The sequence below is a fragment of the Erwinia sp. INIA01 genome (assembly GCF_025947915.1).
Classification (GTDB): Bacteria; Pseudomonadota; Gammaproteobacteria; order Enterobacterales; family Enterobacteriaceae; genus Erwinia; species Erwinia coffeiphila.
In genome coordinates this window covers 230,685-346,027 of the sequence record NZ_JAPDNC010000003.1, presented here as the reverse complement: position 1 = coordinate 346,027, position 115,343 = coordinate 230,685, and the positions used below count along the sequence as shown (strand labels likewise).

The following is a 115,343-nucleotide window of genomic DNA, read 5'->3' as shown; positions in this document are numbered from 1 at the left end:
TTTGTCAAAAGCCGCCGCAGCGCCGCGTTTATCGCTGAACTGCTGGAAAGCGGCAGTGAGGCGCTGTGTACCGTTCACTGCTCCGACGAAGGCGGCAGCCCGCGCCACCGGCTGGCGCAGGCCATCACGGCTCCACAGGGTGAACAGCATCTTTACGCCTGTGGGCCGCAGGGGTTTATGACTGCGGTGGCGGAAACCGCACGGGCGAAAGGCTGGGTGGCAGATCAGATCCACAGCGAAGCCTTCCAGCCCGTTGCCCCGACGGCGGGCGGATCGCAGGACGGCACGTTTACCGTCAAGCTGGGGTCGACCGGGGAACGCTGGCCGGTTCCGGGAAACAAGAGCATCGCCCAGGTGCTGATGGAAAACGGCGTGGCCGTGCCGCTCTCCTGCGAGATGGGCCTGTGCGGTGCCTGCCTGACGCCGGTCATCGACGGTATTATCGATCACCGCGATACCGTGCAGTCCGAACAGGAAAAAACCGCCCCTACGCAGCATATTGCGCTGTGCTGCTCACGCAGCCACTCCGGGGAGATTGTTATCGATCTTTGAAAGGCAGAGCCCCTCGCTACTGCGGGTCCCCTTTCGGGATCTCGGCAAAGAACCCGGCAAACAGCGGCTGACGCAGCTGGTGCAGCACTTCCTGCAGAGTATCCAGCGGTGCGGCGGACCAGTCGGCGCGGGCGTCGACGTCGGGGTATTCACGGTCATACCAGATTTTCAATGCGGCCGAATGCATGCCGCGCCTGTCGCCGCCCGCCATCGCTCCGGCGCGCATTGCCGCAAGCAGCCTGTCGGCAAACGGCAGCTCGCTGCGCAGCTGGTATTCCCGGCGCATCTCCGCCAGCGTTTCCGCATTAAGCAGTAAATTCCCTCCGACCGCGCCGTCGTTCACCGACAGGCTGTCGGCATACACGCCACACAGCGGGCCGCTCCAGTGCGCCACGCTGCCGCTGCGATCGACGATCATCACCTGCCTGCGCGCCGCTTCCGGGTCTTCCCGCAGCAGCATCGCCAGCGTTTCGGTGGCGGTAAATCCTTCACGCAAACGCGCAATGCCCTGAATGCCATACAGCGGATTGGTCATCGCCTGGGTGGCAATCGCTCCTACCCGCGCGGCACCGTGGATCACCAGCGCGCCGACCGCCGGGCCTGCGGTGGCCGTGGCCGCACCGAATGCGCCGGTGCGCGGATCGCGCGCGACGATTGAGAAAGTCATGTCAGCTCCAGTCGCAGGGTCAGACTAAATTTATATGGATAAATTATTGCAATAAACTCTATTTATACGCATAAATAATAATCAGGACAACCGGAATTCACTCCCCGAAGCAGAAGAGGCCACCATGCTGAGTACGCGACGAATCAAGGTTATAATCAGAAGTGCCCTGCTGCTGTGCCCGCTGCTCGGTGCACCGCTGGCGCAGGCCGCCACGCCCGCCGATGCGCTGCTGATAGGCCAGGTGGCCGAACCGCAGTCGCTCGATCCACAGGTCGCAACCGCCGCCAACGACTCGCGCATTCTGGTCAATATGTATGACGGACTGGTGCGCAACGGCGAAGGTAAACTGGATATCGAACCGGCGCTGGCCACCCGCTGGGAAATCAGCCCGGACGGACTGACTTACCGTTTTCACCTGCGCGACAACGTGCGCTTCCACGACGGCACGCCGTTTAACGCCGAGGCCGCGAAGTTCACCTTCGATCGTATGATCGATGAGAAGAACCCGTGGCACGATACCGGACCGTTCCCGCTGTCGTTTTTCTTCTCCAGCATTCAGTCCATTGACACCCCGGATGAACAGACGCTGGTGTTTCACCTGAAAGAGCCCTTCGCGCCGTTTCTCTCCAATCTGGCGACCCCGACCGGGCTGATCGTGTCACCCAGCGCGGTGAAAAAATACGGTAAGGATTTTGGTCGCCATCCGGTGGGAACCGGGGCGTTTCAGTTTGGCGAATGGCGGGCCAACCAGCGCGTAGTGGTGACCGCTAATGCGTCTTACTGGGACGGTAAACCGGCGGTCAACACCGTGGTATTCCGGCCGATTACCGACGGCAATACCCGCGTGGCGGAAATGCTTTCGGGCGGGATCGACGCGATGGTGGAAGTGCCGCCGGATACGGTGAAACTGTTCGCGGAGAAGCGCAAACGCTTCCGTCTGTATGAAACCACCGGGCCGCACGTCTGGTACGTGATGCTGAATGCTCAGGTGCCGCCGTTTAACGACGTCCGCGTGCGCCAGGCGGTGAACTACGCGGTGAACAAGCAGTCGCTGGTCGACAATATTCTCCAGGGCTCGGCAGACGTGGCCGACGGCCCGATCCCGGCGGCGTTCAGCTGGGCGGCGAACCCCGACGTGAAGGCATATCCCTACGATCCGCAGAAGGCGCGCGAGCTGCTGAAAGCGGCGGGAGCGGAAGGTTCAACCCTGACCTTCTACGTCACGGAGGGGGGATCGGGGATGCTCGACCCGGTGCCGATGGCCACCGCCATTCAGGCCGATCTGAAAGCGGTCGGACTGAATGTGAAAATTGAAACTTATGAATGGAACACCTATTTGTCGAAGGTCAACGCCGGACTGACGCCGCAGACCCATATGGCAGAAATGGCGTGGATGACCAACGACCCGGATACCCTGCCGTTTTTAACCCTGCGCACGGAAGCCTGGCCAAAAAAAGGCGGCTTTAACTCGGGCTACTACAGCAATCCACAGGTAGATGCGCTGCTGGAGAAAGCCCGTCTGACCACCGATAACGCCGAGCGCGGGCAGCTTTACCGCCAGGTGCAGCAGATCGTGCATAACGATGCGCCGTGGCTGTTTGTCGCCAACTGGAAGCAGAATGCCGTGACCTCCACGCGCATCAATCATTTTTCCCTGCAACCGAACTTTAACCTGTTACTCAACCGGGTGACCAAACAGTAACGCCGACGCAGGAGCCTGACTATGTGGCACTACACGCTAAAACGCGTCCTGGCGATCGTTCCCATCTTTATCGGGCTTTCGCTGATCGTCTTTCTGATTATGGCGATGCTCCCCGGCAATCCGGCCCAGGCGCTGCTGGGTGCCTGGGCCACGCCGGAAAACGTCGAACGCATCACCCGCGATCTCGGTCTGGATAAGCCGCTGTGGCAGCAGTATCTGATCTGGATCGGCAACATCCTGCACGGCGACTTTGGCCGCTCCTACGTGCTGAACCGCCCGGTGATTGACGAGGTCTTGCAAAGGCTGTCGGCCACGCTGATCCTCGGCGGCAGCGCGCTGCTCCTTAGTACCGTGCTCGGACTGCTGGCGGGGATTGCCTCCGCGCTGCGCCAGTTCGGCTGGGGCGACCGGCTGATCACCCTGTGCGTGCTGGTGGGGATTTCCATGCCCTCGTTCTGGATCGGCCTGCTGATGATTATGCTGTTCGCCGTACAGCTACAGTGGTTCCCGGCCTCGGGGATGTTCGCCATCTGGGGCGGCGGTGACTGGCTGGATCTGCTGCATCATCTGGCGCTGCCCGCCATTACTCTGGCGATTGTTGCCACCGGGGTGATCGCCCGCCTGACCCGCACCGCAATGCTGGAAGTGCTGCGCCAGGACTTTATCCGCACCGCCCGCGCCAACGGCCTGAGCGAGTCGAAGGTGATTTACCGCCACGCCTTCCGCATGGCGCTGGTGTCGGTGATCCCGGTCATCGGCATTCAGGCCGGTTTCGTGCTGGGCGGCGCGGTGTACATTGAAACCGTCTTCCAGTGGCCGGGGCTGGGCGCGATGCTGGTGAAAGCCGTTGCCACCCGCGATCTGCTGCTGGTACAGGGCGGCGTACTGGTGGCCGCCGCGGTCTATGTGCTGATCAACCTGTGCGCCGACATCCTGCAGGCGCTTCTCGACCCGAGGTTAAAATCATGAGCCAGATTCTGAATGCGCCCTCTGCGCGCCACCGCCCGTCGCTCTGGTCGCTGCTGCTGGCGAATCGCCTGGCGACGCTGGGGCTGATTATTCTGCTGCTGACGGCGATCGTCGCCCTCTGCGCGCCGCTGCTGCCGCTGGCCGATCCGGATGCCACCAACCTGCTGCAGCGCCTGCTGCCGCCGCTGTCGCCGGGGCATCTGCTGGGCACCGATCCGCTGGGGCGCGATGTGCTCTCACGCCTGATCTGGGGAACGCGGGTGTCGCTGGCGGTGGGCATCAGCGCCACGCTGCTGGCAGCGCTGTTCGGCACGCTGATCGGCCTGCTGGCGGGTTACGCGGGCGGCCGCACCGACAGCCTGCTGATGAGGCTGATCGATATGCTGATGGCCTTCCCCTATATCCTGCTGGCGCTGGCGATTGTCGCGGTGCTGGGGCCGGGGCTGCTGAACGCGCTGTACGCCATCGCCGTGGTCAATATTCCCTTCTTCGCCCGTAATATTCGCGGCCTGGCCGTCGGCCTGCGCCAGCGCGACTTCGTGCAGGCGGCGCGGCTCTCCGGCAAAAGTCACGCTTCGGTGCTGTTTACCGAAGTGCTGCCCAACGTGATGCCGGTGATCGTGGTGACCATGTCTACCACCATCGGCTGGATGATTCTGGAAACCGCCGGGCTGTCGTTCCTCGGCCTCGGCACCCAGCCGCCGGATGCCGACCTCGGCTCCATGCTCGGCCAGGGTCGCGCGCAGATGTTCAGCGCCCCGCACGTATCGCTGGTGCCGGGAATTATGATTTTCCTGCTGGTGATGAGCTTTAACCTGCTGGGTGACGGCATCCGCGACCTGCTCGATCCGCGCCTGCGCTCCGGCGTGCTGCAACGTGCGCAGGCGGTCACCACCGTCACCCGCCCTGCCGTACCGGCGGCAAAAACCGAAGACACACTGCTGGAGGTGGTGGATCTGAAGGTCAGCTTCCGCGCAGGAAAACAGACTCAGCAGGCGGTAAAGGGCATCAGCTTCCATCTGCAACGCGGGGAATGCCTGGGGCTGATTGGCGAAAGCGGCTCGGGCAAAAGCGTTACCGCACTGTCAATCATGGGCCTGCTGGCCTCGCCGCCGGGGGAAATCAGCGGCGGCGCGGTGTACGTCGGCGGCGAAGAGATGCTGTCGCTTTCCCCTGATGCCCTGCGCCAGCGGCGCGGCGCGCGCGTGGCCTATATTTTCCAGGACCCGCTGAGCACACTGCATCCGCAGTTACGTATCGGTGACCAGATCGTTGAGGCGATTCAGGCGCACAGACCGCTGTCGCGCAGCGAGGCGCGGAAAAAAGCCGTGGCCCTGCTGGAGGACGTCGGTATTCCCGATGCCGCCGCGCGCTTTAACGCCTGGCCGCATCAGCTTTCCGGCGGTCAGCGCCAGCGTGTGGGCATTGCGATGGCGCTGGCGAACGACCCGGAGATCATCATCGCCGATGAACCGACCACCGCGCTGGACGTTACCGTGCAGGCGCGCATTCTTGAGCTGCTGCAAAACCTGCGCCGCCAGCGCGGGCTGACGCTGCTGTTTATCACCCACGACTTCGGCGTGATTGCGCAAATCTGCGACCGTGTGGCGGTGATGCGCCACGGCGAGATCGTAGAAAGCGGCGATACCGCCACCGTCCTGGCAAATCCGCAGCATGATTACACCCGGCGGCTGATCGCCAGCGTGCCGAAAGCTGGCCAGGGCCGTGATTTCCTGCGCCAGGTCGCGGCACTTTATCCCGGCAGCCAGCCCCAACAGGAGCGCGTATGAGCAACGTGATTGAGGTGGAAAACCTGACGAAAACCTTCAGCCACGCCGCGCGCTGGTTCAGCCCGGCGGCTCATCAGGTGCAGGCGGTAAAAGGGATCTCCCTGCATCTTGCCGCCGGTGAAACGCTGGCGGTAGTAGGCGAAAGCGGCTCGGGAAAAAGTACCCTGGCGCGCATGCTGGTCGGGCTGGAGACGCCGACATCGGGCACCATTCGCCTGATGGGTAACGAGGCAGGCCCGGGGCGCAGCGCCAAAGAGAACGGACGGCTGATCCAGTATGTCTTTCAGGACCCGGTCGCTTCTCTGAACCCACGAAAAACCATCGCTGAGACGCTGGACGTGCCGCTGAAAGCGCTGTGTGGCTACGGCAGCGCCAAAAGAAAAGCGCGGATGCTGGAGCTGATGGAGGCGGTGAAAATGCCCGCCGATGCGCTGATTGGCTATCCGCACGAGTTTTCCGGCGGGCAGGCCCAGCGTCTGGCGCTGGCGCGGGCCCTGGCCGCCGAAGCACGTATTCTGGTGCTGGATGAACCGGTCAGCGCGCTGGATGTGTCGGTACAGGCGCAGATTCTGCTGCTGCTGGAGCAGTTAAAAGAACAGTTTGGCCTCTCCTACCTGTTTATCAGCCACGATCTGGCGGTGGTCGAGTCGATTGCCGATCGGGTAGCGGTGATGTATCACGGAGATTTGGTAGAATGTGCCGATAACGCCACGCTGTTCCGTTCACCTCAGCACCGCTACACGCAGAGTCTGCTGGCCAGCGCCCCCCGTCTGTGAAGGAATAATTGATGACCCAGGACACCCAGGACGCTCCGCGCCGCAAGCGCACCGACGAAATTGTCGATGCGATTAAAGAAACCATTATTCGCGATAACCTGGTGCCGGGCGACCGGCTGCCGCAGGAAAAAGATCTGGCTCAGCACTACGCCGCAGGTAAAGGCACGGTGCGTGAAGCGCTGAAATCACTGGAGGTGCAGGGCCTGATCCGCACCAAAACCGGGCCGGGCGGCGGCGCGTTTATCGAGTCGATGACCGAAACCCGCGCCATGAGCCTGCTGTCCAACTATCTGTTCACCCGCGAGCTGTCCATCGGCAATATCTATGCCCTGCGCAAAGCGCTGGAGCCGATTGCTGCCGTCAGCGCGATCCACGCTATCGACGAAGCCGGTTTTGCTCGATTAAATCAGCTGATTGCCGTTTACGACCATCCTCCGGCCGATGAAGACGAGCGCTGGGCCCAGCGCATGGCGGAGCTGGATTTTCACGGCGTGGTCGCCAGCTATGCCGATAACGTCCTGCTGGCGTTTCTCTGCCACTTCTTGCAGCGGCTGCTGAAAGACCTGGCGGTATGCAAAGATATTTATCAGCGCCCGGAGCCTGTGGAGCGCCGGGTCGGGATTGATTTTCAGCGCCGCCTGATCGATGCGATGCGCCGCAAGGACGCCGGAGAGGTGGAAGCGATTATGCAGGCACATATGCAGCACGCCGAGGCGTCAATGCTGGCGCTGGAGGCAACGCTGGAGGAGCGTTTTCTGAGCGACAGCGTTTAGCCGCCTCCCGTAACCGACGAGTCAGATAAACCGGTAGCTGACAATATACCCACCGAGGTTACCGAGCCGCTTCTCCACCCGCAGCGCGCGGGCCGCGGGTGGAATGTCACTGTCGCTGGCGCAGAATTCGATATGACGCCGCAGGTCTACATCAAAGTAACGAATCCCCGCCGGGCAGCGGCTGAATCGCGAACTGGCGGGGCCGGGATGCTCCACCGTAAATGCCACTTCGCTCTGCACCGGGCGGCTGGCGGTCAGATATACCCACATCTCCGGCACATTAAACAGGGTAATGAAGGCAAAGACGGCCACACCGGCAAAGGTTTTCAGCAGCGCCACATTGCCTTCATCCACCTCCGGGCCACGGAGAAAATGCCGCCAGGCAGCAAAAAGCCCGATAATGCAGGCCACGGAGACGGTTATCAGCCCGTTATACTCCCCTTCGCGCAGCCAGACCCGGCGCGTCAGCCACAGGCAGGCCATCATCCAGACCAGCCAGAGGCACATTCCCGTGATAAAGAGATGATAGATCCTGTTCCGTTTTTCGAAGTACACGTTGCGGTCCTGTTCGTGTCTGCCGGTCCTGTCGGACTGAAAAAGAAGGAGTTCTGAGTATCGCGCATCGGCAAAACATCGTAAACCGGCTATGCGGTTGAACCATGTCAGTCGTCGGCCAGCTCACCTGCCGGTGGCACTACCCGCACCAGATGGATCATCAGGTACAGCAGTTCGTCGCTGGTCAGAGTCACCTGCAGCAGATTCAGCACATATTCGGCGATCAGCTGACTGGCGCGATAGTGGTCGGGGTACTCGCCGCGCACCTGTTCGAAGATGAAGTCGTCTTTCGTCGCGATCTGCCGCCGTTCGATCATCCGCTGGATGAAAAACTGCAAATGGGTGAGAAAGCGCTGATAGTTCAGCGAGTCGCGATCGATCTCCACGCGGAAGTGATATTTGATGATATTGAAGATATCTTTCAGCATCTTCACCGACAGCAGCGTGGATTCCATATTCAGCACGTCGGTTTGCCCGTTCACCAGATGGAAGGCGATATTGCCCGCCTCCTCTTCCGGCAGAGTGATGGACAACCGCTGATTCAGCGTGTTGACCGCCTGCTGCGCCAGCGCGAATTCACGCGGATAAAAGCGTTTAACCTCAAACAGCAGGCGATTCTGGATGGCGATGCCCTTATGAAAACGCTCAATGGCAAAGCTGAGGTGATCCATCAGGGTAAAGAACAGCTGCTCGCTGAGGCGACCGTTCAGCCCGACGTTAGCCTGGTCGATCAGCGACTGCACCAGCGGCGGCAGGTATTCCGGCGAGTTCTCAATCACCCGCAGATAATCGCGCGCGGCCTGGCTGTTCTGTACTGCATAGATTTTCTCAATTTTCTGCGGATCGAGATCGTCGCCGGGCCGGCTGCTAAAGCCCAGCCCTTTTCCCATCACAATCACATCTTCTTGGCCGGGGGTACTGGCTAACACCAGACTGTTATTCAGTACCTTCACTACCGTCTTTTTTTCCATTGTTGCCACCCGGCCATTGTCTGCTGCGTGTTGTTTTACAGGCTCTGTCCGTTGCTGGCAATCACCTGCTGATACCAGCCGAAGCTCTGCTTGCGAATGCGCTTCAGATCTTTCAGATCGTGCTCGCCGCGATTAACGTAGATAAACCCGTAGCGTTTGCCGTAGCCCTGATGGGTACTGACCACATCAATCGCCGACCACGGACAGTAGCCGATCACCTCAACGCCATCCGCCAGCGCCAGCTGAAGCTGCGCAATATGCTGGCGTAAAAAGTCAATGCGGTAGTCGTCGTTAATCACCTCGCCCGCTTCCAGCTCGTCCGGCGCGCCGATACCGTTTTCGGTGATCAGGATCGGCAGGTTGTAGCGCTCCCAGGTTTTGCGCAGCGTCAGACGCAGCCCCACCGGGTCGACCACCCAGCCGTATTGGGTTTTGCCGACGAACGGATTTTCCGCCGCGCGATACACGCCGGGTTCGCCTAACATAATCTGCTGATCCCCGGCTCTGGCGCTGATATCCGAGGCGTCGCCCCGGCTGGCGGCGATGGTGGCCGTGGAGTAGTAGTTGATCGCCACGTAGTCCGGCCTGCCCTGCAGCAGGATCGCCGCATCCCCTTCCGCAACGTCCGGCGCAATATCGCGGTCCAGCAGGTAGCGCCAGGCCAGCGAGTTGTAGCGGCCGTGCACCGCCACATCGAGGAAATTCCAGCCGCGCAGGGTTTCCCAGTTATGCGCCGCAATGGCATCTTCCGGTTTACAGGTTTCCGCATACATCGACGTGGTGTTGATCGCCGGGCCGATTTTCGCCGCTGGCAGCAGGCGGTGACAGAGCGCCATCACCCGCGCCTGGGCCAGCATCATATGGTGGTTCTGCTGCCACAGCGATTTTGCCGTGGGCATTACGCCGCCCTCCGGCAGGCCAATCGCCCCCGGATGCAGGATCATGGTGTTCTGTTCGTTGATGGTCAGCCAGTAGCGGACCTTTTCGCCAAAGTGCGTAAACAGCGTGCTCGCGTACTCCACAAAAGCGTCGATGGTTGCCCGGTTGTTCCAGCCGCCCTGCTGCTCAAGGCACCACGGCAGATCGAAATGGTACAGGGTGACGATCGGTTCAATGCCGTGGCGGTTCAGCTCATCAATCAGCCGTTCATAGAAAGCCAGCCCGGCCGGATTCACTTCCCCGACGCCACCGGGGAGGATGCGCGTCCACGCAATCGAGAAGCGATAGGCCTTCAGCCCCAGCTCAGCGAACAGCGCAACGTCCTCCATCACGCGATGATAGTGATCGCTGGCTACGGTAAAATCCGCCGTTTCCGCCGCGTGCTGACACATATCAATCACCGACGGGCTTTTGCCGTCTTCGTTCCACGCGCCCTCAACCTGATAGGCCGAGGTCGAAGCGCCCCATAAAAAATCGGCTGGAAATGGTGCTGTCTGACGATAAATCATGCTGTGGTCTCTCCGTGTTGACTGTTCAGGGCCAGCAGATCGGCCCCAGTGGCGATCTGGCCGTCAGCAAGGGCTTCAACCGCCCGATACTCCTCGCTGTTGACCACCAGTACCGGGGTGATCGGGTCATAACCGGCGGCAATAATCGCCGCCAGATCGAAGCTCACCAGTTCGTCACCCGGGCTGACGCGGTCGCCAACCTGTAACGAAGAGGTGAAGTACTGACCGGCCAGATTGACCGTATCAATACCGATATGAATCAGAATTTCTGCCCCTTCGTTTGATTTGATGCCCACCGCGTGCTTAGACGGCAGGAAGGTCACCACTTCCCCCGTTACCGGGGAGAGCAGCACGCCGCGATCAGGGATAATCGCCACGCCCTGGCCCAGCAGGCCGAGGGAGAAGACGTCGTCCGGCACCGAGGAGAGCGGCACAATACGGCCGCTGAGCGGGCTGCGCAGCGTTTCCGACTTCTGCGGGTGAGCCGCTGGCGTGTCAGTGTTTGTCACCGGCGTGGCGATGGCTGAAGGGGAACCATCAGAAGGTGATAAATCATCTCCCCCTTCCGGCTGCGGATCGTCAAAGCCGAGGAACCAGGTCAGCGCAAAGGTCACCACGATGGCGATGGCGCAGGTGATCAGCGCATGGACGATATTCATCGGATTGTCGCCGATAAACGCGGGCAGTGCGGCCAGGCCCGGTGAAACAAACGCATAGCGCACCACGCCGCTCAGCCCGGCATAAATTCCGGCGCAGCCGCCGCCGATCATCGCGGCAATCAGCGGGCGCTTCAGCTTCAGCGTCACGCCGTACAGCGACGGTTCGGTGATCCCCAGCAGCGCAGTGAAACCGGCGGACGACGCCAGCTGCTTCAGATCTTTATTTTTAGTTTTCAGCGCTACGCACAGCGTCGCCGCACCCTGCGCAATGTTGGAAGCCAGCATGCCGGGACCGTTGATGGTTTCAAAGCCCTGGCGGGTCAGCTGGGCGGTGGCAATCGGCGTCATCGCCCACGCGGTGCCGGTGATCACCAGGAAAGGTTGCAGACCGCCCATCAGCATCGGGATCAGCCAGCTGGCCTTACCGTTAATCACCGCCGCGCCCGCAGCGACCAGATCGTTAAGCAGGATGCCAAACGGCCCTACCACCACCAGCGCCAGCGGTGCCGTCACCAGCAGAACAATCATTGGTTTGATAAAGAACACCAGCATCGACGGCGAGACTTTCTCCGCGAAGCGCTCCACCCACGACATCAGCCAGACGGTGAAAATAATCGGCAGCACCGAACCGGCATAGTCCGCCAGCCGCACGTCAATGCCGATAAAGGTAATGTCGCCGCCTTTTGCCAGCATCTGCGCCAGGTTCGGGTGCAGCAGCGCCCCGGCGATGGTCATCGCCAGAATCGGGCTACAGGCAAATTTAATCGCCGCGCCGTAGGCCAGCAGCACCGGCAGGAAAAAGAACGCGGCGTCGGCAATGGTATCCAGCAGCTGATAGGTGGTGCTGCTGGCACTGATTAACCCGCAAAGCTTGAGAATAGCCAGCAGCGCCTTGATCATCCCCGCGCCGGTAATTGCCGGGATCACCGGAGTGAAGGTGGTGGAGATCACGCTGATAATCTGGCTGAATATGCCGCTTTTTTTCGCCGCCGTGTTTCCGCTGGCAGGCTGCGCGTTCAGCGTGCCGATTTCCGACATCAGCGTGCGATAAGTCTGCTGTACCTGATTGCCGACCACAATCTGAAACTGGCCGCCGCTTTCCACCACGCCGATCACCCCCGGCAGTTTTTCAATCGCCTGCGCGTCAACTTTGGCGCGATCGTTGAATTCCATGCGCAGCCGCGTCGCGCAGTGGGTGAGCCTGCTGATATTGTTTTTGCCGCCGCCGAGCGACAGGATTTGATGGGCGAGCTGTTTATAATCCACTGTTTTCCCCGGAAAAAAACCAAAAAAAAAGACCAAAATAAAAAATGCGCCTCGCGGTGGAGGAACATTTTTATTTTGGTCTTGCCTGCTTTACCAGTGACACGCCTTAATAAAAATCACGGCAACCTGTAAAGCTCGTTGCGTGGCGATTATCAACAGAGCCGGTGCAGGCTGGCAATCCCCGGAATGCAGTAATGCGATCTGGCTCGCAACTTTCACGCCACGCCGCCGCCCCCTTTGCCGCCTTCTGGAAATTTCTGACCGCTTTCATGTGATTGTGATCAAATTCTGGAAGGTTGCGATTGACAATGCTGCCGCTAAAAAATAGCGTAGCGGCATTCTGATATCGATTTCATACATTATGACTGCAACCATTAAAGATGTGGCAGAGCACGCCGGACTGTCGGTCACTACCGTCTCGCGCTTTCTGAACAATCACCCTTACATCTCCGAAGATAAGAAAGTGCGTATCCTCGCGGCGATGAAGGCGCTGGACTACGAGCCAAGCACCGCCGCCCAGCAGATGCGCGGGGTGAAGTCGCACCGCATCGGCATTCTGGTGTCGCGGATCACCAACCCCTTCTTCGCCAATCTGGTGGATGCGCTGGAAGTGACGGCGCGCAAAAACGGCTATTCGGTGCTGATCGTGCAGAACCACGACAGCGTGGGGGAAGAAGCCAACTGCCTCGACCTGCTGAAGAAAAAGATTATTGATGGCCTGATCCTCTGCTCGGTGGAGAGCGATAAAGCGGTGCTGGAAAAATATCAGCAGCACGGCCCTATTCTGCTGTGCAACACCCGCGTGGACGGTTCGGATCTGCCGGTGGTGCGGGTGGATGATGAAGAGGCAACGTTTAGCGCGATTGGCTATCTGCTGGAACAGGGTTACCAGAAAATCGCCTACTGCACCGGCGGTGATTTCCTGCAAAAAGGCCACGGCGAGCGCCGTAACCGCGGCTTCCTGAAAGCGATGGCAGCGGCGGGCAAAACCGTTGATGACACGCTGATTTTCCGCAGGCTGCACACCTACAAAGACGGCATCCGCCTGGCGGAACAGCTGGCGGCGCTGCCCCCTTCCGCACGGCCCGACGTGGTGTTTACCGGCAGTGACGATGTGGCCTGCGGCCTGGTCACCTGGCTGACCAACCATGACATTCGGGTGCCGCAGGATATCGCGGTGGTCGGTTTCGATAACCTGCCGGTTTCCGAAATGGTCAGCGTGCCGATTACCACAGTGAACCAGCCGGTGGACAAGCTGGGTCAGTTCTCGGTGGAATATTTGATTGCCCTTATCGCCGGTAAACCCTACCGCTACAACAGTGACGATCTGAAAGCGGAACTGGTGCTCAGAAAGTCGGCGTAAATTTTTTTTATCACAATGTGGTATCGATACCACATCACAGAGGTGGACATGTTAAAGCAGCAAGCAGGCCAGGATAACGCCTGGTGGAAAGAATCCGTGATTTACCAAATCTATCCGAGGAGCTTTAAGGACAGTAATAACGACGGGATTGGCGATCTGCCGGGGATTATCGAAAAGCTGCCCTATTTGCAGTCGCTGGGCGTGACGATGCTGTGGATTTCGCCGTTTTATCTGTCGCCGATGGCCGATAACGGCTATGACATCGCCGATTACTACGCGGTGAACCCGGAGTTCGGCGAGATGCGCGATGTGGATACGCTGATCGACAAAGCCGCCGCGCTGGGAATTAAAATCATGATCGACCTGGTGGTGAATCACACCAGCGATGAGCATCAGTGGTTCCGGCAGGCGCTGGCCGATGCGGATTCCCCCTATCGCGATTATTATCTGTTCCGCCCGGCGGTCAACGGCCTGCCGCCGAATAACTGGCGCTCGATTTTCGGCGGCAGCGCGTGGGAAAAAGTGCCGGGGGAAGAGACGTATTACCTGCACGTGTTCCACAAGAAGCAGCCCGATCTGAACTGGGAAAACCCGCAGATGCGTGAGGCGATTTACCGGATGATTAACTGGTGGCTGGAGAAAGGCGTGGCCGGATTCCGCGTGGATGCGATTACTTTTATCAAGAAAGATGCCGACTATGCCTCCGTGCCGGTCGACGGCGTTGACGGGCTGGGGTCGATCAAAAGCAAGGCGCGCAACCGCCCCGGCATTGACGTGTTTCTGAACGAGCTGAAGGAAAACACCTTTGATAACTATGCCTGCGTTACCGTCGGCGAAGCGCCGGGCGTTCCCTATGCGGAGTACGGCCAGTTTATCGGCGAGAACGGCTACTTCGATATGATTTTTGACTTCCACGCGGCGGATATTGATGTGGAAAACGGCTCGGAGTGGTTCCGTCGCCGCGACTGGACGGTGGCCGAGTTTCGCGAGGCGCTGTTCGACAGCCAGAACGCCTTTGCGCAGTGCGGCTGGGGCACCAGCTTTATTGAGAATCACGACCAGCCGAGGGCGCTGTCGAAACTGGTTCACCCGGATTACCAGAACGATATCGGGGCGAAATGCCTGGCGGCGATGTACTTCTTCCTGCGCGGCACGCCGTACATCTATCAGGGCCAGGAGCTGGGCATGACCAACTTCTGCCGCAGCGATATCAGCGAATTCGACGATATCTCCAGCATTGATAACTATCATCGTGCGCTGGCGGAAGGCTTCTCCGAGCGGCAGTCGCTGGCGTTCGTCAATCACCGCTCGCGGGACAACTCGCGTACGCCGTTCCCGTGGGACAACTCGGTGAACAGCGGATTTAATCAGGGGGCGAAACCCTGGCTGGCGCTGTCGGCAGAGGACGCGCTGATTAACGCCGCCGCACAACAGCAGGATGCGGATTCAGTGTTTGCCTTCTACCAGCAGCTGATTCGCCTGCGCAAAGCGTATTCCAATGCGCTGATCTGGGGCGATTTTATCCCGCTGGAAACCGCCTCGCCGAAAATCATCAGCTATCAGCGCCGCACGGCGAGTGAATGTTTTACTTCTGTCACTAACCTCAGTCACCACGCAGTTGATTATAAAATACCGGAGGGCGATATTATCGTTAATAACTACCCGCAGCTCAGTTCATCATTAAAGCCTTATCAAAGTATTCTTATCAAGGGAACAACCCAACATGAATAAATATAAAAACATTGCCGTTGAGCTGGTGAATATCATTGGCCGGGAAAATATTATTTCCGCCACCCACTGTGCCACCCGCCTGCGATTACAGATAAAAGATCGCGGCCTGATAGACGATGAGAAAATAAGAAACGTCTATGAAGTCAAAGGCGTATTTTTCAACTCGGGGCAATATCAGGTTATTCTCGGCACCGGGATTGTGAATAAGGTTTACGCCGAGTTTATGCAGGCGTTTAATATCAGCGAAGTCAGCAAGGATGAAATGAGTCGCCAGGGCAGCAGCTCACTACAGGCGGGAATCCGCCATCTCTCGGATGTATTTGTGCCGATCGTACCGGTGCTGGGCGCAACGGGCCTGTTCCTTGGGCTGAAGGGCGTGCTGTTTAACGATACGGTGCTGGCGTGGTTTGGTGCCAGCACCCTCGCTCTGCCCGCTTCGGTGACCACTTTGATGACCGTGCTGTGCGATACGGCCTTTGCTTTCCTGGCGGCGTTTATCTGCTGGTCGGCGTTTAAGAAGTTTGGCGGCACGCCGATTATCGGTTTTCTGATCGGGCTGATGCTGGTTTCCCCCGCCCTGCCCAACGCCTATTCGGTGGCTTACGGCAACGCGCAGCCGATTTATCTCTTCGGTTTTATTCCGCTGGTTGGCTATCAGGGATCGATACTGACCGCGCTGATCACCGGCATTATCGGTGCGAAGCTGGAGAAGGTTTTCCGCCGGATTATGCCTGACTCGATGGATCTGATCTTCACCCCGTTCCTGGTGATCCTTTGCGCCGTGGCGATTGCGCTGCTGGTGCTCGGCCCGCTGGTGCACGGCTTTGAGCACTATGCGGTGATGGCTATCCAGCAGTTTCTCGCGCTGCCTGCCGGTATCGGCGGCCTGCTGATTGGCTTTATCTATCCGATTGCGGTGATGACCGGCATGCACCATATGTTCATTATGATTGAGACCTCGCTGATCGCCGGTACCGGCTTCAACCCGCTGATTACCGTCTGCGCGATGTACGGTTTCGCCAATGCCGCCGTATGCCTGGCGATCTCCCTGAAGTCGAAAAACGTGGCGTTTAAAACCGCCGGGATCTCGGCAACCGTGACCCAGCTGCTGGGCGTTTCGGAACCTGCGCTGTTCGGTTTCGTCATGCAGTCCGGTATGCGAGCCATTGGCGTAATGCTGTGCAGCTCGGCGCTGGGCGGCATGGTGCTCTCCCTGCTGTCGATTAAAGCGAACTCCTACGGGTTGGCGGTACTGCTGTCGCCGCTGATGTACCTGTATGACCGCTATCAGTTTATTACCTATATCACCGTTGGCGTGGCCGTGGCCGTCTTCGCCTTTATCTGCACGCTGCTGTTGGTCAGGGTGGATAATAAAAAACGATAATAAATCACAGACCGATGCCATAAACCCTTTGCCGTAATCCTTTGCTGTAAACCTTATTAATGGCGACCCCTATGCCCTGAATACTGATATTCGGAGCAGGGTGACTCACAGGTATAAATGATGAAAATAGCACTTCTTACTTTCTGTACCCTGGCCTGTACTTTACCTGCGCACGCAGCGGAATTAACCCTGGCGGAAATTAACGCCCGACTGGAAAAAGTAGAGGCGGAGCTCAAGCTTTCACAAAATAAATTAACCCAGGCTGAAAATAAAATAGCCGTCGCGGAGAAACGAGCCAGCGACGCGGAATTAAAAAATAAAAACAGCAAGAGCGATATTATTAATGACGATACCGAAATTAAATTCGGCGGCTACGCCCGCACCGGTATTCTGAGCGGCAAACAGGGCACCACCACCACCGTCGGCCCATCACTGACGCCCGCGGGCAGCACCGGCGGCAGCGTGGGCCGCCTGGGTAACGAAGCTGATACCTACGTCACCGCCGACTTCGACTACAAGCGCCACTACGCCAACGATTCAAGCTTCCGCTACTACATGAAAATTGCCGAGTGGGACAAAACCTATAACACCGACAGCGCGTTTAACGGCCAGATGAACCTGCGCCAGGCGTTTGTGGAGATGAGCGATCTGCCCACCTTCACCGGCGCATTCAGCGGCTCAACGCTGTGGGCGGGCAAGCGCGAGGACCGGGACAACTTCGATATCCACTGGCTGGATTCGGACATGATGAACCTGATCGGCACCGGCGCGGGGATTTACGACGTGAATTTCTTCGGCGACGTGAAAACCAACCTGTCGGTTTACGGGCGTAACTTCAACGACATCGACGCGATGGAAAACGTTGAATATAACAACATGACCGGGGCCGATAATACCTTTATCCAGAACTACACCTTCTCGCTGAACAACCGCGTCGGCGGCTGGCAGTGGATGCTGAACGGCCTGTACTCGAAGGAGAATGACAAGCGGATCAACGACGGCCTGGCGCAGGATAACGCCGCCTCGCACGGCTTCAACACCATGCTGGCGTGGCACGGCGACAGCTTCTACGGCCTTAACGAAGGCTCGACCAAAACCGTGCTGCTGTACGGCAAGGGGCTGGGGGCCGAGGTGCGCGGGCCAGGATCGGATGGCTATCTGATCGACGATGCCTGGACGGTGAAGTTCGCCACCTACGGCATGACCCGGCTGAGCGACAGGCTGAGCATTGCCCCGCTGCTGGTGGCGCAGAGCAGCAACAGCCGCTACATCGAATCCGACCACTATGACTGGGTTACGCTCAACTCGCGGCTGATTCAGGAGATCAATCAGAACTTTGCCCTACAGTACGAGGCCAGCTATCAGTATATGGATATCGATCCGAAGGGCTTTAACGGCAATAAGCCGGTGTCCGGCAGCTACTACAAGCTGACCTTCGCGCCGACCTTTAAAATGCAGAACGTCACCGACTTCTTCGAGCGGCCGGAGATCCGTTTCTTCGTCACCTGGATGAACTGGGACAAAAATCTGGATAACTACTCTTCAACCGATACCTTCGGCAACGCGGGCTATCACAGCGGCGGTTCGCTGATGTTCGGCACCCAGCTGGAAACCTGGTTCTGAGGCTAACCCGCTAACGCTAACGGGGCTGAGTTCAGTTCATCAGCCCCTTCATGGCGGCAATAAATTCCTCCGCCGGGCGCGACCCCAGGCTACGCGCCGTGACCGCCGCCATCACCGAGACCTCAAGCAACGGGCGGAAAGGCCGCACCGCCAGCCCCCGGGTATCGATCTCCAGCAGCGAGAAGCGATCCACGATGGTCACACCGCCGCCGTGCTTCACCAGATTAATCGCCATGCTGTAGCGGTTGGTTTCTACCGCCGCCACCTGCCGCTGGCGAAACTCCGGCACCACCTCGGCAATCATCGCCACCAGCCGGGTATCGGTAGTGATAAAGATCAGCTCGTGCGGGGCAATGTCCTGCCAGTTCACTTCCGCCTGCTGCGCCAGCGGATGCCCTTCCGGCAGCACGCAGACCATTTCCCCTGCGCTCACCCGCAGCGGATCGTCCGGCGCGCCGTGGCCCGGTTTAACCACAAAGCCAAGATCGTAGCGCCCCTCTTCTACCGCCTGTTCGATTTCATGATTGACGCACATATCGACCACCACGCCGAAGTCCGGGAACGCCTCGCGAAAGCGGGCCAGCGCCTGTGGTAACAGGTTCAGCGCCAGCGCCGGGGTGGCGCACACCCGCAGCTGCCCGACGCGGTAACGGCGCAGATGCTCCACGAAGCGGTCGAACCGCACCCGATCCTGATGCACGCGCAGCGCTTCCTCATACAGCTGGGCGGCCTCCGGCGTCGGCTGCATCTTGCCGTTATAGCGGTCGAACAGGCTGAAACCCATCTGCTGTTCAGTCAGGGCCAGACTTTTACTGACCGAGGGCTGGGACATGGCTAACTGCTGTGCGGCGGCGGTAACCGAACCCGACTGGACCACGTGGATGAACACTTCCATCTGCTTCGGCGTCATGAATAAACCTGCTAACGATATGCGTATTATGCATTTGGGATATATGCACTACGGGTTATAGAATCCATAATTATATTCACTCAGGAGTATAAAATGAAACTTTTTACATCACGTTTGATGTCGGCGTTTTTGCTGATACCAGGGTTCTTTTTCGGTCAGGCTTCGGCGGCGGATGCCGTCAGCATTGACACCATTCTGCCTTCCCACACGCTGCGCGTAGGCGCGGTCAACGCCCCGCCGTGGTATCAGAAGGATCTGCTGACCAATCAGTGGGTCGGACTGGTTCCCGATGTGGTGCAGGCGCTGACCAAGGGCACCGATATTAAAATCGAGTACGTCGATACGCAATGGGGCACCGCCGTGGCCGGTTTGCAGTCGGACCGTTTCGATATTTTAGGCGGCTTTAATAAAACGCCGGAAAGAGCAAAGGCCGCCGACTTTACCCGTCCAATGGGTTCACACCAGATGGGCATTCTGACCCTGCAAAAAGAGACTAAAAAGTTCGAAAAGTGGGACACCATCAACAGCCCGGACGTGAAGGTGGCGGCGATTGACGGCTCGGCGGCGGCAACGCTGTTGCAGCCGCAGGCACCGAAAGCGCAGTGGATCATCGTACCGGACAGCGACAATATGCTGCTGCAGATGGAGAGCGGCCGTGCGGATGCGGTGGTGAACAACGATATCCAGATGGCGCAGTACGTCAGCAAGCGACATCAGGGTACGGTGATTATCCCCACGCCGGTGAAAGAGCAGCCGACCAATATCGGCCTGCGCCAGCAGCGCCCCGAGCTGAAGGCCTGGCTGGATAGCCGTCTGGAACAGCTGGAAAAAGACGGCACGCTGAACGCCATCTGGAAGAAATACACCCTGTCGGCGACGCAGAAGTAATGCGTAATAACGTCTCTGCACCGCTGCTGGTGGTCGACGGGCTGAAAAGTCCTTCGCCGGAAATACCATTATCGATGATGTCTCCTTCGAGGTTCGCCCCTCGGAGGTGATCGGGCTGATTGGCCGCAGCGGCGCGGGGAAATCCACGCTGCTGCGCTGCCTGAATATGCTGGAAACGCCGGACGGCGGCCATATCCGGCTGGCGGATGAAGAGATCGGCTTTCAGGGCGCGTCGCGCAGGCCGGTTAGCCGCCGGGTTCTCGCCCGCCAGCGCGCCAGAATGGCAATGGTTTTTCAGCATTTCAATCTGTGGCCGCACCGCACGGTGCTGCAAAACGTCATTGAAGGCCCGGTACAGGTGCTGAAGCAGCCAAAGCAGCAGGCCAGCGCCCGCGCCATGCAGCTGTTGGAACGGATAGGGCTGGCCGATAAGGCCCACAGCTTCCCGGTGCAGCTTTCCGGCGGGCAGCAGCAGCGGGTATCTATCGCCCGCGCGCTGGCGATGGAGCCGGAGGTGATTCTGTTTGATGAACCGACCTCGGCGCTGGACCCGGAAACCGTTGGCGAAGTGCTGGCGGTGATTGCCGAACTGGCTAAAAGCGGCACCACGCTGATTGTGGTGACCCACGAAATGCGTTTCGCGCTACAGGTGTGCAGCCGACTCTTGCTGCTGGACGGCGGCAGGCTGGTCGACGAAGCCACGCCGCAGCAGATCTGGGCGGACGACAGCCATACGCAGATCCGTAATTTTATGACCCTTTCCGGGGTGTCTGCGGAGGACATTCTCTGATGCCGGTTTATCACTGGGATTTCTCCGTCCTGCTGCAATATCACGCCATTCTGCTGGACGGCATGCTGATGACCGGCAAAATCGTTGCGGCATCGGTCACGCTGAGCATTATCGGCGGCATGATCCTCGCTCCGCTGCGCGGTGCCTCCAGCCGTCTGGTGCGCTTCCCCGCTCAGGGGTTAATTGAAGTGGTGCGCTCCGTGCCGCCGCTGGTGCTGATCGTCTGGGCCTATTACTGCCTGCCGATCCTGTTTAGCCTGACCTTCTCCTCCTACTGGACCTGCGTGCTGGCGATAGCACTGTACGGTAGCGTGTTTTTTGCCGAGATTTTTCGCTCCGGCTTACAGTCGGTCGATCACGGACTGGTGGAAGCCGGGCTGTCGGTGGGCATGACGCCGCTGAAGGTGCTGCTGCGCGTGACCGGACCGGTGGCGTTTTTACGCATACTGCCCGCGTTTGTCAGCCAGTGCGTAATGTCGATTAAGAACTCGGTGCTGGCCAGCTATATCGCCACCGGCGAACTGCTCTATCAGGGGCAGCGGCTCAGTACCGCCACCTTCCGCCCGCTGGAAACGCTGACCTTTGTCGCCCTGTTTTTCGTGGTGACCATTCTTCCCCTTTCCCTGCTGGCAAGCTACGCCGAGAGAAAGATCCGTACCCGCTATTTTAAACGTTAATCGCTATGACAACTTCCGTAACCGGCGAGCTGGTGGCCTTTGCCACCGCGCTTCGCGCTCAGGACATCCCTGAATCCATCCAGCATAAAGTCAGCCTGCATCTGCTTGACGCCCTCGCCTGCGGCTGGGCGGCCTGCGACAGCCCGGTGATGCAGCCAATCCTCGCCGCCGCAAAACTTTCCGGCGGCAGCGGCGGCAGCTTTGTGTTCGGCCAGGCCGACGGCTTCAGCCCGCTGGCCGCCGCTTTCGCTAACGCCAGCCTGATTAACGGCCTGGATCACGACGACGGCGTGGAGATCGACGGCAAAGGGCTGGGCCACCCCGGCGCAACGCTGGTGGCGGCGGCGCTGGCGGCGCTGGATCTGCGCGAATCACCGATCGCCGGGGCGGAGCTGATTACCGCCCTGACCGTCGGCTTTGAGGTTAACAACCGGCTGATTCAGGCGATCCAGCCGTCGGTGGCGCGCTTTAATCAGGTGTACGGCGTGGCGCAGCATCAGTCGATTGGCGCGGCGCTGGTCGCCGGACTGCTGCTGGATCTGGACGCGGAGCGGCTGCATCATGCCGTCGGACTGGCGGCGGCGCTGACGCCGCTGCCCAGCCTGCATAAATACAACTGGCAGCAGCGCCCGCTGCTGGCGCTGAAGGACGCGGTGGCCCCGGCGGCGCAGGCGGGCGTGCAGGCGGCGATTATGGCCCACTGCTGCATCACCGGCAGCCGGGATGTACTGGACGGTGAGCAAGGGTTCTGGCGGATGATCGGCTCGGACTGCTTCCGACCGGAGGTGCTGACCACGGAATTAGGCAAGCACTGGTATGCCGGATACGGCAGCTTCAAGCGCTATCCCGCCTGCCGCTGGCTGGCCTGCGCGCTGGAAAGTATGGACGACGTGATGGCGCAGACCGGTTGGCAGGCCGGGGAGATTGAACGCATCGAGGTGCAGACCTTCCCCCGGCTGGTTGACGATATGATGGACCGCACACCGCGCAACGCCACCGACGCCCAGTTCAGCCTGCCGTGGACGCTGGCCGCCGTTGCGCTGCGCCTGCCGCCGGGCGCAGAGTGGTACAGCCCGCAGACGCGCGGATCGGCGCAGATGTCGGCACTAGTGGCGAAGGTGACGGCGCAGATCGATGAGGAATTTACCGGGCGGATGTGCGGCCCGGCGCGGCAGCCGGGGGCACGGGTGATCGTGCATCATCGCGGCGGGGCCAGCGTACAGCAGGAGCGCTATACGCCGCTCGGCAGTGCCGATCGCCCGCTGGACGAGGCGGAGATTATCGCCAAGGCACGGCGGAATATCGCCGGTCATCTGCCGCCGTCGACCGCGCTGATTGAGGTGCTGACCGACGTAGCGGCACTGTCCGCGACCCGTTTTGATTCTGCCCGCCAGCTGGCCGGGGGGCAGAGATAAAACGTCATCCTTTGCTTAGCACTGAGGGGAAAGGTGCGCGTTGTCCCAGAACTTCAGGCCGCCGGACAGATGTAAACTTTACTCCGCGCGGCAGACAGAAGTGCAAATAAATACTTTACTCCAGCGCCTCAAACTTCAGCTGGCTGAGCGGCTGCACCTTATCCTCACGCACCATTTTGTATTCGGTGTCCGGCCCCAGCCAGCGGTTCCAGATGGTATCGATTTCGCCGCTCTGCTCCATCTTCGCCAGGCTGTCGTTCACTTTAGCCAGCAGCGCCTCGTCGCCCTTCTGCATCCCTACCGCCACCGGCTCCAGCGCCATCGGCTCTTTCAGGATCGCCAGATTAACGCCGTCGGCTTTGGCGCGGTTAACCAGCTGGGTGGCGGTCATGCCGTTAGTGACAAAGCCTACCGATTTATTCTGCTGCAAAGCCAGATACGCCGAAGCGGTATCCTGGAAAGTGACCGGCTTCGCCTGCGCCAGGCGGATCGACTGCTCGGAGGTGGAGCCTTTGGTGGAGCTGAGGCGTTTGCCTTTGAAATCGGCGCGGGTTTTCGCCGCGTTGGCTTCCTTCACCACCAGCACTTCTTTGGCGATGTAGTACGGATCGCTGAACTGGATCTGTGCGGCGCGGCTTTTGGTGTAGGCGAGGTTGGCAATCAGCACGTCAACCCGACCGGTGGTCAGCACCGCAATACGTGCCTCCACCGATACCGGCATCAGGTTGACTTTTACCCCCAGCTGCTGCGCCAGCGCGTTGCACAGGTCAACATCCATCCCGGCCAGCTGGCGGGTTTTGACATCCGACGAGGAGAACGGCGGCACATCAGCATACACGCCACAGTTCAGCTGGCCGCGGCTGCTGATATCAGCAAGGGTATCGGCACTGGCGGGCAGTGCGGCACTGAGCATTAACGGCAGACAGAGTGACAGCAGCGGTGTAGTAATTTTTCTCATGGTTTCAGGCTCCGTTTCGATTTCAGTGCTGACGCAGGTCGGTGAGGAAACGCTGCGCGCGTGGATGCTGCGGGCGGTTAAAGAAGGTTTCCGGCGCGGCTTTCTCCAGGATTTTTCCTTCATCCATAAACCAGATGGTGTCTGCCACCTCGCGGGCAAAGTTCATTTCGTGAGTCACACACATCATGGTCATCCCCTCGTTCGCCAGGCTGCGCATCACGTTGAGCACCTCGCCAACCATTTCCGGGTCCAGCGCCGAAGTCGGTTCATCAAACAGCATCACCGGCGGCTTCATCGCCAGCGCCCGGGCAATCGCCACGCGCTGCTGCTGACCGCCCGAGAGCTGCGCGGGCCAGGCGTTCGCCTTGTGCGCCAGCCCCACCCGCTCCAGCAGCGCCAGCGCATGCTGCTTCGCCTCGCTGCGCCGCTCGCCCAGTACCTTCACCGGAGAGAGCATCACGTTGTCGATCACCGACAGGTGCGGAAACAGATTAAAGCTCTGAAAGACGAAGCCGATACGCGCACGCAGTCGGTTTTGCTGGGTGCTGGCCCCGTGAATATCCAGACCGTCGAAGACGATCTGCCCCTGCTGGATCGGCTCCAGCCGGTTAACGGTGCGGATCAGCGTGGACTTGCCGGAGCCGGACGGTCCGCAGACCACCACCACCTCGCCGCTGTTCACTTCCGCATTGAGGTCGGCGAGCGCGTGATAGGCGCCGTACCATTTATTAACCTGGTTAAAGCGAATAATCGGATTCATGCCTTACTCCTCGATAGCGGGTTTGTTGACCAGCAGCGCGGCGCGCTGTGGTGCCGTGCTGACGGCGGGGCCGCGTCTTTTGGCAGCGATGCGCCGCTCCAGATAACCGGCCAGCCACGTCAGGCTGAAGCAGATGATGTAGTAGCTGATAGCCACAATCGCGAACACCTGAAACGGCTTGGTCAGCAGCTGGTTATTCACCTGATTGGCGGCAAAGGTCAGCTCCGGTACGTTGATCACGTAGCCGAGGGTGCTGTCTTTAATAATCGATACCAGCTGGCTGACCAGGCTCGGCAGCATGTTGTAGAGCGCCTGCGGCAGGATCACCAGCCGGAAGGTGCGGGTGTAGCTCATCCCCAGCGCGCGGGAGGCTTCGTACTGCCCCTGCGGCAGCGCCTGAATTCCGGCGCGGACAATTTCGGCAATATAGGCGCTTTCATAGATCACCAACGTGACCAGCATGGTGCCGAAGCCGCTCAGCGTGTGGCCCAGCAGCAGCGGCACGCAGAAGTAGGTCCAGAAGATCACCATCAGCAGCGGCACGCCGCGCAGTACATAGACCCAGGCGGTGGCAGGCCAGCGCAGAATGCGATACGGCGAGATGCGCGCCACGCCCAGCAGCACGCCAAGCGGCAGTGCCAGCACAATCGCCATCAGTGACACCAGCAGCGTGCAGAGCACCCCGCCCAGCGGGCCGTTGGGATACTGGCCCATCAGGAACAGCATGCCGTTCTGCTGTAAAATCGTCAGCATTTCACTCATTCAGCTTACCTCGCGTAGACGCGGTGGAAACGCTGTGCCAGCAGCGCACCGGCGGCCATCAACAGCAGGGAGAAGAACAGGTAACAGAGCGTCGAAACCAGATAAGCTTCAAAGGTGCGGAAGGTGTAGTTTTCGATCTCGCGGGTGACGTAGGTGAGATCCGCCACGCCGATCACCATTGCCAGGCTGGTATTTTTAAACAGCAGCACCGTGTGGTTAATCAACGCAGGGAGCGCATTACGGATGCCCTGCGGCAGGATAATCAGCCGCATCGACTGCACGTAGCCCATGCCGAGCGCCCGTGCCGCCTCGCGCTGGCCATCCGGCGTGGCGCGCAGGCCGCTGCGAATATCTTCCGAGAAGTAAGCGGCCTGGCACAGCCCCAGCGCCACCATCGAGAACAGAAACTCCGCGTTGTAGTCGTTCAGCCAGATCTGCGCGGACTCCGGCAGCAGCGTCGGCACCGCGAAATACCAGATCATCAGCTGGATCAGCGTGGGCACATTGCGATGCCAGGAGACGTAAGCCGCCACCAGCCACTGCAGCGGCTTCAGCGGAGTCAGCCGGATCACCACCAGCACCATCGCCAGGATCATCGCCAGCAGCCAGGAACCCACCGCCAGCTTCAGCGTTAACGCGACGCCATCGACGATCATCTGTCCGTACTGGCCGTGCAGAATGACGCTAAAATCAAGTGAACCGTTCATCGTCGATCGCCCTCACTCAGTTCAGATTAACGCGCAACATCACCGGGGCGCATGGTGGACAGACCGCCCGGAACCTGTAGCGTCGGGGTGATTTCGATGTTGCCGATATTCACCGCCACTGGCGCAGAGATGGCGAACGCCACGGTATCAGCAATGTCCTTCGCCGTCGGCAGCTCGAAGCCGTCGATAAATTCGCGGCGTGCAGCTTCTTTATCCCCGGTCACATTGCCGAAGATATCGGTGGCGACACGGCCCGGACAGATCTCGGTGATACGCACACGTTTGCCATAGCAGTCCACGCGCAGCTGGCGTGAGAGCGCGTGCACCCCCGCTTTGGTGGCGTGATAAATCGAGTTGCCGCCGAAGTTGTAGATGGCGGCGATGGAGGTGATGTTAATCACGTGGCCGCGATCGCGCTCGACCATGCCCGGCACCAGCAGACGGCAGAGGTGCAGTACCGCACGCAGGTTAACGTCGACCTGGGTTTCAATCTGCGACTCCTGCGATTGCAGAATCGAGCCCGGATGGGACACCCCGGCGTTGTTCACCAGAATGTCGATCTGCAGGTCGCGGCACAGGTCATTCAGCGCCTGCACGTCGGAAACGTCGATGGCGTGAGGAATACAGCCGGTTCTCGCCGCCAGCTGTTCCAGTTCGTTATGACGGCGGGCCACCGCGTGAACCACGATGCCCTCCTGGCACAGACGCTCAACGATGGCTTCACCCATTCCGGCGGAAGCGCCGGTCACCAGTGCGGTTTTATAATCTGAAAATGGCATTGACTTCTCCTGTTGTTATTTTTGCTCTGTCTTTGACTGTATCCCCTCACCGCGCCGAGGGGTAAGAGGTAAAGTCTTTGTGGCAATAAGCCGATCTTATAGAGCCAGATAATCTAAGTTATCTCTCTGTTTATTCAATGAAATGTTTCGATATCGGGCGAATTTCTCCGCCCTGAGCCGTAATATCAGCCCGCAGTTGTTCAATCAGCGCCAGCGCGCCTGGCGTGTCGCCGTGCATTAAAATCGAGGACACCGCCATCGGCAGCCGCGTGCCGTCAATCGCCGTGACGCAGCCGGATTTCAGCAGATCGATCACCCGCTGGCTGACCTGCTGCGGGTCGTGGATCACCGCCCCCGGCGTGCCGCGCGGCACCAGCAGACCGTTGGCCTGATAGGCGCGGTCGGCCAGAAACGTGCAGGCCACGCGCAGCCCCAGCTCGCGGGCGCAGCGCTCCACCGCATTGGCGGCGGTGGTGCTGATAATCAGATTCGGATCAAACGCCTTCACCGCCGCCAGCAGCGGCCTCGCCAGCGACTCGTCTTCGGCAGCCATATTGCCCAGCGCACCGTGGAAGCTCATGTGGCTCAGCGGGTAGTCCGCCACGCGGGCAAAAGCGGCCAGCGCACCGAGCTGATAGGTGACGTAGTGCGCCAGGGTTTGCGTGTCGATTTGCATGCGCCGTCGGCCAAATCCCGCTAAATCGGGGAAGCCGACGTGCGCCCCGAGATCCACGCCGTACCGTTTTGCCAGCGCCACGCTGCTGGCCATAATCGACGCATCCCCGGCGTGAAAGCCGCAGGCAACGTTGGCGGAGCTGATCAGCGCCATCAGCCCGGCGTCATCGCCGATGCGCCAGTCGCCAAAGCCTTCGCCAAGGTCGGCGTTTAAATCGATGCTTCTCATTGCTCTGCCTCCGTTTTAACCATGCGGGCCACCGTCTGGCCGTACTCCACCCGATCGCCCTGGGCGACCGTATACTCATCCAGCTGTCCGTCGGCCCCGGCCCGCAGCGGCAGGCAGATCGGCCCGGCCTGCACCAGCGCCAGCAGATCGCCGGTTTTCACCGTGCGCCCGTCGGCGGCAATGTTCTTGCCGGTTAGCGGGTCCTGCAGCCAGATGCGACCCGGCATCGGCGCGCCCAGCTCAACGATATTGGGCGGTGGAGATGCCGGATAAGCAGCCACAGCTAACGGCGCTGTATGGAATGCGAGTGCGGCATCAGCCGGGGCGGGAGAAGCGGGATCGCCGACGGATGCGGCATATCCGGCTGGTGCGGGACAGGCCGCCAGCCCCTCGGGGATCGCCCCGCTGCCGGAATACGCACCGCGACACGATGCTTCTTCAGCGCCGCAGCGGATGCGCACGCTGTAGCCGTCGCCTTTAATCTCAATGCTGTCTATGCCACTGCGCCGCAGACGGCGGGTAATGGCCTGTAGTTCACGAATGGTCGGCATCTTCTCTCCTTGCGGTTAAAGCGGGCAGCGGCGGTAGTCGTCAATACGCTGGCAGATCCCCGCCAGCCACCGCTGCTGGTCACGTTCCGCCTCGTCGGCCTGCGTCCAGCTCACCTCAACAAACTGGACGTTGCTGCCCACCGGCACCTGGCCCAGCAGCCACATATCGGCGTCGATCACCGTGCCGAGCTTCGGGTAGCCGCCGCTCGGCTGGGCGTCGCGCATCTGGATAATCGGCTGGCCGCTGTGGGTCACCTGGATCACCCCGGGAATAATGCCGTGCGATCGCATCTCCAGCGGCGCTTTCGCCACCAGCCCTTCGCCGTCCAGCCGGTAGCCGTAGCGGTTGCTCTGCGGTGAAACGCGCCACTGCTGCTGCCAGAAACGCGCCACCGACTCGGCGGTAAACGCGCCGTACTCCGCCGCGGGCAGCACGCGGATCTGCGGCACGCCGTCGGGGCTGTCGCACAGGCTCAGGCGCGGCGAGGCAATGCCGAAGTCCACCGCGCCCCGATACACATCGCGGGCGGCGCTCAGGCTGTCGCCCTGCTGTAATCCACGACCGCGGAAGCCGCCAAACTCACCCCTGAGCTGGGTGCTGCGCGACCCCAGCACCTGCGGCACGTCAACGCCGCCGGGCAAATGCAGATAGCTGCGCGCCGAGAAGCGAGATGCGTGCAGGATCAGCACTTCGCCCTCTCTCGCCTGCGCCACCCACCAGGCCGGAATGCGCCGATCGCCGAGCATCGCCGGGCTGTCGCCGCCGCTGATGGCAAAGGCGCAGTCGCGGGTAAAACGCAGGCGGAACGGGAACAGCGGGATCTCAATCACCGCATCGTCCGGCTGGTTGCCGAGCAGTGCGTTACCCAGCCGCAGCGCCAGCGGGTCCATCACGCCTGCGGTTCCCACACCGTAGTGCAGCGCGCCGAAGCGGCCTTCGTCCTGCACGCTGGACAGCGCGGTAGTGCGTTCAATAACGATCATGCCAGTACCCTGCTTACCCGGAAGCGAATGCTGTCGCCGGGCTGGAGCCGCACCGGCGGTGTGGCGTGGGCATCAAAGAAAACGAAATCGGTGCGGCCGATGGTGTTCCAGCCGCTGGGGCCGGGAGAAGCAGAAACGCCGGTCTGTACGCCGCCGATGGAGACCGAACCGCCGGGAATACTCTGCACCGGGCTGGCGCGGCGCGGCGTCGCCAGCTGCGGGTCCATATTACCGAGGTAGCAGTAGCCCGGATGGCTGCCGAGGGCATACACCGGGTAGAGTGGTTCAGTGTGACGCTGCACGATCTCCTGAATGGTCATGCCGGTGTGCTCGGCCACGTCGCAGATATGCGGCCCAGGCTCGCCGCCGTAGGTCACATCCAGCTCAATCACCTGGCCGGAGAAGGTTTTACTTTCGCCGCGCTGCCACTGCTGGCGCAGACGATCGAACAACTGTTCGCCACCGCTCATCTGCGGGCCAAACACCATCATCAGGTTGTTCATGCCCGGCACCACACCGCGAATGGCGGCCAGCCCGCTGGCGTAATCGGCCAGCGCCCAGATGCGCTGCTGGTTTTCCAGGGTGATCTCACCGGGGGCTTCAAACAGCACCGCGTGGGTGCCGAGCCAGCTGATTTGCGGAGCCTGTAACTGACGTGCTGGGTCCATTCCTCATCCTCAACTTCATATCCGCTAACGGAAAAATGCGATAGCCACACTGTATCCCGCCGTTTCAGGCGGTCTGTAAGAGGGTTTCGCTTTAGGGGGATAAGGCAGACTTATTACTGAAAAACGGCGGCGTGATGACTGCGGCCACCCGTCGAAACAGGCTGGTGGCCGCGATGTGATGTCAGCTGACCAGGGTCAGCGGCCGGTTGTCGTGGGTGCGTTCGGCCATCAGCGACAGCAGGATTTTCTTCACCGCTTCGGCAGGCTGGGACAGCGGCAGATGATCGGAGGTGCAGAACGACAGCGGTGCCTGAATGCCCGGCTCAACGATTTTCGACATCCGCGCACGGGACTGTTTCACCATATTGCGGGCGATGGACTCCGGCAGAATGGTCGCGCCAAGATTGCCCTCCAGCGCCTGCGCCAGGGTGGTGGCCGATTCGATTTCGCACTTCACCTTATAAGAGAGGTTTTTCTGCACGAAGGCTTCGTCCACCAGCTTGCGCATGATGTTGTACGGGCGCGGCAGGAACAGCTCAAGATGGGCGATCTGCTTCAGGGTGACGGTTTTACCGAAGCTGATTTCGCTCTGCGGCGTGACCAGATAGAGATCCTCTTTCATCAGCGGAATAAAGGCCAGTCCGTGGATCTGACGGTTGCCGTACAGCACCGCCATATCCATGCGCCCGCTCATAATCAGCTCGCTGAGGGTGGTGCCAAAGCTCTCGTTGAAGTAGAGCAGGATGCCGGGATGCTGCTTACGCACCTCCTCCATCAGCGGCAGCGCCAGCAGTGAGGCGGCAGTACCCGGTGCCAGCCCGACGGACACCTGTCCGCTCAGCGCCAGGCCCGCGGCATCGATGGCGCTTTGTGCCTGCTCGCACTGGCGCAGTATCGCCTGGGCGTGGGCATAAAGAATGCTGCCCGCTTCGGTCGGCGTAACGCCACGCTTGGTGCGGATCAGCAGCTGCTGTTTGACCTCGCTTTCCAGCGAAGCCAGCTGCTGGCTGAGGGCCGGCTGGGCGATATGCAGAATATCGGCCGCCTGGGTCAAACTGCCGACGTCGACAATTTTGATGAAGTAGCGAAGCCGCCTGAGATTCATAGTCATACCTCTCGTCACCGGACAGAATGTTAAGAAAAAGTGAACGGAAGTGTAGCAAGATCCGGACCAGCCTGAGTGTTAACTGCCCCGCAAAGCCGGACAGCCAAAAAGTTAATATGTAAAACAGTGAGATAGATCGTGTTATTTCGCTATCCATCCATTTATCAAGCGTTTGCTTTCAGCAGCGTTCTGCACCATTGCGGGGAGTTTTACTTATCGTTGGGCCCCATCCATAAGCTTTTGCTCTTGAATCAGAACAAACTCCTCTTAGCCGTCGCCCGTCGCTTATTCGTAACGTAGAGACATCCCGGAACAGACTGGAGTGATCATGAGTGCTATCCGCATTGCCGCCCGCGTTACGCGTATTAAACCTTCTCCCAGCAGCAGCGCGTCCGATCGCGCCAACGCCCTGAAGCGTGAAGGTAAAGCCATCATTAACCTGGTGGTCGGTGAACCTGATTTCGCCACCCCGCCGGAAATCTGCGAGGCGGCCTGCGCCGCAATCCGCAACGGCGAAACCCGCTACACGCAGAACAACGGCACCCCCGCGCTGCGCGAGGCCATTGCCGCCAAGTTCCTGCGCGAGAATCATCTGACGGTGAAGCCGGAAGACATTATCGTCACCAACGGCGCGAAGAGCGCGATCTTCAACGCGCTGGCCGCCACGCTGGAAGTCGGCGACGAGGTGCTGATCCCCGCGCCGTACTGGGTTTCCTACCCGGATATGGTGCTGGCCTGCGACGGTCGTCCGGTGGTGATTACCTGCCAGGAAGAGGCTGGTTTCCGCCTGACCGCCGAGCAGCTGCGGGCATCGATTACCAGCCGCTGCCGCTGGCTGATCCTCAATTCGCCGTCCAATCCAAGCGGTGCCAGCTACAGCCGCGCCGAGCTGCGCGCGCTGGCGGATGTGCTGCTGGACTATCCGCATCTGGCGATTATGACCGACGATATTTACGAGCATCTGCGCTACGACGACAGCCCGAACGTGCATCTGCTGGAGGTGGAGCCGCGCCTGGCCGACCGTACGCTGGTGGTAAATGGCGTGTCGAAAACCTATGCGATGACCGGCTGGCGCATCGGCTATGCCACCGGGCCAAAAGTGCTGATTACCGCGATGGGCACGCTGCAATCGCAGTCCACCAGCAATGCCAGCTCGGTCAGCCAGGCCGCCGCCTTAGCCGCGCTGAACAGCGGCACCGGCTTTATTACCCACAGCCGCGAAGTGTATCGCCAGCGCCGCGACGACATCGCCGCCCGCCTGAATGCCGTGCCGGGCCTGAGCTGCCGCGTGCCGGAAGGGGCGTTCTACCTATACGTCAACTGCGGCGGGCTGCTGGGTAAAACCACCGCGCAGGGCCAGGTGCTGAAAAACGACAGCGAGGTGGTGCTGTGGCTGCTGGAGAGCGCGGGCGTGGCGGTCGTCGCCGGTGCCGCCTACGGACTTTCGCCCTACTTCCGCCTTTCTATTGCCACAGACCTTGCCACGCTTCAGGCCGGGGCCGCCCAGATTGCCAACGCCGTCAGCCAGCTGAAATAATCGATCAGGAGATCCGCTATGCCCGCAGGAAACCGTATTTTCTTACAACGTAATCTTGAAGCCGCCGGCTACGTCGAGGCTTTCCGCACGCTGCCCGCCGCCGTGGTGGCCGACTGCATGAGCCGCCTGCCCGCGCTGTCCGGCGAAATTCGCCTGATGAGCGCACCGCGCAACGCGGTGATGTGCGGCCTGGCGGTCACCGTTAAGGCCCGCTCCGGCGACAATCTGATGCTGCACAAGGCGATGGATATGGCCGGTAAAGGCGATGTGATTGTGGTCTCCAACGAGGGCGATCGCAGCCAGGCGCTGATGGGCGAAGTGATGACCACCTGGGCCCGCCAGCGCGGTATTGAGGGGCTGGTGCTGGACGGCCCAATCCGCGACATTGAAGGCATCGGCAAGATGGATTACCACCTTTACGCCGCCGCCATTACTCCCGGCGGCCCGTATAAAGATGGTCCGGGTGAAATCAACGTGCCGATCGCCTGCGGCAATATCCATGTGTCGCCGGGTGACATCATTCTCGGCGATCACGACGGGGTGATCGTCATCCCTCACGGCGATGCGGCGCAGATTCTGGAAGCGGCGCAGGCCTATCTGATCGTCGACGAGCGCAACTTCGAGCTGGCGAAGCGCGGCGAGCTGGAACGCGGCTGGATTGATGAAACGCTGAAAAGCAAGCAGGTGGAGATTATCGACGGGCAGTTCTAGGCGGTAAAAGAACACTATCCTGCATTGATAACAGGCACCCATAGAGGGTGCCTTTTTCGTTATGCAACCGGCGTAATGGCTTTGCCGTGAGCGAACCACGAAGCCAGATTATCCGCCACGTTTTGCGCCATCGCCTGGCGCGTTTCGGCGGTGGCGCTGGCGATATGCGGTGTCAGCACCGTATTTTCCAGCGCGAAAAAGCGCGGGTCAATTGCCGGTTCACCTTCGAACACGTCCAGCCCCGCTCCGGCGATGGTGTGATTTTCCAGCGCGGCGATCAGGTCGTCTTCATTAACTACCGCCCCGCGCGCGACGTTAATCAGCACGCCCTGCGATCCCAGCGCGTTCAGCACTTCGCGATCGACCACCTTATAGTTACGCGCATCGCCCGGCACCGCCAGCACCAGCACATCACTGAACAGCGCCAGCTGATGCAAATCGCCAAAGCGCTGCCAGCCGGGTTCATCACTCTGGCGGCTGTTGCAGTAGCCGATGTGCATATCGAAGGCCGCACAGCGTCGTGCAATCGTCGAGCCGATGCGCCCCAGCCCGAGGATGCCGACGCGCTTGCCGCTGAGTTTGCTGCCCAGCACCGGCGGTCGGTTTGCCCACTCGCCCGCGCGCAGGAAGGCATCCTGTGCCACGATCTGCCGCGAGACGCTGAGCATCAGCGCCAGCGCAAGGTCGGCGACGTCGTCGGTCAGAATATCGGCGGTGACGGTCACGGTAATCCCACGATCGCGGGCGGCGGCCAGGTCGATGGCGTCGGTACCCACGCCGAAGACGGCAATCACTTCCAGTGCCGGTAGCGCGGCCATCACCTCCGCCGCCAGCCCGACGTCGCCCCGGGTGGCGACCGCGCGGATAGTCTGGCCGTGCTGCTGTAGCCAGGCCGCCGCATCCGGCTGCTCGTAAAGACGATGGCACTGGTAGTCGCGGTGCAGCATTTCGCTCAGCGCGGGCATCAGCGGCTGAATAATCAGTATCTGTTGTTTCATTGCGGGCATCCTTATTAACGTAGGGTTCAGAACGTTAATAAACTAGCGGAATTCCGCCGCGGCACCCGCAAGGTTACGCTTATCGTCAGATAGGATTCGCTTATTACGCCCGCGCGGCGGCGATCATTCCGTCCAGCCACTGCTGATGGCCGTTGATCATCGGGTCAGGTCGGGCGTTAGCCAGCTCAACCGCCGGTTTGCCGTTCTGGGTTTCCTGGGTCAGCAGGCGCACGCGGCCACCCGGCAACGCCTCAATCAGCCAGGCATGATGCACGTCAAGCCGACTGTCGCCCTCGCCGCACCAGCCGTGCCACGCAATGCGCGCCGCGCCACCGATTTCCGGCGCGACGAATTCGTTAACTTCGCTTTCCACCACAAAGCCGAACGTGGTGAAGCGAAAACGCGCTCCCTCGGTCAGATACGGGCCGCTGCCGTCGTGGAACTGAATGTCGCTGGCGTTGCTGTAATAACCCGGCCAGGCGGCGGTATCGATCAGTTTGTCCCACAGCGCCGCGACGCTGACACCGGTAATAATCATTTCGTTGCTGGCGAAGTTGTCGCTGAAGCCAGGAATGTAGCCCTGCGGCCAGTGAATTGCGTTCATGATGCTGCCTCTCTGTGAGTCTGGTCGGCCAGAGCGCGGGATGCGCCTGCCGAAAACCACTGCATGATGCGCGGCACGGTGATATAAAACCAATCAGCATTTTTTATTTCAGATATTATAATTTCTGATATCTGACCCACTCACCGCCGGGGAACCGATGAGCAGCAACCTACGTACGCTGGATTTGAATCTGTTAAAAACGCTGGATGAGCTGCTGGATGAACGCAGCGTGACGCGGGCCGCCCAGCGCCTGTCGCTCACTCAACCGGCGGTAAGCGCCATGCTTAACCGCCTGCGCGAGCATTTTGACGATCCGCTGTTTACCCGTGGCCAGCACGGCATTAACCCGACGCTGCGGGGGCTGGCGCTGGCCGCACCGGTCAAACAGATCCTCGGTGATATCGACCAGCTGTTGCAGCCGCAGGTATTTGATGCGGCCAGTTCGCAGATGTCGCTGAGCATTGCCGCAACCGATTATGCGCTGAGCGCGGTGGCGGTGCCGTTTATTGCCGCGCTTCGCCAGCAGGCTCCCGGCGTGCAGGTGAGCGTGCAGCCGGTGGAAAACGATCGGCTGGCGGTGCAGATGGAGCGCGGGGAGATTGATATGGCGCTGCTCACCCCGGACACCACGCCTGCCGATCTGCACGCTCGCCATCTGTTTGACGAGCAGTACGTCTGCCTGCTGCGCCCGGACCACCCTGCCCTGCGGCACGGTGCGCTTTCGCTGGATAGCTTCTGCGCGCTGGACCACGCGCTGGTTTCGCACAGCGGTCGCGAGTTTCGCGGCGTGACCGACCAGGCGCTGGCCGCAATCGGCCGCCAGCGGCGGGTGACGCTGGCGGTGAACAGTTTTCTGGTGCTGCCGCAGATCCTGCGCAGCAGCGATCTGATTGCCGTTGTGCCGCGCAGGCTGGCAGAATCCGCCGACGGGCTGATGCAGGTAGCGCCGCCGGTCGCGGTGACGGGCTTCAGCAAAACGCTGGTCTGGCACGAGCGCAGCCATCGCGATCCCGGCCACCGCTGGCTACGCGCACTGCTGTTTACCTCTCTGGGACTGGACGCCAGCACGCTGTGATCGGCCAGTGCGTATCGCACATACGGCTTAGTGATTATCGCTGGCCATCGCTTACCGTGATCGCCACTTATCGACAGGCCACGTGTTCTTCGATCGTCTATGACTGAGGTTATCTATGTCCGCGCTTTTTACCCCATTTAAACTGAAAGACGTTACGCTGCGTAACCGCATTGCGGTGCCGCCAATGTGCCAGTACAGCGCCGTTGACGGCCTGACTAACGACTGGCATCAGGTTCACTATCCGGCGATCGCCCGTGGCGGCGCGGGTCTGGTGATTGTTGAAGCCACCGCCGTTTCACCGGAGGGCCGCATCACTCCGGCCTGTACCGGGCTGTGGAACGATGAGCAGGCGGAAGGCATGGCGCGTATTGCAGCATCGATTAAGGCGGCGGGTTCCGTTCCGGGCATTCAGATTGGTCACGCCGGTCGTAAGGCCAGCGCTAACCGTCCGTGGGAAGGCGACGATCATATTGCCGAGGGCGACAGCCGCGGCTGGCAGACCATTGCCCCTTCCGCGATTGCGTTCGGCCATCATCTGCCAAAGGTGCCGCAGGCGATGACGCTGGATGATATTAACCGGGTGAAAAGCGACTTCGTTGCCGCCGCTCGCCGCGCGCGCGATGCCGGTTTTGAGTGGCTGGAGCTGCATTTTGCCCACGGTTATCTGGCGCAAAGCTTCTTCTCCGCGCATTCCAACCAGCGCACCGACGCTTACGGCGGCAATTTTGCTGGCCGCAGCCGCTTCCTGCTGGAAACCCTGGCCGCCGTTCGTGAAGTGTGGCCGGAGAATCTGCCGCTGACAGCCCGTTTCGGCGTGCTGGAGTATGACGGCCAGGACGAGCAGACGCTGAGCGAGTCGATTGAGCTGACGCGCCTGATGCATCAGGGCGGGTTGGATCTGCTGAACGTGAGCGTGGGCTTTACTATTGCGGAAACCAACATTCCGTGGGGCCCGGGCTTCCTGGCACCGATTGCCGAGCGGGTACGTCGTGAGGCGGGTCTGCCGGTGGCGTCGTCCTGGGGCGTGGAGCAGGCGGAAGTGGCGGAGCGGGTGATTGCCGAGCAGCAGATGGATCTGGTGATGATTGGCCGTGCGCATCTGGCGAATCCGCATTATCCGTATTCTCTGGCGAAGAAGCTGAACGTTGAAGATCCGTCGTGGGTGTTGCCTGCGCCGTATGCGCACTGGCTGGCGCGTTATCGTTTAGCTGAGTAACGAGTTGGGGCATTAGATTGCTCGTGACTGCTGGGGCACAAACACGTTTCGCCGGTGACTGTAGTGGCAAAGCCGACGGGGTGTGCCCCCGCCCGGGCGGTCCTCGCGCCGCTTCGCGGTGCCTTCACTTCGTTCGTCAGCCTGACGGACCGCCACAGACGCGCGTCCTGCGCGGCTGTGCCTTTCGCCTGCGTCCATGCAGGCGAATCCTGGCTTCCTCGCTCCGTTCAGCGCTGCGGATTACCCGTTCGGGGGCACACCCCGTCTGCTTTTTGCATAAGTGTTGTCTGGCAGAAAAAGGCGAACGACCATTGAAGCGATCAATTCAGAGCTGCACTTTTTGACATCCATAAAAGTGGATCCAACCTCCAGCCTCTACTACTGCGGGGTAACCCACAACATATCCAATCACCTCTATGCGCAGAAGGCCGCCACTCTGGAAGCATAATCCTGACTTAAGCAGCCAGCACAATGTATTAAAGGCCCGGCCGCTGCGGTTACCGGGCAATCCACAGCGCTGAGGTGGAGGCTACGGGCCAGGAGACGCCAACAGGACGTTGGCGTCAGGCATGGCGCGGGCAGGACGCCCGCTCCATGCCGGTCCGGAAGGTACGAAGCCGCAACCGAAGGCACCGCAAAGCGGCGCGAGGACCGCCCGGTAACCGCAGAGGCCGGGCCGCAATCACCCGGACACAAAGCAACGAAGCACCAGCACCGGCATCCTCGTTATCGCACGCAAAAAAAGCCGCCATCCCAAAAGAGACAGCGGCTTCAAACTTCACTAAACGAGCAAAAACCTAACCCGATAACTGACCGATATCATCAGAAATCGACGTTAATCCCCGCCTGGAACGTACGGCCAGGCATCACTGCCAATGCCTTCTCGTAGGCATCCTGAGCCGTGCTGCCGGTCAGATCGCGGCTGCTGAGATAATCCCAATATTTACGATCGGTCAGGTTATAAATACCCCCGCTCAGCTTCACGTTCTTCGCCACCTGCCAGTACGCAGTCATATCCACCATGCCGTAGCCAGGAATACGATTGTACTCGGTGCTGGAATCGGTCAGCGCCGTGCCGCTGTTGGTGTAGCTTTCGCGGTTGGTCGTGCTGGCCTGTTTACCCTTCACGAAGGTCGCCACCACCGCCGCACCGTAGCGCTTCGCCGGATCGTCCCACGCCATGCCGACCACCGCTTTCATCGGTGCTACGCTGTCGATATCAACATATTTGTCGCCGTCGTAGCTGGACTTGGATTTACCTTCACTGTAGCCCAGGGCAAAGGTGGCGCTCAGGCCGTTAACCTCTTCGAACCAGGTACCGAAGTTCACCTTGCTGCTCAGCTCTCCGCCCCAGATGTAGGCCTTATCGCGGTTTTCAGCCTGATAAATGGTGTAAATGTTCGACGGTACGTTGGTGAACTTATCAGGGCTGCCGGAACGTGTGTAACGGCTGTAGGCGATAAAGTTCTTGTAGGTGTTGTAGAACAGAGAACCGTTCAGCGTTACGCCGTCGGTTACGTTGCCCTTCACACCCCACTCCAGGTTATTACTGGTTTCGGTTTCCAGATCCGGATTACCAATCAGCGCGTACTGCGCTGTACCGGCATAGGATGAACCCAGGTTCCATGAACCGTAAAGCTGGCTGGCGTTAGCAAACTGCGCGCCGCGCTTGTACTGCAGATAAGTGATCATCTGCGGGGTCAGATCGTATTGCAGCATCAGCGACGGCAGGATCTGGCTGTCGCTGTTCGCCGAGCCATACAGAGTTTCCAGCTCAGATGCGGTCAGTACGGTGCTGCCGGTGGTCAGACTGGACAGGTTCTGCGGCTTGGTATTTTGATATACCGCGCGCACGCCCGGGATCACCGCGAAACGGCTGCCGTTCAGATCGAAGTTGATCTTATCCTGCACGAAACCACCGACGGTGTAGCTGCGGCTATCGGCCTGTGGCTGCATGATCACGCTGTAGACGCTCGGTGCCGGGTCCTGACGGAATGGGCGTTCGGTGTCGGTGATGCGGCCGTTGATTCCGGCGCTCAGATCGTGACGGCCAAGCGTTTTATTACCGTGGGTATCAAAGCCCCAGGTATCAACGTTGTAATCCGAGTAGACATGCTGCATGGTGCCGCTGCTGTCTGTTGGCATGTAGGTGTTGTCATGCGCCTCGGTGTGCTGGTAGTAAACACGGCTGGACAGGCTGTCGACAAAACCATTGTCCGGCGTGTACTCATCCGCCAGGCTCACACCCCAGCGGCGGGTATCGCTCTGCTGCTGGCTGTCGCCAATAGTGCTGGTGCCTGCGGTGTTCCAGGTATCGTAATGGGTGTGGTTAACCTTGTGGTAGTAGTCCAGCGTGGCGCTGAATTTGTGTTCGTCGTTCGGCTGCCAGATCCCGGAGGTCATCAGCGCGGTTGAATGCCAGTTAGCCGGATAAGCGCTGACTTCATCGCTGTCATTGCTGGTCTGCTGACCGTCGCGGCGGCTAAGCACGAAAACGCCACGCAGAGTACTGTCGCCCGCTGCGGCGGTGATACCGTTATGCCAGCCGCGAGTGGCGGGATCGTAATCACTCTGGTAGCCAAACCAGGTGGAGCGTTCCGGGGAAAGATAATCATCCGCTGATTTACTGCGGAACGAGACGTTACCACCAATAGAGGTATTTGGCTGATCGACGGAAGTGGCACCGGCATCAATATCCACGCTGCCGTACATATAAGGATCAATATAATCCCGGCCAATACCAAAGGTATTTAATCCCGCGCGGCTGACGTAGCTGCGCCCGGTCGCATCCGGCAGCGGAATACCATCCACGTCTAAACCAACGCGGTTGCTTTCCAGCCCTCGAATATTAAATCCGGTGTAGCCGCTGCGGTCGAAGCCGCTTTTCCCTGCGGTCGAACCGCCGCTCACGCCCGTTGCGCTAATCAGCGGCTGATAACGCATTACCGAACCGAAATCGGTAGTGCCGTTCTTCTGCATCTGCTCGGCGGTAATGGTGGTTTTGCTGCCGCCCTGAAGCGGAGCCTGGGCGGTAACGGTCATGGTGCCCTGTTCATTGCTGCTTTCTGCTGCGGTTTTCGCTGTGGCAGAAGTTTCAGCCTGCGCATAGCCGCAGGCACAGTGAATCGCTGCGGCCAGCACCGCCCATTTCATTACCGGCGCACTGATTCCCTGTAATTTTGACGTGGTGAGCATTTAATTACCCTTAGCTTGTTATTAGTATTGGCTCACGGATTGCTTCGATAAAAAAGAATACGAACTTAGTTAAGTCTCACTAATATTATTATATTTTTAAGGCGGCGGGATATTAATAGGAATGATTATCTTTATCAATAGAGCACGGAGCAGAAAGTTCACTTTATTATTAAGAATAATTAATTTCGCAGAATAGCGTTAAGACCGTTAAATAAACCAGATACCTGCTTTCGAAAAACTTTCACTCTCCACACAATTTCCTCACAATTATTTAAATATAAAACTCAACGCTGAAAAATAATGATTAGAAAACGGATTTAAATAATGGATCGTGAAGGGCGAGTGCTGTGAAGGATTGGTAGTAAGCGATGTCTGTCCTTCGGGCAAGCGTCGTGCTTTGCATGCAGATGCGTACGAATACGGGCAACAATGAGCGATAAGAATTGGCACTCCGGCAGGGGTAACAACAGGTAACAGGTAACAGGTAACAGGTAACAGGTAACAGGTAACAGGTAACAGGTAACAGGCAGGCATCATCAACAGGGGGCAACCGGCGGCAACGTAAATCTGCATAAACCGGTTAAATAGCTGGGGGTAACTGCCGATGGGGGATGTGGCATGCATTTACCTGCAAAGCCAACGGTGCCTGACATGCAGGCTCTGGCTCTGGCTCTGGTTCTGGTTCTGGTTCTGGTTCTGGCAATAAACTAGCTGCGTTCGATCTTTTTCGCCGCCTCGTCCAGCGCATCAACGATCGCGTAGAGGGTTTCCTGCGAGATATCCTGCTGTGACAGCCGCGAGTTGAGCGCGGTCTTCATATTGTGGATTGCCCGTTCGACTTCCGGCACGCTGCGGTTATGCACCAGCACCGCCAGTGAGGAAAGCCGCTGCATGATAATCACCAGATTGGGCTGATTCCGCTGTAGCCAGTCGCGGCCCTGCGGCTCCAGTCGATAGGCTTTACGCGCCGCCTGCGGGTCGATGGCGGCAATCATCGCCGTTTCTTCCAGCAGCGTCAGGCTGGGATAGATTATTCCAGGGCTGGGCGTATATTCCCCTTTCGACAAATCCTCAATGGCTTTAATCAGCTCGTAGCCATGGGCATCACCCTGGCTGAGAAAATGCAGTACCAGCAGGCGAATATCGCTGCCGTCGAGCATTTTTTCCCGGCGCTTTTTGCGCTGGCTGACGCAGGCGGTACGAGGTTCGCTGTCTGAGGAAGTAAAGGGAGATTGCGGTCGTTTCATCGCCTGCCCGTGCGGAAAAATAAGGGGGATGATAGTAGACCGCCACCCGGTGAAACACAACCGGCGCGGCGGCCCACAGGGTTACTTCTGGTGCCAGTAGGCTACGGCACGCACAAAGTTATCGTCGCAGCCGCGCTGGAGGACAAAGTAGTCATTAAGCTGTTTTACCGCTTCGCCTTCACCGGTCAGCCAGATAAAGTAATCTTCGTGCGGCAGCTGAATGCTGTCGAGTTCGCTTATCAGCGCCAGCAGACGATCGCCGTGCATATTGCCGCTGCCCAGCCAGCTGACATCGATGCCGTTCAGTCCGTCCAGATAGAGGCTGCCGCTGGCTTCATCAGCAAAGGCAAACAGTTTACGCACCACGCCCTGCACGGTTTCTTTACGGCGCTTGAACGCTGGCAGGCCGCTTTCGTCACAGACGTAAAGCTGGAAGGCATAATCCTCCGGCACGATCATCGAGCCGCGCGGGCCGCCAATTGCCAGCGGGTCGCCGACCTGTGCCTGTGCCGCCCAACTGCTGGCGACGCCGCCGTCGTGGATATAGAAGTCCAGAGTCAGGGTATTTTTTTCGCCGTCAAACCACAGCGGCGTATAGTCGCGGGAAACCGGGCGGATGCCCTCTTTCCACACCACGCCGTCGGAAGTCACTTCCGGCAGATGCAGTTCGCCGGTGACGGCATCCGGGAAGAACACTTTGATATGGTCATCGAAACCCGGCGAAACGAACCCCGCCAGGTCGTCACCGATAAAATCAATACGCCAGAAATTTTCAGCAACGAGCGTTTTTGCTGCCACCGTAATCTGACGGAAGCGCAGTTCATTACGTACGCGCTTCGGCGCGCGGCTTTTATTCTCGGACAAGATTATTCTCCTTGGGCTGCCGGTTGAGATCCGGCAACGTAACACCGGCAGGCAACGCCCGCCGGGAGCAATAGATGATGTGTAATCGGGGTATGCGTCAGACGCTAACCGCCAGCACGGCAGTTTCCGCCACCAGCGAATCATTGGCACCGTGCGCCCCGCTAACGCCAACGGCACCAATCACCATTCCGTTCAGCCAGACGGGTACCCCGCCCTCCAGCGGCGTGACGCCGGGCGTGGCCAGAAAACTTGGCCGGCCGCTGTTGATAAACTGCTCAAATTCCTGTGAAGGAGCCTGCAGCAGCGCAGCCGTCCGCGCCTTACCGATCGCCACATCCGGGCTGATGCCGATCGCGCTGTCGCTCCGCTCCAGTGCCACCAGCTGACCGGCATGGTCAACCACCGCCACGCTGATATGCCAGCCGTTTTCCAGCGCTTTCTGCTGTGCGGCAGCGATAGCATTGCGTGCGCCCGTAAGGGTGATGGTCAGCTGAGTTCGTGATGCTGCGTGTGCTGTTTCTGTTACCGATGTGACTGTCATAACGTTCTCCACATTTTTGGCAATGGCTGAACTGGTAATGATTCGTATTAACGCATAAAAATATATCTATGATATATCTTCACCACAAGCAGCAATCTGCTAAGACGAGCGGTAAAAAGTAACAATCTGTGCGTTTTGGGTCGAAAACTGCCGGGTTTACCTGGGTCGGAACGTTACTTCGCGACCGGGCGATACTTCCACAGCCAGCGACCGCTGTTAAAGCGGCGGCGGAAGCAGACCCCGCGAATGATCCAGTCCAGCGCCATGCCCAGCCAGATTCCGGCCACACCCATGCCGAGTACAATCCCGAGCAAATACCCGGCAACGATGCGCCCACCCCACATGCTGAGTAGCGACACCCACATGGTGTAACGCGCATCGCGCGCGCCTTTCAACCCGGCCGGCAACACCCACGAGGCAGCCCAGAACGGCATAAAGGCGGCGTTCAGCCATACCAGCATTTTCACCACGTGGATCACCTGCGGGTCCTGGGTGTAAAACGCCGCCAGCACACCGGCAAATGGCACCGTCAGCAGAGCCAGCGTACACAGGCCAATATTCGACAGACAGAAGATGTAACGCAGCAGCCGCTCCGGCTGGCCCAACTGACCGCGCCCAAGCCGGGTACCGACAATAATCGTCGAGGCGGAACCCAGTGCGTTACCCGGCAGGTTAATCAGCGACACGATAGAGAAGGCGATAAAGTTGCCGGCAATCACGTCTGTCCCCATGCCGGCAACAAAGATCTGAGTGAGCAGCTTGCCGCCGTTGAATAACACCGACTCAATGCTGGCGGGAACGCCGATACCCAACACCTCACGCACGATCCCGAGATTCAACCGGGTAAAATAACTTTTAAGTGATATTTTCAACGCCGGTACAAAGCCAATAAACAACACGTAAATCACCGCTGCCGCGCCGATGTAGCGGGAAATGGTCAGCCCCAGCCCGGCACCGATAAACCCCAGCCCGTGCCAGGAGAAGCAGCCGTAGATCAGTACGCTGCTGATGGCAATATTGAGGATATTCATCCCGCCGTTAATCAGCATCGGAATCTTGGTATTACCCGCTCCGCGCAGTGCGCCGCAGCCGATCAGCGCAATGGCTGCCGCCGGATAGCTCCACGCGGTGGTTTGCAGATAGGAGAGCGCCAGCGCTTTAACTTCCGGCTCCGCTTTACCGGCAATAAGGTCGATAATCTGCGGCCCGATAAACTCGATGGCAATCGCCAGCAGTACCGCAAAAATCGTCATGATGACCAGCGACTGGCGGGCGGCCGCTACCGCTCTTTCCCGATTCAGCTTGCCGAGACTGAAGGCCACCACCACCGTGGTACCGAGATCGATGGCGGCAAAAAAGGAGATAACCACGATATTAAAGCTGTCCGCAAGGCCAACACCGGCCATCGCTTCACTACCCAGCCAGCTCACCAGGAAGGTGCTGAGCACCCCCATCAGCAGAACGCAAAGGTTCTCAAAAAAAATCGGGACGGCCAGCGGTGTGACTTCACGCCAGAACAACACTCGCCAGGAGCGTCTTTTGGGATACCACGCGGTACGTTGAATAGCCTGCTGCAGAGAAACTCTGAGGTTTTGCAAGGTCATTCCAGCTTTTTTATCAGGGAGAGAGAGGACTTATTTATGATGGTTAAAGCAGGCGAGTTATGCAAAGTCTTTTTATGTTTCAAAGTACTTTCAGAGGTGGTGCAGACCTGCGCCTGCACCATTAAGGGTTAGATCAGGGTTCGCTGAGTGAGTTTCTGCAAAATTTTAAGCGGCGCATTATCGGGGTTTTTCATCGCCGCCACCGGCAGCAGGAAGGTTTGCTCCAGCATAAACTGCCCGCTCATCGCCGCATGGGGCGTTTGATCGGCAAAACAAATCCAGCTGCTGCCCGCGGGCAGTTCCAGCGTGACCTGCGGTCCCTGCTGCTGGTAGTTCTCGTCACCTTTCATGGTGTCGTGCAGTTGCAGCATCAGATGATCATAATGGCTGCGATAACTTTTGGTGATACCAAGGCGATTCTGCAACCAGCTGCTGAACGGTGAAAAACGCTTCAGGCGTGGGATAAAGCGTTTGGCCAGCACGGGGAACGGTTCCCCTACGCGCCAGCAGCGGCTTTCACCGTGTGGATTAATATTGGTGAAGATACGCAGAATACGCTCACCGTGATTGGGACGTGATGGGAACGCATCGACATGCAGGCGGGTATCATCCTTTCGCCATGATGTGGCGTCGCGCCAGACGGTGATCGGATGCAGGCGCAGTGAGTTAACCGGCGAATGCAGCGCTGATTTGTATTCCGGCAGCAGGCTGCTGACCAGCTGGCAGGCATAATCATGGTGACGCTGCAGCAGTGCCTGCACCTGCGCTTTTTTCTCCGCCTGAGCAACGCCGTTCAGCTTGCCGTTTTGCGCATTAAAACTGATATTTTTGCGTTTAGGATCGACCAGGTCCGGGGTTAACAGCGCCAGTTCTTCCGTACTGAGAGGAAAAGCCAGCGAGGGGAGAAATAACACTTTCCCCTGTTCCAGCGCATCAACGGCGCGAGCATCATCGACGGTTTCGTTCCAGTGGCGCATCGCCAGCGAGCGAATCACCATATCGTGTGAGAGTGGGCGTTCAGACATTTGATATCCTTATTTCCTTGCAGCGAGAACCGGCTTCCAGCACGCCGCCGTTGTCTAAATAAAGTGTAATAACGTAAATTACTGCGGGATAAATAGTCAGCTTCTGACGGCTGATTATATGGCGCAGAGCCAGAATTAATTAAACCGGAGGTCAACAGAGCCACGGTGTTTACTGTTACACTGCGCCATCTTTAAAGGAGCTAATCATGAAATCCCGTTCCGTAACGCTGGATGATGTTGCTCAGGCAGCGGGCGTCTCCTATCAGACCGTTTCCCGGGTGCTGAATCACTCCAGCCAGGTGGCCGAATCGACCCGCAGTCGAGTTGAGGCTGCGATGGTTGCACTTAACTATGTGCCAAATCGCGTTGCCCAGCAGCTGGCTGGAAAGAACACCCGCACACTCGGGCTGGCAACCAGCGATCTGGCGCTGCTGGCTCCGGCGCAGATTGCCTCGGCGATGCAGCAGCGTGCCAGTCAGCTGGGATGGCACCTGGTGATGGCAATGGCGGGGGCGGACGGCGCGCAGGCGGCGGTCAGCGATCTGCTGGCGCAGCGGGTAGATGCGTTGCTGATTAATCTGCCGCTGGAAACCGATGCGGCGCAGCAGATTGAAACGATGGCCGGTTCCCTGCCCTGCCTGTTCCTTGATGTGGCGGAAGAAGCGCCGGTGTCCAGCTGCGGTTTTAGCGCACGAGCCGGAGCGCGCCAGGGCGCAGAGCACTTGCTGGCGCTGGGACATCGCCGCATTGTCTTGCTTAACGGACCATCGTCATCGGTTGCTGCACGCGCGCGGGCAGATGCCTGGCGGCAGGTACTGCAGCAGCATCAGCTGGTTGCGCAGGCCGAACTGTTTGGTGACTGGAGCGCCAGCTCGGGCTTTCAGGCGGTCATGCAGCTGACCGACCCGGATTTACCCTCGGCACTGCTGGTCGCCAACGATCAGATGGCGCTGGGTGCCATGCAGGCGCTGCATCAGCGCGGCATCGTGGTTCCAACAGAGATTTCAGTGGTGGGCTATGACGATACCGCCGACAGTGCCTGGTATCAGCCACCGCTGACTACGGTTCGCCAGGACATGCGTCTGCTGGGAGAGCGCAGCGTTGATTGGTTAATCAGTCGTGTGGAACAGCCACAAAACCCGAGGGCGGGTGAAATCTTTACTACGGAGCTGGTGGTGCGCAACAGCACTGCGCCGGTGTTCAACGGTAAAAACGGGAGTGCTAAAGTCGCCGCAGAACTTCGCCGCCTGGCGCGCGTTCTGGCACAAGGTTCGGAGCCGTAGCCCTTCCCTCAGGCAAAAAAAAGCCACTATATGCATAGTGGCCTCTGAAACAGTATCGGTGGCGACCGCAGAACGGTGCCACCTTTCGCCGGACGTTACTTCGGCTCGCCCATCGCTTTCAGTTTTTTCGACAGGTCGCGACGTTCTTTCGACAGGTCAGCATTCTTAATGATGTAGTCATCAACGCGGTCTTCATAATCACTACGCATGCTGGCGATGATTTCCTGGATGGCTTCCACGCTCATGCCCGGCTTAATGTACTCGGACAGGTTATCAAGCAGCAGCACGCGTTTCTGGTTGTCGCGGATTTTCTTTTCGTTATCGACGATTTCACGCTGCAGTTTGTTTTTGCGACGGAACATACGCACGAACTCCAGTACGTCCTGAAATGATTGCTTTGCATTTTCCATGAAGACACCTTTCTTTTGGGCCTGTTGCACAGGCATCACTGTCGTGGCTATCAGCTTAGCGGCACACCGCTGCCGATGGCAATGTTAAATCTGCTCAACCGAATAGCACTATCTTACCCTGGCGCTGAGCATCCCGCAGTAAGTAGTTGCTGAATCGTTTTATTTTCGCAGCGCGAGGCGCAAAAGCTCGGACAGTCGCTCCAGCTGACGCGCCATTTCCAGGCTCAGCCAGACATAACCGTGAATGGGCGTTTCCACCTGTTCATCACCGCCGGCTTCGGCGATAAGCTGGCGCAGTTCGCGACTGATTGATGCCAGTTCTGCACTGTTGGCCGCCATTTGCTCAGTGTTGCCGTCAACGATGGCTTTCGATAGCGTGCGCAGCATATCTTCCGTCATCTGCTGCGTGCGCCGCAGGGTTGGCGCATTAAGCAGAATAAGATGACTTTGCCGCGAGGCCCACCAGGCGTTTAACTGCAATTCCAGGGTACAAACGATATTGCGGTTAAGGGTCTGAATGGCTTCGAATACCGAGCGGGGCGTGCGCGTTTCCTTACTGGCCGGATCGATCAGCGAGCGCATTTTCACCACCTTGCCCAACAGTCTTTGTAGCGGGCGCGTCAGGCGCGGCTGTTCGACGAGATTTGGCGAAAAGCCGGCATGATAGATTTTTGCCGTTTCCAACAGGGAATCAGACAGCTGAATGCGCCAGTGGGTATAGGCTTTCTGCGGCCAGATACTGGTAAACAGTAACGCCAGCAGTGAGCCGAGAATGACATCCCCGCCACGCCAGAGCGCGGAATGGATATCTCCCGGTGTACCGCCGCAGATCACGGCGAGAGTAATGCCGATCAGCAGCGCCATATAAGGATGCTTACCCAGCGTAAGGAAGCCGCAGATAAACATCACGACGGCACACCACACCAGCATCACCGGCAGGCTGAACAGTTCCAGCTTCAACGCTATCAATCCGGAGATGGAGCCAAATATCGTGCCGCCTATACGCTGCACCGCGCGAGGAAACACGTTGCCCCAGGATGAGATTGGCCCCATCACGACAACCAGTGTGATCAGCGGCCAGCTGCCTTCCGGAATATCCAGCAGACGCACCAGCAGAAAGGTGAGCACAAAGGCCACGGCAATGCGAATGCCGTGAACAATACGGTAGTTGCGATAAACGCTAAAATGCAGGGCCGAAAGCGGCGTGTCGGGTCGCAAAACAGGCTCCGAAAAAGATCAGAAATAGCGGCTAATAATACCTGAAGCGCGGAAGATGGACAGACGGACATGGCTGATTTTAGACAGTTTTTCAGGCCATTTCCGTGCGGTAAACAGCATTAACCACTGTGATTACCACACGGTAGCAAAACTTTAACGCACTGATTTTTTTGAGTGCATTTTAATTACAAAATTCCAATAAGAAATTCACATCATGCCTGGCGCTTTTCAATAGGCACGCAAATCAGGAATTCCCAGATTCCGGTTTCTGATCCATCGTTCAGATAACGATCGTAGCAGGGGCCTTCCGCCTGCTGATAACCGCTGCCCGGTAGCCAGTCATTAAAAAACTGACTCCACGGTTTGCTAAAATCACCATCACTGACCTGTACATGAGCTACGGCATAACGCGCGGCCGGAATCGGTCGCAGCTGCACACCTTCACTGTCGAGCGGTAAAATAAACTCTGTCGACACGCTGATACCGGTGTCCACTTTGAGCTGATCTGCCGACATCTGCTGTGGATTACCATGGTAAACCGCCAGCCATTCGCCCTTCAGTCGATTACGGTTTACCCACTCGCTCAGTCGGGAAAAACCCTGCGGAACGGTCATTTCCCACGCACCTTCAAGTCGATATCCCGCCATTTGACTGGCCGGTAACTCCTGTATTTCTACTCTCATCACATTTCATTCCTTTTCGCGTTGTGGTGTTACGATGTCCGGCGCAGCGGAACATGACCGCCGCGCCAGCCCAGACCCGGGACCTCACATGTCTCGGGTTAAAAATCATTCCAGTGCTGCGCCAGTTGCAGTCTGAGTTTCTCAACAAACAACCTGACTCGCGGCGGCTGGTGAAGACCGCTCAGCCAGATGGCATGCAGCGGTGCCGCAGGTAGCGGATAGTCCCCCAGAACCGTCAGAAGACGCCCATCACGCAGGTCCCCCGCGACGTCCCAGATTGATTTCATCGCGATCCCCGCGTCATTCAGCGCCAGTGCATGCGCCGCTTCTCCGGTGTTGACCTGCAGCCGTGAATTTATCGGCACGCTGCGCTGCTCTTCATCGCTGCCAAAACGCCACTCGGTCATCGGTGCATCTCCGGTAACGATGCAGCAGTGGGCGCTCAACTCTTCCAGCGTTTGCGGCAGGCCATGCCTTGCCGCATAGCCCGGCGAGGCACACAGCACCCGCCGATTGCCAACCAGCTCCCGCGCCACCAGCCGGGAATCCGCCAGCGCACCGTAGCGGATTGCCAGGTCATAGCCGCTGGCTGCCAGATCGATAACCCGATCGCTAAGATGCAGCTGGAGCTTAACTCCGGGGTGCTCAATCATAAATTCATTAAGGATCGGCGCAAGCCAGCGCTGCCCCATACTGTGTGATGCGGTGATCCGCAGGGTTCCGCTGGCACGCCCCAGGCGATTGGCCAGTGCGCTGTCAATCGCCTCCAGCTCTTGCTGTAATCGCGCGGCATGTTCAGCAAAAACCAGCCCTTCATCGGTCAGCGAAACATGCCGCGTGGTGCGGTGAAACAGCCTTACGCCAAGCTGCTGTTCCATTTGCGTCAGCCGTTTGCTGACGACGGCCAGCGAGATCCCGAGCTGACGCCCGGCCGCCGATAATGTTCCGCCACTGGCTATTGCATTGAACAATGCCACATCACGCAGATCTTTTAACATCACCATTCTCAATTTTATGGAAACAATTCATTTCCATTCTTGCATACTGCGTTGATAAATACAGTTATCTGCCCGCTAAAACCAGGACAGATTGCAAATGGCGATATGAAGAGCCGCAGCTGCGTTTAGCGCTGTAAGCGGGCGGATCGGCGACACCACTTTTTACAGCTTACGCTGAATGTAATCGCTGATGCGGGTAAAAATGCCGGCCTGTTCTACCGACTGGAGAGTTACCAGCGGATAGCTGGTCAGCAGCTTATCGCCTTCCACCAGCTGAATGGTGCCAACCTGCTCATGCAACTTCAGCGGCGCTTCCAGATTTTTATTTTCAACCACATAGCGCGCTTTGATTTTCTGAACTTCATCACGCGGCAGGGAGAGGTAAATATCTTTTTCGCTGCCCAGAGGAACGCTGCGCGGGCTGCCGTACCACACTTTTTCATGGCCGATCTCTTTTCCAGCGTGGAACAGCTGCACGGTATCAAAGTTGCTCTGCCCCCAGGTCAGCAGCTTGCGAGCCTGCTCCTCACGCCCGTTCGGACTTTTCCCGCCCATTACCACCGCGATCAGACGGCGCTGACCATCAACGCTGGAGGCAATCAGGTTAAACCCTGCGCTTTCGGTATGCCCGGTTTTCAGGCCGTCCACGTGCAGAGTCTTGTCCCACAGCAGGCCGTTACGGTTCTGCTGGGTAATACCGTTCCAGGTCAGCGATTTTTCACTGTACATCTTATAGAAGTCCGGCTCACCGCTGATAATCGCCCGGGACAGGATCGCCAGATCGCGAGCGGTGGTGTACTGGCCCGGAGCATCCAGCCCGTGAACGGTTTCGAAATGACTGTTAGCCATGCCTAACTTGCCCACGTACTGATTCATCAGATCGACAAAACTGGACTGGCTGCCCGCCACGTAGTCTGCGAGTGCCACACAGGCATCATTGCCGGAGTCGATAATCACTCCCCGGCTGAGATCGCGCACGGTGACTTTATCGCCAGGTTTGAGGAACATCAGCGAGGAGCCCTTAAATACCGGGTTGCCGGCAGCCCAGGCATCTTTACCGACGGTAACAATATCATCGCGGCTGATGCGCTTTTTATCGATGGCGCGATCCACCACGTAACCGGTCATCAGCTTGGTCAGGCTGGCCGGGTTGCGGCGTTCATCCGGATTACCGGCCGTCAGGATTTGCCCGGTGGTGGCATCCATCAGTACCCAGGAGGCGGCATCAATAGCCGGAGGGGTAAGCGGGAACGCCAGAGCGTTCTCTGCGGGGAGATCTTCAGCACGGGCAACCGTACTCAGTAATAAAACCAGGCATACACTTCCAAGCTGACGCTTCTTCACCGCTAAATCCTCGAATTAACCAACAAAAACTGCGGATGTTGTACGAGATATCGCGTGGCAAAGTGTAATTAAATTGCAAGAAAATATGAATAATCAGAGAATTAGCGCACTAGCTGGCTTTCGACGTCTGGTACTGCACTTTCACCGCATCGATCATTGCCTTGCAGTCGGTAAAGCGATCTTCCGCTCGCTCAGCACCCAGCGTAACCACCAGCAGCAACTGGTTGTTCGGCATCGATACCACGCAGGCCAGGTTGTAGATGGGTGCCAGCGTGCCGGTTTTACCGCCAATCACTTCCAGATCGGAGAACAGCAGGTTGTTGGTGTTTGAGATGGTTTCAATACGCGGCGTATCGCCAAACACTTTCAGACGGTAGTTCTGCGTCTTCCAGCTGCGCATAATCATCGGATAGCGCGTGGCGCGTGCCACCATTTTCAGGGCACCGATCACGCTGGCATGATTGTTTCCCAGCCCGGAAGGCGTGGTAAACAGAGCCGAGCCCATGCCGATAGAACGGCATTTTGCATTCATCTGGCGCACCCAACGTACCAAGGCCTGTCTGTCGGTGTAGTCGGTGATCCCTTCAGCCTGCAGCAGTTTTCCGCCCCAGATTCTGGCAATCATATTGGCAGTCACGTTGGAGGATGGCAGCATCAGATTATAGAAAGCATCATTCACCGAGATGGATTCACTGACGTTGAGGTTAGCGCCGGAACCCAGCGCGGAATCAGCATCGGTGCGGGTCAGCAGCGTGGTTAAATCAGGTTTCAGGTCCGCCAGAACCATTGCGGTCAATATTTTAGTCATTGACGCCATTTGTTGCAGATCGCGGTCACCCTGGGTGTACAGGGCTTTTGACCGTACCGGGCCCGGCCCTTCATTAATCAACAGGATGCCAGCGGCTTTCGAGCTGCTCAACGCAACGGGCGGAATGGCTAACAGATTTACAGGCAATTTATTCCCCGATTTCAGACAGTAACCCTGCTTCAGTGTAACGCTTAACCGTCCGTCAGGCGAGAGTTGGTAACACAGTATAGCGTGCGGCAGTCTGGAAATGCGTGGTCGCATTTTTTCTTCGCCGGTGAACGGCTGCATTCGTCACTTCAGAGCAGGGGGATAATGGTTTACCATATCTGAAACATCGTTCTGCATCGCTCAGGGCCATATGAACAAAAGTGAACGGATATAAACTTTGAAAAACGATCGCGCACAGCCTACCTTCCTCTTCCACGATTACGAAACCTTCGGCAAAAGCCCGTCTCTGGACCGTCCGGCTCAGTTCGCCGGGATTCGTACCGATATGGATTTCAATATTATTGGTGAGCCGGAAGTGTTTTACTGCCAGCCTGCTGACGACTACCTGCCGCAGCCGGAAGCGGTGATGATTACCGGCATCACGCCGCAGATTGCGCGCGCGCGCGGCGTCACCGAGGTAGAGTTTACCCGCCGTATCCACCAGCTGTTCAGCGAACCCGGCACCTGCATCGTTGGCTATAACAACGTGCGCTTTGATGATGAGGTGAGCCGTAATCTGTTCTATCGTAATTTTTACGACCCCTATGCATGGAGCTGGCAGAACGGCAACAGCCGCTGGGATTTGCTGGATGTGATGCGCGCCTGTTACGCCCTGCGCCCGGAAGGGATTATCTGGCCGGAAAACGACGACGGTTTTCCCAGCTTCCGCCTTGAGCATCTGACCAAAGCCAACGGTGTGGAACATGCCAACGCTCACGATGCGATGTCGGATGTCTATGCCACGATTGCCATGGCGAAGCTGGTCAAAGAAAAGCAGCCAAGGCTGTACGACTTCCTGTTTACCCATCGCAATAAGCAAAAGATTACCGCCCTGGTGGATATCCCGCAGATGAAACCGCTGGTGCATATTTCCGGCATGTTTGGCGCGGCGCGCGGTAATACCAGCTGGATCGCCCCGCTCGCCTGGCATCCCGACAACCGTAATGCGCTGATTACCTGCGACCTGGCTGGCGATATGTCGCCCCTGCTGACGCTGGATGCAGACCAGCTGCGTGAACGGCTGTATACCCGGCGCGATGAGCTGGGCGACGCCTCGCCGGTGCCGCTTAAGCTGGTACATATCAATAAATGCCCGGTGGTGGCTCCGGCCAATACCCTGCGCCCGGAAGATGCGGCACGGCTGGATATCGATCGCCAGCGCTGTCTGGATAACCTCGCCCTGCTGCGCCAGCACCCGGAAGTGCGTGAAAAAGTGGTGACGCTGTTTGCAGAAGCGGAGCCGTTTACCCCGTCGGAGGATGTTGATGCCCAGCTGTATAACGGCTTCTTTAGCGACGCGGATCGCCAGGCAATGAATATTGTGCGTCAGACAGCGGCGGAGAATCTGCCCGCGCTGGATTTGACCTTTGCAGATGCCCGCATTGAGAAGCTGCTGTTCCGTTTCCGCGCGCGCAATTTCCCCGGCACGCTCGATGACGCTGAACAGAAACGCTGGCTACAGCACCGTCGTGAAGCGCTGAATCCGCAGCGCGTGCAGGATTACGTGCAGGAACTGGAGATGCTGTATAACCAGTATGAGGGTGATGCAGGAAAACTGGCGCAGCTTAAGGCGCTGTTCGAGTATGCCCGCGAGCTGACTTCCTGACGATTTTCGGTGATCGACAGGTAAAAAAAGGGGCGGTTCATATGAACCGCCCCTTTTTAATGCAAAGCTTAACCGCCGTTACATCAGGTCTTCGCTACACTGCGGCACCGGATTACGGAAGCTGCGAGTCACGAAGGCCAGATAAATCAGACCAATTGCGCCCCACACCAGGCCAAGAACCATTGAGCTCTCTTCCAGGTTAATCCACAGCGCACCCACCGTCAGCGCACCCAGCATCGGCAGGATCAGGAAGGTGAAGTTGTCTTTCAGCGTTTTGTTACGCTTTTCACGGATCCAGAACTGCGAAATTACCGACAGGTTTACGAAGGTAAACGCGACCAGCGCACCGAAGTTAATCAGCGCCGTGGCAGTGACCAGGTCAAAGGTGATGGAGGTCAGCGCGATAGCACCAACCAGCAGCACGTTCAGCGCCGGGGTACGCCACTTCGGATGGATATAGCCGAAGAAACGCTCCGGGAACACACCATCACGGCCCATCACGTACATCAGACGCGACACGCCAGCGTGGGCCGCCATGCCTGAAGCCAGTACGGTCACACAGGAGAAAATCAGGATGCCGAACTGGAAGGCTTTGCCCGCCACGTACAGCATGATTTCCGGCTGTGATGCATCCGGATCTTTAAAGCGAGAGATATCCGGGAAGTACAGCTGCAGGAAGTAAGAAACCACGACAAAGATCACGCCACCGATTAAGGCAGTCAGGAAGATTGCTTTCGGGATCACGCGCCCGGCGTCTTTGGTTTCTTCAGACAGCGAACTAATACCGTCAAAGCCGAGGAACGAGAAGCAAAGTATGGTCGCCCCCGTAATCATCGGTACAACGTGGGCATTTTCAGACCAGAATGGCTTGCTGCTGACCAGCGTACCGGCACCTTCGCCGTGCGCTACGCCCCAGACCACCATGCCCATAATGACCACCATTACCGCCACCTGCAGCACAACGATCACGCTGTTGAAGTTAGCAACGGTTTTAATGCCTTTCAGGTTAGACAGGGTCATAAAGCCCACCAGCATGATCACGAAAATCCATGATGGAATGCCGGGAACCAGTGCTTCCCAGTAAATTTTGGCCAACAGAATGTTGATCATCGGCATAAACAGATAATCAAGCAGTGAAGACCAGCCGACCATAAAGCCGACGTGTGGGCTAATCGCTTTCTGTGCATAGGTGTAAGCCGAACCCGCAGACGGGAAACGACGAACCAGCTGGCCGTAGCTCAGCGCGGTAAACAGAATAGCAATCAGCGCAAATGCGTATGCGGTAGCTACGTGACCGTCAGTTAAGCCGGAAACAATGCCAAAGGTATCGAAGAGGGTCATTGGCTGCATGTAAGCCAGGCCCATCATCACTACAGGCATTAACGTCAGCGTTTTCTTCAGGTGAGCACGAGGCTGTGCGCCAGGAGTAGCGGTATTAAGCGACATGATTCAGCCTCCCCATAGAGTCAACCTTTCTGGGTTGAACCACAGGGAAACTTCGCGTACTGCGATAGTCTTTCTTAAGAGGATTGAGGGAATAGCAGGCAGGAGTAGAAAAAGATCCTGCTTTCGCGCCGTAGTCGTCGCGTTGGCGAATACCAGCAGATGCTGGAGTAAGAAGATGTTGCCCCATGTTTGTTTCCTCAATAAGACACGTCACTGTGTGTGCTGAAAGCTTATATCTATCCGGTTCTGGACCGGCCTCTTAAAATACAAAGTTCGTTTACCTGCATAAAAAAAATAACCGCCGCCAGGATTAATTAGCGTCGGTTACGTGATCTTTCTTATTGCAGGGCGCGTATTTTGCACCAAACGGAGGCACTCTGACAAGCTTTTGAGACTTCCAGTTACAAATTTACGTTTAATCCTAACTGGCAAAGCACTGTTACACAGACGATTACCCGCGTTCAGCGCCTGCCAGCCGGGGCTTCAGGCGTTTTTTAGCATCCAGTCAATTTCCGTGGCGGTGATTAGCCGCTCGAAGTGCATCAGCTCATGATGCTTACAACTGTGCCAGACAAAACCGAAACGTGCGCCCAGCAATTTCTGTAATGCATGGCTTTGCTCAAATTCATACAGCGCATCGCTCTGGCGGATCGGCAGCGGGTTGCCCTCCGCCTCGTGCCCGTTACCTTTCACCGCGACTGGCAGCGGCAGCTGGTTATCCAGCCCGTGCAGGATACCGGCCAGAATCGCCGCCATCACCAGATAAGGGTTAGCATCAGCACCGGCAACGCGATATTCCACGCGGTGGTTATCGCTGTCGCCGCAGGGAATACGCAGCGCCACGGTGCGGTTATTGTGGCCCCAGGATGCCTGTAGCGGAACGAAGGCATCCGGCAGGAAACGGCGGTAGGCGTTAACGTTGGGTGCCAGCAGCGCCATCGAAGCCGGCATCAAGTCGATCATCCCGGCCAGCGCACGCTTCAGCAGCGGCGAATCGCTGCCGTCATCGCAGATAAAGGCATTATGATCGGCGGCATCCAGCATGCTGATATGCACATGCATGCCGCTACCGGCATACTCTTCGTACGGCTTGGCCATAAAAGTGGCATTCATGCCGTGGCGTTCGGCCACCTGACGGATCAGCCGCTTCAGCTGCACGGCGTGATCGCAGGCGCTCAGCACATTACGCGTGTGGTGCAGGTTGATCTCAAACTGGCCCGGGGACGCTTCCGCCAGCGCGCCGTCGGCCGGGATGCCCTGCTGTTTCGCCAGCTCGTCGATTTCACTCAGCACGTCGGCAAAATGGTCGAGATTGTCAACGGAATAGACCTGGCTTTGCATGTTGCGCTCGTCGCTGCCCGGCGCGCACGGCGGCTGAATATAGCCCTCGGCATCGCGCTGCTTGTCGACCAGATAGAACTCCAGCTCTACCGCTACCACCGGGAACAGTCCTCGATTGCGCAGCTGCTGCCACAGCTGGTTGAGGACATTGCGGGGTTCAACGTCAAAGGGAGTGCCATCTTGATTGCGCATGGTCAGGAGAATTTGCGCCAGATGTTCGGGATCGGAAGCGGAGGGAATTAAAGAACCTTCAACGGGAACGCAGATATTATCCGGTTCACCCAGTACCTGGCCCAGCCCCGCTTCTTCCACGGTGTTGCCGAGGATATCCATGGCATAGACAGAAGCCGGGAAGTAACAGCCTTTTTCCAGTTTCTTCAGGCTGGCAATCGGAATGCGTTTACCGCGAAAAACGCCATTTAAATCGTTGAGGAGGATATCGACGTACTGCGTTTCAGGATGGCGTTCCAGGTAAGTTTGCACTTCACTCTGGAACGCGGTGGTTCGTTTCTCTTCACTGTGCCGCGTGAAGTCTTCAACTTCGACAATATTGGTCATGATGCCACCCACCAGGTTCGTTTCGTTGTTGAGCGTTGCTCAAAATAACAGCCACACTATTAACATAGCGCCAACACAAAGAGTGTGCAAATGTAACTAACTGCTTTATTTTTCGCCTCATCACGTTTGAATATTACCCATCCCGTTGCTAGATTGACATAATATTGCACAGTTTTGCGCCACGGGCGGTTCCACCGGTTGATATTTTTAACAGTGTAACGGGGTGAGAATGGGCATTATTTTTGACAAACCATTGATTGGCGTGGTGATGTGCCAGGTCGATAAAAACGGCCATCCGACGCAGATGGTACACAACAAATATCTCGATGCCATTCTGTTGGCTGGCGGAATTCCACTGGCGCTGCCCCACGGGCTGATGTCAGCCCCTCATCTATTAGAAAACGCTATGGCTGCGCTGGATGGCATTTTACTCACCGGCAGCCCAAGCAATATCGAACCCCATCATTATCATCAGTCCGGGGAAGAACCGGATGCCGATCCCGGCCGCGACCGCCTGGCCTTTGCGCTGGTCAACTACGCGCTGGAAAACCGGATGCCGCTGCTGGCGATTTGCCGGGGGCTGCAGGAACTGGTGGTTGCCACCGGCGGTGATTTGCACCGCCAGCTCCATCTGGTAGCCGGCATGCAGGATCACCGCGAAGATCCCTCCCTGACGCTGGAGGAACAATACTCACCGGTTCATGAAGTCTGGCTGGAACCGGACGGCCTGCTCTCATCGTTGGTAAACCACGCCAGCAGGCTGCGGGTCAACTCCCTGCACCAGCAGGGAATACGCACGCTGGGCGCAAAAATGCGGCCCGAAGCGCGTTCCGCCGACGGCCTGATCGAAGCCGTCAGTCATTCTCAGCATCCCTTTGCCCTGGCGGTTCAGTGGCATCCGGAATGGCAAAGCGCCGGTTCGGAGCCCTCCCGCCAGATTTTTGGCGGGCTGATCGCGGCCAGCCAGCGTTTCAGAAAGGAAAGGCTATGAGCGAAATCACCCTGGCTCCCGGACGACGGCTGTCCGAGCTCCGGCAGCAGATGGGTTTGTCACAGCGCCGCGTGGCGGAGCTTTCGGGCCTGACGCACAGTGCGATCAGCACCATTGAGCAGGATAAAGTCAGCCCGGCAGTCAGCACGCTGCAAAAGTTACTCAAGGTTTACGGCCTCTCTCTGTCAGAGTTTTTCTCAGAGCCGGTGGTGGATGAAGTACCTAAAGTGGTGATTGAGGAGCATGAGCTGATCGATATCGGCGGCCAGGGGGTTTCGCTTCGCCTGATCCACAACGGCAACGCCCGCAGAACGCTGGCCATGCTGCTGGAAACTTATGAGCCAGGCTCAACCACCGGTGAAAAAATACGTCATCAGGGGGAAGAAACCGGCACGCTGCTGGAGGGTGAGATCACGCTGAATATCAACGGTCAGAGCTATCACCTGCATGCCGGTCAAAGCTATGTCATTGATACCGGCAACCCCCACAGCTTTACCAATTCCTCTTCCCGGCGCTGCTGCATTATCAGCGCCCATACGCCCGCAACGTTTTAGCCACGACAGGCCCGGTGCAGCCGGGCATAAGGGAAAAAATATGCATGTGAATAGCTACTATGCAGCAACTGCCAACCCGCACGAAGCCTGGCCGCAGCTGAAAGAGGGTATTCAGTGCGACGTGTGCATCATCGGTGGCGGGTTTACCGGCCTTTCCTCGGCGCTGTTTTTGACCGAAGCGGGCTATGATGTGGTGGTACTGGAGGCGGCACAGGTTGGTTTTGGCGCCAGCGGCCGCAACGGCGGGCAGGTTGTTAACTCCTACAGTCGCGATGTCGACGTTATCGAACAGCGCTACGGCAGCGAGAGCGCGAAGCTACTGGGGAGCATGATGTTTGAGGGCGCGGCAATTATTCGCGATCGCATCGACCGCTATGCCATTGACTGCGATTATCGCCCCGGAGGTGTTTTTGCCGCCCTCACCCCGCGACAGATGCAGCATCTTGACGCGCAGTCGGAACGCTGGCGGCGCTATGGCAACCACCAGCTTAAGCTAATGGACCGCGAGGAGATTCGCCGCGAAGTAGGCAGTGAACGCTACGTCGGCGGGCTGCTGGACCGCAGCGGTGGGCATATTCATCCACTAAATCTGGCGCTGGGCGAGGCTGAAGCCATTCGCCGCCACGGCGGCCGGATCTATGAGCGTTCGGCGGTCACCTCCGTGCAGTACGGTTCGCCACATCGCATCAGTACCGAACACGGACAGGTTCAGGCGCGATTTGTGATTTTTGCCGGTAATGCCTATCTGGCACCGCACCTTGAACCCCGGCTGGCGAAAAAAAGCCTGCCCTGCGGTTCGCAGATTGTTGCCACCGAGCCGCTCTCAGCCGAAGTGGCACAGTCGCTGCTGCCGAACAACTTCTGCGTTGAGGACTGTAACTACCTGCTGGACTATTTCAGGCTGACCGCCGATAACCGCCTGCTGTACGGCGGTGGCGTGATCTATGGCGCGCGCGAACCGTCTGATATTGATGCGCTGATCCGCCCCAAGCTGCTGAAAACCTTCCCGCAGCTGGCCGGGGTGAAGTTTGATTACGCGTGGAGCGGCAACTTCCTGCTGACGCTGTCAAGAATGCCGCAGTTTGGCCGCCTGGAAAACGGCGTTTACTACATGCAGGGCGACAGCGGCCACGGGGTGACCAGCACCCATCTTTCCGGTCGACTGATCGCTGAGGCGATGCGCGGTGACGCCGAACGCTTTGATGCCTTTGCGAAACTGCCGCATCTGCCCTTCCCCGGCGGGCGCACCCTGCGCGTGCCGCTGACCGCGATCGGGGCCGCCTGGTATGCGCTGCGTGACCGACTGGGGGTTTAAATCCGGCCGGTTCGCAGTAAAATGCGGACCGGTCACCTGAGGAACCGTCATGAATTCAACCAGTAGCAACACCCGTTTCTTCATTATTGTGGTTTTTGGCATCATCCTGTTCTGGGCGGCAGCGTACCCCCTCTCCCGCTATGTTTCCAGCGCGGCCTTCGGCGAACCCACCGGCGCAATCTACAACGCCATTAACGTGCTGTTCACCGCGCTGGCCTTTACCGGGGTGGTGATTACCTTCCGCTTTCAATACATCGAATCAGAACGATCCGCGAAGGATCTGGTTGAGCGTTCCATTTTCGAGCTATTAACGACCTTCACCACCGATGAGTTTCAGAAGGTGAAAGACGAGGCGTTTCTCGCTCTGCTCATTGCGGTGAAAAATAAAGCGTATGCGGAATATCTCAGCAGCCGCCTGTTTCCAATCGGCAGGAAGCCCTTCCCGGCCTCGGCCGCAACGGCGTATGCCGAGCTGAAGCCAGAGCTCAACGGGATGAGTCTGGATGAGGTGATCGCGCTGGATCGCAACGCGCGGCTGAAGCTGGATAATGTGCTTAACTTCTTTGCCATGCTTTCGCACCGCCAGGCGGCGGCAACGGTGATCCGCCATGTGGATTTCGCCTATGACTGGTGGCGACCAACGCTGTGGATCATCGCGCAGCTGCAAAAGGAGATTAAGGACGGCAGCGAGCAAATCAGCCTGTACTGCCGCAATCCGATGCTGCACACCACGCTGGAGCGGCTGGATGAAATTTATCAATATCCGCCGATAACGCCGGGTCCGGCGGTGTACCGCTATCTGGCCATCCATCCCTGGCTCAAAGAGCAGCAGATCGATCCGGCTTTTTTCACTGATATCCCGGAGAATGCGGCCTGAGGTGAGAACCACCCTGCATCCGTGCCAGCATCAGGATTGTCAGTGCAGTGGCCGGCACCGCTTCAGGGTTAAGCCAGCGGCATCTTGCCCGGGTCCGGGTAGCGATATTCAAAGCCCAGTTCGCGGCAGATTTTGCTGCCATCGATGATTTTACCGCGGTCTTTACCGGTGCCGTCGTCAATAAAGGTCGGCGGCGTCAGGCCAAGCTGGCGCGCGACGGTGGGATAAAACTCGTTTCGTGACGGATGAACCGGGGCGCAAAGGTTGTAAACGTGGCCACCTTTCGGCAGCTGGAGCAGCAGCCGGATGGCTTCAATCACATCCTCAAGATGCACCAGATTCACCCCCTGCTCACCATTGCTCAGCCCCTCTTTTCCGGCAAGGAAACGCCCCGGATGACGCTTCGGCCCTACCAGCCCGGCAAGTCGCAAAATATCTACCGAGGTGCCGGGAAGCTTGTGCAGCCAGTTTTCCAGCTCCTGCAGCGTGCGCCCGGCCACGCTGACCGGTAGCAATTCGCTGCTCTCTTTGGCCAAGCCCGGACGATCGCCGTACACGGAGGTTGAGCTGGTGAATATAATGCGCGGTATGTTAAAGGCCAGCGCGCTGTCCACCAGCTGCTGTACCGCCAGCAGATAGCTTTCGCCGCCGGATGCCGTGCGGCTGGCGGGAAGGGTAATCACCAGTGCATCAACGCTCAGCAAGGCGGCAAGGTCATCCGCTTCGCAGACCAGTTCCGGGTTGAGTTCCAGCACGTAGCTTTCAATGCCGCACATGCGCGCAGCCTCAACGCCGTCCGGCGTGGTTTTGCTGCCGGTGACCTGCATTCCGGCGGCGGTGAGCGACAGCCCCAACGGCATTCCCAGCCAGCCCAGCCCGACAATTGCGACTCTCTTCATGTCCTTGCTCCCGTTTATTGCAACCAGTATGCCTCAGGCTACGCCAGCCCAATGCCGCTGACAACAACCCGTGAATAAGAGAATCTTTCAACATTAACAAAAAAGTGTTGCGTCATCTCCCTATCCTGGTTAGGTTATTTGTCACGATATGAATAGACATTCATCCAAGAGAATTTTATGACTCGCGTTCAGTTTAACCATCATCACCACCATCACCCTGACTAGTCTTTCAGGCGATGTGTGCTGGAAGACGTTCAGGATCTTCCAGTGGTGCATAAACGCGAAATGGCCCCCGGAAGATCACCTTCCGGGGGCTTTTTTTTGGGCTGAACACAGAGCCCGAATGCTGAGATGACGGACTGACCAACGGCATAATGAATATAAAGCAGACAGGATAAAGAGGATTAGCACCGATGTTAGATAACACCCGTTTACGCATAGCTATGCAGAAATCAGGCCGTTTAAGTGACGAATCACGCGAACTGCTGGCCCGCTGCGGCATCAAAATTAACCTGCAGCAGCAGCGCCTGATCGCCTTCGCTGAGAACATGCCGATTGATATCCTGCGCGTGCGCGATGACGATATTCCAGGCCTGGTAATGGATGGCGTGGTTGACCTCGGCATCATCGGTGAGAACGTGCTGGAAGAAGAGCTGCTGACCCGCCGCGCTCAGGGCGAAGATCCGCGCTATTTCACCCTGCGTCGCCTGGATTTCGGCGGCTGCCGCCTGTCGCTGGCGATGCCGGTGGACGATGAATATACCGGACCGGCCTGTTTACAGAACTCCCGTATTGCCACCTCCTACCCGCACCTGCTGAAAAAATACCTCGATAAGCAAAACGTTAACTTCAAATCCTGCCTGTTGAATGGCTCGGTAGAAGTGGCACCGCGCGCCGGTCTGGCCGATGCGATCTGCGATCTGGTGTCTACCGGCGCAACGCTGGAAGCCAACGGCCTGCGTGAAGTGGAAGTGATTTACCGCTCTAAAGCCTGTCTGATCCAGCGCGACGGCGAAATGCCTGCCGCCAAGCAGGAGCTGATCGACAAGCTGATGACCCGTATTCAGGGCGTGATTCAGGCTCGCGAGTCAAAATACATCATGCTGCACGCGCCGAGCGAGCGTCTGGAAGACATCATTTCCCTGCTGCCGGGTGCCGAGCGCCCTACCGTTCTGCCGCTGGCGGGCGATAAGAGCCGCGTAGCCATGCACATGGTCAGTAGCGAAACGCTGTTCTGGGAAACCATGGAAAAACTGAAATCCCTCGGGGCCAGCTCCATTCTGGTGCTGCCAATTGAGAAGATGATGGAGTAATCCCATGGCGACCACGATGACCCCCATTGCCTGGCAGGATTGTAGTGAAGAGCAGCAGCAGGCGCTGCTGACCCGCCCGGCGATTTCTGCCTCGGACAGTATCAGCACCACGGTGCGCGGTATTCTCGAGAAGGTTAAAGCCGAAGGTGACGATGCGCTGCGTTACTACAGCGCCACCTTTGATAAAACGCAGGTTGATGCACTGCTCGTCAGCGAGCAGCAAATCGAGGACGCCTGCGCGCGCCTCGGTTCAGAAATCAAGCAGGCGATGGCCGTTGCGGTCGCCAATATTGATACCTTCCACGTGGCGCAGAAACTGCCGCCGGTGGATATTGAAACCCAGCCCGGCGTGCGCTGCCAGCAGGTGACCCGCCCGCTGGCCTCGGTGGGCCTGTATATTCCCGGCGGTTCTGCACCGCTGTTCTCCACCGTACTGATGCTGGCCACGCCTGCCCGCATCGCCGGCTGCCGCCGCGTGGTGCTGTGCTCGCCGCCGCCGATTGCCGATGAAATCCTTTACGCAGCTAAACTGTGCGGCGTGCAGGAAGTGTTCCAGGTGGGCGGCGCGCAGGCGATTGCCGCCCTGGCGTTCGGCACCGAAAGCGTGCCGAAAGTGGACAAAATCTTTGGCCCGGGCAACGCGTACGTCACCGAAGCCAAGCGCCAGGTCAGCCAGCGCCTGGACGGTGCGGCGATCGATATGCCTGCCGGTCCGTCGGAAGTGCTGGTCATCGCCGATGAGGGCGCAACGCCGGACTTCGTCGCTTCTGACCTGCTGTCACAGGCCGAGCACGGCCCGGACTCGCAGGTGGTGCTGCTAACGCCTTCTCTGCCGATGGCGGAAGCCGTTGCCGCCGCCGTGGATCGTCAGCTGGCCGAACTGCCGCGCGCCGCCACCGCCGCCAAAGCGTTGGAAAGCAGCCGCCTGATTGTGGTGCGCGATTTGCAGCAGTGCGTGGAGATCAGCAACCGCTACGGGCCAGAGCACCTGATTATTCAGACCCGCCAGGCGCGCGATCTGGTGGAAAGCATCACCAGCGCCGGTTCGGTATTCCTCGGTGACTGGTCGCCGGAGTCCGCAGGCGATTATGCTTCCGGGACCAACCACGTGCTGCCGACCTATGGCTATACCGCCACGTATTCCAGCCTGGGCCTGGCGGACTTCCAGAAGCGAATGACGGTGCAGGAACTGACGCAGGAAGGCTTTATGGGCCTGGCGGCGACCATTGAAACGCTGGCCGCCGCCGAGCAGCTGATTGCCCACAAGAACGCCGTGACCCTGCGCGTAGCCGCACTGAAGGAGAAACCATGAGCACGAATTCAGTTGAAGCACTGGCCCGCGCAAACGTTCGCGCGCTGACGCCGTATCAGTCCGCCCGCCGCCTGGGCGGCAACGGCGACGTCTGGCTGAACGCCAATGAATATCCACTGGCGGTGCCGTTTGACCTCAGCCAGCAGACGCTGAACCGTTACCCGGAGTGCCAGCCGAAACTGGTGATTGAGCGCTATGCCGCTTACGCCGGACTGAATGCAGATCAGGTGCTGGTCAGCCGTGGTGCCGATGAAGGCATTGAGTTGCTGATGCGCGCCTTCTGCGAGCCGGGTAAAGATGCGGTGCTGTTCTGCCCGCCGACCTACGGCATGTACAGCGTCAGCGCGGAAACCATCGGCGTGGAGTACCGCACCGTTGAAGCGCGTGAAGACTGGCAGCTGAATTTGTCCGGCATTGCTGAACAGCTGGACGGCGTGAAGCTGGTTTACGTCTGTAGCCCGAATAACCCGACCGGTAACCTGATCAACCCGGACGATTTCCGTGAGCTGCTGGAGATGACGCGCGGTAAAGCGCTGCTGGTGGCTGATGAAGCCTACATCGAATTCTGCCCGCAGGCGTCGCTGGCCGGCTGGCTGAAAGATTACCCGCACCTGGTGGTTCTGCGCACACTGTCGAAAGCCTTTGCGCTGGCGGGCCTGCGCTGCGGCTTCACCCTGGCGAACGCCGAAGTGATCGCGCTACTGATGAAGGTGATCGCCCCCTACCCGCTTTCCACCCCCGTAGCGGATATCGCCGGGCAGGCGCTGAGCGACGAAGGGATTGCGCTGATGCGTGAACACGTCGCCCAGCTGATCGCCAACCGCGAAAAGCTGATTGCCGATCTGCGCCAGTGTGACTGCGTTGAAGAAGTATTTAACAGTGAAACCAACTATATTCTCGCGCGCTTTACGGCCTCCAGCCAGGTCTTCAAGACGCTGTGGGATCAGGGTATTATCCTGCGCGACCAGAATAAGCAGCCGGGACTGTCCGGATGCCTGCGTATTTCCATCGGCACCCGTGAAGAGTGTGACCGTGTTATCAGCGCGCTGAAATCCTTACCCGGCGCAACCGTACCTCAGGAGCAAGCATGAGTCAGAAAGTCCTTTTTATCGATCGCGATGGCACCATTATTTCTGAGCCGCCGGAAGATTTTCAGGTGGACCGCATGGATAAACTGGCCTTTGAGCCGGATGCAATCCCCGCCCTGCTGTCGCTGCAGAAAGCCGGTTTCCGGCTGGTGATGATCACCAATCAGGACGGACTGGGCACCAGCAGCTTCCCGCAGGCGGACTTCGACGGCCCGCACAATCTGATGATGCAGATCCTCACCTCTCAGGGCGTGAAGTTTGACGACATCCTGATCTGCCCGCACAAGCCGGAAGATAACTGCGACTGCCGCAAGCCGAAAACCAAAATGGTCACCCAGTGGCTGGCAGAAGGCGCGCTGGATACCGCCAACAGCTATGTGATCGGCGACCGCGCCACCGACGTTCAGCTGGCACAGAATATGGGCATCACCGGCCTGCTGTACGGCAAAAACGGCCTGAGCTGGTCACAGATTGAAGAACAGCTGACCAAACGCGATCGCTACGCGCTGGTCAACCGCAGCACCAAAGAGACGCAGATCAAGGTTGAAGTGTGGCTGGACCGCGAAGGCGACAGCAAAATCAGCACCGGCGTCGGCTTCTTCGACCATATGCTCGATCAGATCTCCACCCACGGCGGTTTCCGCATGAATATCGACGTGAAGGGCGATCTGTACATTGACGATCACCACACTGTGGAAGACACCGGCCTGGCGCTGGGTGAAGCACTGCTGAAAGCGCTGGGCGATAAGCGCGGCATTGGTCGCTTTGGCTTCGTGCTGCCGATGGATGAATGCCTGGCGCGCTGCGCGCTGGATATCTCCGGCCGCCCGCACCTGGAATACAAAGCCGAGTTTAGCTATCAGCGCGTGGGCGATCTGAGCACCGAGATGGTAGAACACTTCTTCCGCTCGCTCTCCTACACCATGGCCAGCACCCTGCACCTGCGTACCAAAGGCAAAAACGATCACCATCGCGTGGAAAGCCTGTTTAAAGTCTTCGGCCGCACCCTGCGCCAGGCGATCCGCGTAGAGGGCAACACGCTGCCAAGCTCGAAAGGAGTACTGTAATGGACGTGGTGATCCTGGATACCGGCTGCGCCAACCTCTCCTCGGTAAAGTGGGCCATACAGCGCCTGGGCTACAACCCGCAGGTCAGCCGAGAAGCCGATATCGTACTGAACGCCGACAAGCTGTTTCTGCCGGGCGTCGGCACCGCGCAGGCGGCGATGGACCAGCTGCGCGAACGTGAACTGATCGAGCTGATCAAAGCCTGTACGCAGCCGGTGCTGGGCATCTGCCTGGGTATGCAGCTGCTCGGCTCGCACAGCGATGAGAACGGCGGTATTCCGACGCTGGATGTGATCGAATATCCGGTTGAGCGGATGCAGGATGTTGGCCTGCCGCTGCCGCATATGGGCTGGAATCAGATCACTTCTCAGGCCGGTAATCATCTGTTCCGCGGCATTGAAGACGGTTCGTACTTCTATTTCGTCCACGGCTACGCCATGCCGGTTAACCCGTACACCATTGCCCAGTGCAACTACGGGTCACCGTTTACCGCTGCGGTACAGAAAGATAACTTCTACGGCGTGCAGTTCCACCCCGAGCGTTCCGGTGCCGCTGGCGCGCAGCTGCTGAAAAATTTCCTGGAGATGTAACCGGTATGATTATCCCGGCGTTAGATTTAATTGATGGCAAAGTGGTGCGCCTGCACCAGGGCGACTACGGCCAGCAGCGCGACTACGGCAGCGATCCTCTGCCGCGCCTGCAGGATTATCAGGCTCAGGGTGCGACCGTGCTGCATCTGGTCGATCTGACCGGTGCGAAAGATCCGGCGGCACGCCAGATCCCCCTGCTGACCAAACTGCTGGCGGGCGTCAGCGTGCCGGTGCAGGTTGGCGGCGGCATCCGCACCAAAGACGACGTTGAGGCGCTGCTGAACGCTGGCGCAACTCGCGTGGTGGTCGGTTCTACGGCGATTAAGCAGCCGGAAGAGGTTCAGCAGTGGTTTAAGCAGTACGGCGCGAAAGCGATTGTACTGGCGCTGGACGTGCGCATTGATGCCAACAACCGTAAAGAAGTGGCGATCAGCGGCTGGCAGGAAGCCAGCGGGATCACGCTGGAAGAGGTCATCGACCAGTTCCTGCCGTTTGGCCTGAAGCACGTGCTGTGCACCGATATCTCCCGCGACGGCACGCTCAGCGGCTCAAACGTTGAGCTGTATCGCGAAGTCTCCGCGCGCTATCCGCAAATTGCCTTCCAGTCCTCCGGCGGCATCGGCTCACTGGACGACATTGCCGCCCTGCGCGGCAGCGGTGCGCAGGGCGTGATCGTCGGTCGCGCGCTGCTGGAAGGTAAATTCAACGTATCGGAGGCAATTTCATGCTGGCAAAACGGATAATTCCCTGCCTCGACGTACGCGACGGCCAGGTGGTCAAAGGCGTGCAGTTCCGTAACCACGAAATCATCGGTGACATCGTGCCGCTGGCGCAGCGCTATGCCCAGGAAGGTGCCGACGAGCTGGTGTTTTATGATATCACCGCATCAAGCGATGGCCGCGTGGTGGATAAAAGCTGGATCTCACGCGTGGCGGAAGTGATCGACATTCCCTTCTGCGTGGCGGGCGGCATTAAGTCTGTGGAAGATGCGGCGCTGCTGCTCTCCTTCGGTGCCGACAAGATTTCGATTAACTCCCCGGCGCTGGCCGATCCGGAGCTGATCACCCGCCTGGCCGATCGCTTCGGCGTGCAGTGCATCGTGGTCGGCATTGATACCTGGTACGACAGCGAAACCGGCAAGTATCACGTTAATCAGTACACCGGCGACGAAAGCCGTACCCGCGTCACAAAGTGGGAAACCCTCGACTGGGTGCAGGAAGTGCAAAAGCGCGGTGCCGGTGAAATCGTGCTGAATATGATGAACCAGGACGGCGTGCGCAACGGCTACGATCTGGTGCAGCTGCAGAAAGTGCGTGAAGTGTGTAAGGTGCCGCTGATCGCCTCCGGCGGCGCGGGCACCATGGAACACTTCCATCTGGCATTCCGCGATGCCGACGTCGACGGTGCGCTGGCCGCGTCCGTCTTCCATAAGCAGATTATTAATATTGGGGAACTGAAAGCGTTCCTGGTAGAAAAAGGTGTGGAGATCCGCGCATGTTAACTGAACAACAGCTGGCTAAGCTGGACTGGGTAAAAACTGACGGGATGATGCCCGCCGTCGTGCAGCACGCCGTTTCCGGCGAAGTTCTGATGCACGGTTATATGAATCAGGAAGCCCTGGATAAAACCCTGACCACAGGCAAAGTGACCTTCTGGTCGCGGACTAAGCAGCGCCTGTGGACCAAAGGGGAAACCTCCGAGCACTACCTTAACGTGGTCAGCATCACCCCGGACTGCGATAACGATACGCTGCTGGTGCTGGTCAATCCGGTTGGCCCAACCTGCCACCTTGGCACTTCCAGCTGCTTCTCTCCGGCCGCACCGGACTGGACCTTCCTCTATCAGCTGGAGCAGCTGCTGGCCGAACGCAAGCATGCCGATCCGAAAAGCTCATACACCGCCAGCCTTTATGCCAGCGGCACCAAGCGCATCGCGCAGAAAGTGGGTGAAGAAGGCGTGGAAACCGCGCTGGCCGCAACGGTTAACGACCGCTTCGAACTGACCAACGAAGCCTCCGATCTGGTTTATCATCTGCTGGTGCTGTTACAGGATCAGGAGCTGAACCTGTCGGCGGTGATTGATAATCTGCGCCAGCGACACAAGTAATCGTTCACTATGCTAAAGGGGCCGGTTATCCGGCCCTTTTTTTTACAGGGAGCAATCATGAATACCTTTGATCAACTTACCGCCCTGCTCGACGAACAGCAGGCGCGTTATCGGGTGATGGAACACGCGGCGATGGGGAAATGTGAAGATGTGGCTGCACTGCGCGGCACCGCGCTCGGCCAGGGTGCAAAAGCGCTGGTGTGCCACGTGAAGGGTAACGGTGTGAAGCAGCACGTGCTGGCGGTGCTGCCTGCCGACAAGCAGGCCGACCTCTCCAGACTGGCGTCGGCGCTGGGCGGCCTGCGCGCCTCGCTGGCCAGTCCGGCGGATGTAGATAAGCTGACCGGCTGCGTGTTTGGTGCGATCCCCCCTTTCAGCTTTCACCAGGATTTGTTGCTGGTTGCCGATCCCAGCCTGCTGACACGCTATGACGAGCTGGCGTTTAACGCCGGGCTGCTGGAGAAATCCGTGGTGCTGAATACGGCAGACTATCAGCGCATTGCGGCACCGACCATTTTGAGTTTTTTGCGGGAAGAGGAATAAGCGCGGTGGCCTGGAATGTAATATGATGGCAACAGGCTTCCGCCTGGTGCATAGCGGCCGGAGCGTGCCGGCCGCTGCGTTAACGTTTAAGACTGTTTGCGCTGGCGATACTGCTGACTGACCACACGACCAATTACGATGCCGGAGCCGATAATACCACCAAGGATAATCGACAGCAGGACCGTAAGTGCGCGCTTGGGACTGTCACGACGCACAGGCAGATCGCCCGGTGCGATATAGCGGAAGGATTGCAGGTTCTCCACCTGAATTTTCAGATGGGTCATCGCTAACAGTGAACGCTGCGTTTCATAATATCGCCCGTCAAATGCCAGAGGCTTAGTGGCTTCATTCGCGATCATCGCCTGCAGCGATACGGTCCCCAGCAGATAAAGCGTATCGTCAGAAAGTGATTCTGCCTGGTTGAGCTGTGAGTGAGTAATGTTCGAGGCTTCAGCGATTTTCAACGACTGCTTGATCACATCGATACGTTGTTGTTTACGATCCAGCAGCACCTGCTTTTGCGTATCAAGTGAATCGTTCAGTTCGCGGGTTTTGACACTGAGGCTACGGCGGATATCCGCACCATAATCATCAACCACCTCATCATTCACTTTCTGGATATAACGTCCCAATTCCTTTTGCGCTTCCTGTGCACTTTCAGCTGTAAAGGTGATGCGTAGCGGCTCCCGACTACCTTTAATCACTTGCTGTACTTTCAGTTCAAGAGGCTCTTCAAGATTATCTAATTCCGCAGATAGCGCACTGATCGAACCGCTGAAACGACTAAAGAGTTGCTGCTGAAGGTCGCCAATTGCAGGTTTATCCTGCGGGCTTTGTGCATAGAGGACGCTCAGCGCCGCGTTATAGTTCGCAACCTGTCCTGCAGCGGGCAGTGTCACAATCGCTTTGGAAGTCCACTTCTGTTTGGCAAACAATACATAGGCCAGTGCCAATAGCACGGTGATTGCCACGGCGATCATGATAGTTTTTTTCCCCTTCCATAACTGAACAATAATCTCTAATAAATCAAGTTCATTATCTCGGGAATAGAAACCGTTAGTTGAAGGATGCTGCTCAGAATTGGAATGGCTGTCGCGACTCATAATTTTCAATTTACTCAAACAAAGAAAGCTAACGCAAAGGAAGTCAGTATAGGTAAAAATAGTTGAAGAGTCAGCGAGGTGCGATGGGGAATTTCTTAAAATAGTCGAGAAAGACTATTTTGGATGAAACAACCTCCCGCTTAGCGGGAGGTTGCAGACTGAATTAATCCAGCCATTCGGTGTGGAACACACCGTCTTTATCAGTACGTTTGTAAGTATGCGCACCGAAGTAGTCACGCTGAGCCTGAATCAGGTTCGCCGGCAGTACCGCTGAACGGTAGCTGTCGTAGTAAGCGATCGCAGCAGAGAAGGTTGGCGTTGGGATACCGTTCTGCACGGCATAAGCCACAACGTCACGCAGCGCCTGTTGGTATTCGTCAGCGATGTTTTTGAAGTACGGAGCCAACAGCAGGTTAGCGATGTCAGCGTTATCGGCATAGGCATCGGTAATTTTCTGCAGGAACTGAGCGCGAATGATACAGCCAGCGCGGAAGATTTTCGCGATTTCGCCGTAGTGCAGATCCCAGTTGTTCTCGGTAGAAGCAGCCTTCAGCTGAGAGAAGCCCTGTGCATAGGAAACGATTTTGCCCAGGTACAGCGCGCGGCGTACTTTCTCAACGAACTCGGCTTTGTCGCCTGATACAGCCTGTACGGTTGGACCAGTCAGCACTTTAGATGCCGCTACGCGCTGAGTTTTCAGCGAGGAGAGGTAACGGGCAAACACGGATTCGGTGATCAGTGACAGCGGCTCGCCGAGATCCAGGGAGCTCTGGCTGGTCCACTTACCGGTACCTTTGTTCGCAGCTTCATCCAGAATCACATCAACCAGGTAGTTACCCTCTTCATCTTTCTTAGTGAAGATATCTTTGGTGATGTCGATCAGATAGCTGCTCAGCTCGCCTTCGTTCCACTCGCTGAAGGTTTTCGCCAGCTCGTCATTGCTCAGATTCAGCGCGCCTTTCAGCAGAGAGTAGGCTTCTGCGATCAGCTGCATGTCGCCGTATTCAATGCCGTTGTGCACCATTTTAACATAGTGACCCGCACCGTCCGGACCCATGTAAGCCACGCAGGCTTCGCCTTCTGCACGTGCTGCAATCTCAGCCAGGATAGGAGCAACCAGCTCGTAAGCTTCTTTCTGGCCGCCAGGCATGATAGATGGGCCTTTCAGTGCGCCCTCTTCGCCACCGGAAACACCGGTACCGATAAAGTTGAAGCCCTGCTCAGACAGTTCGCGGTTACGGCGAATGGTGTCTTTGTAGAAGGTGTTACCGCCATCGATAAGGATGTCGCCTTTATCCAGATGTGGAGTCAGGGATGCGATAGTTTTATCGGTCGCTTCACCGGCTTGCACCATCAGAAGGATACGACGAGGTTTTTCCAGTGAGTCAACAAACTCTTCGACGGTGTAGTGCGGAACCAGGTTTTTACCTGGGTTCTCTGCGACCACTTCATCGGTTTTCTCACGAGAGCGGTTGAAGATAGAAACTGAATAGCCGCGGCTCTCAATGTTGAGTGCCAGATTGCGGCCCATAACAGCCATACCCACAACGCCGATCTGTTGCTTGGACATACCTACTCCTGTCTACGTGATTTTTCCTGCAGCAATGTGACTGCGGTCAATGTTCCAGACATGTTAACTCAGGTTTAGGTGCGTAGGATAGTGATTGGTGCGATTGATCTTTTGCTAATTTCCGAAAAAAGCTCAAAACATTAACCCACTAAAAATTATGGTTTTAATGTAAAAAAACCGGAAAATAACGTTTATTCACCCGCACACACCTGCTCAATCGTTTGAAGATAGATGATCGATGCAGCTTCAAGAGAATATCTCTCGATGAAATTCTTGCGGCTGTTTTTCCCCATTTCAGCTCTGAGCGTCTCGTCAAGGAAAATTTGACGGATTCGACTGTACCAGTCGTCACTGTCTCGACAGGTGAAACCATTCACGCCGTTTGTGACGATTTGCACGTTAACCCCAACCGGTGAGGCTAAAATCGGTAACCCTACAGCCATATACTGGATGAGTTTAAACCCGCATTTCCCTTTTTCAAATGGACGATCGGGTAAGGGCATAATGCCGAGGTGAGCGGTGGCTAACTCACTCACTTCAGTATCAGCATTCCAACTGACTACCGTATGCCTGAAGGCCAAACGATGACTCATTTTTTCATCGAAACCGATCAGTCTGACATTAATATCAAACTCCTGAGTAATCCTGCTCAATGCATCGTTAAGTTCAACCAGATAGGGGCTGGTTGAAGGGGAACCTATCCAGACCAATGTAAACGGCTCACTCTTAGGCATATCCAGATAGGCAGCGTGATATTTTTTTTGTGAAATGACTGTTGGAATAGTGACGACATGCCTGGCACCTGCCCGGTCAGCGTAATCACAGAGATAATCGTTCCCGCCAATGAAAAAATCTGAAGTACGAATAATTTTCTTTAATTTATTTCCCAGTAAAAACCGGACGAGCCCGCGCCTGTGGGAATCATAGTTGTGCCATATCGCATCATCGTAATCCAGAATGTACCTGGCCCCAACGGCCTTAATCAGGTATTCAAATTTCACAGGCAGATAGGGAAAAAGCTCTTTTTCGATGATAAAAACACGGCCTTTTCTGACATCGCAAACCAGGTTGAAAAAACGTTTCAAATAACAAGTCATGGCGACAAGTAAATGCTTACGGTTTTTCGAGTATTTAAGCTTGAGGTACTCATCGGAAAAAAGATAGCGATGAACAACAGTAACCCCCTGCTGTTGCAGATAATCAAAATATTGAATGCTACGATATCGTGATGAAGCACCCTGCCCCTGGTGCTTGGTATAAATATAAACAGCATTTTTTAACATAGTGACCAAAAAAGTCTCTTAATAGGTTTATCAGCGGTATCATGCCAGATTGAATATCGGGGAAATGAAGACATTTCGCATAAACAAATAAACGCAAATGAACATGAAAAAAGCATAAGACAACATTCTGTAATTTCTAATTCCTGGCAGCCAGAAAAAGTACCCCACAAAGGAAAGCTCATAAAGACGACTGGCTAAAGTGGGAATAATGGCGGTGGCAGGCGTTAACAGCAAGCCAACAAATGATAATATGTAGCAGCGTTTTTCAAACGAACTAAAGTTCCGGTATGAAAGAAAACCAAAAACTAGTATAGGCAATACGGCAACGACTCTGACTGAAAAGAAATTAAATGACTCAACATCAGCCCGCTCAGCATACAATCTTAGCATAGGGATGATTTGAGCCAGGATGCTAACGGTGGTGCTCAATGCAAGTGATGCCAGCAAACCAAAAATGATCAGTCTCTTGTCTGAAAGAATCCCTTTTTCAATCCAGCGATCGGGAATAAAGAAAATGATTGCCAAAAAAAACATAGAGTAGTGAGACAAACAGGCGATAAAGAACAATACTGATGCGGAGGCGAACTGTTTTTTAGCACGTAAATATATAGCAGTAAATGCAAAAGCAATCGCCAGTGCTGCACGTATTTGTGTCATTTCGTGCAAAAGCGCCATGCTGAGCAAGTACATCAGAGCGATGAAATAAAAGTCTTTATTTTTGCGGAATAATTGAAATTTGATAAGCAAAGAAGAAAAGGCAATAAAAAAAAGAAATACTGTAAAACTGGAGTGAAAGATATACTTAAATAACTCCGCAAAGAGAACAAAAACAATTTCGAAACGACTCTCACTATCTGAAAATCCGGGAGCCATATTATCCCAAAAATACAAATAGTTCTGATAGTCATTATCCTGGCCGAAGATACGAATAGCGATCAGTGTTGAACAAATCAGGATAATAAAAAAAACCAGAAGATTATTCAGGATTTCATTAATCTTCTTCCTGATCAAATACTCATCCACAGAGAACCCTCGCAAATAAATTATTCATTATTGATTTCTCACCGTTAACGAACTCCAATAGCACTATATATTGTTTTTTATACAGGAGAGATACTCATCAAGTATATTTTTTTCATCACAAAATTCTTCAGCAAATTTTCGGGAATTATTCCCAAGCTCATCTCTCTCTTGCGGACTTAAGAATATATATTTTTCCAAAGCAGATTGTAATGAGGAAAGACTGTTGGGCTGGCAAATAAAACCGTTATATCCATCAATCACCACATCACGACATCCAACACTATCCGTAGTAATAATCGACAGGCCTGAAGCGGCACCCTCAAGCAGTGCTTTTGGTACCCCTTCTCTGTACCACGAAGGCAGAACGATGGCGTCATAGTCTCTGATAACTGATTCTACGCTATCGCTTTTACCCAGAAAATTAACGGTACCCTCATCAACATATTTTTTTATCAACTCAGGTGTAACCTCTTTTTCTTTAGGGTCAAACACCCCTAAAATTGAAAAGGTTAAGTTCGGATGCTGCGTTTTAAGTATTCTGGCTACATTAAGATAGTGTAGTGTACCCTTGGGCTTCAGGAGTCTTGCTACAAATATGAATTTTATTTGCGAATGAGTTTTAACCCCTGGATAAAAACGGGAGAGATCAACACCTGAACCAAAAATTCGCGAACTCATCTCTGGTTTTACACATCCCGCATCAATTAACAATTTTCTGTCGTCTTCATTTTGGAAAAAGACATGCACATTGGATGAGAAAGAAAGTTTATAAAGTTTCAACACCAACTGTGATATAAAACTCTTTTTGTTGAATACCCCACCCAACCCTGAAACATTGCTGATCACTTTTGTTCCTGACAGACGGGAAACCAGAGAGGCATAAATATTAGATTTTGGTGTAAAACTCAATATAACATCAGGTTTTATACGATTAATTGCTTTCCAGTAAGAAAAGATAGAGGTCATTTCTTTAACTATATTTTTTGATTTTTGTTCCATGAATATAGTTTCAAACTCAGCCCCAAGACTGATAATCTGTTTTTTATACAGATCATCAGCAGTTAGCACGACCACTTTAAATCCGGCATCAACCAAAGCAAAAATTGTACTTGCCCTGAAATTGAAAATATACCAGCTTGTATTAGCCGTAATGACGATTTTTTTCATTTAACTGCCTGAATATTTGATTAGTTATTTATATTCGCCAACGCGGCCAAGCAGGCCGTCCTTTATCCCTTTAAATATATATTTAATTCGTTCCCGCCGAGAGTTTGCCATGGAATAAATAATTATTCGGCAAGGCATAAACACCAGTTTTTTCAATTTGTATCGAAGCGGGAACGACGGTTCTCGCATAGCCAGTAACCAATTTCGATAGACATAGTAAAGCCGAATTGGACTGGCGAGGGAGAGCGTTTTTCCCGGCAATTTGATGTCAGACTGGCCAAGGTTATGCTCGAGCCTGACATTCGTGCTAGTGAATATTTTCCAACCGAGATGGCGAGCACGATAGCACCACTCAATATCGATTAAATCGATAAACCACTCTGATTTATTCAAGCCTACATAGGTCAATGCTTCGATAGTGTAAACAGCACCAGAAGAGATAATACTTTCAACAGAGTATAATCCTTGCAGCGATTCCTGACCTGAATTGACTTCCCGATTATATGATTCATTATTTCTCGAATTAATAATCAGCGGACCTACCGCAGCAACGCGTTCTTCTTCGCTAGTGATTTTATCAAGCTCAACCAACATATTAGCGATATAGTTATCATCCACTGAACTATCTTGATCAAAAGTGAAGAAAACATTATTTCCGTCGGCAATGGATTTTACAAAACCAACATTTTGAGCAAACGCAATCCCTTTATTTTCACCCAGTGGAATATAGTTTACTTTTGGTTGATAGTGAAATCTCTCATCTAACTTTTCAATGCCAGGGGTATTATCTATCAGATAGATAGAATCACAATCATTAAGTCGTTTAATAAGTCTCAACACACTATCGGCATTTGAGTGATACAAAACGATAATCGCTGAAACTTTTTTTAATCGAATTCCTGAGGAAAGCATAAAAATCCCTTATCACTCCTGAATGGATATCATAAAACGAGCAGTTAAAGCATTCAGGCTCATACAAATCATTTGACCAGCTTATTATTAATCAGGATAAGAGCCAGACAATCAACACTTACTCGCAGGGTCCAGGCGCAGGCAACACCTATCACCCCCCACAAATTAATAAAATAATAGAGTATGGCGAGGTAAGGTAGCAATTCACAGAGGTGAATCATTGCGGTGACTTTAGAAAAACCAGCCCCCTGAATACTGGCAAATGGAATCTGTGCAACCGAACCCAATACAAAACCAACAAGCAGGATCTTAAATACCTCAGCAGGTAACCCCGCATAAGCCGGACCCAGCCACGTCGTTATAATGAATTCGGAGAAAATGATCCCCACAACCGCAACCGGAACAATGGTCAATAACATCAGACTATAAGCCAGGTTACGCTGTTTTTTCTTCTCATCAAGTCCGTACCGCCCGCTCAGTTTAGGGAAGACGGCTCTCGCCAGTGCGCCAGGTAAGATGGTGAGTCGCTGAACACCTTCAGCGGGTGCCGTGTAGAAGGCCACATGAGATGCCCCCATAACGTGCGAAACGATAAAACGGTCGAAGTAGGACATCAACGGGCTGATGATATTACTGACCGTAATCCAGCCACCGTATCGCATCAGACGTGCCATCGTAGCTGTCTCGATGGTAAACCGCCCAGAAACAATATGTTCTCGGCAGCGATAAAAAGTGATGAGTAATGAAAGCACTCGCGCTGCGAGAAGACCTAGCACAGCCCATGTCAGAGAAGAATGGATCATCGCCGCCAGCGCTGGCAGGCCGGCAATCAGTGAACTGTTAACAGACTTGATCAGATTAGATTTCTTAAATTCTTCCCTACCCTCTAAAATCGACAGCCATGCCTGATTAAGAAGAAAAAAAGGAAGAGAAAGCGATACAAGCGAGATTGCCTGCAAAGTTTCCGCGTAGTATCCGCTTTTTACATTCAGCACATTAACGATAGCCGGACCGGAGAAGTAAATAATTGCCCCCCCGGTTATCCCTAATACCGTGAGAATTAGCGACGAATTGGCAACAATTTTACCGCATTCAATATTATCATCTCTAAATAGCGAGATTTCGCGGACTATTGCCCGCGTTAATCCTGCATCAAAGATGCTGGCATAACCGATGATAGCCAGCGCAAGCGAAAATAAACCAAATCGTTCAGGCCCGAGGTCACGAGCCAGAAAGCCTAATGCGGGAATGGCTACCAGAGTGGGTACCGCATAGCCGCTAAGATTCCAAATAGTATTTTTGATTAAACTCACGGTAAATACGGCCTCACACCATTTCCAGTGACATTCCCTGCCTGTCTTTTTCAGACAGTGTCAGCTCACCGGCATCTGGCCAGGTAATATTTAACGTTTTGTCATCCCACATCAAACAGCGTTCGCTTGGTGGATGATAGAACTGCGTGGTTTTATATAAAAATTCAGCCGAGTCGCTCAACGTAACAAAGCCATGGGCGAACCCTTCAGGTATCCATAACTGGCGTTTATTTTCTGCCGAAAGCGTTACGCCAACCCACTGACCAAAGGTAGATGAGCCGTGGCGAATATCTACTGCCACATCGAACACCTCACCTGCAGTACAGCGTACCAGTTTGCCCTGGGCGTGTGGCCCAAGTTGGTAATGCAAACCACGAAGCACACCTTTGGTAGACTTTGAATGATTATCCTGCACAAAACTGACACTGTGGCCAACTGCGTTTTCAAAGCTACTTTGATTAAAGCTTTCAAAGAAAAAACCGCGCTCATCGCCAAAAACTTTAGGTTCAAAAATCAATACGTCCGGGATCGCCGTGTGAATTACCTTCATGTCAGAACTGACCTTTAATCATTTTTAATAAATATTTGCCGTAATCATTTTTCGCGAGCGGCTCCGCCAGCTTTTTCACCTGCGCCGCATCGATAAAGCCCTTACGGTAGGCAATCTCTTCCGGGCAGGAAACCTTCAGCCCCTGGCGGTCTTCAATGGTTTTAATAAAATTACTGGCTTCAATCAGGCTGTGGTGCGTACCGGTATCCAGCCACGCATAGCCCCGGCCCATCATCGCCACTTTCAGCGCGCCGCGCTCCATGTACAAACGGTTAATGTCGGTGATTTCCAGCTCGCCGCGCGGCGACGGCTTCAGGCTTTTGGCCATCTCAACAACGCTGTTATCGTAGAAATAAAGACCGGTTACCGCGTAGTTGCTTTTCGGCTCCAGCGGTTTTTCTTCCAGCGAAACGGCAATGCCCTGTTTATCGAACTCAACGACGCCGTAGCGCTCCGGATCGTTGACGTGATAGGCAAATACCGTTGCTCCGGAAGGCTGACTGACGGCTTCTTCCAGTTCTTTCGGCAAATCGTGGCCGTAGAAAATATTATCGCCAAGCACCAGCGCGCAGTTATCTTCACCGATAAACTCTTCACCGATGATAAAGGCCTGCGCCAGCCCGTCCGGACTGTCCTGCACTTTATACTGCAGATTCAATCCCCACTGACTCCCGTCGCCCAGCAGCTGCTCAAAGCGCGGCGTATCCTGTGGGGTACTGATAATCAGAATATCGCGTATCCCCGCCAGCATCAGCGTGCTGATAGGGTAGTAGATCATCGGTTTATCGTAGATTGGCAGCAGCTGTTTACTTACCGCCATAGTGACCGGATAGAGGCGGGTTCCGGAACCGCCAGCGAGAATAATGCCTTTACGCTTCATAGTTTTCTCTTTTTTTAATTCTATCGCAGAGATTTAACGCGGGATCTGCGAATCGTTGAGTTCCTGCAGCATCCGCCGCACGCCGACCTGCCACTCAGGCAGCGAAAGTCCAAATGTCGTGCAGAACTTATCGGTCGCCAGTCGGGAATTCAGCGGGCGGCGTGCTGGGGTCGGATAACTGCTTGTCGGCACCGCATGCAGATTTTTTAACGCAAGCTCGACACCATTTTTTCTAGCTTCGGCAAAAACGAATTTGGCATAGTCGAACCAGCTTGTCGTGCCGGATGCCACCAGATGATATAGCCCTGCCGCATCAGGTCTGTGCTGAACCGCGCGAATAGCGTGTGCGGTACAGTCCGCAATTAAATCAGCTCCCGTTGGTGCACCAAACTGATCGTTAATCACCGACAGCTCTTCACGCTCGGCAGCAAGACGCAGCATGGTTTTGGTAAAGTTATTTCCCCGGCTGGCATATACCCAACTGGTGCGGAAAATCAGGTGATTTTCACAGAAACGTTGGATTGCCCGCTCACCCGCCAGCTTGCTGGCACCGTAAACGTTTTGCGGACCTGTGGCATCACTCTCCTGCCACGGGCGATCGCCCTCCCCCGGGAAGACATAATCGGTGGAGTAATGTACCAGCAGCGCGCCCAGCTGATGGGCTTCCTTTGCCAGGACCTCAACGGTTGCGGCATTGACCTGATGCGCCTGCTCAGCTTCCGACTCGGCTTTGTCTACCGCTGTCCAGGCAGCAGCATTGACAATCGCATCGGGGCGCAGCTGACGAACGGTATTGGCGAGATCCTGCGGACGCGTGAAATCACCGCAATAGTCAGTTGAATCAGAGGCCAACGCGGTCAGTTGTCCAAGTGGAGCAAGCGCACGCTGTAGTTCCCAGCCCACCTGACCGTTTTTTCCCAACAGTAGAATTTTCACGGCAGACGCTCGCTGTAGTTTTGCGTAATCCACGTCTGATAAGCACCGCTTTTCACGTTGCTGACCCAGCTGGAGTTATCCAGATACCACTGTACAGTTTTACGAATGCCGCTTTCAAAGGTTTCCAGCGGCTGCCAACCCAACTCACGGCCGATCTTTCCGGCATCGATCGCATAGCGGCGATCGTGGCCCGGACGGTCAGCGACATAGCTGATTTGCTGGCGATAGCTCTGCCCTTTCGGCACCATCTCGTCCAGCAGATCGCAAATCGTTTCCACCACCTGCAAATTCTGTTTCTCGTTGTGGCCGCCGATATTATACGTTTCGCCCACTGTTCCATTGGTCACCACGGTGTACAGCGCCCGGGCGTGGTCTTCGACATACAGCCAGTCGCGGATCTGATCGCCTTTGCCGTAAATGGGCAAGTTTTTGCCTTCCAGCGCGTTAAGAATAACCAGCGGGATTAACTTTTCCGGGAAGTGATAAGGCCCATAATTGTTGGAGCAGTTGGTCACCACCGTTGGCAGACCGTAGGTACGCAGCCAGGCGCGAACCAGATGGTCGCTGGAGGCTTTAGAAGCCGAATAGGGGCTACTGGGCGCGTAGGAGGTGGTTTCGGTGAACAGCGGCAGGTTATTTTGCCCATCGCTAACTTCATCGGGGTGGGGAAGATCGCCATACACTTCATCGGTCGAAATATGATGGAAACGGAAAGCCTTCTTGCGCGAGGCATCCAGCTCGCTCCAGTACTGACGCGCCGCTTCCAGTAAGACGTAGGTTCCGACGATATTGGTCTCAATAAAATCAGCGGGTCCGCTGATCGAGCGATCGACGTGGCTCTCAGCCGCCAGATGCATAACCGCATCAGGCTGATGGCGAGCAAAGATAGCGGCCATCGCGCTTTTATCGCAGATATCTGCCTGTTCAAAGGCATAACGGGGATCTGAACTCACCGTTGCAACAGATTCAAGGTTACCTGCGTAGGTGAGTTTATCAACATTGACGACGCTGTCCGCGGTTTCACTGATGATATGGCGTACGACGGCAGAGCCGATAAATCCGGCTCCGCCGGTCACTAAAATTTTCACACGGTCTCTCTCTTATAATAATGCCTGGCAAATCGCGCCGGGACAGATAGGGCCCCGGCGCCTGCACTTTCCAGTTAGCCTATTTTACGGCCAGGAAGCGCCCAAAAGTCACTTTGAGTCTTTCCAACGATTTCATGGCATACAGTAGTGAAATAAAGCTGCCGACAAACAGGGCGAGCTGCCAGTTATCAGGCACGCGGCAGCCTTCAAGGATAATGCCGATCATGCCACTGAATACCTGCGCAGAAGTCATGATCACCAACGTCCAGCGCCCACTAAGACCCGCACGCATCAGGATATGGTGCATGTGCTCGCGGTCGGGGCGGAACGGGCTACTGCCACGGCGAATACGCGCAATCATCACACGCATCATGTCCATAAGCGGCACCGCAATCAGCCATAGCGCGGTTACCGGGCTCATAAGCGCATCCTGCCCCTGAGAGGCGACAATCAGCAGCCAGATCACCGTAAAACCAATGAGCATGCTGCCCGCATCACCCATAAAGACCTTGAACTTTCTGCCCCATGGAATACCAAGGTTAAGCAAAATGTAAGGCAGGCAGGCCGCCATCAGGCACATGCACCACATGGCCATATCATCATTGCCGCCCATGATAAACACGATACCCAGCGAGCCAAAGGTGACGCAGGAGAGTGCGCCTAACAATCCGTCAATGCCGTCAACCATGTTGAAAGCGTTAATGGCTGCAATAACCGCGAACAGGGTAATCACATAACCAAAGGTTCCCAAAATCAGCTGGTAACCAAACAGGATATTACCCAGTGAGGATAAATAGAGCCCGTTGTACATCATAATGCCCGCTACCGCCGCCTGCAGACCCATACGCGGCATCACCGGCAGGTCAAACCTGTCATCAAGCACCCCCACCAGCAGCAACAGCGTGGCGCAAATCATATAAATATCGAAATCAGGCAGCCACGCAGGCTGCAGCGCATAAAGAATCCACAAGGAAAAGTAGACAGAAACGCCGCCGACCAAAGGGATATGCCCGCTATGGTGCTTACGCGCGTTTGGCTTGTCCACCAGCCCTACTTTGCGAGCTATTTTCCTCGCAATAAACAACAGCGCTAAAGCCCCCAGAAAGATGAGAACGATCTCTTGCATATGTGCACCAATGCTCACTTAGCTTTTTGCATTTCGCTCAATGAAACCACGCTACCGCCCCTGGCACAGCAATCCAGTCCACTAAACGCGATTTCCCCTACTCAAGCATAGTCAGACTATCCTGCCTGGCTAAATTTTTTCTTCAGATAACTCCTGGAAACAAAATCTCATCAAGGATTACCAAAAGAATCACTAATTCTCCCGCCTCGGCATGAGGCATACAAGTTTAATTTGAAAATTTTTATGAAGAGTAGGGATAATTGCTTTATGTGCGCAATTAAACAGCAGGCGAGCTGTTTTTTTTGGCCTGCTAACGTTAAAAATTCGTTATTGGGAATTTTCCCATATAATTCAGGATATATGAGCAATTCGCAAAATTTTTCATTTTACAGCGAGCAAAAAAAAAGCTCCCACTGAGGGAGCTTTCGATGTAGTAACAAGTGAAATTGATTACTAACGATAACCATTTGGGTTATTTGACTGCCAGTTCCACGTATCGCGCATCATCTCATCAATGCCGCGTGAAACCCGCCAGTCGAGTTCGCTATCAGCCAGAGACGCATCAGCCCAGAAAGCGGCCAGGTCGCCATCACGACGCGGAGAAACCTGATAGGGTACCGGCCGACCGGAAGCTTTCTCGAAAGCCTTAACCATTTCCAGTACCGAATATCCCTTACCCGCGCCCAGATTATAAGCTTTATAACCGCTAATCGCAGGCAGATGGTCCAGCGCTTTAAGATGCCCCTCCGCCAGATCCATCACGTGAATATAATCACGCACGCCGGTACCGTCTTTCGTTGGATAATCATCACCAAAGATGCCCAATTTTTCCAGGCGACCGATTGCCACTTGTGCAATATAGGGCAGCAGGTTATTAGGGATTCCGTTAGGATCTTCACCAATCAACCCGGATTCATGCGCACCGACCGGATTGAAATAGCGCAGAGCAATCGTTTTGAACTCGGGGTTGGCTTTGGCATAGTCGCGCAGGATCTGCTCAACCATCAGTTTAGATGTGCCATAAGGACTGGTGGTGCCGCCAATCGGGGTTGTTTCCACATAGGGAACCGGCGCATCGGCACCGTAAACGGTGGCCGAAGAACTGAAGATAAACTGGTTAACGCCCGCACTGCGCATCTCTTCCAGCAGCACCAGCGTGCCGGTAACGTTATTCTGATAATACTCCAGCGGCTTACTCGTAGATTCCCCTACTGCTTTCAGCCCGGCAAAGTGGATCACCGCGCTGATATTGTGGCTGGCGAAAATATCCCGCAGGCAGGCACGATCGAGAATATCGCCTTCGCGGAAGGTGGCGGTTTTACCCGTCAGCTTTTCAACACGATTCACCGATTCTTTCGAGGCGTTGCTCAAATTATCCAACACCACCACATCATCACCGCGGGTCAGCAGCGACAGTACAGTATGGGAACCGATATAGCCTGCTCCACCCGTTACTAAAATAGCCATTCAGACTCCTTCACGCAGCGGGCAGACCCGCGGCACCCTCAGATTGTTATTTTGCCAGAATTTTTTTCACTGCATCGCGGAAATCACGTCCCTGGGCGTTATTACGCAGCCCCCAGGTCACGAAAGCCTGCATGTAACCCAGCTTGCGTCCGCAGTCGAAGCTTTGCCCCGTCAGCAGATGCGCATCAACCGGACGTTTTTTACTCAAATTAGCGATCGCGTCGGTTAACTGATAACGTCCCCACGCGCCAGGTTCCAGATTTTCCAGTTCGGACCAGATATCGGCAGAAAGCACATAGCGACCAACGGCAGAGAGGTCAGAATCCAGCGCCTGCGGCTGCTCTGGTTTTTCAACATAATCGACAATCTGACTAACGCGGCCAGGAATGGTCAGCGGATCTTTGGTGGTGATCACCGAGTATTCAGAAAGGTCGGCATCCGGCATGCGGTTAACCAGCACCTGACTACGGCCGGTTTCTTCAAAACGGGCCACCATCGCGGCCAGGTTATAACGCAGCGGGTCCGCGGAAGCATCATCCAGCAGCACATCCGGCAGCAGCACAACAAAGGCTTCATCGTGGAGCATTGGACGTGCACACAGCAGGGAGTTCGCCAGTCCCAGAGGCTGCGGCTGACGCACGTTCATAATGGTTACGCCCGGTGGACATATGGACTGAACTTCGCTGAGCAGCTGGCGCTTAACGCGAGCCTCAAGCAGCGCTTCCAGTTCGTAAGAGGTATCAAAATGGTTTTCTACTGCATTTTTAGAAGCGTGGGTGACCAGTACAATTTCCTTAATGCCCGCTGCCACGCACTCGTCGACGATATACTGAATCATCGGCTTATCAACGATCGGCAACATCTCTTTAGGAATCGCTTTTGTAGCAGGGAGCATATGCATACCGAGACCCGCGACCGGGATAACTGCTTTAAGCTTGGTCATAATTTTTCCATATAAATGAGGTAATAAGCGTTCGCTGATTATGCATTATCGGTGCGATCCTTAAGTATAATCTTAATCTGAAAATTGTTCAGCGGTCAGTGCCAATTAAAACTCAAGGAACCAGCGAAATCGCTCTTTAATATGCAGTTAGTACGGCTCAATAATATGCTACGCCACCGGCAATAAAACCAGCTTAAACGGGATAATTTTAGGCTTTATGGTCAATAAATAGTTCATTCCGCATAAGTCAATAAATGATAATAAGCGGCAATGCTTTCAGCAGGGGGTTATCAGTTGAAATCACGGGGATTCACACTCATCATTAACGCAACAACTTTTGGTTAACAGGTAAAAACAATGTTCGAATGGATCGCCGACCCGTCAATCTGGGCCGGACTGGTCACCCTGGTGGTGCTGGAATTAGTGCTGGGCATTGATAACCTGGTGTTTATCGCCATCCTGGCGGAGAAACTTCCCCCTGCTCTGCGCGACCGCGCTCGCGTTACCGGCTTGCTGCTGGCGCTGTTGATGCGCCTGATGCTGCTGGCCTCTATCTCCTGGCTCTCTTCCCTCACGACTCCGCTGTTTACGATTGCCGGGCATGCTTTTAGTGCGCGCGATGCGATTATGCTGACGGGGGGTGTCTTCCTGCTGTTTAAAGCCACCGTTGAGCTGAATGAACGGCTGGAAGGTAAAGATGAAGAGCAAAATCCGCAAAAACGCGGAGCGCGATTCTGGCCGGTAGTGGCACAAATCGTGGTACTGGATGCGGTATTTTCCCTCGATTCGGTGATCACCGCCGTGGGTATGGTGGACCACCTGGCGGTGATGATGGCTGCGGTGATCATCTCGATCATGCTAATGCTGCTGGCCAGTAAACCGCTGACCCGTTTCGTGAACGGCCACCCGACGATTATTATTCTCTGTCTGAGCTTCCTGCTGATGATCGGTTTCAGCCTGGTCGCCGACGGTTTTGGCTATCACATTCCTAAAGGCTACCTCTACGCCGCCATCGGATTCTCGGTGATGATCGAGGCGCTGAATCAGCTTTCCCAGTTCAACCGCCGTCGGTTCCTGTCAGCTAAAGCCCCGCTGCGCAAGCGTACCGCTGAAGCGGTTTTACGTCTGCTGCGCGGCAGCCATGAACCGGCTGAACTTGACGCGGAAACCGCCTCTCTGGTGGCCAGTAACGCCGCGCCAAAAGCGATTTTTAATAAGCAGGAGCGGATGATGATTGCGCGGGTGCTGGCAATGGGCCAACGCAGCGTCAGCAGCATCATGACCTCGCGCCATGATATCCAGCACATTGACCTTGCCGAATCGCCGGAAGAGATTATGTCCCGCCTGGACAATAATCAGCACACGCGCCTGATCATTACTGAAAATAGCGAAGAGCCGCTTGGCGTGGTTCATGTGATTGAACTGCTGAAACAGGCGCTACACGGCAACAGCCTCGATCTGCGGGCCTTAATCCGTCAGCCGCTGGTGTTCCCTGAACAGCTACCGCTGCTGCCCGCACTGGAGCAGTTCCGCAATGCACGCACCCACTTTGCCTTCGTGGTGGATGAGTTTGGTTCGGTGGAAGGTGTGGTCACGTTGAGTGACGTGATGGAAACGATTGCCGGTAATCTGCCAAACGAGGGTGAACGGCTGGACCCTCGTTACGATATTCAGCAAAACGCCGACGCCAGCTGGACGGTTAACGGACATATGCCGCTGGACGATTTGACGATGTACCTGCCGCTGCCGCTGGATGAAAAGCGTGAATACAATACGCTCGCGGGACTACTGATGGAACATTTACAGCACGTCCCTCAGCAAGGAGAAGTGGTACAGATCGGCGATTATCTGATCCGCACCCTGCAGGTAGAAAACCATCGGGTACAAAAAGTGCAGATCGTACCGCCACCGGCGGAAGAGGAATAGAAGTAAAGCATATTGCGCAGGCTCTGTATTTTTCGCCAGCCTGCGCAGGATAACGCCACGTTACTTCCCGCCTGGCGTTGTAAGAAAACGCGGTGAAATGGCACAACGCGCGGCAGATGACATAAAACGTGACGGTATGAGATTAAGAGCTGCTACCGGCTTACATATCCTTCAGCAGCTTTTTCACATCGTTACGCTTTTCATTGTCCGGGTTGCGCCCCATCCACTCTTTCAAGCGCTGTTTCGCTTCATCACGCAACTGCTGGCGCAGCACCTGATCGACTTTCAGGCTGTAGTTAATCGTCGACCACGGGCCGTAAATCCGCAGCGGCACCGGTGTTTGCTGCAAACGCCTGACCAGCGTGTCATCGCCCCGCCAGCCGCGCATCACCGTTACGCCAAAGTTAATATCCAGCTCCCTTTTTGCCAGATCGACATTACCGCTGCCGGTATAGTTCAGAATGGTCGACTGCGCATTCAGCTCAGGGAAGGTAACCAGGCCGTTATTCAGCGTGGCGTGGCCGCTAATCTGCTGCAGGATCGGCTGGTCATTACGCTCGCCGCGCACTTTGTCGCTGTTCCCTTCCACAGCACGCTGAATCAGCTGCTGGAAGTTAAGCCCGGCAAACTGGGCGTTATCCAGCTTGAGATCCGCACTGCCCTGCCACTGATGATTAAATTCAGCCACGGTTAAGCCATTGCCGCTGAAATCACCGTCCAGCGACAGCTCACCGCTAATGGTATCCGGCAGGTTAAATGCTTTTAACAGGGGACCGATACCAACGCGCTGAAATGAAGGCTTAAGTGCGACACGGGTCTGTGAGCTACGGACGTCAATACTTCCCGGCAGGGAGAACGTACCGCCGTCAGCCTGGCCCTGCAGCCTGACCAGACTGAGCAAGCCCTGCTGATTCGTCGCCTCCAGATCCACCGCATCCATATCGATGCCGCGCCAGCGAAGTTTAGCCATTTTCAAACCGATTTTACCGTCGATGGCATTCAACGGTGAGTCCGCATTGTTGACAGGCGCTGATTCAGCGATCACCGGTGCACGCCCGGTACGCTGACTCTGCTGCGCCACATCGGCGTTAGTGGTTTCTGGAATACCCAACAGCGAATCCATATTCAGCGATGCCGAACTAAGATCCGCCACAACCTGCGGCCGGTTACCGAGACTGCCGGTTATTTTCCCGCTCAGTTGACTGTCATTGGCACTGAGCTGAATGTCGCTAAGGCTGAAGCGCTGATTAGCATTATCCCAACTGGCTGCCATAGCCGCCTGGCCTTTAATCCCGGTTTGCGGCAGATCGGCACCCTGCAGCTGATAGTCGAGCTGTTTAATGGCGGCGTTTATCTGGCGGGGATAGTGGGTGATATCAAGTTCGCTGCTGAACTGAAGGCGCAGATCGCGCTGATCGCGGCTAATTCGACTGCTGAACTCAAGATTAACCAATCGCGGCTGGGTCTGATCGAGCCGAAGATTAAAATCGCGAACGTTAAGCTGCTCGCCGTTATCCTGCTGCCAGACCAGCAAACTATCGACAATCCGCAGGTGAGAAATATCGAACCGCCAGCCGCGTGTCACATCTTCGATCACCGACGGCGGCGAACTGCCTTCAGGACCGATGGGGGCGTCGGCAGGCCGCTGGCGCTCACTTTCCGGGATCAGCCGCACAACGGCATTTTTAAGCATGACCTGTTTAACGGAAAGCTGGTGGGAGAGAAGAGGCAGAAGATTGACATCCAGACGCATGTTTTCCGCGCTGACCACGGGCTGAGAAGCCCCCTGAGCGGTCAGCGTGACCGGCCCGGAAAGAATACTCAGCTGCGGCCAGACGTGCCAGCGCAACTCGCCTTTCAACGCAAGCTGATAGCCGCTGCGCTGCTCAACCTGCTGGGCCATATAGGCGCGAAAATCATTGGGATTGACCAGCAGAACGAGTGCGGTCATTCCGGCCACCATCACCACCAGTAGAATGGCCAGTGTGGTTATCAATCTTTTCATGCCTTTGCCACCTTTAGTCTTTGTCGATTCGACTGGCAACCGCGCCCTGCTGACCTTTATATTTCGCATCCTGGCGGCTGTTGTACGGGCGTGCTGCCGGGCCCGATAGCGGTTCAAAGCTCAGTGCGCCGATCAGCATACCGGGGCGAAGAGCCAGCGGAAGTTTACCGGAATTGTAGAACTCCAGCACAATACGCCCCTGCCAGCCGGGATCGATACGATGCGCGGTCACATGTACCATCAAGCCCAGTCTGGCGAGCGATGAACGCCCGTCAAGCCAGCCGACCAGATCGTCAGGCAGCGTCACCGACTCAAAGGTTACCGCCAGCGCCAGCTCCCCCGGATGCAGAAAGAACGCTTCGCCTTCCGGCAGAACGATTTCGTCGCTCATCACTCGATCCAGCGCAGCGCTGACTTCATGCTTTGGTCCGCTCAAATCAATAAACGGAGCCGTGTGGCCGCGAAACGTGCGGAACTGGTTGCCAAGGCGAACGTCAACCGTGGCACCACTGATGCGTTCCACCGGCGGGCGCGGGGTAATGCCCAGTTTGCCATTATCGAGCCAGGCTTCAATATCGCGGTCACATAATCTCATAACGGGAACTCCAACCTATTCAGAAATGCTTAAAAGCGGCGACGAGAACAACGGGAAAGCGCACCGTTCGACCTCCGTAGCCTGCCCGCCAGGCGGGCCTGCAAGGGTTACTCAAAGAACTGATTAATCTTCGCCTTGAGGATATCAATAGCGATGCGGTTTTTCCCGCCGCGCGGCACGATAATATCCGCATACTGCTTTGATGGTTCAATAAACTGCAGGAACATCGGGCGAACCGTCTTCTGATATTGAGCCATCACCGAATCCATTGAGCGGCCACGCTCATTTACATCACGTTTCATGCGGCGCATCAAACAGATATCGAGCGGAGTGTCGACGAAGATCGAGAAATTCATCTCCTGACGCAGGCGTGCGTCGGTCAGCAGCAGGATGCCTTCGAGGATAATGACCTTCTTCGGCTTCAGCGTGATGGTTTTTTTCTCACGCGTATGCTCAACATAGCTGTAGACCGGCAGTTCAATCGACTGCCCCGCTTTCAGCATTTGCAGATGCTGAAGCAGCAGCGTGTGATCCATGGCACTCGGGTGGTCGTAGTTAGTTTTAACCCGTTCTTCCATCGTTAAATGGCTTTGGTCTTTGTAATAGGCATCCTCCGGGATCACGCCAATATTTTCATCACCCACGCGATCGCGCACTTCACGATACAGCGTACTGGCGATAAGACTTTTCCCCGAGGCTGAAGCGCCTGCGATACCTACGATGACGCACTGATGCGACTTGTCAGCCATAAATTAACGACCTGATTCCGAGACAAAATGAAAGGATAAATAGCCAGCTTCCTGAAATATGAAGGGCATAGCGCGCGCAATTATAGGGAGTTCACCCATCTGATGCCAGAAAAAAGCATCCCCGGCCTTTTCAGATTATACCGTTAGATAATAAGCTGGCGTGCGGTTAAAGTACGACAAGCAAAAAAGCCTCAAGGAAACAGCGTGCCAGATCACATAATGCATCTTTTGACCTATTTCGGTGACAGCATGCTGTTACTGCCGACGGCGGTCATCATCGCCTTCCTGCTGCGCTGGAAAAACGACGACAAACGTGCCGTCTGGTTCTGGCTGCTGGCGTTCGGCTGTGCGGGGCTGGTGGTCAGCCTGTCAAAAATCGCCTTCCTCGGCTTTGGGATTGGCAGCGTACGCTTTAACTTCACCGGCTTCAGCGGCCACAGTGCCATGTCCGCCACCCTGTGGCCAGTGATGTTCTGGCTGTTAAGCGGCCGTCTCTCCTCCCTGTGGCGGCGCGTTCTGCTGATCGCGGGTTATCTTATCCCGGTTATCGTTGGGATATCGCGCCTTGAACTTAACGCTCATTCAGTGAGCGAGGTGATTGCCGGTCTGGTTCTGGGCTTTACGCTTAGTACCGCCTTTTTGCTCAGCCAGCGTAGCGTTCGGCCAAGGGGTTTTTCACTGGCGCAGCTGTGCATCGCGCTGCTGGTGCCCGTGCTACTTTTCAGCAACGGACGTGTTGCCACCACTCAGCAGTTTCTGCAGAAGTTATCGGCGCAAATTGCCGGTATTGAACATCCCTGGACTCGCGCGGATCTTTTAAAAATCAAGCAATAAACTCGACTTAATCTGGGGCATTTCTCGCAGGTTTTTTGTGCCATCCACTTCAAGCTGGTTTTCTTGTGCTAGCATGGCTTTAGAGATAAAGATTGCGCCGCTGCCTGGCGCCGTGCTGGATAAGTGTGGATGGCCTCAGAAACGTTAGCCAATGTACAACATAGCCGGACGCAGTGGCTGAACAGCCTGCTGCTGGGTTTACTGAGCCTGGCATCCACCCTTTACTGCCTTGAGTTGATTAAAATCAGCGGCCAGATCTCACCGCTGTGGTTTTCCACCGCGCTGATGACCATCGTGGTATTTCGCAATCCTGTACGTCACCTGCCGCTGCTGTTAAGCGGCTGCATGATAGGGGTGATCTGCGCGAATGCCATTATCCTCGGTCCCGGCTTGTCCAACCTGAAATTTCCATTGATTAATCTGGCCCAGGCACTGATGGGGGGCGTAATGCTTCGCCTGCTGTTGGATCATCATGCTCCGCTGAATACGCTGTACAGCTGGGCCAGAATGATGCTGGCAGTTGGCCTGTTTACCCCGCTTCTGGGCGCGATGCTGGCCAGCGCGCTGCTGAATATCCCCGCCGCTTCACTGACGCAGTTTTTCTCAACATGGGTTGCTTCAGAGGTCATCGGTATGCTGGCACTCGGTCCGGTAGCACTGCTGTGGCAGCGCGATTCGCTGATGAAGCATCGGGTGCTGATCGAGACGGTACTCACCCTGCTGGTCACCCTTACTCTTAGCTGGCTGGCCCTGCGCTTTCTGCCGTGGTCGTTTGCCTTCGTGATTGTCATTCTGTTTTACAGCGCCGTGCGTTTGCCGCGGCTGGCCGCGTTCATCGTTTATCTTGTGACGGTATCGATGATCTCATTGATGCTGGCGCTGAGCCTTATCCCGCAGGACTTTATCAGCGCACCGTTGCTGGTCTCGGTTCCCTGGCTACCCTTCCTGCTGGCGCTGGTGCCCAGCCATTTAATGACCCTGGGGATGCACTCATTCCGCGAAGAGCGTAAGCATATCTCGGAGAGTGAAACCCGCTTTCGCCATGCGATGGAATATTCGGCGATCGGCATGGCGCTGGTGGCACCCGGCGGTCAGTGGCTGCAGGTCAATAAATCGCTGTGCCGCCTGCTTGGCTATCGCCAGGATGAGCTTGAAGGAATGACCTTCCAGCAGCTTAGTCACCCCGACGATCTGAATGCCGATTTAATACAGATGAATGCCCTGCTGGCCGGAGATATCGCCAGCTACAGTATGGAAAAGCGTTATCTTCGCAGCGACGGCCAAACCGTCTGGGCGCTGCTGGCCGTTTCTCTGGTGCGCGATAGCGAACAGCAGCCACTCTATTTCATATCGCAAATAGAGGATATAACCGGGCTTAAGCAAACCGAGAAGGTCAATCAGCAGCTCATGGAGCGCATTACCCTGGCGAATGACGCTGCCGGAATCGGCGTATGGGAGTGGAATCCGATCACCGGAGAAATGACCTGGGACAGGCGCATGTTCCAGCTCTACCATCTGCCGGAAAACGCGATAATTACCCAGCAAAGCTGGATGAACTGTCTGCTGCCCGCCGATCGAAAAAAGGTGATGGCTTTACTTGATGACGCGGTGAAAAACACCTCGTCGGTTGACGTTGAGTACCGTATTGAAACCAGCTCGGGTATTCGCTACATCCGCTGCCAGGGAAATATGGTAGCGGACGAACCCGGCCAGTCTTCGCGTATGTTAGGGATCAATCAGGATGTCACCGCATTTCGCCAGCTGACCGACGCCCTCGATCAGGAAAGGGAGCGTATGCACATCACGCTGGATGCCATTGATGAAGCGGTGATCAGCACCGATGAAGAGATGCAGGTGATCTTTATGAATCCGGTGGCGGAAAAAATGACCGGCTGGCCTCAGCATCACGCGGTGGGCAAGCCTATCGCTGAAATCTTGCAGATCACCCACGGCGGGGAAGGGCCAGAACAGGAGATCGTCCTCAGCTGCGCCCTGCCGAAAAATACCAAACCCGCTGACTCCCCGGACCAGGATCTCGTCCTGCACAATCGCGCCGGCGAGGTGTTTGCCATCAACTACAGCCTTTCGCCGCTGAGCACCCAGGAAGGCGACAATATCGGTAGCGTCATGGTTATCCAGGACGTCAGCGAGTCGCGGGAAATATTTAAACGCCTGCGCTACAGCGCCTCTCACGATATGCTTACCCGCCTGCCGAACCGTGCCAGTTTTGAGCAGCGTTTGAAAGTGTTGCTGATGCCGCAGGAGAATCAGCGCATGCATCACGTGCTGGCCTTCGTCGACCTGGACCGCTTTAAGGCGGTAAATGACAGCGCCGGCCACGCCGCCGGGGATGCACTGCTGCGTGAGCTGTCAACGCTGATGATGCGCCAGCTGCGCGGCAGCGACTTCCTCGCCCGTCTTGGCGGCGATGAATTTGGCATGCTGCTGCCGGAATGTTCGCTGGAGGACGCCAGCGAGATCGCCAGTCGCCTGGTCGCCACCATCAGTCAATACCAATTCCTGTGGAAAGGTCACGAGTTCTCTGTTGGAGCCAGCGCCGGGCTGACCATTTTTGACAGCAGCAGCAACGCAGTTGAAGTGATGGCACAGGCCGATATCGCCTGCTATCAGGCCAAAAACAGCGGTCGGGGCAAGATTGCGGTTTACGGCGAAGCAACGGATAACGACCTGCCTCCGGCACCTGGCATCTCCCCCCTCCCCCGTTAATAAAACCACTGTACCCCCTTGCTCTGCCGACACGGCCAGGCTAAAGTCGCCCCCTTTTTTTCCCCACTCAGCGGAGAGAACGATGTTTATCGGTTTCGACTACGGTACGGCCAACTGCTCGGTCGCCATCATGGACCAGGGCCAGCCAAAAATGCTGCCACTAGAGCAGGGTTCCCCCTATTTACCCTCAATGCTGTGTGCGCCAACCCGTGAAGCCGTCAGTGAATGGCTGTTCCGCCATCATCAGGTCCCTACGCCGCACGCTGAGAGCCAGGCGCTGCTGCGCCGCTCCGTCGCTTTCAACCGCGAAGAAGATATTGAAGTCACACCGGCCAGTGTGAAGTTCGGTCTGGCCTCACTGGCACAGTATATGGACGATCCGGAAGAGGTGTGGTTTGTAAAATCACCAAAATCGTTCCTTGGTGCCAGCGGCCTGAAGCCGCAGCAGGTCGCACTGTTTGAGGACCTGGTCTGCGCAATGATGCTGCATATTCGTCAATCGTCGGAAAGCTCGCTGAACGACAGCGTAACCCAGGCGGTGATTGGTCGCCCGGTCAACTTCCAGGGGCTGGGTGGCGAAGACGCCAACCAGCAGGCGGAAGGCATTCTGGCCCGCGCGGCCAGCCGTGCCGGTTTTAGCGATGTGATTTTCCAGTTCGAGCCGGTAGCCGCCGGTCTGGACTTTGAAGCCACGCTGAGCAAGGAAAGCCGCGTACTGGTCGTAGACATCGGCGGCGGAACCACCGACTGCTCGATGCTGCTGATGGGACCGCAGTGGCACGATAAATCCGATCGCAGCGACAGCCTGCTGGGCCACAGCGGCTGCCGCGTGGGCGGTAACGATCTCGATATTATGCTGGCCTTTAAGGAGCTGATGCCGCTGCTGGGTCTGGGCGGTGAAACCGTGAAGGGAATGGGCCTGCCTGCCCTGCCGTGGTGGAATGCGGTGGCGATTAACGACGTTCCGGCACAGAGTGATTTCTATGCCGCGGCCAGCAACAAGCTGCTGCAGGATCTGATCCGCGATGCGCGCGAGCCGGAGAAGGTGAAGCGCCTGCTGAAGGTCTGGCGTCAGCGCCTGAGCTATCGTCTGGTGCGTGCGGCGGAAGAGAGCAAGATTGTGCTTTCCGATCGGCCGCAGACGCTGGCGGGATTAGATTTTATCGACGACGGGCTGGCAACGGATATCAGCGTGGCGGCGCTCCAGGCAGCGATTAACCAGCCTCTTGAGCGGATTCAGGAGCAGGTTGCGCTGGCGCTGGAGACCAGCGGCACCAAGCCTGATGTGATTTATCTGACCGGCGGCAGCGCGAAGTCACCTGTTCTGCGCCAGGCGTTGCAGCGTCAGCTGCCGGACATCCCGCTGACCAGCGGCGATGATTTCGGTTCAGTTACGGCGGGGCTGGCGCGCTGGGCACAGGTGATGTTCCGCTAAGGCCTGCCCGATTTATTCACCCGGCTGTTCTCTTATCATGCCGGGTGATAGTGGCACGGCATATCGTAGAAGCAGCGGAAGCTTATGCTTTCCGTCGATTAATGATTGCGCGGGCGCAGCGGCCAATCAGCGGAACGGCAATCATTGCCAAAATCACCGAGACGATCGCCAGGAAGAGCAGCACGGAGGCAATCGGGTTCAGTATTCCGCCAAGGCTGGTGATATGGCTGAACGAGGCAAAGCGCTCTGGCGGCATATCGCGCAGGATGGCTCCTGGCAGGATCATAAAGAACACCAGGCTGACCGGCAGGTAGACGATAAATATCTTTTTCTTGTTCATACGGTTTGCCTCACGGCGGTGGGAACATGTACAGGGCGGTGATGATACCTCAAAGCCGCGAGTCCCATCAACGCGTTGCCGTGCGGGGCGCTGTGGTACCTTCAGTTACGCCATGAAACGCCGCTGCGGAACTGGCGTACGAGGTCCAACCTCTGCTGCTGCTCCAGGGCGGTCCTCGCGCCGCGTTGCGGTGCCCTCGGTTACGCCATTGTGCCGACGGATCGGCCAGGATTGAACGTCCCTGTTCAAACCCGGCCTGACGCCAGCGTCCCTGCTGTCGTCTCCTGGCGCAATGGCTTCACCTCAGCGCTGCGGATGCCCTTGCGCAGCAGCAGAGGCTGTCCCCTTTTCAGAATTTCATCGCTTTTATATTTCAAACAATCACCGGGTTTGCAGATAAACCTGATGCTGCATGGGGTAATAGAATGGGCAAAACAACCAACTTGTTACCCACACGTAAAAGCCCCCTTCTGCATAAACTCACCGGTGCTCAACCCTTTATTTTCAGGCAACACGAAATTTTGATAGCAGGCTGGCTGTGCCCCCGAGAGGGCAATCCGCAGCGCTGAACGGAGAGAGGAAGCCAGGATTTGGCCGCATGGACGCGGCCAAAAGTCACAGCCGGGCCAGGACGGCCCGTCTGTGGCGGTCCGACCGGCTGACGAACGAAGTGAGGGGACCGCGCAGCGGCGCGAGGACCGCCCGAACGGGGGCACAACCCGCCAGCGCTAACTCCCGACTCTGCAACCAACACAGCAAGCGTCTGGCTGTTATGCCCTTTTACGGTCATCCAGCAACCGGCCTATCAGCAACTCAGTAACTACTGACCTCAGAAAGCAAACGCTTATCCGCATCAGTCAGCTTCAGCTGAGTCGCCTTCGCCAGCTCATCCACCTGCGCAAGCGACGTCGCACTCACGATCGGCGCGGTAATGCTCGGGCGCGCAATCTGCCAGGCCAGCGCCACCTGCGTTGGCGAAGCATGATGCGCCTCGGCCACCTCCACCAGCGCATGCACAATCTTCAAGCCGCGATCGTTCAGATACTTCTCCACCACGCCCTTCCCGCGCGCACTCTTCGCCGCATCTTCCGGCTTAAGGTACTTACCGCTGAGGAAACCGCTGGCCAGCGAATAATAGTTAATCACGCCCAGCCCATGCTCCTCTACCACCGCTTCCAGACCGCTTTCGTAGCCTTCGCGATCGTACAGGTTATATTCCGGCTGCAGCGTCTCATAGCGCGCCAGACCGGCATCCGCACTGATTTTCAGCGCTTCGCTCAAACGGTCGGCGGAGTAGTTTGAGGCACCGATAGCACGCACCTTGCCCTCTTTAATTAATGCATCAAAGGTAGCCAGCGTATCCTGTAATGGCGTATCTTCATCATCGCGGTGCGCCTGATACAGATCGATATAATCGGTTTGCAGACGTTTGAGGGAGGCTTCAACCGCCTGGCGAATGTATTTAGGTGCCAGACCGGTTTTACCGTCGCCCAAATCCATCCCCACCTTGGTGGCCAGAATGATTTTGTCGCGTTTACCGCTCTGCTTCAGCCAGTTACCGATGATGGTTTCTGATTCGCCGCCCTCGTTGCCGGGAACCCAGCGCGAATAAACATCGGCGGTATCAATAAAATTCAGGCCTTTCTCCACCAGTGCATCCAGCAGGGAAAAGGACGTTGATTGATCGGCCGTCCAGCCAAAAACGTTACCCCCAAAGGTCAGTAGCGGAACCTGAATGCCGGAACGACCAAGCTGGCGATGTTCTGAAGTACTCATTTCAATCTCCTGGTAGATGGGTTGCACGGCATCAATCTTAGCAGACTAACTATCTGTCGCTTCGACATTTTCTGTCTAATAATTTGCAGAATGTGAACAGAAGACAATGCAGAACTATACAGTTATCCTTATTTCCTTCATTTTTCGTAAGTTATAATTAGCTAAAATGAAGAGTGGACGCCTTTTCGTCCCATCTGGACATTTCCCCGCTACCGGAGAGCAAGAGAGTTAATGAAAGCACAGCGCCGTTTCCCCATTATCCCACTGGTTGTTATTCTTGCCGCACTGGTTGGCGGCGGCCTGTACTGGTGGCACAGCCATGCTGATGCTCCGGGAGCAAAACCTGACACAGCTGAAAAATCCGCGCATCCTCGTGGCCGTGGCGGGCGCGGCCCCGGTGGGCCAGGCGGTCCTGCCGGTATGGGCGCAGAATTAAGCCCGGTGCAGGCGGCTGTCGCGCAAAGCAAAAGCGTGCCGCAGTATCTCTCCGGCCTCGGCACCGTCACCGCCGCCAACACCGTCACCCTGCGCAGTCGCGTTGACGGCGATTTAGTTGCGCTGCACTTTACCGAAGGGCAGCAGGTGAAAGCCGGACAGCTACTGGCCGAAATCGATCCCCGCCCGTGGCAGGTTGCGCTGATCCAGGCAGAAGGCCAGCTGGCGAAGGATCAGGCAACGCTGGCCAACGCCCGCCGCGACCTGGCGCGCTATGAAAAGCTGGCGAAAACCAGCCTGGTTTCGCAGCAGGACCTCGACACTCAGAAATCACTGGTTAGCGAAACGCTGGGCACGATTAAAGCCGATGAGGGCAGCGTTGCCAGCGCCAAACTCAACCTCACCTACAGCCGTATCACTTCACCCATTGATGGCCGTGTGGGCCTGAAACAGGTGGATATCGGCAACTACATCACCAGCGGCGATACCAATGGAATTGTGGTGATCACCCAGACGCACCCAATCGACCTGGTGTTCAGCCTGCCGGAAAATGATATCAGCGCCATTCTTAACGCACAGAAACAGGGCGCTGTTCCGGTCGAAGCCTGGGACCGCAGCAATAAAACGCTGCTGACGCAGGGCGCGCTGCTCAGCATGGATAACCAGATCGATACCACTACCGGCACCGTTAAACTGAAAGCCCGCTTCAGCAACGAGGACGACCGGTTGTTCCCTAATCAGTTTGTGAATGCTCGCCTGAAGGTCGCTACCCTACAGGATGCGATTGTGATCCCGGCAGCGGCGCTGCAAATGGGTAACGAGGGCCACTTTGTCTGGGTGGTCAACGCCGACAATAAAGTCAGCAAAAAATCCGTCACCGTGGGCATTCAGGACAGCGAAACCGTGGTGATTAACAGCGGCCTGCAGGCCGGTGAAAAAGTCGTCACCGACGGCATTGATCGCCTGACCGAAGGTGCAAAAGTCGAAATCGTCGCCCCGCAGTCCACACCGTTGACCTCTGGTAAAAGCGCACAGCCAGCCAAGGGAGCCAGCGACTGATGCAGGGAATGCCTTCCACAACCGGCGGTGGACCATCGCGCCAGTTTATTCTGCGCCCGGTCGCCACCACGCTGCTGATGATTGCGATCCTGCTGGCCGGGATCATCGGTTACCGCTCTCTGCCCGTATCAGCACTGCCGGAAGTGGACTACCCCACGATTCAGGTGGTGACGCTCTACCCCGGTGCCAGCCCGGATGTGATGACCTCCGCCGTCACCGCTCCGCTGGAGCGCCAATTTGGTCAGATGTCCGGCCTGAAACAGATGTCCTCGCAGAGCGCGGGCGGCGCCTCCGTGGTAACGTTGCAGTTTCAGCTGACGCTGCCGCTGGACGTGGCCGAGCAGGAAGTGCAGGCCGCAATTAACGCCGCTACCAACCTGCTGCCCAGCGATCTGCCTAACCCACCGGTTTACAGTAAGGTTAACCCGGCCGATCCGCCGATTATGACCCTCGCCGTGACCACCACCAGCATGCCGATGACCCAGGTTGAGGACATGGTGGAGACCCGCGTGGCGCAGAAGATCTCGCAGGTTTCCGGCGTCGGGCTGGTCACGCTTTCCGGCGGGCAGCGCCCGGCGGTCAGAGTGAAGCTGAACGCGCAGGCGCTGGCATCGCTGGGCATTTCCACCGAAACGGTGCGCACCGCCATCAGCAATGCCAACGTAAACTCGGCGAAGGGCAGCCTGGACGGCCCGGAACGCGCCATTACGCTGTCCGCCAACGACCAGATCAAAACCGCCGAAGGCTATCGCCAGCTGATCGTCACTTACCTTAACGGCGCGCCGGTGCGGCTGGGCGATGTTGCCACCGTTGAACAGGGTGCGGAAAACAGCTGGCTGGGGGCGTGGGCCAACCGCCAGCAGGCGATCGTGCTCAACGTTCAGCGCCAGCCGGGTGCCAATATTATTGATACGGCCGACAACATCCGCCAGATGCTGCCTGCGCTGACCGCCTCACTGCCAAAATCGGTGGACGTCAAGCTCCTGACCGACCGCACGACCAATATCCGCGCGTCGGTTAACGACGTACAGTTTGAGCTGCTGCTGGCCATTGCGCTGGTGGTGATGATTATTTATCTGTTCCTGCGCAACGTTCCCGCCACCATTATTCCGGCCGTGGCGGTGCCGCTGTCGCTGGTCGGCACCTTTGCGGTGATGTATTTCTGCGGCTTTTCGATCAACAACCTGACGCTGATGGCGTTAACCATCGCCACCGGCTTCGTGGTGGATGATGCGATCGTGGTGATCGAGAATATCTCGCGCTACATCGAGAAAGGCGAAAAACCGTTAACCGCCGCGCTGAAAGGTGCCGGAGAAATCGGCTTCACCATCATCTCCCTGACCTTCTCGCTGATTGCGGTACTGATCCCGCTGCTGTTTATGGGCGATATCGTCGGCAGGCTGTTCCGCGAATTCGCCGTGACGCTGGCGGTGGCGATCCTGATATCCGCCGTTGTCTCACTCACCCTGACGCCGATGATGTGCGCGCGCATGCTGAGCGTGGAGTCGCTGCGTAAACAGAATCGCTTCTCGCGCGCCAGCGAGGCGATGTTTGATAAGGTCATTGCCCACTACGGCAGCCTGCTGAGTCGGGTGCTGAATCATCCGTGGATCACCCTCGGTGTCGCGCTAAGCACCCTGGCGATCACCGTGATGCTGTGGCTGGTGATCCCAAAAGGCTTCTTCCCGGTGCAGGATAACGGCATTATCTCCGGCACCGTGCAGGCCTCACAGTCCGTTTCCTACGCCAGCATGGCGCAGCGCCAGCAGGAAGTGGCCTCGGTGATTATGAAAGATCCGACGGTGCAGAGCCTGACCTCGTTTGTCGGCGTTGACGGCACCAACTCGGCGCTGAACAGCGGCAGGCTGCAAATCAACCTCAAGCCGCTGGATGAGCGCGACGACCGCATCCCGGTGGTGATTGCCCGCCTGCAACAGCAGGTTGCGCAGATCCCCGGCATCAGCCTGTGGCTACAGCCGGTCCAGGATCTGACCATTGATACTCAGGTCAGCCGCACCCAGTATCAGTTCACACTGCAGGCCGGATCGCTCGACTCGCTCAGCCTGTGGGTGCCGAAGCTGCTGGCAAAACTGAACACTATGCCGGAGCTGAAGGACGTCAGCAACGACTGGCAGGACCAGGGGCTGGAAGCCTATATCCGCGTCGATCGCGATACCGCCAGCCGTCTGGGTATTACCATGGCCGACGTGGATAACGCGCTGTATAACGCTTTCGGTCAGCGCCTGATCTCCACCATCTACACTCAGGCAAATCAGTACCGCGTGGTGCTGGAGCACGACACCACCGCCACGCCGGGCCTGGCCGCGCTGCAAAGCGTGCGGCTGAAAAGCACCGACGGCGGCAGCGTGCCGCTGAGCGCCATTGCCAGCGTTGAACAGCGTCACGGCGCGCTGAGCATTAACCACCTTGACCAGTTCCCGTCGGCGACCTTCTCGTTTAACGTCAGCGACGGCTACTCGCTGGAGCAGGCGGTGAATGCCGTCACTCAGGCCGAGAAGTCGATGGAAATGCCGGCGGAAATCATGACCCAGTTCCAGGGCAGCACCCTCGCCTTCCAGGCAGCGCTTTCCAGCACCGTCTGGCTGATTGTGGCGGCGATTGTGGCGATGTATATCGTGCTGGGCATTCTTTATGAGAGCTTTATTCACCCGATTACCATTCTTTCCACGCTGCCCACCGCGGGCGTCGGCGCGCTACTGGCGCTGTTGATTAGCGGCAGCGAACTGGACGTGATCGCCATTATCGGCATCATCCTGCTGATTGGTATCGTGAAGAAGAACGCCATCATGATGATCGACTTTGCGCTGGCCGCCGAGCGCGAACAGGGCATGTCGCCGTACGATGCGATTTATCAGGCCTGCCTGCTGCGTTTCCGTCCGATCCTGATGACCACGCTGGCCGCCCTGCTCGGGGCGCTGCCGCTGATGCTGAGCACCGGCGTTGGCGCGGAGCTGCGCCGCCCGCTGGGTACGGCCATGGTCGGCGGGCTGATCGTCAGCCAGGTACTGACGCTGTTCACCACGCCGGTGATCTACCTGCTGTTTGACCGCCTCGCCCACGCTACTCGCCAGCGCTTCGCACGCCGGGAGGCAGAGTGAAATTTTTCGCCCTGTTTATCCATCGCCCGGTCGCCACTATCCTGATGACCGTGGCGATCCTGCTGGCCGGTATTCTGGGCTTTCGCCTGCTGCCGGTGGCCCCGCTGCCGCAGGTGGATTTCCCGGTGATTATGATCAGCGCCTCGCTGCCGGGTGCCTCACCGGAAACCATGGCTTCGTCCGTGGCGACGCCGCTGGAGCGCGCGCTGGGGCGTATTGCCGGCGTTACCGAGATGTCCTCCAGCAGCTCGCTCGGTTCCACGCGCATTATTCTGGTGTTTGACTACGACCGCGATATTAACGGTGCCGCCCGCGACGTGCAGGGCGCGATCAACGCTGCACAAAGCCTGCTGCCGAGCGGTATGCCTTCTCGGCCAACCTACCGTAAGGCCAACCCGTCCGACGCGCCGATCCTGATCATGACCCTGACCTCGGATACCTATTCGCAGGGCCAGCTGTATGACTATGCCTCCACCCAGCTGGCGCAAAAGCTGGCGCAGATTGAGGGCGTAGGCGATGTGTCGGTCGGCGGCAGCTCGCTGCCCGCGGTGCGCGTTGAGCTGAATCCGCAGGCGCTGTTTAACCAGGGGCTGTCTCTGGATGCGGTGCGGGAAACCATCGCCAACGCCAACGTGCGCAAGCCGCAGGGCGCGGTGGAAGATAACCACCACCGCTGGCAGCTGAAAACCAACGACGAGCTGAAAACCGCTGCGGAGTATCAACCGCTGATCGTGCACTACAGCAACGGCGCGGCGGTGCGGCTGAGCGACGTGGCCAACGTCACCGATTCGGTTGAGGACGTACGCAATGCCGGGATGGCCAACGCCAAACCGGCGATCCTGCTGATGATCCGCAAGTCGCAGGAAGCCAATATTATTGACACCGTCGACCGCATCCGCGCCGAAGTGCCGGAGCTGCGTAAGATTATCCCGGCATCCATTGAGCTGAACGTGGCGCAGGACCGCTCGCCGACAATTCGCGCCTCGCTGCACGAGGTAGAGCAGTCGCTGGCGATTTCCGTCGGGCTGGTGATTCTGGTGGTGTTTGCCTTCCTGCGCTCCGGCCGCGCCACGCTGATCCCGGCGGTAGCGGTGCCGGTTTCGCTAATCGGCACCTTTGCCGCCATGTACCTGTGCGGCTTCAGCCTCAACAACCTGTCGCTGATGGCGCTAACGGTCGCCACCGGCTTTGTGGTCGACGATGCGATCGTGGTGCTGGAGAATATATCCCGCCATGTGGAAGCCGGGATGAAGCCGGTGCAGGCGGCGCTGCAGGGCGTGCGCGAAGTCGGCTTTACCGTGGTGTCGATGAGCATTTCGCTGGTCGCGGTGTTCCTGCCGCTGCTGATGCTCGGCGGGTTGATTGGCAGGCTGTTTACCGAATTTGCCGTGACGCTGTCGGTGGCAATCGGTATCTCGCTGCTGATCTCCATCACCCTGACGCCGATGATGTGCGGGCTGCTGCTGAAGCCGCAGCGCAAACATCAGCAGCCGCGCATTCGCGGCTTCGGCAAGGTGCTGCTGGCCGTGCAGCAGGGGTATGGCCGTTCGCTGCGGGTGGTGCTGAATCACGCGCGCTGGACGCTGCTGGTGTTCTTCGCCACCATCGGCCTGACCATGTACCTTTACGTGTCCATTCCAAAAACCTTTATGCCGGAACAGGATACCGGGCGGCTGATGGGCTTTATTCAGGCCGACCAGAGCATCTCCTTCCAGTCGATCCGCGACAAGCTGCAGGACTTTATGCGCATCGTGCATGACGATCCCGCGGTGGAGAGCGTGGTCGGCTTTACCGGCGGTTTCCGCACCAACAGCGGATCGATGTTTATCTCGCTGAAACCGCTGTCGGAACGTACTGAGAACGCCCAGCAGGTGATTGCCCGCCTGCGTACCAAGCTGGCGAAGGAGCCGGGAGCCAACCTGTTCCTGATGGCGGTGCAGGATCTGCGCCTCGGCGGGCGCGAATCCAACGCCGGCTACCAGTATTCCCTGCTGTCGGACAGCCTGGACGACCTGCGCGAGTGGGAGCCGAAAATCCGCCGTGCCTTTGCCGCGCTGCCGGAGCTGGCCGACGTCAACTCGGACCAAGAAGACAAAGGCGCAGAGATGGCGCTGACCTACGACCGCGCGGCGATGTCCAGCCTGGGCATTGACGTGTCCGACGTCAACAACCTGCTGAACAACGCCTTCGGCCAGCGGCAGATCTCCACCATTTACCAGCCGCTGAACCAGTATAAAGTGGTGATGGAGGTCGATCCGCGCTACACCCAGGACATCAGCGCGCTGAACCAGATGTACGTGATTAACAGCGAAGGGAAACCGATCCCGCTGTCTTACTTTGCCAGCTGGAAACCGGCGAACTCGCCGCTGTCGGTCAACCACGAGGGGCTGTCGGCGTCCTCGACCATCTCCTTTAACCTGCCGGAAGGCGTGTCGCTGTCGCAGGCCTCGGCGGCCATCGACCGCAGCGTCACCGCGCTGGGTGTGCCTTCCAGCGTGCGCGGCAGCTTTGCCGGTACGGCGGCAGAGTTTGAGAAATCACAGAGCAGCCAGCTGTGGCTGATTATTGCGGCAATCGCCACCGTGTATATCGTGCTGGGCATTCTGTATGAAAGCTACGTTCATCCGCTGACCATTCTCTCCACCCTGCCCTCGGCAGGCGTCGGTGCGCTGCTGGCGCTGGAACTGTTCGGCGCGCCGTTCAGCCTGATCGCGCTGATCGGCATTATGCTGCTGATCGGCATCGTGAAGAAGAACGCCATTATGATGGTGGACTTCGCCATTGAAGCACAGCGCAAGGGCGGGCTGACGGCGCGTGAAGCCATTGAGCAGGCCAGCCTGCTGCGCTTCCGGCCGATTATGATGACCACCCTGGCCGCCCTGCTCGGCGCGCTGCCGCTGGTGCTGACCAGCGGTGACGGTGCCGAACTGCGCCAGCCGCTGGGGATCACTATCGTCGGCGGCCTGGTGATGAGCCAGCTGTTGACGCTGTACACCACGCCGGTGGTTTATCTGTATATGGATAAACTGCGCCGTAAACCGCGCCCGCAGCCTGTGGTTGAGGAAGCCTGATGTGATCGCCTCACCGCCCTCCTCCGTTCGCTGGCAGCTGTGGATCGTTGCCTTCGGGTTCTTTATGCAGACGCTGGACACCACCATCGTCAACACCGCGCTGCCGTCGATGGCCGCCAGCCTGCATGAAAGCCCGCTGCATATGCATTCGGTGATTGTCTCCTACGTGCTGACGGTGGCAATTATGCTGCCGGTCAGCGGCTGGCTGGCGGACAGGTTTGGCGTGCGCAACGTGTTTTTCAGCGCGATTATCCTGTTCAGCCTCGGTTCGCTGTGCTGTGCCCTTTCTGGCACGCTGGACCAGCTGATAATGGCGCGGGTGGTACAGGGTATCGGCGGGGCGATGATGGTGCCGGTGGGACGCCTGACGGTGATGAAGCTGGTGCCGCGCGACCAGTATATGGCGGCGATGACCTTCGTCACGATACCGGGGCAGATTGGCCCGCTGATGGGGCCCACGCTGGGCGGCGTGCTGGTCGAGTACGCCAGCTGGCACTGGATTTTCCTGATTAATATTCCGGTGGGTATCGTCGGTGCTATCGCTACCCTGCGGCTGCTGCCCAACTTCACGCTGGTTACCCGCCGCTTCGACTTCACCGGCTATCTGCTGCTGGCGGTAGGGATGGCAACGCTGACTCTGGCGCTCGACGGCCAGCGCGGACTGGGTATTTCTCCGCTTCTGCTGTGCCTGTTTATTCTTGCCGGGGTGTTTGCGATGCTGTTTTATCTGCTGCACGCCCGTCACAACGATCTCGCTCTGTTCAGCCTCAAACTGTTTGATAATCGCGTGTTCTCCATCGGGCTGCTCGGCAGCCTCACCGCCCGCATCGGCAGCGGAATGCTGCCGTTTATGACACCGCTGTTCCTGCAGATCGGCATGGGATACAGCCCCCTGCACACGGGGCTGATGATGATCCCAATGGTGCTGGGCAATATGGGCATGAAGCACATCGTGGTACAGATCGTTAACCGTTTCGGCTATCGCCACGTGCTGGTGGGCTCCACCGTCGCGCTGGCGCTGGTTACGCTGCTTTTCCCGATGGTCGCGCTGCTGGGTTGGGATCTGCTGCTGCCGCTGGTGCTGTTTTTGCAGGGCATGGTCAACGCTATTCGTTTTTCGGCGATGAATACCCTGACGCTGAAAGAGCTGCCGGATGACCTCGCCAGCAGCGGCAACAGCCTGCTGTCGATGGTGCAGCAGCTGTCGATGAGTATCGGCGTGACCGTTGCCGGGCTGCTGCTGGGCACCTTCGGCCACCAGGCGGTGGCGGACAGCCCGCTGGTACATCAGGCATTTATCTGGACTTACCTTTGTATGGCGCTGGTGATCGCCCTGCCCGCGCTGGTGTTCTGGCGCGTACCGGCGGAAATCGCCCCGAATACGGTACTGGCCCGCAGGAGAAAAAAATGATCTTTGCCCGCCTCCGTATCGGCATCACCGCTAAGCTGTTTGCCGCGATCCTGTCAACCTGCATGCTGGTGCTGATCACCATGCACTGGGGCGTACGCCTGAGCTTTGAGCACGGCTTTATCGACTACATTAAGCGCGGCAACGAACAGCGGATCACCATGCTCAGCGATGCGCTGGCCGATCAATACGAACAGCACGGCAGCTGGACCTTCCTGCGCAATAATAACCGGCTGGTCTTTAATATTCTGCGCTCGCTGGACCAGAACCCGGAATCCAGCAACCAGCTGCCGCCGCACGGCTGGCGTACCCAGTTCTGGATTATCGATCAGAACTTCAGCGTGATGATGGGGCCGCGCGGGCCGGTGCCGCCGGAAGGGACGCGCCGGGCGATCACCACCAGCAACAATAAAGTGGTCGGCTGGGTGGTTGGCTCCCCTTCCGAGCGCCTGACCCGCGTTGCGGATATTAACTTCGACCGGCAGCAAAACCGCACCAGCTGGATGATCGTCGGCCTGACCATGCTGCTGGCCGCGCTGGTGACCTGGCTGATGTCGCGCGGGCTGCTGGCCCCGGTTAAGCGCCTGGTTGAGGGCACGCATCATCTGGCCGCCGGTGATTTTACCAGCCGGGTGGAATCCACCAGCCGCGACGAACTTGGCCGCCTGGCGCAGGATTTTAACCGCCTGGCCAGCACGCTGGAAAAGAACGAAAGCATGCGGCGTGCGTTTATGGCCGATATTTCCCACGAGCTGCGCACCCCACTGGCGATCCTGCGCGGTGAGCTGGAGGCGATTCAGGATGGCGTGCGCAAACTGACACCGGAGTCAATTATTTCGCTACAGGGTGAGGTCGCCACCCTGACCAAGCTGGTGGATGATGTCCACCAGCTGTCGCTGTCCGACGAGGGTGCGCTGGCCTATCGCAAACGCGACACCGATCTGGTGCCGCTGCTGGAAATGGTCGCCGCTAACTTCCGCCATCGCTATGAGCAACAGGGCCTGCGGCTTAACCTGTCGCTGCCGGAGGCCGCGCCACAGTTTGGCGATCCGGATCGGCTGGGGCAGCTGTTCACCAACCTGATGGAAAACAGCCTGCGCTATACCGACGCCGGCGGCAGCCTGAGCATTTATCTGGAGCCCGGCCCCGGCGGAAACCTGCTGCGTTTTGAAGACAGCGCGCCGGGGGTGAATGACGATCAGCTCAAACAGATTTTTGAACGTTTCTATCGCGCCGAAGGGTCACGCAACCGCGCCAGCGGTGGCTCGGGGCTGGGGCTGGCGATCTGCCAGAATATTGTTGCGGCCCACGACGGCACGCTCAGCGCCGCGCATTCTTCCGCCGGGGGGCTGAAAATTACGGTAAGCTTACCCAATAAACCGCACTGATTTATCCGTACTGAGGAAGTGATATGGAGCAGGAAAAACCGGCACCGTTGATTTTAATCGTCGAAGATGAACCCAAGCTTGGCCAGCTGCTGGTGGATTATCTGCAGGCCGCCAACTATCGCACGCACCACCTGCTGCGCGGCGACGAGGCGCTGGAGTGGGCGAAGCAGAATTCACCCGACCTGATGCTGCTGGACCTGATGCTGCCGGGGCTGGATGGCCTGTCGGTATGCCGCGAGCTGCGCCGCTTCTCCGAGCTGCCGGTCATTATGGTCACCGCCAAAACCGAAGAGATCGATCGCCTGCTGGGGCTGGAGATTGGCGCGGACGACTATATTTGCAAGCCGTTTAGCCCGCGTGAAGTGGTGGCACGGGTGAAAACCATTCTGAAGCGCTGCCTGCGGCCTAAAGAAGAGGCGGTGCAAACCTCGCTGCTGTGCATGGATGAAAACCGCTTCCAGGCCAGCTGGGATGATAAACCGCTGGATCTGACCCCCGCCGAGTTCCGCCTGTTGAAAACCCTCGCCCACGAGCCGGGCAAGGTATTTTCCCGCGAACAGCTTCTGAACCAGCTGTACGACGATTACCGCGTGGTGACCGACCGCACCATCGACAGCCATATTAAAAATCTGCGCCGCAAGCTGGAATCGCTGGATGCCAGCCAGCCGTTTATCCGCGCGGTGTACGGCATGGGCTATCGCTGGGAAGCCGATATCTGCCGATTGATTTAGATCAAATAATCTCCCGCTTCCCTGCCTTACAATCCCGCACCGAAATCTGCCCTCAGCGACGCCACGCCGCAAAGGGCAGCCATCCTGGCAATATCTGACCTGACATCAGACTGAGAAAACATGTTTAAACCGGAACTCCTCTCCCCGGCCGGCACGCTGAAAAATATGCGTTACGCCTTCGCGTATGGCGCAGACGCCGTTTACGCCGGTCAGCCGCGCTACAGCCTGCGCGTGCGCAACAACGAATTCAACCACCAGAACCTGGCGATCGGCATCAACGAAGCCCACGCCCAGGGCAAAAAATTTTACGTGGTGGTCAACATCGCCCCGCATAACGCCAAGCTGAAAACCTTTATTCGCGATCTTCAGCCGGTGATCGATATGGGGCCGGATGCGCTGATTATGTCCGATCCCGGTCTGATTATGCTGGTGCGCGAGGCCTTCCCGCAGATGGATATTCATCTGTCGGTACAGGCCAACGCGGTGAACTGGGCGACGGTGAAATTCTGGCAGCAGATGGGGCTGACGCGGGTGATCCTGTCGCGCGAGCTGTCCCTGGAAGAAATCAGCGAAATACGTGAGAAAGTGCCGGAAATTGAACTCGAAATCTTCGTCCACGGCGCGCTGTGCATGGCCTATTCAGGGCGCTGCCTGCTTTCCGGCTATATCAACAAGCGCGATCCGAATCAGGGAACCTGCACCAACGCCTGCCGCTGGGAATACAACGTGGAAGAAGGCAAAGAGGATGCGATTGGTAACATCGTCCATCGTCAGCAGCCGATCGCAGTGCAGAACGTTGAACCGACGCTGGGCGTGGGCCAGCCGACCGACAAGGTGTTTATGATCGAAGAGGCGATGCGCCCCGGCGAATATATGACCGCCTTTGAGGACGAGCACGGCACCTACATTATGAATTCGAAGGATTTGCGTGCGGTGGCGCACGTGGAGCGGCTGACGCAGATGGGCGTGCATTCGCTGAAAATTGAAGGCCGCACCAAGTCGTTTTACTACTGCGCGCGCACGGCACAGGTTTACCGCCGTGCCATCGACGATGCCGCCGCCGGTAAGCCGTTCGACCCCGCCCTGCTGGAGACGCTGGAAGGGCTGGCGCACCGCGGCTATACCGAAGGCTTCCTGCGCCGCCATACGCACGACAGCTATCAGAGCTACGACGCGGGTTATTCGGTTTCCGACCGGCAGCAGTTCGTCGGCGAGTTTACCGGTGAGCGCCGTGGCGCGCTGGCTCAGGTGGATGTGAAGAACAAATTCAGCGTTGGCGACAGTCTGGAGCTGATGACCCCCGCGGGCAATATCAACTTCACGCTGACGCAGATGGAGAACGGCAAGGCACAGGCGATTGAGGTGGCACCGGGCAACGGCCATCTGGTGTGGCTGCCGCTGCCTGAGGAGATGGACCTGCAGTATGCGCTGCTGATGCGTAACCTGGCGGGAACCACCACGCGCAATCCGCATGCGGTGGAACTGGCAAAAGAAGTTTCATAAGGTTATCGATCTTAGAATCCGATCACAGTACCGGGGGAGGTTCCCCGTTATTATGCGCTGGCTCCTAATGACAACATTAAACAGCATTCTCTGCACGTCCGGATATCAAGCTGAGTTCCGGGCGGAATGAACCACCTCATTGGCCCGGTCGGCTCCCCCGTCCGGGCTTTTTCTTGTCCTTTTTTCCGAAAATATTCCCTTCTGGTACCCCACAGTTCACCGTCTGTAACAGGATATGCTATATCTTGAAACCATCCGCCATCCACTTCAGGAAAATAAAAAATGGTAAACGATTCAATCACGCTGGCGATTTTGAACGGTAAAAGCGCGGGCAATGAGGATCTGCGCCAGGCGATTGCCACTCTGCGCAAGGAAGGCTTCGGCCTGGAGGTACGCGTGACCTGGGAACACGGCGACGGCGAGCGCTACGTGCGTGAAGCGGTGGATCTGAATGCAACCACGGTGATTGCCGCAGGCGGCGACGGCACGATTAATGAGATTGCCACCGCGCTGGCCGGTCTGCCACCTGAACGGCGGCCGGTGCTGGGTATTGTGCCGCTGGGTACTGCTAATGATTTCGCCACCAGCGCGGGCATTCCGCTGGAGATGGAGAATGCGCTGCGGCTGGCAATTATCGGTAAGGCGACGGCCATTGATTTAGCGCGGGTAAACGGCGATCGCTATTTTATCAATATGGCGACCGGCGGTTTCGGTACACGCATTACGACGGAAACGCCGGAGAAGCTGAAGTCGGCGCTAGGCGGCGTGTCCTATTTTATTCACGGTTTGATGCGAATGGATACGCTGAAGGCGGACAGTTGCCATCTTCGCGGGCCGGATTTCGACTGGCAGGGTGATGCGCTGGTGATTGGGATTGGTAACGGTAGGCAGGCGGGTGGCGGTCAGCGTCTTTGCCCTCAGGCGTTGATTAATGACGGTAAGCTGGAGTTGACGATTGCCACGTCGCAGGAGCTGTTGCCGACGCTGTTGCATACGTTGACCAGTGATGATGAGAATCCGAATTTGATTACGGCGTCGCTGCCGTGGCTGACGATTGATGCGCCGAATGAGATGACGTTTAATCTGGACGGCGAGCCGTTGACGGGGACGAAGTTCAGGATTGAGGTGATGCCGGATGCGTTGGAGTGTCGGTTGCCGCCGTCGTGTGAGTTGCTGGCGTAGTTTTGGATTCGGTGTTTGCAGGGGGCACCGTTCACCAGTGTTGTTTGCAGAATTAGCCACCGTTAGTGAACTGTGCTGTGTTGTTTGCAGAGTCGTTAGTTAGCGCTGGCTGGTTGTGCCCCCGGTCGGGTGTCCTCGCGCCGCGTTGCGGTTCCTTCACTTCGCTCGTCAGCCCGTCGGACCGTCACAGACGGGCCGTCCTGGCCCGACCGTGACTTTCACCCGCGTCCATGCGGGTGAATCCTGGCTTCCTCTCTGCGTTCAGCGCTGTGGATTGCCCGCCCGGGGGCACAGCCAGCCTGCTTTCTGACTTTTGTATTGCCTGAAAACCCAAAAGCAAAAGCGATGAAATTGCATGGAGGGTAAAGCCTCTGCTGCTGCGTAAGGGCATCCGCAGCGCTGAGGTGGAGCCATTGCGCCAGGAGACGACAGCAAGGATGCTGGCGTCAGGCCGGGTTTGAACAGGGACGTTCAATCCTGGCCGGTCCGACCGGCACAATGGCATAACCGAAGGCACCGTGCCATGCACGGCGCGAGGACCGCCCTGGAGCAGCAGCAGAGGCTGAACCCCATAAGCCTGTTCCACAGCGCCATTTTATTGCACAACAGAAGGCACCATGCCACGCACGGCGCGAGGACCGCCCTGAAGCAGCAGCAGAGGCTGAACCCCATAAGCCTGTTCCACAGCGCCATTTTATTGCACAACAGAAGGCACCATGCCACGCACGGCGCGAGGACCGCCCTGAAGCAGCAGCAGAGGCTGAACCCATCCCCGAACTTTACAGCGCCCTCCCCCCGATCTGTGATCCCCCTCGAAAATCCAATCAATCCAACTTGTATGGTAGTACGTCATTAGCGTAATTTTGCGCCATAGCGAGTCAACAAGGCGAATTGAAATGAAAATTGTTAAAGCGGAAGTGTTTGTCACCTGCCCCGGCAGAAACTTTGTCACGCTGAAGATCACCACCGATCAGGGACTCACCGGCATCGGTGATGCCACGCTCAACGGCCGTGAACTGCCCGTCGCGTCCTACCTGAAAGATCACGTCTGCCCGCAGCTGATCGGCCGCGATGCCCATCAGATCGAAGACATCTGGCAGTTCTTCTACAAAGGGGCCTACTGGCGTCGCGGGCCGGTCACCATGTCCGCTATCTCTGCCGTTGACCAGGCGCTGTGGGATATCAAAGCCAAAGCCGCCAACATGCCGCTTTACCAACTGCTCGGCGGCGCATCGCGTACCGGAGTGATGGTCTATTGCCATACCACCGGTCACAGCATCGATGAAGTGATGGACGACTACGCCAAACATAAAGAGCTGGGCTTTAAGGCAATTCGCGCCCAGTGCGGCGTACCGGGAATGAAAACCACCTACGGCATGGCCAAAGGTAAAGGCGAAGCCTACGAGCCGGCAACGAAAGGCGCGCGGCCGGAAGAACAGCTGTGGTCGACCGAAAAATACCTCGACTTCACACCAAAACTGTTCGATGCCATCCGCAACAAATTCGGCTTTGACGAACACCTGCTGCACGACATGCACCACCGCCTGACGCCAATCGAAGCCGCGCGCTTCGGCAAAAGCGTAGAGGACTATCGCCTGTTCTGGATGGAAGACCCGACCCCGGCCGAAAACCAGGAAAGCTTCCGCCTGATCCGCCAGCACACCGTCACGCCGATTGCGGTGGGCGAAGTGTTTAACAGCATCTGGGACTGCAAGCAGCTGATTGAAGAACAGCTGATCGACTATATCCGCACTACCATCACCCACGCGGGCGGCATTACCGGCATGCGCCGCATCGCCGACTTCGCCTCGCTGTATCAGGTGCGTACCGGATCTCACGGACCGAGCGACCTGTCGCCAATCTGCATGGCCGCCGCCCTGCACTTCGATCTGTGGGTGCCAAACTTCGGCGTGCAGGAGTACATGGGCTACTCCGAGCAGATGCTGGAAGTGTTCCCGCATAGCTGGACGTTTGATAACGGCTATATGCATCCGGGCGAAAAACCGGGCCTCGGCATTGAGTTCGACGAAAAGCTGGCGGCGAAATATCCCTATGAACCGGCGTATCTGCCCGTTGCCCGTCTGGAAGACGGCACGCTGTGGAACTGGTAAGGAGAGCATGATGAAAAGCGTGGTCATTGAACGTCCCGGCGATCTTCAGATTCAGGAACGTCCGCTGCCGCTGCCGGAAGCGGGCGAAGTCAGGGTGAAAGTGCAGTACGCCAGCATCTGCGGGTCCGATGTGCATATCTGGCACGGGCATAATCCCTTTGCCCGCTATCCGCGCACCATCGGCCACGAGTTTTTTGGCCTGATTGATGCGGTGGGCGACGGCGTGGACGGCGCGCGCATTGGCGAGCGCGTAGCGGTCGATCCGGTGGTCAGCTGCGGTCACTGCTATCCCTGCTCCATCGGTCGCCCCAACGTCTGCAAAGAGCTGCAGGTGATCGGCGTGCATCGCGACGGCGGCTTCAGCGAATATGCGCTGGCACCCGCCGCGAATGCCTGGCGGCTGCCGGAAAGCATTCCCGATACGCTGGCCAGCCTGGTCGAACCGTTCACCATCGCCGCCAATATCACCGCGTTTTTACAGCCGCAGCCCAGCGACGTGGCGCTGATCTACGGTGCCGGGCCGATGGGCCTGACCGCGATCCAGGTGCTGAAAGGCGTTTATGGCGTAAAAACGGTGATCGTCGCCGACCGGATAACCGAACGGCTGACTCTGGCGCTGAACAACGGCGCGGATCGCGCGCTGAACAACAGCGAAATCCCGCTGGCAGAACAGCTCGATGGCGTGCAGCCAACGCTGATTATTGATGCCGCCTGCCACCCGTCGATTCTTGCCGAAGCGGCCGCACTGGCCTCACCCGCCGGGCGCATCGGCCTGCTCGGTTTCTCCGGCGAGCCCTGCGCCATCACCCAACAAAGCCTGACCAGCAAAGAGCTGTCGCTGTTTACCTCCCGACTGAACAGCAACCGCTTCCCTCAGGTGATTGCCTGGATCGAACAGGGGCTGATCGAACCGGAAAAGCTGGTCACCCATACCCTGCCGCTCAGCCAGATCGAACAGGCGATGACCCTGTTTGAGAAGGACCCGCGCAGCTGCTGCAAAGTAATTTTGAAAGTCAGCTAGCAAAACACCGGGGGGTTTGACCCAGCCCTCCGGCCACAATACCTCTACCTACAGCCCCCAACCGCCAGCAGGCCGGAAAGAGGGGAAGGAGTCATGATGATTAAAAACCTGCGCTGGACCATCGTACTGCTGCTGTTCCTGGTTTATATGATCAACTACCTCGATCGTGTGGCGCTGTCGCTGACCGTGCCGATGATCGAGAAAGACCTGATGCTGAATGCCGAAGAGTTCGGCCTGATTTTCGGCAGCTTCTTCTTCGGCTATGCCATTTTTAACTTCGTCGGCGGCCTGGCAACGGACCGCTTC

The 115,343-nt window shown here is 57.0% G+C and carries 101 protein-coding genes and 1 other annotated feature (2 of these 102 cut by a window edge); of the genes, 49 read left to right on the top strand and 52 right to left on the bottom strand.

What is annotated here, in order from left to right:
- Window positions 1–552, top strand: the 3' portion of a protein-coding gene (locus OMR58_RS07160) for a PDR/VanB family oxidoreductase (RefSeq protein WP_264545568.1). 414 nt of this gene lie to the left of the window's left edge; the window shows 552 of its 966 coding nt (coding positions 415–966); its start codon lies beyond the left edge, outside the window; the stop codon is at window positions 550–552.
- A 16-nt stretch (window positions 553–568) separates the two neighbouring features.
- Here OMR58_RS07160 and OMR58_RS07155 read toward each other — a convergent pair whose 3' ends face one another.
- Window positions 569–1,219 carry a DUF1028 domain-containing protein gene (locus OMR58_RS07155; RefSeq protein ID WP_264545567.1) on the bottom strand — a complete coding sequence of 217 codons (651 nt, stop codon included), beginning with the start codon at window positions 1,217–1,219 and terminating at the stop codon, window positions 569–571.
- 124 nt (window positions 1,220–1,343) lie between these two features.
- Between OMR58_RS07155 and OMR58_RS07150 the strand changes: the two genes are divergently transcribed.
- Genes OMR58_RS07150 through OMR58_RS07130 form a run of 5 tightly spaced genes read left to right on the top strand, consistent with a single transcriptional unit; the run spans window position 1,344 to window position 7,229 of the window.
- Window positions 1,344–2,921 carry an ABC transporter substrate-binding protein gene (locus OMR58_RS07150; protein WP_264545566.1) on the top strand — a complete coding sequence of 526 codons (1,578 nt, stop codon included), beginning with the start codon at window positions 1,344–1,346 and terminating at the stop codon, window positions 2,919–2,921.
- A 21-nt stretch (window positions 2,922–2,942) separates the two neighbouring features.
- Window positions 2,943–3,890, top strand: coding sequence for an ABC transporter permease (locus OMR58_RS07145; RefSeq protein ID WP_264545565.1), 948 nt, complete (start codon window positions 2,943–2,945; stop codon window positions 3,888–3,890).
- On the top strand, window positions 3,887–5,680 hold the full coding sequence (locus OMR58_RS07140) for a dipeptide/oligopeptide/nickel ABC transporter permease/ATP-binding protein (RefSeq protein ID WP_264545564.1): 1,794 nt from the start codon (window positions 3,887–3,889) through the stop codon (window positions 5,678–5,680). Before OMR58_RS07145 ends, OMR58_RS07140 begins: the two co-directional genes overlap by 4 nt.
- On the top strand, window positions 5,677–6,456 hold the full coding sequence (locus OMR58_RS07135) for an ATP-binding cassette domain-containing protein (RefSeq protein WP_264545563.1): 780 nt from the start codon (window positions 5,677–5,679) through the stop codon (window positions 6,454–6,456). The genes OMR58_RS07140 and OMR58_RS07135 overlap by 4 nt, the downstream gene beginning before the upstream one ends.
- 11 nt (window positions 6,457–6,467) lie before the next feature.
- Window positions 6,468–7,229 carry a FadR/GntR family transcriptional regulator gene (locus tag OMR58_RS07130; RefSeq protein ID WP_264545562.1) on the top strand — a complete coding sequence of 254 codons (762 nt, stop codon included), beginning with the start codon at window positions 6,468–6,470 and terminating at the stop codon, window positions 7,227–7,229.
- Window positions 7,230–7,250: 21 nt separating this feature from the next.
- Here the strand turns inward: OMR58_RS07130 and OMR58_RS07125 are convergent, their stop codons facing one another.
- The 4 genes from OMR58_RS07125 to OMR58_RS07110 form a co-directional block, all read right to left on the bottom strand.
- Complete coding sequence (locus tag OMR58_RS07125) at window positions 7,251–7,736, bottom strand: hypothetical protein (RefSeq protein ID WP_264545561.1); 486 nt, start codon at window positions 7,734–7,736, stop codon at window positions 7,251–7,253.
- A gap of 155 nt (window positions 7,737–7,891) precedes the next feature.
- On the bottom strand, window positions 7,892–8,755 hold the full coding sequence (locus OMR58_RS07120) for a PRD domain-containing protein (protein ID WP_264545560.1): 864 nt from the start codon (window positions 8,753–8,755) through the stop codon (window positions 7,892–7,894).
- A 35-nt stretch (window positions 8,756–8,790) separates the two neighbouring features.
- Window positions 8,791–10,203, bottom strand: a complete 1,413-nt coding sequence (locus OMR58_RS07115) for a glycoside hydrolase family 1 protein (protein ID WP_264545559.1) — start codon at window positions 10,201–10,203, stop codon at window positions 8,791–8,793.
- Window positions 10,200–12,128, bottom strand: coding sequence for a beta-glucoside-specific PTS transporter subunit IIABC (locus OMR58_RS07110; RefSeq protein WP_264545558.1), 1,929 nt, complete (start codon window positions 12,126–12,128; stop codon window positions 10,200–10,202). The genes OMR58_RS07115 and OMR58_RS07110 overlap by 4 nt, the downstream gene beginning before the upstream one ends.
- A gap of 361 nt (window positions 12,129–12,489) precedes the next feature.
- Here OMR58_RS07110 and OMR58_RS07105 point away from each other — a divergent pair, with 361 nt between their 5' ends.
- The 4 genes from OMR58_RS07105 to OMR58_RS07090 all read left to right on the top strand — a co-directional run bounded on the left by OMR58_RS07105 (window position 12,490) and on the right by OMR58_RS07090 (window position 18,229).
- The gene (locus OMR58_RS07105; protein ID WP_200561102.1) at window positions 12,490–13,491 is read left to right on the top strand and encodes a LacI family DNA-binding transcriptional regulator; all 1,002 of its coding nucleotides are present in this window, start codon (window positions 12,490–12,492) and stop codon (window positions 13,489–13,491) included.
- Between the two features lie 48 nt (window positions 13,492–13,539).
- On the top strand, window positions 13,540–15,222 hold the full coding sequence (locus OMR58_RS07100; protein WP_264545557.1) for an alpha-glucosidase: 1,683 nt from the start codon (window positions 13,540–13,542) through the stop codon (window positions 15,220–15,222).
- Window positions 15,215–16,606, top strand: coding sequence for a PTS transporter subunit EIIC (locus OMR58_RS07095; RefSeq protein WP_264545556.1), 1,392 nt, complete (start codon window positions 15,215–15,217; stop codon window positions 16,604–16,606). Before OMR58_RS07100 ends, OMR58_RS07095 begins: the two co-directional genes overlap by 8 nt.
- A gap of 117 nt (window positions 16,607–16,723) precedes the next feature.
- Entirely contained in the window at window positions 16,724–18,229 is a 1,506-nt protein-coding gene (locus tag OMR58_RS07090; RefSeq protein WP_200561096.1) for a carbohydrate porin, read from the top strand.
- A gap of 31 nt (window positions 18,230–18,260) precedes the next feature.
- On the opposite strand, the gene OMR58_RS07085 is transcribed toward OMR58_RS07090, so the two are convergent.
- Window positions 18,261–19,139: a LysR family transcriptional regulator gene (locus tag OMR58_RS07085; RefSeq protein WP_264545555.1), complete on the bottom strand. Its 879-nt coding sequence runs from the start codon at window positions 19,137–19,139 to the stop codon at window positions 18,261–18,263.
- A 93-nt stretch (window positions 19,140–19,232) separates the two neighbouring features.
- Here OMR58_RS07085 and OMR58_RS07080 point away from each other — a divergent pair, with 93 nt between their 5' ends.
- The 4 genes from OMR58_RS07080 to OMR58_RS07065 all read left to right on the top strand — a co-directional run bounded on the left by OMR58_RS07080 (window position 19,233) and on the right by OMR58_RS07065 (window position 22,909).
- Window positions 19,233–20,027: a substrate-binding periplasmic protein gene (locus OMR58_RS07080; RefSeq protein ID WP_264545554.1), complete on the top strand. Its 795-nt coding sequence runs from the start codon at window positions 19,233–19,235 to the stop codon at window positions 20,025–20,027.
- A gap of 67 nt (window positions 20,028–20,094) precedes the next feature.
- Window positions 20,095–20,817, top strand: a complete 723-nt coding sequence (locus OMR58_RS07075) for an amino acid ABC transporter ATP-binding protein (RefSeq protein WP_444861302.1) — start codon at window positions 20,095–20,097, stop codon at window positions 20,815–20,817.
- Window positions 20,817–21,494: an amino acid ABC transporter permease gene (locus OMR58_RS07070; RefSeq protein ID WP_264545552.1), complete on the top strand. Its 678-nt coding sequence runs from the start codon at window positions 20,817–20,819 to the stop codon at window positions 21,492–21,494. The genes OMR58_RS07075 and OMR58_RS07070 overlap by 1 nt, the downstream gene beginning before the upstream one ends.
- Before the next feature lie 5 nt (window positions 21,495–21,499).
- Window positions 21,500–22,909 (top strand): MmgE/PrpD family protein, encoded by a 1,410-nt coding sequence (locus tag OMR58_RS07065; protein ID WP_264545551.1) that lies wholly within the window; start codon window positions 21,500–21,502, stop codon window positions 22,907–22,909.
- A gap of 115 nt (window positions 22,910–23,024) precedes the next feature.
- On the opposite strand, the gene OMR58_RS07060 is transcribed toward OMR58_RS07065, so the two are convergent.
- The 10 genes from OMR58_RS07060 to nac form a co-directional block, all read right to left on the bottom strand.
- Window positions 23,025–23,867 (bottom strand): transporter substrate-binding domain-containing protein, encoded by an 843-nt coding sequence (locus tag OMR58_RS07060; protein WP_264545550.1) that lies wholly within the window; start codon window positions 23,865–23,867, stop codon window positions 23,025–23,027.
- 22 nt (window positions 23,868–23,889) lie between these two features.
- The gene (locus tag OMR58_RS07055) at window positions 23,890–24,627 is read right to left on the bottom strand and encodes an amino acid ABC transporter ATP-binding protein (RefSeq protein ID WP_105591467.1); all 738 of its coding nucleotides are present in this window, start codon (window positions 24,625–24,627) and stop codon (window positions 23,890–23,892) included.
- A 3-nt stretch (window positions 24,628–24,630) separates the two neighbouring features.
- The gene (locus tag OMR58_RS07050; RefSeq protein ID WP_105591466.1) at window positions 24,631–25,389 is read right to left on the bottom strand and encodes an amino acid ABC transporter permease; all 759 of its coding nucleotides are present in this window, start codon (window positions 25,387–25,389) and stop codon (window positions 24,631–24,633) included.
- A gap of 5 nt (window positions 25,390–25,394) precedes the next feature.
- Entirely contained in the window at window positions 25,395–26,096 is a 702-nt protein-coding gene (locus OMR58_RS07045; protein ID WP_105591465.1) for an amino acid ABC transporter permease, read from the bottom strand.
- Between the two features lie 26 nt (window positions 26,097–26,122).
- Entirely contained in the window at window positions 26,123–26,875 is a 753-nt protein-coding gene (locus tag OMR58_RS07040) for an SDR family oxidoreductase (protein WP_105591464.1), read from the bottom strand.
- A 130-nt stretch (window positions 26,876–27,005) separates the two neighbouring features.
- The gene (locus OMR58_RS07035; RefSeq protein ID WP_200546039.1) at window positions 27,006–27,779 is read right to left on the bottom strand and encodes a LamB/YcsF family protein; all 774 of its coding nucleotides are present in this window, start codon (window positions 27,777–27,779) and stop codon (window positions 27,006–27,008) included.
- Complete coding sequence (locus OMR58_RS07030) at window positions 27,776–28,330, bottom strand: acetyl-CoA carboxylase biotin carboxyl carrier protein (RefSeq protein WP_264545549.1); 555 nt, start codon at window positions 28,328–28,330, stop codon at window positions 27,776–27,778. The genes OMR58_RS07035 and OMR58_RS07030 overlap by 4 nt, the downstream gene beginning before the upstream one ends.
- 15 nt (window positions 28,331–28,345) lie before the next feature.
- Window positions 28,346–29,314, bottom strand: coding sequence for a biotin-dependent carboxyltransferase family protein (locus OMR58_RS07025; RefSeq protein WP_264545548.1), 969 nt, complete (start codon window positions 29,312–29,314; stop codon window positions 28,346–28,348).
- Window positions 29,311–29,982 (bottom strand): 5-oxoprolinase subunit PxpB, encoded by a 672-nt coding sequence (pxpB, locus tag OMR58_RS07020; protein WP_264545547.1) that lies wholly within the window; start codon window positions 29,980–29,982, stop codon window positions 29,311–29,313. Before pxpB ends, OMR58_RS07025 begins: the two co-directional genes overlap by 4 nt.
- Before the next feature lie 181 nt (window positions 29,983–30,163).
- Window positions 30,164–31,087, bottom strand: coding sequence for a nitrogen assimilation transcriptional regulator NAC (nac, locus tag OMR58_RS07015; protein ID WP_264545653.1), 924 nt, complete (start codon window positions 31,085–31,087; stop codon window positions 30,164–30,166).
- Window positions 31,088–31,415: 328 nt separating this feature from the next.
- Between nac and OMR58_RS07010 the strand changes: the two genes are divergently transcribed.
- Window positions 31,416–32,624, top strand: a complete 1,209-nt coding sequence (locus OMR58_RS07010) for an aspartate transaminase (protein ID WP_105591458.1) — start codon at window positions 31,416–31,418, stop codon at window positions 32,622–32,624.
- A gap of 18 nt (window positions 32,625–32,642) precedes the next feature.
- Window positions 32,643–33,335 (top strand): RraA family protein, encoded by a 693-nt coding sequence (locus OMR58_RS07005; protein ID WP_264545546.1) that lies wholly within the window; start codon window positions 32,643–32,645, stop codon window positions 33,333–33,335.
- 59 nt (window positions 33,336–33,394) lie between these two features.
- On the opposite strand, the gene OMR58_RS07000 is transcribed toward OMR58_RS07005, so the two are convergent.
- Together OMR58_RS07000 and OMR58_RS06995 are read right to left on the bottom strand one after the other, a co-directional pair.
- Window positions 33,395–34,333, bottom strand: coding sequence for a 2-hydroxyacid dehydrogenase (locus OMR58_RS07000; RefSeq protein WP_264545545.1), 939 nt, complete (start codon window positions 34,331–34,333; stop codon window positions 33,395–33,397).
- A 103-nt stretch (window positions 34,334–34,436) separates the two neighbouring features.
- Window positions 34,437–34,937 (bottom strand): SRPBCC domain-containing protein, encoded by a 501-nt coding sequence (locus tag OMR58_RS06995; protein WP_264545544.1) that lies wholly within the window; start codon window positions 34,935–34,937, stop codon window positions 34,437–34,439.
- A 157-nt stretch (window positions 34,938–35,094) separates the two neighbouring features.
- On the opposite strand from OMR58_RS06995, the gene OMR58_RS06990 reads away from it, so the two are divergent.
- Together OMR58_RS06990 and OMR58_RS06985 are read left to right on the top strand one after the other, a co-directional pair.
- Window positions 35,095–36,012 carry a LysR family transcriptional regulator gene (locus OMR58_RS06990; protein WP_264545543.1) on the top strand — a complete coding sequence of 306 codons (918 nt, stop codon included), beginning with the start codon at window positions 35,095–35,097 and terminating at the stop codon, window positions 36,010–36,012.
- Between the two features lie 115 nt (window positions 36,013–36,127).
- Window positions 36,128–37,228: an NADH:flavin oxidoreductase/NADH oxidase gene (locus OMR58_RS06985; RefSeq protein WP_264545542.1), complete on the top strand. Its 1,101-nt coding sequence runs from the start codon at window positions 36,128–36,130 to the stop codon at window positions 37,226–37,228.
- Between the two features lie 822 nt (window positions 37,229–38,050).
- On the opposite strand, the gene OMR58_RS06980 is transcribed toward OMR58_RS06985, so the two are convergent.
- The 6 genes from OMR58_RS06980 to OMR58_RS06955 all read right to left on the bottom strand — a co-directional run bounded on the left by OMR58_RS06980 (window position 38,051) and on the right by OMR58_RS06955 (window position 45,704).
- Window positions 38,051–40,423, bottom strand: coding sequence for a TonB-dependent receptor domain-containing protein (locus OMR58_RS06980; protein WP_444861299.1), 2,373 nt, complete (start codon window positions 40,421–40,423; stop codon window positions 38,051–38,053).
- 707 nt (window positions 40,424–41,130) lie between these two features.
- Window positions 41,131–41,670 (bottom strand): PadR family transcriptional regulator, encoded by a 540-nt coding sequence (locus OMR58_RS06975; protein WP_264545541.1) that lies wholly within the window; start codon window positions 41,668–41,670, stop codon window positions 41,131–41,133.
- A gap of 81 nt (window positions 41,671–41,751) precedes the next feature.
- Window positions 41,752–42,537: a siderophore-interacting protein gene (locus tag OMR58_RS06970; RefSeq protein ID WP_444861301.1), complete on the bottom strand. Its 786-nt coding sequence runs from the start codon at window positions 42,535–42,537 to the stop codon at window positions 41,752–41,754.
- A 94-nt stretch (window positions 42,538–42,631) separates the two neighbouring features.
- Window positions 42,632–43,075 (bottom strand): GlcG/HbpS family heme-binding protein, encoded by a 444-nt coding sequence (locus OMR58_RS06965; protein ID WP_105591447.1) that lies wholly within the window; start codon window positions 43,073–43,075, stop codon window positions 42,632–42,634.
- A 173-nt stretch (window positions 43,076–43,248) separates the two neighbouring features.
- Window positions 43,249–44,679, bottom strand: coding sequence for an EmmdR/YeeO family multidrug/toxin efflux MATE transporter (locus OMR58_RS06960; protein WP_264545539.1), 1,431 nt, complete (start codon window positions 44,677–44,679; stop codon window positions 43,249–43,251).
- Between the two features lie 128 nt (window positions 44,680–44,807).
- A complete protein-coding gene (locus tag OMR58_RS06955; RefSeq protein WP_200561070.1) occupies window positions 44,808–45,704 on the bottom strand; it encodes a Kdo hydroxylase family protein in 897 nt (298 codons plus the stop codon).
- 206 nt (window positions 45,705–45,910) lie between these two features.
- On the opposite strand from OMR58_RS06955, the gene OMR58_RS06950 reads away from it, so the two are divergent.
- On the top strand, window positions 45,911–46,987 hold the full coding sequence (locus tag OMR58_RS06950; protein ID WP_264545538.1) for a LacI family DNA-binding transcriptional regulator: 1,077 nt from the start codon (window positions 45,911–45,913) through the stop codon (window positions 46,985–46,987).
- Between the two features lie 95 nt (window positions 46,988–47,082).
- Here OMR58_RS06950 and tmaR read toward each other — a convergent pair whose 3' ends face one another.
- The 6 genes from tmaR to OMR58_RS06920 form a co-directional block, all read right to left on the bottom strand.
- The gene (gene tmaR, locus OMR58_RS06945) at window positions 47,083–47,397 is read right to left on the bottom strand and encodes a PTS system regulator TmaR (protein WP_105591443.1); all 315 of its coding nucleotides are present in this window, start codon (window positions 47,395–47,397) and stop codon (window positions 47,083–47,085) included.
- A gap of 159 nt (window positions 47,398–47,556) precedes the next feature.
- Complete coding sequence (locus tag OMR58_RS06940; RefSeq protein WP_200546023.1) at window positions 47,557–48,615, bottom strand: FUSC family protein; 1,059 nt, start codon at window positions 48,613–48,615, stop codon at window positions 47,557–47,559.
- A 212-nt stretch (window positions 48,616–48,827) separates the two neighbouring features.
- A complete protein-coding gene (locus tag OMR58_RS06935; protein ID WP_200546022.1) occupies window positions 48,828–49,298 on the bottom strand; it encodes a GyrI-like domain-containing protein in 471 nt (156 codons plus the stop codon).
- Between the two features lie 98 nt (window positions 49,299–49,396).
- The gene (locus OMR58_RS06930) at window positions 49,397–50,296 is read right to left on the bottom strand and encodes a LysR family transcriptional regulator (RefSeq protein ID WP_105591624.1); all 900 of its coding nucleotides are present in this window, start codon (window positions 50,294–50,296) and stop codon (window positions 49,397–49,399) included.
- Window positions 50,297–50,458: 162 nt separating this feature from the next.
- Window positions 50,459–51,640: a serine-type D-Ala-D-Ala carboxypeptidase DacD gene (gene dacD / locus OMR58_RS06925; protein ID WP_200561064.1), complete on the bottom strand. Its 1,182-nt coding sequence runs from the start codon at window positions 51,638–51,640 to the stop codon at window positions 50,459–50,461.
- A gap of 109 nt (window positions 51,641–51,749) precedes the next feature.
- Window positions 51,750–52,595, bottom strand: coding sequence for a D-alanyl-D-alanine carboxypeptidase family protein (locus OMR58_RS06920; protein ID WP_200561062.1), 846 nt, complete (start codon window positions 52,593–52,595; stop codon window positions 51,750–51,752).
- A gap of 238 nt (window positions 52,596–52,833) precedes the next feature.
- On the opposite strand from OMR58_RS06920, the gene sbcB reads away from it, so the two are divergent.
- Entirely contained in the window at window positions 52,834–54,261 is a 1,428-nt protein-coding gene (gene sbcB, locus OMR58_RS06915; RefSeq protein WP_264545537.1) for an exodeoxyribonuclease I, read from the top strand.
- A gap of 78 nt (window positions 54,262–54,339) precedes the next feature.
- Here sbcB and OMR58_RS06910 read toward each other — a convergent pair whose 3' ends face one another.
- Both OMR58_RS06910 and OMR58_RS06905 read right to left on the bottom strand, forming a co-directional pair.
- The gene (locus tag OMR58_RS06910) at window positions 54,340–55,707 is read right to left on the bottom strand and encodes an APC family permease (RefSeq protein ID WP_105591437.1); all 1,368 of its coding nucleotides are present in this window, start codon (window positions 55,705–55,707) and stop codon (window positions 54,340–54,342) included.
- A 483-nt stretch (window positions 55,708–56,190) separates the two neighbouring features.
- Window positions 56,191–57,609, bottom strand: a complete 1,419-nt coding sequence (locus tag OMR58_RS06905) for a glutamine synthetase family protein (RefSeq protein ID WP_200546087.1) — start codon at window positions 57,607–57,609, stop codon at window positions 56,191–56,193.
- A 226-nt stretch (window positions 57,610–57,835) separates the two neighbouring features.
- Here OMR58_RS06905 and puuD point away from each other — a divergent pair, with 226 nt between their 5' ends.
- From puuD to OMR58_RS06885, 4 genes are read left to right on the top strand one after another with little or no spacing between them, the layout of a single operon-like run.
- A complete protein-coding gene (puuD, locus tag OMR58_RS06900) occupies window positions 57,836–58,597 on the top strand; it encodes a gamma-glutamyl-gamma-aminobutyrate hydrolase (protein ID WP_264545536.1) in 762 nt (253 codons plus the stop codon).
- Entirely contained in the window at window positions 58,594–59,151 is a 558-nt protein-coding gene (puuR, locus tag OMR58_RS06895; protein WP_105591433.1) for an HTH-type transcriptional regulator PuuR, read from the top strand. The genes puuD and puuR overlap by 4 nt, the downstream gene beginning before the upstream one ends.
- 40 nt (window positions 59,152–59,191) lie before the next feature.
- Window positions 59,192–60,466, top strand: coding sequence for an NAD(P)/FAD-dependent oxidoreductase (locus tag OMR58_RS06890; protein ID WP_264545535.1), 1,275 nt, complete (start codon window positions 59,192–59,194; stop codon window positions 60,464–60,466).
- Between the two features lie 49 nt (window positions 60,467–60,515).
- Window positions 60,516–61,343, top strand: coding sequence for a hypothetical protein (locus OMR58_RS06885; protein WP_264545534.1), 828 nt, complete (start codon window positions 60,516–60,518; stop codon window positions 61,341–61,343).
- 68 nt (window positions 61,344–61,411) lie between these two features.
- On the opposite strand, the gene OMR58_RS06880 is transcribed toward OMR58_RS06885, so the two are convergent.
- Complete coding sequence (locus OMR58_RS06880; RefSeq protein WP_264545533.1) at window positions 61,412–62,242, bottom strand: SDR family oxidoreductase; 831 nt, start codon at window positions 62,240–62,242, stop codon at window positions 61,412–61,414.
- Between the two features lie 177 nt (window positions 62,243–62,419).
- Here OMR58_RS06880 and hisL point away from each other — a divergent pair, with 177 nt between their 5' ends.
- The 10 genes from hisL to OMR58_RS06830 all read left to right on the top strand — a co-directional run bounded on the left by hisL (window position 62,420) and on the right by OMR58_RS06830 (window position 70,261).
- Window positions 62,420–62,467 carry a his operon leader peptide gene (hisL, locus tag OMR58_RS06875; protein WP_100396937.1) on the top strand — a complete coding sequence of 16 codons (48 nt, stop codon included), beginning with the start codon at window positions 62,420–62,422 and terminating at the stop codon, window positions 62,465–62,467.
- Window positions 62,443–62,565 (top strand) — a sequence feature (His leader region). (Overlaps the previous gene by 25 nt.)
- A 90-nt stretch (window positions 62,566–62,655) precedes the next feature.
- Entirely contained in the window at window positions 62,656–63,555 is a 900-nt protein-coding gene (hisG, locus tag OMR58_RS06870; protein WP_105591430.1) for an ATP phosphoribosyltransferase, read from the top strand.
- A gap of 4 nt (window positions 63,556–63,559) precedes the next feature.
- On the top strand, window positions 63,560–64,867 hold the full coding sequence (gene hisD / locus OMR58_RS06865) for a histidinol dehydrogenase (protein ID WP_264545532.1): 1,308 nt from the start codon (window positions 63,560–63,562) through the stop codon (window positions 64,865–64,867).
- Window positions 64,864–65,958 carry a histidinol-phosphate transaminase gene (gene hisC / locus OMR58_RS06860; protein WP_264545531.1) on the top strand — a complete coding sequence of 365 codons (1,095 nt, stop codon included), beginning with the start codon at window positions 64,864–64,866 and terminating at the stop codon, window positions 65,956–65,958. Before hisD ends, hisC begins: the two co-directional genes overlap by 4 nt.
- Entirely contained in the window at window positions 65,955–67,022 is a 1,068-nt protein-coding gene (hisB, locus tag OMR58_RS06855; RefSeq protein ID WP_105591427.1) for a bifunctional histidinol-phosphatase/imidazoleglycerol-phosphate dehydratase HisB, read from the top strand. The genes hisC and hisB overlap by 4 nt, the downstream gene beginning before the upstream one ends.
- Complete coding sequence (gene hisH / locus OMR58_RS06850; protein WP_105591426.1) at window positions 67,022–67,612, top strand: imidazole glycerol phosphate synthase subunit HisH; 591 nt, start codon at window positions 67,022–67,024, stop codon at window positions 67,610–67,612. The genes hisB and hisH overlap by 1 nt, the downstream gene beginning before the upstream one ends.
- Before the next feature lie 5 nt (window positions 67,613–67,617).
- Window positions 67,618–68,355, top strand: a complete 738-nt coding sequence (gene hisA / locus OMR58_RS06845; RefSeq protein WP_264545530.1) for a 1-(5-phosphoribosyl)-5-[(5-phosphoribosylamino)methylideneamino]imidazole-4-carboxamide isomerase — start codon at window positions 67,618–67,620, stop codon at window positions 68,353–68,355.
- Window positions 68,337–69,113, top strand: coding sequence for an imidazole glycerol phosphate synthase subunit HisF (hisF, locus tag OMR58_RS06840; protein WP_264545529.1), 777 nt, complete (start codon window positions 68,337–68,339; stop codon window positions 69,111–69,113). Before hisA ends, hisF begins: the two co-directional genes overlap by 19 nt.
- Window positions 69,107–69,718, top strand: a complete 612-nt coding sequence (hisIE, locus tag OMR58_RS06835) for a bifunctional phosphoribosyl-AMP cyclohydrolase/phosphoribosyl-ATP diphosphatase HisIE (protein WP_200546009.1) — start codon at window positions 69,107–69,109, stop codon at window positions 69,716–69,718. The genes hisF and hisIE overlap by 7 nt, the downstream gene beginning before the upstream one ends.
- Before the next feature lie 57 nt (window positions 69,719–69,775).
- On the top strand, window positions 69,776–70,261 hold the full coding sequence (locus OMR58_RS06830; RefSeq protein WP_264545528.1) for a YbaK/prolyl-tRNA synthetase associated domain-containing protein: 486 nt from the start codon (window positions 69,776–69,778) through the stop codon (window positions 70,259–70,261).
- Window positions 70,262–70,347: 86 nt separating this feature from the next.
- On the opposite strand, the gene wzzB is transcribed toward OMR58_RS06830, so the two are convergent.
- From wzzB to galF, 14 genes are all read right to left on the bottom strand, one after another.
- The gene (gene wzzB / locus OMR58_RS06825; RefSeq protein WP_200561040.1) at window positions 70,348–71,364 is read right to left on the bottom strand and encodes an LPS O-antigen chain length determinant protein WzzB; all 1,017 of its coding nucleotides are present in this window, start codon (window positions 71,362–71,364) and stop codon (window positions 70,348–70,350) included.
- 163 nt (window positions 71,365–71,527) lie between these two features.
- Entirely contained in the window at window positions 71,528–72,934 is a 1,407-nt protein-coding gene (gene gndA / locus OMR58_RS06820; RefSeq protein WP_105591420.1) for an NADP-dependent phosphogluconate dehydrogenase, read from the bottom strand.
- A gap of 191 nt (window positions 72,935–73,125) precedes the next feature.
- On the bottom strand, window positions 73,126–74,217 hold the full coding sequence (locus OMR58_RS06815) for a glycosyltransferase family 4 protein (protein WP_264545527.1): 1,092 nt from the start codon (window positions 74,215–74,217) through the stop codon (window positions 73,126–73,128).
- A gap of 39 nt (window positions 74,218–74,256) precedes the next feature.
- Window positions 74,257–75,240, bottom strand: coding sequence for an EpsG family protein (locus tag OMR58_RS06810; protein ID WP_200561036.1), 984 nt, complete (start codon window positions 75,238–75,240; stop codon window positions 74,257–74,259).
- 63 nt (window positions 75,241–75,303) lie between these two features.
- Window positions 75,304–76,407 (bottom strand): glycosyltransferase family 4 protein, encoded by a 1,104-nt coding sequence (locus OMR58_RS06805; protein WP_200561034.1) that lies wholly within the window; start codon window positions 76,405–76,407, stop codon window positions 75,304–75,306.
- Window positions 76,408–76,431: 24 nt separating this feature from the next.
- Window positions 76,432–77,319 carry a glycosyltransferase family 2 protein gene (locus OMR58_RS06800; RefSeq protein WP_200561032.1) on the bottom strand — a complete coding sequence of 296 codons (888 nt, stop codon included), beginning with the start codon at window positions 77,317–77,319 and terminating at the stop codon, window positions 76,432–76,434.
- 68 nt (window positions 77,320–77,387) lie between these two features.
- Window positions 77,388–78,632, bottom strand: a complete 1,245-nt coding sequence (locus tag OMR58_RS06795; RefSeq protein WP_200561030.1) for a flippase — start codon at window positions 78,630–78,632, stop codon at window positions 77,388–77,390.
- A 13-nt stretch (window positions 78,633–78,645) separates the two neighbouring features.
- The gene (rfbC, locus tag OMR58_RS06790) at window positions 78,646–79,182 is read right to left on the bottom strand and encodes a dTDP-4-dehydrorhamnose 3,5-epimerase (protein ID WP_200561028.1); all 537 of its coding nucleotides are present in this window, start codon (window positions 79,180–79,182) and stop codon (window positions 78,646–78,648) included.
- Between the two features lies 1 nt (window position 79,183).
- Window positions 79,184–80,062 carry a glucose-1-phosphate thymidylyltransferase RfbA gene (gene rfbA / locus OMR58_RS06785; RefSeq protein WP_200561026.1) on the bottom strand — a complete coding sequence of 293 codons (879 nt, stop codon included), beginning with the start codon at window positions 80,060–80,062 and terminating at the stop codon, window positions 79,184–79,186.
- A 33-nt stretch (window positions 80,063–80,095) separates the two neighbouring features.
- Window positions 80,096–80,998: a dTDP-4-dehydrorhamnose reductase gene (gene rfbD / locus OMR58_RS06780; protein WP_264545526.1), complete on the bottom strand. Its 903-nt coding sequence runs from the start codon at window positions 80,996–80,998 to the stop codon at window positions 80,096–80,098.
- Window positions 80,995–82,086, bottom strand: coding sequence for a dTDP-glucose 4,6-dehydratase (gene rfbB / locus OMR58_RS06775; RefSeq protein WP_200561022.1), 1,092 nt, complete (start codon window positions 82,084–82,086; stop codon window positions 80,995–80,997). Before rfbB ends, rfbD begins: the two co-directional genes overlap by 4 nt.
- A gap of 79 nt (window positions 82,087–82,165) precedes the next feature.
- Window positions 82,166–83,212: a UDP-N-acetylglucosamine--undecaprenyl-phosphate N-acetylglucosaminephosphotransferase gene (wecA, locus tag OMR58_RS06770; protein WP_264545525.1), complete on the bottom strand. Its 1,047-nt coding sequence runs from the start codon at window positions 83,210–83,212 to the stop codon at window positions 82,166–82,168.
- Window positions 83,213–83,665: 453 nt separating this feature from the next.
- Entirely contained in the window at window positions 83,666–84,679 is a 1,014-nt protein-coding gene (gene galE / locus OMR58_RS06765) for a UDP-glucose 4-epimerase GalE (RefSeq protein WP_264545524.1), read from the bottom strand.
- Window positions 84,680–84,725: 46 nt separating this feature from the next.
- Entirely contained in the window at window positions 84,726–85,622 is an 897-nt protein-coding gene (galF, locus tag OMR58_RS06760; RefSeq protein WP_105591408.1) for a UTP--glucose-1-phosphate uridylyltransferase GalF, read from the bottom strand.
- Window positions 85,623–85,979: 357 nt separating this feature from the next.
- Here galF and OMR58_RS06755 point away from each other — a divergent pair, with 357 nt between their 5' ends.
- Window positions 85,980–87,548: a TerC family protein gene (locus OMR58_RS06755; RefSeq protein ID WP_264545523.1), complete on the top strand. Its 1,569-nt coding sequence runs from the start codon at window positions 85,980–85,982 to the stop codon at window positions 87,546–87,548.
- Window positions 87,549–87,708: 160 nt separating this feature from the next.
- Here OMR58_RS06755 and asmA read toward each other — a convergent pair whose 3' ends face one another.
- From asmA to udk, 3 genes are all read right to left on the bottom strand, one after another.
- Window positions 87,709–89,553, bottom strand: coding sequence for an outer membrane assembly protein AsmA (gene asmA / locus OMR58_RS06750; RefSeq protein ID WP_264545522.1), 1,845 nt, complete (start codon window positions 89,551–89,553; stop codon window positions 87,709–87,711).
- Window positions 89,554–89,566: 13 nt separating this feature from the next.
- The gene (gene dcd / locus OMR58_RS06745) at window positions 89,567–90,148 is read right to left on the bottom strand and encodes a dCTP deaminase (RefSeq protein ID WP_200545991.1); all 582 of its coding nucleotides are present in this window, start codon (window positions 90,146–90,148) and stop codon (window positions 89,567–89,569) included.
- 107 nt (window positions 90,149–90,255) lie between these two features.
- Window positions 90,256–90,897 carry a uridine kinase gene (udk, locus tag OMR58_RS06740; RefSeq protein WP_123334955.1) on the bottom strand — a complete coding sequence of 214 codons (642 nt, stop codon included), beginning with the start codon at window positions 90,895–90,897 and terminating at the stop codon, window positions 90,256–90,258.
- A 219-nt stretch (window positions 90,898–91,116) separates the two neighbouring features.
- Between udk and OMR58_RS06735 the strand changes: the two genes are divergently transcribed.
- The 3 genes from OMR58_RS06735 (at window position 91,117) to yegD (ending at window position 95,893) form a co-directional block, all read left to right on the top strand.
- Window positions 91,117–91,731 carry a phosphatase PAP2 family protein gene (locus OMR58_RS06735; RefSeq protein WP_264545651.1) on the top strand — a complete coding sequence of 205 codons (615 nt, stop codon included), beginning with the start codon at window positions 91,117–91,119 and terminating at the stop codon, window positions 91,729–91,731.
- Between the two features lie 129 nt (window positions 91,732–91,860).
- The gene (locus tag OMR58_RS06730) at window positions 91,861–94,458 is read left to right on the top strand and encodes a diguanylate cyclase (protein ID WP_264545521.1); all 2,598 of its coding nucleotides are present in this window, start codon (window positions 91,861–91,863) and stop codon (window positions 94,456–94,458) included.
- Between the two features lie 82 nt (window positions 94,459–94,540).
- A complete protein-coding gene (gene yegD / locus OMR58_RS06725; RefSeq protein WP_264545520.1) occupies window positions 94,541–95,893 on the top strand; it encodes a molecular chaperone in 1,353 nt (450 codons plus the stop codon).
- Between the two features lie 82 nt (window positions 95,894–95,975).
- On the opposite strand, the gene OMR58_RS06720 is transcribed toward yegD, so the two are convergent.
- Together OMR58_RS06720 and OMR58_RS06715 are read right to left on the bottom strand one after the other, a co-directional pair.
- On the bottom strand, window positions 95,976–96,233 hold the full coding sequence (locus tag OMR58_RS06720; RefSeq protein WP_200561011.1) for a hypothetical protein: 258 nt from the start codon (window positions 96,231–96,233) through the stop codon (window positions 95,976–95,978).
- Window positions 96,234–97,046: 813 nt separating this feature from the next.
- On the bottom strand, window positions 97,047–98,009 hold the full coding sequence (locus OMR58_RS06715; protein ID WP_200561009.1) for an aldo/keto reductase: 963 nt from the start codon (window positions 98,007–98,009) through the stop codon (window positions 97,047–97,049).
- Window positions 98,010–98,240: 231 nt separating this feature from the next.
- Between OMR58_RS06715 and OMR58_RS06710 the strand changes: the two genes are divergently transcribed.
- The 11 genes from OMR58_RS06710 to OMR58_RS06660 form a co-directional block, all read left to right on the top strand.
- On the top strand, window positions 98,241–99,503 hold the full coding sequence (locus OMR58_RS06710; RefSeq protein WP_264545519.1) for an MdtA/MuxA family multidrug efflux RND transporter periplasmic adaptor subunit: 1,263 nt from the start codon (window positions 98,241–98,243) through the stop codon (window positions 99,501–99,503).
- Window positions 99,503–102,622: an MdtB/MuxB family multidrug efflux RND transporter permease subunit gene (locus OMR58_RS06705; protein WP_264545518.1), complete on the top strand. Its 3,120-nt coding sequence runs from the start codon at window positions 99,503–99,505 to the stop codon at window positions 102,620–102,622. Before OMR58_RS06710 ends, OMR58_RS06705 begins: the two co-directional genes overlap by 1 nt.
- Window positions 102,619–105,693, top strand: a complete 3,075-nt coding sequence (gene mdtC, locus OMR58_RS06700) for a multidrug efflux RND transporter permease subunit MdtC (RefSeq protein WP_200561003.1) — start codon at window positions 102,619–102,621, stop codon at window positions 105,691–105,693. The genes OMR58_RS06705 and mdtC overlap by 4 nt, the downstream gene beginning before the upstream one ends.
- A 4-nt stretch (window positions 105,694–105,697) precedes the next feature.
- The gene (gene mdtD, locus OMR58_RS06695) at window positions 105,698–107,104 is read left to right on the top strand and encodes a multidrug transporter subunit MdtD (protein ID WP_264545650.1); all 1,407 of its coding nucleotides are present in this window, start codon (window positions 105,698–105,700) and stop codon (window positions 107,102–107,104) included.
- Window positions 107,104–108,489 carry a two-component system sensor histidine kinase BaeS gene (gene baeS, locus OMR58_RS06690; RefSeq protein WP_264545649.1) on the top strand — a complete coding sequence of 462 codons (1,386 nt, stop codon included), beginning with the start codon at window positions 107,104–107,106 and terminating at the stop codon, window positions 108,487–108,489. The genes mdtD and baeS overlap by 1 nt, the downstream gene beginning before the upstream one ends.
- A gap of 23 nt (window positions 108,490–108,512) precedes the next feature.
- Window positions 108,513–109,220, top strand: coding sequence for a two-component system response regulator BaeR (gene baeR, locus OMR58_RS06685; RefSeq protein ID WP_105591395.1), 708 nt, complete (start codon window positions 108,513–108,515; stop codon window positions 109,218–109,220).
- 120 nt (window positions 109,221–109,340) lie between these two features.
- Entirely contained in the window at window positions 109,341–110,723 is a 1,383-nt protein-coding gene (gene trhP / locus OMR58_RS06680) for a prephenate-dependent tRNA uridine(34) hydroxylase TrhP (protein ID WP_105591394.1), read from the top strand.
- A gap of 282 nt (window positions 110,724–111,005) precedes the next feature.
- Window positions 111,006–111,905: a lipid kinase YegS gene (yegS, locus tag OMR58_RS06675; protein WP_264545517.1), complete on the top strand. Its 900-nt coding sequence runs from the start codon at window positions 111,006–111,008 to the stop codon at window positions 111,903–111,905.
- An 896-nt stretch (window positions 111,906–112,801) separates the two neighbouring features.
- The gene (gene manD, locus OMR58_RS06670) at window positions 112,802–114,016 is read left to right on the top strand and encodes a D-mannonate dehydratase ManD (RefSeq protein ID WP_105591391.1); all 1,215 of its coding nucleotides are present in this window, start codon (window positions 112,802–112,804) and stop codon (window positions 114,014–114,016) included.
- Between the two features lie 10 nt (window positions 114,017–114,026).
- Window positions 114,027–115,037, top strand: coding sequence for a Zn-dependent oxidoreductase (locus OMR58_RS06665; RefSeq protein ID WP_200546082.1), 1,011 nt, complete (start codon window positions 114,027–114,029; stop codon window positions 115,035–115,037).
- A 96-nt stretch (window positions 115,038–115,133) separates the two neighbouring features.
- Window positions 115,134–115,343 carry the start of an MFS transporter gene (locus OMR58_RS06660; RefSeq protein ID WP_264545648.1) on the top strand. It continues 1,074 nt past the right edge of the window, so 210 of the gene's 1,284 nt are visible here — the first part of the coding sequence; it begins with the start codon at window positions 115,134–115,136; its stop codon lies off the right edge, out of view.

Bases quoted from the DNA above. Each gene is read 5' to 3' on its own strand.
- OMR58_RS07155 (WP_264545567.1), bottom strand. From the start codon at position 1,219: ATGACTTTCTCAATCGTCGCGCGCGATCCGCGCACCGGCGCATTCGGT.
- OMR58_RS07150 (WP_264545566.1), top strand. From the start codon at position 1,344: ATGCTGAGTACGCGACGAATCAAGGTTATAATCAGAAGTGCCCTGCTG.
- OMR58_RS07145 (WP_264545565.1), top strand. From the start codon at position 2,943: ATGTGGCACTACACGCTAAAACGCGTCCTGGCGATCGTTCCCATCTTT.
- OMR58_RS07140 (WP_264545564.1), top strand. From the start codon at position 3,887: ATGAGCCAGATTCTGAATGCGCCCTCTGCGCGCCACCGCCCGTCGCTC.
- OMR58_RS07135 (WP_264545563.1), top strand. From the start codon at position 5,677: ATGAGCAACGTGATTGAGGTGGAAAACCTGACGAAAACCTTCAGCCAC.
- OMR58_RS07130 (WP_264545562.1), top strand. From the start codon at position 6,468: ATGACCCAGGACACCCAGGACGCTCCGCGCCGCAAGCGCACCGACGAA.
- OMR58_RS07125 (WP_264545561.1), bottom strand. From the start codon at position 7,736: ATGTGCCTCTGGCTGGTCTGGATGATGGCCTGCCTGTGGCTGACGCGC.
- OMR58_RS07120 (WP_264545560.1), bottom strand. From the start codon at position 8,755: ATGGAAAAAAAGACGGTAGTGAAGGTACTGAATAACAGTCTGGTGTTA.
- OMR58_RS07115 (WP_264545559.1), bottom strand. From the start codon at position 10,203: ATGATTTATCGTCAGACAGCACCATTTCCAGCCGATTTTTTATGGGGC.
- OMR58_RS07105 (WP_200561102.1), top strand. From the start codon at position 12,490: ATGACTGCAACCATTAAAGATGTGGCAGAGCACGCCGGACTGTCGGTC.
- OMR58_RS07100 (WP_264545557.1), top strand. From the start codon at position 13,540: ATGTTAAAGCAGCAAGCAGGCCAGGATAACGCCTGGTGGAAAGAATCC.
- OMR58_RS07095 (WP_264545556.1), top strand. From the start codon at position 15,215: ATGAATAAATATAAAAACATTGCCGTTGAGCTGGTGAATATCATTGGC.
- OMR58_RS07090 (WP_200561096.1), top strand. From the start codon at position 16,724: ATGATGAAAATAGCACTTCTTACTTTCTGTACCCTGGCCTGTACTTTA.
- OMR58_RS07085 (WP_264545555.1), bottom strand. From the start codon at position 19,139: ATGACGCCGAAGCAGATGGAAGTGTTCATCCACGTGGTCCAGTCGGGT.
- OMR58_RS07080 (WP_264545554.1), top strand. From the start codon at position 19,233: ATGAAACTTTTTACATCACGTTTGATGTCGGCGTTTTTGCTGATACCA.
- OMR58_RS07070 (WP_264545552.1), top strand. From the start codon at position 20,817: ATGCCGGTTTATCACTGGGATTTCTCCGTCCTGCTGCAATATCACGCC.
- OMR58_RS07065 (WP_264545551.1), top strand. From the start codon at position 21,500: ATGACAACTTCCGTAACCGGCGAGCTGGTGGCCTTTGCCACCGCGCTT.
- OMR58_RS07060 (WP_264545550.1), bottom strand. From the start codon at position 23,867: ATGAGAAAAATTACTACACCGCTGCTGTCACTCTGTCTGCCGTTAATG.
- OMR58_RS07055 (WP_105591467.1), bottom strand. From the start codon at position 24,627: ATGAATCCGATTATTCGCTTTAACCAGGTTAATAAATGGTACGGCGCC.
- OMR58_RS07050 (WP_105591466.1), bottom strand. From the start codon at position 25,389: ATGAGTGAAATGCTGACGATTTTACAGCAGAACGGCATGCTGTTCCTG.
- OMR58_RS07045 (WP_105591465.1), bottom strand. From the start codon at position 26,096: ATGAACGGTTCACTTGATTTTAGCGTCATTCTGCACGGCCAGTACGGA.
- OMR58_RS07040 (WP_105591464.1), bottom strand. From the start codon at position 26,875: ATGCCATTTTCAGATTATAAAACCGCACTGGTGACCGGCGCTTCCGCC.
- OMR58_RS07035 (WP_200546039.1), bottom strand. From the start codon at position 27,779: ATGAGAAGCATCGATTTAAACGCCGACCTTGGCGAAGGCTTTGGCGAC.
- OMR58_RS07030 (WP_264545549.1), bottom strand. From the start codon at position 28,330: ATGCCGACCATTCGTGAACTACAGGCCATTACCCGCCGTCTGCGGCGC.
- OMR58_RS07025 (WP_264545548.1), bottom strand. From the start codon at position 29,314: ATGATCGTTATTGAACGCACTACCGCGCTGTCCAGCGTGCAGGACGAA.
- pxpB (WP_264545547.1), bottom strand. From the start codon at position 29,982: ATGGACCCAGCACGTCAGTTACAGGCTCCGCAAATCAGCTGGCTCGGC.
- nac (WP_264545653.1), bottom strand. From the start codon at position 31,087: ATGAATCTCAGGCGGCTTCGCTACTTCATCAAAATTGTCGACGTCGGC.
- OMR58_RS07010 (WP_105591458.1), top strand. From the start codon at position 31,416: ATGAGTGCTATCCGCATTGCCGCCCGCGTTACGCGTATTAAACCTTCT.
- OMR58_RS07005 (WP_264545546.1), top strand. From the start codon at position 32,643: ATGCCCGCAGGAAACCGTATTTTCTTACAACGTAATCTTGAAGCCGCC.
- OMR58_RS07000 (WP_264545545.1), bottom strand. From the start codon at position 34,333: ATGAAACAACAGATACTGATTATTCAGCCGCTGATGCCCGCGCTGAGC.
- OMR58_RS06995 (WP_264545544.1), bottom strand. From the start codon at position 34,937: ATGAACGCAATTCACTGGCCGCAGGGCTACATTCCTGGCTTCAGCGAC.
- OMR58_RS06990 (WP_264545543.1), top strand. From the start codon at position 35,095: ATGAGCAGCAACCTACGTACGCTGGATTTGAATCTGTTAAAAACGCTG.
- OMR58_RS06985 (WP_264545542.1), top strand. From the start codon at position 36,128: ATGTCCGCGCTTTTTACCCCATTTAAACTGAAAGACGTTACGCTGCGT.
- OMR58_RS06980 (WP_444861299.1), bottom strand. From the start codon at position 40,423: ATGCTCACCACGTCAAAATTACAGGGAATCAGTGCGCCGGTAATGAAA.
- OMR58_RS06975 (WP_264545541.1), bottom strand. From the start codon at position 41,670: ATGAAACGACCGCAATCTCCCTTTACTTCCTCAGACAGCGAACCTCGT.
- OMR58_RS06965 (WP_105591447.1), bottom strand. From the start codon at position 43,075: ATGACAGTCACATCGGTAACAGAAACAGCACACGCAGCATCACGAACT.
- OMR58_RS06960 (WP_264545539.1), bottom strand. From the start codon at position 44,679: ATGACCTTGCAAAACCTCAGAGTTTCTCTGCAGCAGGCTATTCAACGT.
- OMR58_RS06955 (WP_200561070.1), bottom strand. From the start codon at position 45,704: ATGTCTGAACGCCCACTCTCACACGATATGGTGATTCGCTCGCTGGCG.
- OMR58_RS06950 (WP_264545538.1), top strand. From the start codon at position 45,911: ATGAAATCCCGTTCCGTAACGCTGGATGATGTTGCTCAGGCAGCGGGC.
- tmaR (WP_105591443.1), bottom strand. From the start codon at position 47,397: ATGGAAAATGCAAAGCAATCATTTCAGGACGTACTGGAGTTCGTGCGT.
- OMR58_RS06935 (WP_200546022.1), bottom strand. From the start codon at position 49,298: ATGAGAGTAGAAATACAGGAGTTACCGGCCAGTCAAATGGCGGGATAT.
- OMR58_RS06930 (WP_105591624.1), bottom strand. From the start codon at position 50,296: ATGTTAAAAGATCTGCGTGATGTGGCATTGTTCAATGCAATAGCCAGT.
- OMR58_RS06910 (WP_105591437.1), bottom strand. From the start codon at position 55,707: ATGTCGCTTAATACCGCTACTCCTGGCGCACAGCCTCGTGCTCACCTG.
- puuD (WP_264545536.1), top strand. From the start codon at position 57,836: ATGGGCATTATTTTTGACAAACCATTGATTGGCGTGGTGATGTGCCAG.
- puuR (WP_105591433.1), top strand. From the start codon at position 58,594: ATGAGCGAAATCACCCTGGCTCCCGGACGACGGCTGTCCGAGCTCCGG.
- OMR58_RS06890 (WP_264545535.1), top strand. From the start codon at position 59,192: ATGCATGTGAATAGCTACTATGCAGCAACTGCCAACCCGCACGAAGCC.
- OMR58_RS06885 (WP_264545534.1), top strand. From the start codon at position 60,516: ATGAATTCAACCAGTAGCAACACCCGTTTCTTCATTATTGTGGTTTTT.
- OMR58_RS06880 (WP_264545533.1), bottom strand. From the start codon at position 62,242: ATGAAGAGAGTCGCAATTGTCGGGCTGGGCTGGCTGGGAATGCCGTTG.
- hisG (WP_105591430.1), top strand. From the start codon at position 62,656: ATGTTAGATAACACCCGTTTACGCATAGCTATGCAGAAATCAGGCCGT.
- hisD (WP_264545532.1), top strand. From the start codon at position 63,560: ATGGCGACCACGATGACCCCCATTGCCTGGCAGGATTGTAGTGAAGAG.
- hisC (WP_264545531.1), top strand. From the start codon at position 64,864: ATGAGCACGAATTCAGTTGAAGCACTGGCCCGCGCAAACGTTCGCGCG.
- hisB (WP_105591427.1), top strand. From the start codon at position 65,955: ATGAGTCAGAAAGTCCTTTTTATCGATCGCGATGGCACCATTATTTCT.
- hisH (WP_105591426.1), top strand. From the start codon at position 67,022: ATGGACGTGGTGATCCTGGATACCGGCTGCGCCAACCTCTCCTCGGTA.
- hisA (WP_264545530.1), top strand. From the start codon at position 67,618: ATGATTATCCCGGCGTTAGATTTAATTGATGGCAAAGTGGTGCGCCTG.
- hisF (WP_264545529.1), top strand. From the start codon at position 68,337: ATGCTGGCAAAACGGATAATTCCCTGCCTCGACGTACGCGACGGCCAG.
- hisIE (WP_200546009.1), top strand. From the start codon at position 69,107: ATGTTAACTGAACAACAGCTGGCTAAGCTGGACTGGGTAAAAACTGAC.
- OMR58_RS06830 (WP_264545528.1), top strand. From the start codon at position 69,776: ATGAATACCTTTGATCAACTTACCGCCCTGCTCGACGAACAGCAGGCG.
- wzzB (WP_200561040.1), bottom strand. From the start codon at position 71,364: ATGAGTCGCGACAGCCATTCCAATTCTGAGCAGCATCCTTCAACTAAC.
- gndA (WP_105591420.1), bottom strand. From the start codon at position 72,934: ATGTCCAAGCAACAGATCGGCGTTGTGGGTATGGCTGTTATGGGCCGC.
- OMR58_RS06815 (WP_264545527.1), bottom strand. From the start codon at position 74,217: ATGTTAAAAAATGCTGTTTATATTTATACCAAGCACCAGGGGCAGGGT.
- OMR58_RS06805 (WP_200561034.1), bottom strand. From the start codon at position 76,407: ATGAAAAAAATCGTCATTACGGCTAATACAAGCTGGTATATTTTCAAT.
- OMR58_RS06800 (WP_200561032.1), bottom strand. From the start codon at position 77,319: ATGCTTTCCTCAGGAATTCGATTAAAAAAAGTTTCAGCGATTATCGTT.
- rfbC (WP_200561028.1), bottom strand. From the start codon at position 79,182: ATGAAGGTAATTCACACGGCGATCCCGGACGTATTGATTTTTGAACCT.
- rfbA (WP_200561026.1), bottom strand. From the start codon at position 80,062: ATGAAGCGTAAAGGCATTATTCTCGCTGGCGGTTCCGGAACCCGCCTC.
- wecA (WP_264545525.1), bottom strand. From the start codon at position 83,212: ATGCAAGAGATCGTTCTCATCTTTCTGGGGGCTTTAGCGCTGTTGTTT.
- galE (WP_264545524.1), bottom strand. From the start codon at position 84,679: ATGGCTATTTTAGTAACGGGTGGAGCAGGCTATATCGGTTCCCATACT.
- galF (WP_105591408.1), bottom strand. From the start codon at position 85,622: ATGACCAAGCTTAAAGCAGTTATCCCGGTCGCGGGTCTCGGTATGCAT.
- OMR58_RS06755 (WP_264545523.1), top strand. From the start codon at position 85,980: ATGTTCGAATGGATCGCCGACCCGTCAATCTGGGCCGGACTGGTCACC.
- asmA (WP_264545522.1), bottom strand. From the start codon at position 89,553: ATGAAAAGATTGATAACCACACTGGCCATTCTACTGGTGGTGATGGTG.
- dcd (WP_200545991.1), bottom strand. From the start codon at position 90,148: ATGAGATTATGTGACCGCGATATTGAAGCCTGGCTCGATAATGGCAAA.
- udk (WP_123334955.1), bottom strand. From the start codon at position 90,897: ATGGCTGACAAGTCGCATCAGTGCGTCATCGTAGGTATCGCAGGCGCT.
- OMR58_RS06735 (WP_264545651.1), top strand. From the start codon at position 91,117: ATGCATCTTTTGACCTATTTCGGTGACAGCATGCTGTTACTGCCGACG.
- OMR58_RS06730 (WP_264545521.1), top strand. From the start codon at position 91,861: ATGGCCTCAGAAACGTTAGCCAATGTACAACATAGCCGGACGCAGTGG.
- yegD (WP_264545520.1), top strand. From the start codon at position 94,541: ATGTTTATCGGTTTCGACTACGGTACGGCCAACTGCTCGGTCGCCATC.
- OMR58_RS06720 (WP_200561011.1), bottom strand. From the start codon at position 96,233: ATGAACAAGAAAAAGATATTTATCGTCTACCTGCCGGTCAGCCTGGTG.
- OMR58_RS06715 (WP_200561009.1), bottom strand. From the start codon at position 98,009: ATGAGTACTTCAGAACATCGCCAGCTTGGTCGTTCCGGCATTCAGGTT.
- OMR58_RS06710 (WP_264545519.1), top strand. From the start codon at position 98,241: ATGAAAGCACAGCGCCGTTTCCCCATTATCCCACTGGTTGTTATTCTT.
- OMR58_RS06705 (WP_264545518.1), top strand. From the start codon at position 99,503: ATGCAGGGAATGCCTTCCACAACCGGCGGTGGACCATCGCGCCAGTTT.
- baeR (WP_105591395.1), top strand. From the start codon at position 108,513: ATGGAGCAGGAAAAACCGGCACCGTTGATTTTAATCGTCGAAGATGAA.
- trhP (WP_105591394.1), top strand. From the start codon at position 109,341: ATGTTTAAACCGGAACTCCTCTCCCCGGCCGGCACGCTGAAAAATATG.
- yegS (WP_264545517.1), top strand. From the start codon at position 111,006: ATGGTAAACGATTCAATCACGCTGGCGATTTTGAACGGTAAAAGCGCG.
- manD (WP_105591391.1), top strand. From the start codon at position 112,802: ATGAAAATTGTTAAAGCGGAAGTGTTTGTCACCTGCCCCGGCAGAAAC.
- OMR58_RS06665 (WP_200546082.1), top strand. From the start codon at position 114,027: ATGAAAAGCGTGGTCATTGAACGTCCCGGCGATCTTCAGATTCAGGAA.